At 61.6% G+C, this 113608-nt stretch carries 110 protein-coding genes and 1 pseudogene (1 of these 111 running past the window's edge); 55 read left to right on the forward strand and 56 right to left on the reverse strand.

The features are described 5' to 3' along the window. A protein-coding gene (locus OXH74_RS00250) for an MFS transporter (RefSeq protein WP_375739585.1) crosses the window boundary here: on the reverse strand, positions 1 to 382 show its 5' end (the start). It extends 770 nt beyond the left edge of the window; 382 of the gene's 1152 nt are visible here — the first part of the coding sequence; the start codon lies at positions 380 to 382; its stop codon lies off the left edge, out of view. 94 nt (positions 383 to 476) lie between these two features. After that, positions 477 to 1568, reverse strand: a complete 1092-nt coding sequence (aroC, locus tag OXH74_RS00255) for a chorismate synthase (protein ID WP_375739586.1) — start codon at positions 1566 to 1568, stop codon at positions 477 to 479. A gap of 129 nt (positions 1569 to 1697) precedes the next feature. On the opposite strand from aroC, the gene OXH74_RS00260 reads away from it, so the two are divergent. Together OXH74_RS00260 and OXH74_RS00265 are read left to right on the forward strand one after the other, a co-directional pair. Then, a complete protein-coding gene (locus OXH74_RS00260; RefSeq protein ID WP_375739587.1) occupies positions 1698 to 2678 on the forward strand; it encodes an alpha/beta hydrolase in 981 nt (326 codons plus the stop codon). Between the two features lie 49 nt (positions 2679 to 2727). Beyond that, a complete protein-coding gene (locus OXH74_RS00265; RefSeq protein WP_375741692.1) occupies positions 2728 to 3507 on the forward strand; it encodes a hypothetical protein in 780 nt (259 codons plus the stop codon). 9 nt (positions 3508 to 3516) lie between these two features. Here the strand turns inward: OXH74_RS00265 and prmB are convergent, their stop codons facing one another. Beyond that, entirely contained in the window at positions 3517 to 4431 is a 915-nt protein-coding gene (gene prmB / locus OXH74_RS00270; RefSeq protein WP_375739588.1) for a 50S ribosomal protein L3 N(5)-glutamine methyltransferase, read from the reverse strand. Between the two features lie 214 nt (positions 4432 to 4645). Here prmB and OXH74_RS00275 point away from each other — a divergent pair, with 214 nt between their 5' ends. The 4 genes from OXH74_RS00275 (at position 4646) to folE (ending at position 6934) form a co-directional block, all read left to right on the forward strand. Beyond that, positions 4646 to 5242 (forward strand): cysteine hydrolase family protein, encoded by a 597-nt coding sequence (locus tag OXH74_RS00275; protein WP_375739589.1) that lies wholly within the window; start codon positions 4646 to 4648, stop codon positions 5240 to 5242. 99 nt (positions 5243 to 5341) lie between these two features. Continuing rightward, positions 5342 to 5662, forward strand: a complete 321-nt coding sequence (locus tag OXH74_RS00280; protein ID WP_375739590.1) for a hypothetical protein — start codon at positions 5342 to 5344, stop codon at positions 5660 to 5662. Between the two features lie 49 nt (positions 5663 to 5711). Continuing rightward, complete coding sequence (locus OXH74_RS00285; RefSeq protein ID WP_375739591.1) at positions 5712 to 6284, forward strand: Smr/MutS family protein; 573 nt, start codon at positions 5712 to 5714, stop codon at positions 6282 to 6284. 101 nt (positions 6285 to 6385) lie between these two features. Next, on the forward strand, positions 6386 to 6934 hold the full coding sequence (gene folE / locus OXH74_RS00290) for a GTP cyclohydrolase I FolE (RefSeq protein ID WP_215378542.1): 549 nt from the start codon (positions 6386 to 6388) through the stop codon (positions 6932 to 6934). Between the two features lie 57 nt (positions 6935 to 6991). Here the strand turns inward: folE and OXH74_RS00295 are convergent, their stop codons facing one another. The 3 genes from OXH74_RS00295 to OXH74_RS00305 form a co-directional block, all read right to left on the reverse strand. Next, positions 6992 to 7339 carry a GFA family protein gene (locus tag OXH74_RS00295; RefSeq protein ID WP_375739592.1) on the reverse strand — a complete coding sequence of 116 codons (348 nt, stop codon included), beginning with the start codon at positions 7337 to 7339 and terminating at the stop codon, positions 6992 to 6994. Positions 7340 to 7493: 154 nt separating this feature from the next. After that, positions 7494 to 8096, reverse strand: a complete 603-nt coding sequence (locus OXH74_RS00300; RefSeq protein WP_375739593.1) for a glutathione S-transferase family protein — start codon at positions 8094 to 8096, stop codon at positions 7494 to 7496. Between the two features lie 19 nt (positions 8097 to 8115). Further along, positions 8116 to 9282 carry a PLP-dependent aminotransferase family protein gene (locus OXH74_RS00305; RefSeq protein ID WP_375739594.1) on the reverse strand — a complete coding sequence of 389 codons (1167 nt, stop codon included), beginning with the start codon at positions 9280 to 9282 and terminating at the stop codon, positions 8116 to 8118. An 82-nt stretch (positions 9283 to 9364) separates the two neighbouring features. On the opposite strand from OXH74_RS00305, the gene OXH74_RS00310 reads away from it, so the two are divergent. Further along, a complete protein-coding gene (locus tag OXH74_RS00310; RefSeq protein ID WP_375739595.1) occupies positions 9365 to 9820 on the forward strand; it encodes a MarR family winged helix-turn-helix transcriptional regulator in 456 nt (151 codons plus the stop codon). On the opposite strand, the gene OXH74_RS00315 is transcribed toward OXH74_RS00310, so the two are convergent. Continuing rightward, on the reverse strand, positions 9817 to 10449 hold the full coding sequence (locus OXH74_RS00315) for a hypothetical protein (protein ID WP_375739596.1): 633 nt from the start codon (positions 10447 to 10449) through the stop codon (positions 9817 to 9819). The genes OXH74_RS00310 and OXH74_RS00315 overlap by 4 nt on opposite strands. Before the next feature lie 152 nt (positions 10450 to 10601). On the opposite strand from OXH74_RS00315, the gene OXH74_RS00320 reads away from it, so the two are divergent. Both OXH74_RS00320 and OXH74_RS00325 read left to right on the forward strand, forming a co-directional pair. Then, positions 10602 to 11219, forward strand: coding sequence for a LysE family translocator (locus tag OXH74_RS00320; RefSeq protein WP_375739597.1), 618 nt, complete (start codon positions 10602 to 10604; stop codon positions 11217 to 11219). Beyond that, a complete protein-coding gene (locus OXH74_RS00325) occupies positions 11219 to 12433 on the forward strand; it encodes a benzoate/H(+) symporter BenE family transporter (protein ID WP_375739598.1) in 1215 nt (404 codons plus the stop codon). The genes OXH74_RS00320 and OXH74_RS00325 overlap by 1 nt, the downstream gene beginning before the upstream one ends. 141 nt (positions 12434 to 12574) lie before the next feature. On the opposite strand, the gene OXH74_RS00330 is transcribed toward OXH74_RS00325, so the two are convergent. After that, positions 12575 to 13336, reverse strand: coding sequence for an SDR family oxidoreductase (locus tag OXH74_RS00330; RefSeq protein WP_375739599.1), 762 nt, complete (start codon positions 13334 to 13336; stop codon positions 12575 to 12577). A gap of 224 nt (positions 13337 to 13560) precedes the next feature. Between OXH74_RS00330 and OXH74_RS00335 the strand changes: the two genes are divergently transcribed. Continuing rightward, positions 13561 to 14565: an NADP-dependent oxidoreductase gene (locus OXH74_RS00335; RefSeq protein ID WP_375739600.1), complete on the forward strand. Its 1005-nt coding sequence runs from the start codon at positions 13561 to 13563 to the stop codon at positions 14563 to 14565. A 54-nt stretch (positions 14566 to 14619) separates the two neighbouring features. Here the strand turns inward: OXH74_RS00335 and pyrF are convergent, their stop codons facing one another. Together pyrF and OXH74_RS00345 are read right to left on the reverse strand one after the other, a co-directional pair. Further along, entirely contained in the window at positions 14620 to 15318 is a 699-nt protein-coding gene (gene pyrF / locus OXH74_RS00340) for an orotidine-5'-phosphate decarboxylase (protein ID WP_375739601.1), read from the reverse strand. Positions 15319 to 15384: 66 nt separating this feature from the next. After that, the gene (locus OXH74_RS00345; protein WP_375739602.1) at positions 15385 to 16119 is read right to left on the reverse strand and encodes a ZIP family metal transporter; all 735 of its coding nucleotides are present in this window, start codon (positions 16117 to 16119) and stop codon (positions 15385 to 15387) included. A gap of 206 nt (positions 16120 to 16325) precedes the next feature. Here OXH74_RS00345 and OXH74_RS00350 point away from each other — a divergent pair, with 206 nt between their 5' ends. Both OXH74_RS00350 and OXH74_RS00355 read left to right on the forward strand, forming a co-directional pair. Beyond that, the gene (locus tag OXH74_RS00350) at positions 16326 to 16493 is read left to right on the forward strand and encodes a DUF2897 family protein (protein ID WP_375739603.1); all 168 of its coding nucleotides are present in this window, start codon (positions 16326 to 16328) and stop codon (positions 16491 to 16493) included. An 86-nt stretch (positions 16494 to 16579) separates the two neighbouring features. Then, positions 16580 to 17335 (forward strand): lysostaphin resistance A-like protein, encoded by a 756-nt coding sequence (locus OXH74_RS00355; protein ID WP_375739604.1) that lies wholly within the window; start codon positions 16580 to 16582, stop codon positions 17333 to 17335. Here OXH74_RS00355 and OXH74_RS00360 read toward each other — a convergent pair. Together OXH74_RS00360 and OXH74_RS00365 are read right to left on the reverse strand one after the other, a co-directional pair. Continuing rightward, complete coding sequence (locus tag OXH74_RS00360) at positions 17286 to 18107, reverse strand: amino acid ABC transporter substrate-binding protein (protein WP_375739605.1); 822 nt, start codon at positions 18105 to 18107, stop codon at positions 17286 to 17288. The two genes, OXH74_RS00355 and OXH74_RS00360, sit on opposite strands and share 50 nt — an antisense overlap. 117 nt (positions 18108 to 18224) lie before the next feature. After that, positions 18225 to 18854 (reverse strand): TetR/AcrR family transcriptional regulator, encoded by a 630-nt coding sequence (locus OXH74_RS00365; protein ID WP_375739606.1) that lies wholly within the window; start codon positions 18852 to 18854, stop codon positions 18225 to 18227. Positions 18855 to 19056: 202 nt separating this feature from the next. Here OXH74_RS00365 and OXH74_RS00370 point away from each other — a divergent pair, with 202 nt between their 5' ends. The 7 genes from OXH74_RS00370 (at position 19057) to OXH74_RS00400 (ending at position 28618) form a co-directional block, all read left to right on the forward strand. Beyond that, entirely contained in the window at positions 19057 to 20847 is a 1791-nt protein-coding gene (locus OXH74_RS00370) for an acyclic terpene utilization AtuA family protein (protein ID WP_375739607.1), read from the forward strand. 136 nt (positions 20848 to 20983) lie between these two features. Beyond that, positions 20984 to 21853 carry an SDR family oxidoreductase gene (locus OXH74_RS00375; RefSeq protein ID WP_375739608.1) on the forward strand — a complete coding sequence of 290 codons (870 nt, stop codon included), beginning with the start codon at positions 20984 to 20986 and terminating at the stop codon, positions 21851 to 21853. Between the two features lie 4 nt (positions 21854 to 21857). Continuing rightward, positions 21858 to 23474 carry a geranyl-CoA carboxylase subunit beta gene (gene atuC, locus OXH74_RS00380; protein ID WP_375739609.1) on the forward strand — a complete coding sequence of 539 codons (1617 nt, stop codon included), beginning with the start codon at positions 21858 to 21860 and terminating at the stop codon, positions 23472 to 23474. 71 nt (positions 23475 to 23545) lie between these two features. After that, complete coding sequence (atuD, locus tag OXH74_RS00385; RefSeq protein WP_375739610.1) at positions 23546 to 24706, forward strand: citronellyl-CoA dehydrogenase; 1161 nt, start codon at positions 23546 to 23548, stop codon at positions 24704 to 24706. 93 nt (positions 24707 to 24799) lie between these two features. Next, entirely contained in the window at positions 24800 to 25597 is a 798-nt protein-coding gene (gene atuE / locus OXH74_RS00390; protein ID WP_375739611.1) for an isohexenylglutaconyl-CoA hydratase, read from the forward strand. 138 nt (positions 25598 to 25735) lie between these two features. Further along, complete coding sequence (atuF, locus tag OXH74_RS00395) at positions 25736 to 27718, forward strand: geranyl-CoA carboxylase subunit apha (RefSeq protein WP_375739612.1); 1983 nt, start codon at positions 25736 to 25738, stop codon at positions 27716 to 27718. A gap of 75 nt (positions 27719 to 27793) precedes the next feature. Further along, positions 27794 to 28618 (forward strand): SDR family oxidoreductase, encoded by an 825-nt coding sequence (locus tag OXH74_RS00400; protein ID WP_375739613.1) that lies wholly within the window; start codon positions 27794 to 27796, stop codon positions 28616 to 28618. A gap of 489 nt (positions 28619 to 29107) precedes the next feature. Here OXH74_RS00400 and OXH74_RS00405 read toward each other — a convergent pair whose 3' ends face one another. The 8 genes from OXH74_RS00405 to OXH74_RS00440 form a co-directional block, all read right to left on the reverse strand. After that, positions 29108 to 29374 carry a hypothetical protein gene (locus tag OXH74_RS00405; RefSeq protein WP_375739614.1) on the reverse strand — a complete coding sequence of 89 codons (267 nt, stop codon included), beginning with the start codon at positions 29372 to 29374 and terminating at the stop codon, positions 29108 to 29110. A gap of 307 nt (positions 29375 to 29681) precedes the next feature. Next, positions 29682 to 30323 (reverse strand): hypothetical protein, encoded by a 642-nt coding sequence (locus OXH74_RS00410; RefSeq protein ID WP_375739615.1) that lies wholly within the window; start codon positions 30321 to 30323, stop codon positions 29682 to 29684. Beyond that, positions 30320 to 30910: an RNA polymerase sigma factor gene (locus OXH74_RS00415; protein ID WP_375739616.1), complete on the reverse strand. Its 591-nt coding sequence runs from the start codon at positions 30908 to 30910 to the stop codon at positions 30320 to 30322. The genes OXH74_RS00410 and OXH74_RS00415 overlap by 4 nt, the downstream gene beginning before the upstream one ends. Before the next feature lies 1 nt (position 30911). Then, positions 30912 to 32636, reverse strand: a complete 1725-nt coding sequence (locus OXH74_RS00420) for a von Willebrand factor type A domain-containing protein (protein WP_375739617.1) — start codon at positions 32634 to 32636, stop codon at positions 30912 to 30914. A gap of 106 nt (positions 32637 to 32742) precedes the next feature. Continuing rightward, positions 32743 to 34176, reverse strand: coding sequence for a PLP-dependent aminotransferase family protein (locus tag OXH74_RS00425; RefSeq protein WP_215378597.1), 1434 nt, complete (start codon positions 34174 to 34176; stop codon positions 32743 to 32745). A gap of 155 nt (positions 34177 to 34331) precedes the next feature. Beyond that, positions 34332 to 35144, reverse strand: a complete 813-nt coding sequence (locus tag OXH74_RS00430) for an OmpA family protein (protein WP_375739618.1) — start codon at positions 35142 to 35144, stop codon at positions 34332 to 34334. Then, the gene (locus OXH74_RS00435) at positions 35141 to 35497 is read right to left on the reverse strand and encodes a DUF4398 domain-containing protein (RefSeq protein ID WP_375739619.1); all 357 of its coding nucleotides are present in this window, start codon (positions 35495 to 35497) and stop codon (positions 35141 to 35143) included. The genes OXH74_RS00430 and OXH74_RS00435 overlap by 4 nt, the downstream gene beginning before the upstream one ends. Continuing rightward, entirely contained in the window at positions 35494 to 36330 is an 837-nt protein-coding gene (locus OXH74_RS00440; protein ID WP_375739620.1) for a substrate-binding periplasmic protein, read from the reverse strand. The genes OXH74_RS00435 and OXH74_RS00440 overlap by 4 nt, the downstream gene beginning before the upstream one ends. Before the next feature lie 114 nt (positions 36331 to 36444). Here OXH74_RS00440 and OXH74_RS00445 point away from each other — a divergent pair, with 114 nt between their 5' ends. Continuing rightward, positions 36445 to 37368 (forward strand): alpha/beta fold hydrolase, encoded by a 924-nt coding sequence (locus tag OXH74_RS00445; protein ID WP_375739621.1) that lies wholly within the window; start codon positions 36445 to 36447, stop codon positions 37366 to 37368. Positions 37369 to 37541: 173 nt separating this feature from the next. Here OXH74_RS00445 and OXH74_RS00450 read toward each other — a convergent pair whose 3' ends face one another. Both OXH74_RS00450 and OXH74_RS00455 read right to left on the reverse strand, forming a co-directional pair. Further along, complete coding sequence (locus OXH74_RS00450; protein ID WP_375739622.1) at positions 37542 to 38471, reverse strand: electron transfer flavoprotein subunit alpha/FixB family protein; 930 nt, start codon at positions 38469 to 38471, stop codon at positions 37542 to 37544. Continuing rightward, positions 38471 to 39220 (reverse strand): electron transfer flavoprotein subunit beta/FixA family protein, encoded by a 750-nt coding sequence (locus tag OXH74_RS00455; RefSeq protein WP_215378610.1) that lies wholly within the window; start codon positions 39218 to 39220, stop codon positions 38471 to 38473. The genes OXH74_RS00450 and OXH74_RS00455 overlap by 1 nt, the downstream gene beginning before the upstream one ends. Before the next feature lie 319 nt (positions 39221 to 39539). Here OXH74_RS00455 and OXH74_RS00460 point away from each other — a divergent pair, with 319 nt between their 5' ends. Then, complete coding sequence (locus tag OXH74_RS00460; RefSeq protein ID WP_375739623.1) at positions 39540 to 41195, forward strand: electron transfer flavoprotein-ubiquinone oxidoreductase; 1656 nt, start codon at positions 39540 to 39542, stop codon at positions 41193 to 41195. Between the two features lie 55 nt (positions 41196 to 41250). On the opposite strand, the gene OXH74_RS00465 is transcribed toward OXH74_RS00460, so the two are convergent. From OXH74_RS00465 to OXH74_RS00485, 5 genes are all read right to left on the reverse strand, one after another. Further along, positions 41251 to 41814, reverse strand: coding sequence for a DUF1285 domain-containing protein (locus OXH74_RS00465; RefSeq protein ID WP_375739624.1), 564 nt, complete (start codon positions 41812 to 41814; stop codon positions 41251 to 41253). Positions 41815 to 41824: 10 nt separating this feature from the next. Then, positions 41825 to 42427: a DUF4823 domain-containing protein gene (locus OXH74_RS00470; RefSeq protein WP_375739625.1), complete on the reverse strand. Its 603-nt coding sequence runs from the start codon at positions 42425 to 42427 to the stop codon at positions 41825 to 41827. A 66-nt stretch (positions 42428 to 42493) separates the two neighbouring features. Beyond that, complete coding sequence (locus tag OXH74_RS00475) at positions 42494 to 43387, reverse strand: radical SAM protein (protein WP_375739626.1); 894 nt, start codon at positions 43385 to 43387, stop codon at positions 42494 to 42496. Between the two features lie 44 nt (positions 43388 to 43431). Next, complete coding sequence (locus OXH74_RS00480; protein WP_375739627.1) at positions 43432 to 44400, reverse strand: GTP 3',8-cyclase MoaA; 969 nt, start codon at positions 44398 to 44400, stop codon at positions 43432 to 43434. A 90-nt stretch (positions 44401 to 44490) separates the two neighbouring features. Next, positions 44491 to 45129: a TetR/AcrR family transcriptional regulator gene (locus OXH74_RS00485; RefSeq protein ID WP_215378622.1), complete on the reverse strand. Its 639-nt coding sequence runs from the start codon at positions 45127 to 45129 to the stop codon at positions 44491 to 44493. Positions 45130 to 45203: 74 nt separating this feature from the next. Here OXH74_RS00485 and OXH74_RS00490 point away from each other — a divergent pair, with 74 nt between their 5' ends. Next, the gene (locus OXH74_RS00490) at positions 45204 to 46337 is read left to right on the forward strand and encodes an aminotransferase class V-fold PLP-dependent enzyme (protein ID WP_375739628.1); all 1134 of its coding nucleotides are present in this window, start codon (positions 45204 to 45206) and stop codon (positions 46335 to 46337) included. 222 nt (positions 46338 to 46559) lie between these two features. Here OXH74_RS00490 and OXH74_RS00495 read toward each other — a convergent pair whose 3' ends face one another. The 13 genes from OXH74_RS00495 to OXH74_RS00555 all read right to left on the reverse strand — a co-directional run bounded on the left by OXH74_RS00495 (position 46560) and on the right by OXH74_RS00555 (position 56607). Next, entirely contained in the window at positions 46560 to 47345 is a 786-nt protein-coding gene (locus tag OXH74_RS00495) for a TatD family hydrolase (RefSeq protein ID WP_375739629.1), read from the reverse strand. Between the two features lie 67 nt (positions 47346 to 47412). Next, positions 47413 to 47769 (reverse strand): PilZ domain-containing protein, encoded by a 357-nt coding sequence (locus OXH74_RS00500; protein WP_215378629.1) that lies wholly within the window; start codon positions 47767 to 47769, stop codon positions 47413 to 47415. 35 nt (positions 47770 to 47804) lie between these two features. Continuing rightward, positions 47805 to 48791 carry a DNA polymerase III subunit delta' gene (locus tag OXH74_RS00505; RefSeq protein ID WP_375739630.1) on the reverse strand — a complete coding sequence of 329 codons (987 nt, stop codon included), beginning with the start codon at positions 48789 to 48791 and terminating at the stop codon, positions 47805 to 47807. Next, a complete protein-coding gene (gene tmk / locus OXH74_RS00510; RefSeq protein ID WP_375739631.1) occupies positions 48784 to 49416 on the reverse strand; it encodes a dTMP kinase in 633 nt (210 codons plus the stop codon). Before tmk ends, OXH74_RS00505 begins: the two co-directional genes overlap by 8 nt. A gap of 13 nt (positions 49417 to 49429) precedes the next feature. Beyond that, complete coding sequence (mltG, locus tag OXH74_RS00515; protein ID WP_375741693.1) at positions 49430 to 50464, reverse strand: endolytic transglycosylase MltG; 1035 nt, start codon at positions 50462 to 50464, stop codon at positions 49430 to 49432. Positions 50465 to 50470: 6 nt separating this feature from the next. Beyond that, positions 50471 to 51286, reverse strand: a complete 816-nt coding sequence (pabC, locus tag OXH74_RS00520) for an aminodeoxychorismate lyase (protein ID WP_375739632.1) — start codon at positions 51284 to 51286, stop codon at positions 50471 to 50473. Beyond that, positions 51286 to 52530: a beta-ketoacyl-ACP synthase II gene (fabF, locus tag OXH74_RS00525; RefSeq protein WP_375739633.1), complete on the reverse strand. Its 1245-nt coding sequence runs from the start codon at positions 52528 to 52530 to the stop codon at positions 51286 to 51288. Before fabF ends, pabC begins: the two co-directional genes overlap by 1 nt. Before the next feature lie 111 nt (positions 52531 to 52641). Beyond that, a complete protein-coding gene (gene acpP, locus OXH74_RS00530) occupies positions 52642 to 52878 on the reverse strand; it encodes an acyl carrier protein (protein WP_003283670.1) in 237 nt (78 codons plus the stop codon). A gap of 190 nt (positions 52879 to 53068) precedes the next feature. Further along, positions 53069 to 53812 carry a 3-oxoacyl-ACP reductase FabG gene (fabG, locus tag OXH74_RS00535; RefSeq protein ID WP_215378642.1) on the reverse strand — a complete coding sequence of 248 codons (744 nt, stop codon included), beginning with the start codon at positions 53810 to 53812 and terminating at the stop codon, positions 53069 to 53071. 15 nt (positions 53813 to 53827) lie between these two features. After that, positions 53828 to 54766, reverse strand: coding sequence for an ACP S-malonyltransferase (gene fabD / locus OXH74_RS00540; RefSeq protein WP_375739634.1), 939 nt, complete (start codon positions 54764 to 54766; stop codon positions 53828 to 53830). Positions 54767 to 54869: 103 nt separating this feature from the next. Beyond that, positions 54870 to 55880 (reverse strand): phosphate acyltransferase PlsX, encoded by a 1011-nt coding sequence (gene plsX, locus OXH74_RS00545; RefSeq protein ID WP_375739635.1) that lies wholly within the window; start codon positions 55878 to 55880, stop codon positions 54870 to 54872. Positions 55881 to 55883: 3 nt separating this feature from the next. After that, positions 55884 to 56066 carry a 50S ribosomal protein L32 gene (gene rpmF, locus OXH74_RS00550; protein WP_041106089.1) on the reverse strand — a complete coding sequence of 61 codons (183 nt, stop codon included), beginning with the start codon at positions 56064 to 56066 and terminating at the stop codon, positions 55884 to 55886. 13 nt (positions 56067 to 56079) lie between these two features. Next, complete coding sequence (locus tag OXH74_RS00555) at positions 56080 to 56607, reverse strand: YceD family protein (protein ID WP_375739636.1); 528 nt, start codon at positions 56605 to 56607, stop codon at positions 56080 to 56082. 106 nt (positions 56608 to 56713) lie between these two features. Between OXH74_RS00555 and OXH74_RS00560 the strand changes: the two genes are divergently transcribed. Next, entirely contained in the window at positions 56714 to 57292 is a 579-nt protein-coding gene (locus OXH74_RS00560) for a Maf family protein (RefSeq protein ID WP_375739637.1), read from the forward strand. 64 nt (positions 57293 to 57356) lie between these two features. On the opposite strand, the gene sppA is transcribed toward OXH74_RS00560, so the two are convergent. The 3 genes from sppA to rluC are packed head-to-tail and all read right to left on the reverse strand — an operon-like array spanning position 57357 to position 59971. Next, a complete protein-coding gene (gene sppA / locus OXH74_RS00565; protein WP_375739638.1) occupies positions 57357 to 58340 on the reverse strand; it encodes a signal peptide peptidase SppA in 984 nt (327 codons plus the stop codon). Further along, entirely contained in the window at positions 58333 to 59025 is a 693-nt protein-coding gene (locus OXH74_RS00570) for an HAD-IA family hydrolase (RefSeq protein WP_375739639.1), read from the reverse strand. The genes sppA and OXH74_RS00570 overlap by 8 nt, the downstream gene beginning before the upstream one ends. Continuing rightward, positions 59018 to 59971, reverse strand: coding sequence for a 23S rRNA pseudouridine(955/2504/2580) synthase RluC (gene rluC, locus OXH74_RS00575; RefSeq protein ID WP_375739640.1), 954 nt, complete (start codon positions 59969 to 59971; stop codon positions 59018 to 59020). The genes OXH74_RS00570 and rluC overlap by 8 nt, the downstream gene beginning before the upstream one ends. Positions 59972 to 60536: 565 nt before the next feature. On the opposite strand from rluC, the gene rne reads away from it, so the two are divergent. Further along, positions 60537 to 63641: a ribonuclease E gene (rne, locus tag OXH74_RS00580; protein WP_375739641.1), complete on the forward strand. Its 3105-nt coding sequence runs from the start codon at positions 60537 to 60539 to the stop codon at positions 63639 to 63641. A 92-nt stretch (positions 63642 to 63733) separates the two neighbouring features. Here the strand turns inward: rne and OXH74_RS00585 are convergent, their stop codons facing one another. Beyond that, positions 63734 to 65530, reverse strand: coding sequence for an ABC transporter transmembrane domain-containing protein (locus tag OXH74_RS00585; RefSeq protein ID WP_375739642.1), 1797 nt, complete (start codon positions 65528 to 65530; stop codon positions 63734 to 63736). Positions 65531 to 65651: 121 nt separating this feature from the next. Then, a complete protein-coding gene (locus OXH74_RS00590) occupies positions 65652 to 66773 on the reverse strand; it encodes an ATP-NAD kinase family protein (protein ID WP_375739643.1) in 1122 nt (373 codons plus the stop codon). Between the two features lie 189 nt (positions 66774 to 66962). On the opposite strand from OXH74_RS00590, the gene OXH74_RS00595 reads away from it, so the two are divergent. Then, positions 66963 to 67139 (forward strand): PA1571 family protein, encoded by a 177-nt coding sequence (locus OXH74_RS00595; RefSeq protein WP_375739644.1) that lies wholly within the window; start codon positions 66963 to 66965, stop codon positions 67137 to 67139. Positions 67140 to 67169: 30 nt separating this feature from the next. Here the strand turns inward: OXH74_RS00595 and pdxB are convergent, their stop codons facing one another. After that, positions 67170 to 68312 carry a 4-phosphoerythronate dehydrogenase PdxB gene (pdxB, locus tag OXH74_RS00600; RefSeq protein ID WP_375739645.1) on the reverse strand — a complete coding sequence of 381 codons (1143 nt, stop codon included), beginning with the start codon at positions 68310 to 68312 and terminating at the stop codon, positions 67170 to 67172. A gap of 250 nt (positions 68313 to 68562) precedes the next feature. Here pdxB and OXH74_RS00605 point away from each other — a divergent pair, with 250 nt between their 5' ends. Continuing rightward, a complete protein-coding gene (locus OXH74_RS00605) occupies positions 68563 to 69966 on the forward strand; it encodes an MATE family efflux transporter (RefSeq protein WP_375739646.1) in 1404 nt (467 codons plus the stop codon). A gap of 30 nt (positions 69967 to 69996) precedes the next feature. Here OXH74_RS00605 and OXH74_RS00610 read toward each other — a convergent pair whose 3' ends face one another. Then, positions 69997 to 70452, reverse strand: coding sequence for a gamma-glutamylcyclotransferase family protein (locus OXH74_RS00610; RefSeq protein WP_375739647.1), 456 nt, complete (start codon positions 70450 to 70452; stop codon positions 69997 to 69999). Further along, on the reverse strand, positions 70452 to 70691 hold the full coding sequence (gene tusA, locus OXH74_RS00615) for a sulfurtransferase TusA (RefSeq protein WP_215378672.1): 240 nt from the start codon (positions 70689 to 70691) through the stop codon (positions 70452 to 70454). The genes OXH74_RS00610 and tusA overlap by 1 nt, the downstream gene beginning before the upstream one ends. Before the next feature lie 149 nt (positions 70692 to 70840). Between tusA and OXH74_RS00620 the strand changes: the two genes are divergently transcribed. Then, complete coding sequence (locus tag OXH74_RS00620) at positions 70841 to 71017, forward strand: hypothetical protein (protein WP_375739648.1); 177 nt, start codon at positions 70841 to 70843, stop codon at positions 71015 to 71017. A gap of 222 nt (positions 71018 to 71239) precedes the next feature. Here OXH74_RS00620 and rlmM read toward each other — a convergent pair whose 3' ends face one another. After that, a complete protein-coding gene (gene rlmM / locus OXH74_RS00625; protein ID WP_375739649.1) occupies positions 71240 to 72289 on the reverse strand; it encodes a 23S rRNA (cytidine(2498)-2'-O)-methyltransferase RlmM in 1050 nt (349 codons plus the stop codon). A gap of 223 nt (positions 72290 to 72512) precedes the next feature. Here rlmM and acnA point away from each other — a divergent pair, with 223 nt between their 5' ends. Both acnA and OXH74_RS00635 read left to right on the forward strand, forming a co-directional pair. Continuing rightward, complete coding sequence (acnA, locus tag OXH74_RS00630; protein WP_375739650.1) at positions 72513 to 75203, forward strand: aconitate hydratase AcnA; 2691 nt, start codon at positions 72513 to 72515, stop codon at positions 75201 to 75203. A 248-nt stretch (positions 75204 to 75451) separates the two neighbouring features. Next, the gene (locus OXH74_RS00635; protein WP_375739651.1) at positions 75452 to 77017 is read left to right on the forward strand and encodes a methyl-accepting chemotaxis protein; all 1566 of its coding nucleotides are present in this window, start codon (positions 75452 to 75454) and stop codon (positions 77015 to 77017) included. 146 nt (positions 77018 to 77163) lie between these two features. On the opposite strand, the gene OXH74_RS00640 is transcribed toward OXH74_RS00635, so the two are convergent. From OXH74_RS00640 to kynB, 4 genes are all read right to left on the reverse strand, one after another. After that, a complete protein-coding gene (locus OXH74_RS00640) occupies positions 77164 to 78579 on the reverse strand; it encodes an amino acid permease (protein WP_375739652.1) in 1416 nt (471 codons plus the stop codon). Positions 78580 to 78632: 53 nt separating this feature from the next. Further along, on the reverse strand, positions 78633 to 79949 hold the full coding sequence (locus OXH74_RS00645) for an OprD family porin (protein ID WP_375739653.1): 1317 nt from the start codon (positions 79947 to 79949) through the stop codon (positions 78633 to 78635). Positions 79950 to 80033: 84 nt separating this feature from the next. After that, a complete protein-coding gene (gene kynU, locus OXH74_RS00650; RefSeq protein WP_375739654.1) occupies positions 80034 to 81284 on the reverse strand; it encodes a kynureninase in 1251 nt (416 codons plus the stop codon). A 9-nt stretch (positions 81285 to 81293) separates the two neighbouring features. Beyond that, a complete protein-coding gene (gene kynB / locus OXH74_RS00655) occupies positions 81294 to 81935 on the reverse strand; it encodes an arylformamidase (protein ID WP_375739655.1) in 642 nt (213 codons plus the stop codon). A 137-nt stretch (positions 81936 to 82072) separates the two neighbouring features. Between kynB and OXH74_RS00660 the strand changes: the two genes are divergently transcribed. Continuing rightward, positions 82073 to 82549, forward strand: a complete 477-nt coding sequence (locus tag OXH74_RS00660) for an Lrp/AsnC family transcriptional regulator (RefSeq protein ID WP_375739656.1) — start codon at positions 82073 to 82075, stop codon at positions 82547 to 82549. A 14-nt stretch (positions 82550 to 82563) separates the two neighbouring features. Here OXH74_RS00660 and OXH74_RS00665 read toward each other — a convergent pair whose 3' ends face one another. Beyond that, a complete protein-coding gene (locus OXH74_RS00665) occupies positions 82564 to 83181 on the reverse strand; it encodes an alpha/beta family hydrolase (RefSeq protein ID WP_375739657.1) in 618 nt (205 codons plus the stop codon). A gap of 110 nt (positions 83182 to 83291) precedes the next feature. Here OXH74_RS00665 and ccoN (OXH74_RS00670) point away from each other — a divergent pair, with 110 nt between their 5' ends. From ccoN (OXH74_RS00670) to OXH74_RS00745, 16 genes are all read left to right on the forward strand, one after another. Then, entirely contained in the window at positions 83292 to 84716 is a 1425-nt protein-coding gene (gene ccoN, locus OXH74_RS00670) for a cytochrome-c oxidase, cbb3-type subunit I (RefSeq protein WP_375739658.1), read from the forward strand. Positions 84717 to 84726: 10 nt separating this feature from the next. Beyond that, positions 84727 to 85338 (forward strand): cytochrome-c oxidase, cbb3-type subunit II, encoded by a 612-nt coding sequence (gene ccoO, locus OXH74_RS00675; protein ID WP_215378698.1) that lies wholly within the window; start codon positions 84727 to 84729, stop codon positions 85336 to 85338. Between the two features lie 3 nt (positions 85339 to 85341). After that, positions 85342 to 85518, forward strand: coding sequence for a cbb3-type cytochrome c oxidase subunit 3 (locus OXH74_RS00680; RefSeq protein ID WP_215378700.1), 177 nt, complete (start codon positions 85342 to 85344; stop codon positions 85516 to 85518). Further along, positions 85515 to 86450, forward strand: a complete 936-nt coding sequence (gene ccoP / locus OXH74_RS00685) for a cytochrome-c oxidase, cbb3-type subunit III (protein ID WP_375739659.1) — start codon at positions 85515 to 85517, stop codon at positions 86448 to 86450. Before OXH74_RS00680 ends, ccoP (OXH74_RS00685) begins: the two co-directional genes overlap by 4 nt. Before the next feature lie 430 nt (positions 86451 to 86880). Then, positions 86881 to 88323 carry a cytochrome-c oxidase, cbb3-type subunit I gene (gene ccoN, locus OXH74_RS00690; RefSeq protein ID WP_215378704.1) on the forward strand — a complete coding sequence of 481 codons (1443 nt, stop codon included), beginning with the start codon at positions 86881 to 86883 and terminating at the stop codon, positions 88321 to 88323. Continuing rightward, a complete protein-coding gene (gene ccoO / locus OXH74_RS00695) occupies positions 88323 to 88934 on the forward strand; it encodes a cytochrome-c oxidase, cbb3-type subunit II (RefSeq protein ID WP_215378705.1) in 612 nt (203 codons plus the stop codon). Before ccoN (OXH74_RS00690) ends, ccoO (OXH74_RS00695) begins: the two co-directional genes overlap by 1 nt. A 6-nt stretch (positions 88935 to 88940) precedes the next feature. Then, positions 88941 to 89129 carry a cbb3-type cytochrome c oxidase subunit 3 gene (locus OXH74_RS00700; protein ID WP_215378706.1) on the forward strand — a complete coding sequence of 63 codons (189 nt, stop codon included), beginning with the start codon at positions 88941 to 88943 and terminating at the stop codon, positions 89127 to 89129. Next, entirely contained in the window at positions 89126 to 90100 is a 975-nt protein-coding gene (gene ccoP, locus OXH74_RS00705; RefSeq protein ID WP_375739660.1) for a cytochrome-c oxidase, cbb3-type subunit III, read from the forward strand. The genes OXH74_RS00700 and ccoP (OXH74_RS00705) overlap by 4 nt, the downstream gene beginning before the upstream one ends. Before the next feature lie 135 nt (positions 90101 to 90235). Continuing rightward, a complete protein-coding gene (ccoG, locus tag OXH74_RS00710; RefSeq protein WP_375739661.1) occupies positions 90236 to 91648 on the forward strand; it encodes a cytochrome c oxidase accessory protein CcoG in 1413 nt (470 codons plus the stop codon). A 14-nt stretch (positions 91649 to 91662) separates the two neighbouring features. Continuing rightward, positions 91663 to 92163, forward strand: a complete 501-nt coding sequence (locus OXH74_RS00715; protein ID WP_375739662.1) for a FixH family protein — start codon at positions 91663 to 91665, stop codon at positions 92161 to 92163. An 11-nt stretch (positions 92164 to 92174) separates the two neighbouring features. Beyond that, positions 92175 to 94574, forward strand: coding sequence for a heavy metal translocating P-type ATPase (locus tag OXH74_RS00720; RefSeq protein ID WP_375739663.1), 2400 nt, complete (start codon positions 92175 to 92177; stop codon positions 94572 to 94574). A gap of 60 nt (positions 94575 to 94634) precedes the next feature. Beyond that, complete coding sequence (ccoS, locus tag OXH74_RS00725; protein WP_215378712.1) at positions 94635 to 94844, forward strand: cbb3-type cytochrome oxidase assembly protein CcoS; 210 nt, start codon at positions 94635 to 94637, stop codon at positions 94842 to 94844. Further along, complete coding sequence (locus OXH74_RS00730; protein ID WP_375739664.1) at positions 94837 to 95562, forward strand: sulfite exporter TauE/SafE family protein; 726 nt, start codon at positions 94837 to 94839, stop codon at positions 95560 to 95562. Before ccoS ends, OXH74_RS00730 begins: the two co-directional genes overlap by 8 nt. Positions 95563 to 95644: 82 nt before the next feature. Continuing rightward, positions 95645 to 97027: an oxygen-independent coproporphyrinogen III oxidase gene (gene hemN, locus OXH74_RS00735; protein ID WP_375739665.1), complete on the forward strand. Its 1383-nt coding sequence runs from the start codon at positions 95645 to 95647 to the stop codon at positions 97025 to 97027. A 589-nt stretch (positions 97028 to 97616) separates the two neighbouring features. Beyond that, positions 97617 to 98351 carry a fumarate/nitrate reduction transcriptional regulator Fnr gene (gene fnr, locus OXH74_RS00740; protein ID WP_375739666.1) on the forward strand — a complete coding sequence of 245 codons (735 nt, stop codon included), beginning with the start codon at positions 97617 to 97619 and terminating at the stop codon, positions 98349 to 98351. A 56-nt stretch (positions 98352 to 98407) separates the two neighbouring features. Then, positions 98408 to 98956 carry an adenine phosphoribosyltransferase gene (locus OXH74_RS00745; RefSeq protein ID WP_215378779.1) on the forward strand — a complete coding sequence of 183 codons (549 nt, stop codon included), beginning with the start codon at positions 98408 to 98410 and terminating at the stop codon, positions 98954 to 98956. 388 nt (positions 98957 to 99344) lie between these two features. On the opposite strand, the gene OXH74_RS00750 is transcribed toward OXH74_RS00745, so the two are convergent. Next, complete coding sequence (locus tag OXH74_RS00750; protein ID WP_375739667.1) at positions 99345 to 100052, reverse strand: DUF6901 family protein; 708 nt, start codon at positions 100050 to 100052, stop codon at positions 99345 to 99347. A gap of 141 nt (positions 100053 to 100193) precedes the next feature. Here OXH74_RS00750 and OXH74_RS00755 point away from each other — a divergent pair, with 141 nt between their 5' ends. From OXH74_RS00755 to OXH74_RS00770, 4 genes are read left to right on the forward strand one after another with little or no spacing between them, the layout of a single operon-like run. Beyond that, positions 100194 to 101468 carry an ATP-binding protein gene (locus OXH74_RS00755; protein WP_375739668.1) on the forward strand — a complete coding sequence of 425 codons (1275 nt, stop codon included), beginning with the start codon at positions 100194 to 100196 and terminating at the stop codon, positions 101466 to 101468. Beyond that, entirely contained in the window at positions 101465 to 102814 is a 1350-nt protein-coding gene (locus tag OXH74_RS00760) for an HD domain-containing phosphohydrolase (RefSeq protein ID WP_375739669.1), read from the forward strand. Before OXH74_RS00755 ends, OXH74_RS00760 begins: the two co-directional genes overlap by 4 nt. Further along, on the forward strand, positions 102811 to 103347 hold the full coding sequence (locus OXH74_RS00765) for a response regulator (protein WP_375739670.1): 537 nt from the start codon (positions 102811 to 102813) through the stop codon (positions 103345 to 103347). The genes OXH74_RS00760 and OXH74_RS00765 overlap by 4 nt, the downstream gene beginning before the upstream one ends. Then, complete coding sequence (locus tag OXH74_RS00770; protein WP_375739671.1) at positions 103340 to 109102, forward strand: EAL domain-containing protein; 5763 nt, start codon at positions 103340 to 103342, stop codon at positions 109100 to 109102. The genes OXH74_RS00765 and OXH74_RS00770 overlap by 8 nt, the downstream gene beginning before the upstream one ends. A gap of 70 nt (positions 109103 to 109172) precedes the next feature. Here the strand turns inward: OXH74_RS00770 and OXH74_RS00775 are convergent, their stop codons facing one another. Further along, a complete protein-coding gene (locus OXH74_RS00775) occupies positions 109173 to 109373 on the reverse strand; it encodes a hypothetical protein (protein WP_375739672.1) in 201 nt (66 codons plus the stop codon). Between the two features lie 142 nt (positions 109374 to 109515). Between OXH74_RS00775 and OXH74_RS00780 the strand changes: the two are divergent. From OXH74_RS00780 to OXH74_RS00800, 5 genes and pseudogenes are all read left to right on the forward strand, one after another. Then, positions 109516 to 109792: pseudogene (locus OXH74_RS00780) on the forward strand (NAD(P)-binding protein); the annotation flags it as partial. 463 nt (positions 109793 to 110255) lie between these two features. Beyond that, positions 110256 to 111164, forward strand: coding sequence for a glutamate/aspartate ABC transporter substrate-binding protein (locus OXH74_RS00785; RefSeq protein ID WP_375739673.1), 909 nt, complete (start codon positions 110256 to 110258; stop codon positions 111162 to 111164). Positions 111165 to 111310: 146 nt separating this feature from the next. After that, on the forward strand, positions 111311 to 112057 hold the full coding sequence (locus OXH74_RS00790) for an amino acid ABC transporter permease (protein WP_215378732.1): 747 nt from the start codon (positions 111311 to 111313) through the stop codon (positions 112055 to 112057). Continuing rightward, positions 112054 to 112722: an amino acid ABC transporter permease gene (locus OXH74_RS00795; protein ID WP_375739674.1), complete on the forward strand. Its 669-nt coding sequence runs from the start codon at positions 112054 to 112056 to the stop codon at positions 112720 to 112722. The genes OXH74_RS00790 and OXH74_RS00795 overlap by 4 nt, the downstream gene beginning before the upstream one ends. Beyond that, complete coding sequence (locus OXH74_RS00800) at positions 112719 to 113453, forward strand: amino acid ABC transporter ATP-binding protein (protein ID WP_215378734.1); 735 nt, start codon at positions 112719 to 112721, stop codon at positions 113451 to 113453. The genes OXH74_RS00795 and OXH74_RS00800 overlap by 4 nt, the downstream gene beginning before the upstream one ends. Positions 113454 to 113608 lie beyond the last annotated feature (155 nt).

Below are 113608 nucleotides of genomic sequence, written 5' to 3' on the forward strand. Positions count from 1 at the left end.
CTGCCTGGTCACCCAGGTGCGCCAGGGTGATCACCTCGAACTGCGGCAGCACCGCGTGCCAGAAAAACGCATGCAAGGCCATGATCAATGCCAGCCAGGCATAGCTCTGGTCAACGAAGATCAGGGCAAAGGTCGCCAATGTGCAGACAGCCCCCAACCGGACGATCTGCAGGCGCCGGCCGCTTCGATCCCCGAGCCAACACCAAATGTTCGGCGCCACGCAGCGCATGAGCATGGGGATGGCCAGCAACTCGCCGATTCGCGCACTGGAAAACCCCAGGTGTGCAAAGTACAAACCAAGAAAGGGCGCTGTGGCGCCCAACAGGGAGAAGTAGAACAGGTAAAAACCGGACAGCCGCCAATAGGGTAACGCAGCGGTCATGCGGTGCCCTGGGACGAGCGCAGCAGTACCCTGGAGGCGGATTGTCGGGTATCGCTGGACTCAGCGGAGCGCCGCCCGCCCCACCCCATGGTTCTCACAGCTGGCCCAGCACCGGCGTGGTGACGCTGACCCCTGCGTTCTGCGCGCGGTGACGTAGCAGGTGGTCCATCAGAACGATGGCCATCATGGCTTCAGCGATCGGCGTCGCACGGATGCCCACACAGGGATCGTGGCGGCCCTTGGTGACCACCTCCACCGGATTGCCATGAACATCGATGGAGCGGCCGGGTGTAGTGATGCTGGAAGTCGGCTTCAACGCAAGGTTGGCGATGATCGGCTGGCCGGACGAGATGCCGCCGAGGATGCCGCCGGCATTGTTCGACAAGAAGCCTTCCGGGGTCAGCTCATCGCGATGCTCGGTGCCGCGCTGCGCAATACTGGCGAAACCGGCGCCGATCTCGACGCCCTTGACCGCGTTGATACTCATCAGCGCATGGGCCAGCTCAGCATCCAGACGATCGAAGATCGGCTCGCCCAGGCCCGGGGGTACGCCGTCGGCGACCACCGTGATCTTCGCACCTACCGAATCCTGGTCGCGGCGCAGCTGGTCCATGTAGGCCTCCAACTCCGGCACTTTGTCCGGATCGGGGCAGAAGAACGGATTCTGCTCCACGGAGTCCCAAGTTTTGAAAGGGATTTCGACCGGGCCGAGCTGGCTCATGTAGCCACGCACCTGGATGCCCTGGGTCGCCAGGAACTTCTTGGCAATGGCACCGGCTGCCACGCGCATCGCGGTCTCCCGCGCCGATGAGCGACCGCCGCCACGGTAGTCGCGGATACCGTACTTGTGGTGGTAGGTGTAGTCAGCGTGGGCCGGGCGGAACAGATCCTTGATCGCCGAGTAGTCCTTGGACTTCTGGTCGGTATTGCGGATCAGCAGGCCGATGGAGCAACCGGTGGTACGTCCCTCGAACACCCCAGAAAGGATCTCCACTTCATCGGCTTCCTGGCGCTGGGTGGTGTGGCGACTGGTGCCTGGCTTGCGCCGATCCAGGTCACGCTGCAGATCCTCCTGTGACAGCTCGAGCCCCGGCGGACAGCCGTCAACGATGGCGACCAGCGCCGGACCATGGCTTTCGCCAGCGGTGGTGACGGTAAATAGCTTGCCGTAGGTGTTGCCGGACATGCACAGTGCTCCGCAGAAATGGGCCTCGATCGAAGGCCGAGCAGTATACCTGCGGCGTTCGGCCAGTTCACCCTCGAACCTTGGCCCGGCAATCGAGTCCAACGAACACTCCGGCCACCATCTCAACCCATGCTACGCATTCTCCTGCTTCTGTTGACCCTGCTCGCCGGCCAAGCGCTGGCGGCACCCGATAGTTTTTTGCAACGCCCCATCGAGCTGGATACCCACAGTGGGACGCTGTACGGCTCGCTGCTGGTCCCCAAGCGCGACAAGGCAGTACCTGTCGCACTGCTCATCGCCGGTTCCGGCCCCACTGACCGCGACGGCAACAACCCTATTGGCGGACGCAATGACAGCCTGAAGAAGCTGGCCCGCCTGCTCGCGAACCAGGGCATTGCCAGTGTTCGCTATGACAAGCGCGGCGTTGCCGCCAGCCAGGCAGCAGGCGCGGACGAGCGGACCCTGAGCATCGAACGCTACACCGCCGATGTCGCAGCCTGGGGCCAGAAGCTGAAGCAGGACCCACGCTTCTCCCGCCTGATCCTCATCGGCCACAGCGAGGGAGCCCTGCTCGCCAGCCTGGCGGCAGACGCCGCCGGTGCCGATGCGATAGTCAGCCTCGCAGGCAGCGCACGCCCCATCGACCAATTGCTTTACGCCCAGTTGCGCATCAGGCTACCGCCACCACTGCTGGCCCAGAGCGAGCGCCTGTTGGCCAGCCTCCGCAATGGCCAGACAGTCGCAGACGTGCCGCCGCAACTGGAGGTACTGTTCCGCCCCAGCGTACAGCCTTACCTGATTTCCCTGTTCCGTCAGGACCCGGCTGATGCCTTTGCGCGCCTGCGGATACCCGCCCTGATCATCCAGGGCAGCCATGACATCCAGGTCAGCGTCTCCGACGCGGAGCGCCTCAAGGCCGTCAAGCCGGATGCTCGCCTGATCATCATCGACGGCATGAACCACATGCTGCGCATCGTTCCAATGGATATGGCCCAGCAACTGGCGTCCTACCGTGAGCCACGCCTACCCCTGGCGCAGCAGCTCGGAAAAAGCATCGTCAGCTTCATCGAGACGGAATCGACCTCCAGTAATGCTGGAAACGGTCGATAACCAGCTTGCCAGAGTTCCTATAGACAACGGATCGTGCGCTCGACAGGAAATCCTCATGACTGACAGCCCACCCGAAAAACCGAATGCTGAGCAAGTCCCGCTTCATCCGTGGTCAGGGCTGGCCCCCGAGCATTTCGACTTGCTCCGCCTGTCCCCCCTGCCGGTGGATCGCCACACCGGGGCGCGGCCGTTGCGTTTCGTCGAGCTGGGGCGGATCGAGCGCCACTCACCTGAGCTGAGCATGCTACGCCTGGTCGTCAACCTGCCGGACCAGCACCTGCGCAAAGCACGGAACATGCTCGAGGTCTGGGTCGATCACCGGAGCAAGGAAGTTCGTTTCGGCCCTGACAGCGGTCTGCAAGTCGAGCCCCCGAACCGCGGACTCGGTCGATTCCTCATGGCACAAGGCATTGCCTGGGTACGCCAGAAATGGACGCACTATCGGGTGGAGGGCGGCGCTCTACCTGCAAAGGATGCGCTGAACGACGAAATGCGCCTGCGTCGCGACCATGCGCTCAAGGCGCAGGGTTTCACCGTCACTTACCTCGACAGCCTGCAGATGAAGGCAACCTATGGCGCCGGCCACGTGAGTGAGTTACATGCAGACTGGCACGATCAGAAGGTCCAGTACATCGGCCTGGCAGAAGCGGCCATGATGCTCCAGCAGGCCGACCAGAACCTGCAGCACCAGGCTCTGGAGCTTCGCAAGCTGGAAGAGCGGGTCGATATCTACAAGCGCGATGATAGCGGACTACGCTTCACCATCGCCTGCCTGGTGGCCTTCGCGGTATTCCAGGCAGGCCTGCTGATCTGGATCGCGACCCGCTGATGCCAGGCGTCAGCCATTCACGCGCGAGCGGAACAACGCCTGGTGCTCGCGGCACTGCTTGGCACTGAGCAGAAACACGCCGTGGCCACCGTGCTCGAAGTCTAACCAGAGGAAATCCACCTCCGGGTAGAGCTCCTCGACGTGGACCTGGCTGTTGCCCACCTCGACAATCAGCAAGCCCTTTTCCGTCAGATGGTCTGCCGCCTCGGCGAGCATACGACGCACCAGGTCCAGACCATCGTTGCCACAGGCCAGGCCCAGCTCAGGTTCGTGCTGGTATTCCGCTGGCATATCAGCGAAGTCCTCCGCGTCCACATAGGGCGGGTTCGATACGATCAAGTCGAAGCGCTGCCCCGGGAGCCCTTCGAAGCCATCACCCTGAACCGTAAATACACGCTCCTCGAGGCCGTGCCGTTCGATGTTCAGGTTAGCCACCTCGAGCGCCTCGAACGACAGGTCGGCGAGGACGACCTCCGCGTCCGGGAAGGCATGGGCGCAAGCAATGCCGATGCAGCCCGAGCCGGTGCAGAGGTCGAGGATTCGCGCAGGCTCATGCGGCAGCCAGGGCGAGAACTGCTGCTGGATAAGCTCAGCGATCGGTGACCGTGGCACCAACACCCGCTCATCCACCACGAACGGCATGCCGCAGAACCACGCCTCCCCGAGCAGGTACGCTACGGGCACACGCTCTTCGATGCGGCGGCGCAGCAGTTCACGCAGGAGGGCGCTTTCATCCTCTTCCAGACGGCAGTCGAGGTAGCTGTCGGCAATCTCATACGGCAGGTGCAAGGCGCCCAGCACCAATTGACGGGCCTCATCCCAGGCATTGTCGGTGCCATGACCGAAGAACAGGTTTTCAGCGTGGAAACGGCTCACAGCCCAGCGGATGTGATCACGCAGGGTGCGCAGGCGGGATTCGGACACGTCGGACGACCTCTGGAAACGGGCCAGCGATTCTAGCACTCCTGCCGCATCGCATCAGCCTCGGGCGGCCGACGAACGGAAGCCCCGCCACGCCCCTGCACACCACGGAAACCGGCTCGCCCGGTGGCGCGGCAAGCAACTGGACCTTGGTCCATGGTTCACTTATTGCTCCACACGGCGGACAATGGTGGCAATGTCGTACCCGGAGATTCGCATGTCCGCCCCGAAATCCATGTTCCAGTTGAGTGGCCGCGGTTACCCGCCGGCCAATCTCAACAACGCCACACTTGTGATCATCGATGCTCAGGAAGAGTACCGCAGCGGCGTCCTTGCCCTGCCAGGGCTGGATGCTGCCCTCGCCGAGATTGCGAGCCTGCTCGCCGCTGCCCGCGCCATGGGTAGCACCATCGTTCACGTCAAGCACCTCGGCGTTCCTGGCGGCCTGCTCGACCCTCAGGGTATCCGCGGCCAGCATCTGCCGGAAGCTGCCCCCCTGCCGGGCGAAATCGTTGTGGAGAAGCGCCTGCCGAATGCATTCGCCGGTACAGAACTCCACGACCGCCTTCAGCAGATCGGCCATCTCGACCTGATCGTCTGCGGCTTCATGACTCATTCGAGCATCAGCACCACCGTTCGAGCCGCCAAGGACTATGGTTATCGCTGCACGCTGGTGAGTGCTGCTTGCGCGACTCGCGACTTACCGACTCTCGACGGCGGCGTCATCAGCGCGGATGAAATGCATCGCGTCGAGGTCATCGCCCTCGCCGACAATTTCGCTAGCGTGGTGCCGCAGGCCAAGGCGCTGATCTGACCGACGCGTCGACACATCCCGCGACATCCGCCCCGAGGTTGACCGGAACCACGCCCGCCAGCGCCGGTCATACCCCCGATAAAGCAAGAGGACGTCCGGATGAAGTTATCCGATGGATTTGATGCCCGCCGCCTGCGCCCACGAGGCCCGGGCAGCTGGCGCTGGCGTTTCGCAGCGGCGCTTTCGGCCCTGTTTGCCGGCTTCGGCATACTGCTGGCCATGGCCGGCACTGCTACGCTGCTCGGCCGCCCCCCAGCGCTCGGCCCACTCAACGAAAGCACCGGCGCGGCCATCGTGCTGCTGGTCGTGGGCCTGCTTTTCCTGTGGCTGGGTGTGATCGCCTGGCGAGTCTGCAGGCGCCGATCCCGTCGCCGGAGTGACCTGAGCCTATCGCCGCACCTGATGAAGAAACGCGACTGACCGCAGCACTAAGCATTGGGTAAACTAGCCGCCCTTCGCGGAGGCCTGCATGCACGATAATGCCCACAAAGACGACGAAACTTCCCTGTTCGCCCAGGAAATGCGCGGCGTAAAGCGCATCCAGGACGACCGTGCCGAAACCGGCAAGCCCAGGGCCGACCTCAAGCAACTGGCCACCCGGCGGCAGAATGCCACCGTCCGCGTTGCCAACGTCAAGGTCGATGGGCTCTCGGACCAGTTCATCATCGATGTTGGCGCCGAAGATGAGCTGCATTGGGCCCGGGACGGCGTCCAAGAAGGCCAGATGCGTAAGCTCAAACAAGGCCAGATCGGCTTCGAGGGCAGCCTGGACCTGCATGGCATGACCGTCGAGAAGGCCCGTGAGACCCTGTGGGACTTCATCGCCGAAGCCACCCGCTTCGAGGTGCGCTGCGTGCGTGTAACCCACGGCAAGGCCGCGCGCCTGGACGGCAAACGTCCGTTGATCAAAAGCCACGTCAACACCTGGCTCCGCCAGCACCCGCAGGTACTCGGCTTCACTTCCTGCCTGCCAAAACATGGCGGCACGGGCGCGGTTTACGTGATGCTGCGCCGCACCATGCTTGAGGGCCGTGACGAGTGAGCCAAACATCCACCAATCGCTCGACGGGTGCCGCATACCCTTGCCAGCATCGCAAAGGCGCCCTACCCTGCGCCTTTGCGTAAATCCCCACAGGAATTTCCATGTCCCTGGAACAGCATTACACCGCCATCCTCGACCAGATCGGCGAGGACGTCTCCCGCGAAGGCTTGCTCGATACCCCGAAGCGCGCCGCCAAAGCCATGCAGTACCTTTGCCGTGGCTATGAGCAAACGCTGGAGGAAGTCACCAATGGCGCCCTGTTCAGCTCCGATAACAGCGAAATGGTGCTGGTGAAGCACATCGAGTTGTATTCGCTCTGCGAACACCATCTGCTGCCGTTCATCGGCAAGGCGCACGTCGCCTACATTCCCAACGGCAAAGTATTGGGCCTGTCCAAGGTGGCGCGCATCGTCGACATGTACGCCCGGCGTCTGCAGATTCAGGAAAACCTCAGCCGCCAGATTGCCGAGGCCGTTCAGCAGGTCACGGGCGCGCTTGGCGTGGCCGTGGTTATCGAAGCCCAGCACATGTGCATGATGATGCGCGGTGTCGAAAAGCAGAACTCGTCCATGGTCACTTCGGTGATGCTCGGAGAATTCCGTGAAAACGCAGCGACTCGCAGCGAATTCCTCAGCCTGATCAACAACTGAAGCCAGACACATGCATAAAAAAGCCGGCTGATGCCGGCTTTTTCCTTTCTGGTGTTCCTAAAAACTGCGTCCATCAACCTTTACGACCTTCAGGCCATCCAGCGGCACATCCTCAAGACAGCGCACATTAACCGCAGCCATGGCATTGCCCTTCGGATCAAGGGCCTCGCCAAACGGCGCACAGCCGCAGGTCGCGCAGAAATGGTGGGCGATGTGCATGCGATTGAAGCGGTAGGTAGACAGGTCCGATGCGGGTGTCTCGAGGTGCAACTGGTCGCGAGGGACAAACCACAACAGGTAGCCGCGCCGGCTGCACAGGGAGCAATTGCAGTCCATGACCTGCTCCAGGTTTCCCTCAACCTCGAACGCGATCTTTCCGCAGTGGCAACTGCCTCGGTACTTCATGGTGCGCGCTCCTTCGGAAGCCTATGGACAGGCTGGAGCCTCCAAGTTAGCCCAGCAGCACTGAACCCGCCATGCCGAGTGCAGGGGTGCATAGCCCACCCTGCGACAGTTAGGCCGGCCCCAGATGAAAAAGCCGGCATAATGCCGGCTTCAGTCAATCGAGCATACCCACATGCCGTGGATGGCTGGCCACACGTTCCAGCCAGGCCAGGATCGCCGGGTATCCCGAGAGGTCGAATCCGCCCTCGTGAGCCACATGCGTATAGGCGTAAAGGGCGATGTCAGCGATCGAGTAATGCTCACCCACCAGGTACGTCGTGCGCTGCAACTGCTTTTCCATCACCTTGAGCGCCTTGTGGCCGCGCACATGGCAGACCTTGTACTCCTCCAGCCGCTCGGCGGGCATGCCTTGGTAGAGCTGGATGAACCGCGCGACCGCAATGTAGGGTTCGTGGCTGTATTGTTCGAAGAACTGCCACTGCAGCACCTGAGTCCGCAAGCGTGGCTCGCTGGGCAGCAGGTCGCTGCCCTCGGCCAGGAAATTGAGGATGGCGTTGGATTCCCAGAGGGTGGTGCCATCGTCCAGCTCCAACACCGGGATCTTGCCGTTCGGGTTCTTTTCCAGGAACTCGGGGCTTTGCGTCTCACCCTTTCGGATATCGATCGGCACCCATTGGTAAGGCAGCCCAAGCAGATTGAGGATCAGCTTGACCTTGTAGCAGTTGCCCGAGATGTAATCACCGTAAACCTTGTACATCCTCACCCCTCCCTTGTGATCAGGCGGCCTCGGCCGCATGGGCCTGGCGAATGACGCTGGCGAGCCGCTTCAGCCCCTCGCCCAGGCGCTCCGGAGCCACGTGGCTGAAGTTCAGGCGCAGGTGGCCCGGATGCTGATCCGGATCGATGAAGAAAGGCTCGCCCGGCATGAATGCCACATTCTGCTCCAGCGCTGGCTTGAGCAATGTACGAGTATCGAGTGGCTGCTTCAGGGTCAGCCAGAAGAACAGCCCACCCTGGGGGATTTCCCAGGTCGCCAGCTCACCGAAGTGTTCTTCCAGCGCTGTTTGCATCGAATCGCGGCGAATCCGGTAGAAGTCGCGCAGCTCGGCCAGATGCTGGCGGTACTGCTCGGTACCGAACCATTGCAGCGCTTGCCACTGGCCGATGCGATTGGTGTGCAGGTCGGCGGACTGCTTTAGGCGCAGCAGGTGCGGGAAGAGGTCCGGCGTTGCGATCAGGAATCCCACGCGCAGGCCAGGCAGCAGCGTCTTGGAGACAGTGCCGGTGTAGATCCAGCTGGCCTTTTTCAGGCGGCTGACAATAGGCGTTGCGCAGCCTTCATCGAACACCAGCTCACGGTAAGGTTCGTCTTCGATCAGGGTAACGCCGAACTCGTCGAGCAACTCCGCCACGGCATCGCGCTTAGCCTCGCTGTAGCGGGTGCCGGACGGATTCTGGAACGTCGGAATCAGGTAGGCAAAGGCCGGCTTGTGCTGCTCCAGGCGCTGACGTAGTGCAGCCAGTTCGGGGCCATCGGCCTCCTGGGGTACAGCGATGCAGTCGGCACCGAACAACTGGAAGGCCTGGAGCGCCGCGAGGTAGGTCGGAGCCTCCAGCAGCACCTCGGTGCCCGGATCGATAAACAGCTTGGATGCCAGGTCCAGGGTTTGCTGGGAACCGCTGACGATCAGCACCTGGCTGGCCTCACAGGGTACGCCTAGCGCTCGCGCCTCGGTAGCGATGGCCTCGCGCAGCGCCGGCTCGCCCTCGCTCATGCCGTACTGGCCCATGCTCGCCGGCATCTCGGCCCACTCCACCTTCGGCAGCATCGGCTCGGCCGGCAGCCCCCCGGCGAAAGACATCACTTCCGGACGCTGGGCGGCGGCAAGGATTTCACGGATCAGGGAGCTTTTCAGGCGGGCAATGCGTTCGGAGAAGGCCATGGAATGTCACCGGGTGCGGAAGCAATAAAATTAAGTCAAACTGATTGACCGAAACTACGACGCCAATGACAGATACGTCAATATGCTTGACCTGAAAAATCCAGCCATTCAGCAAGCCGCCATGGAAGCGTTCTTCTTCGGCTACCAGGCCTTCACCAGCAAGCCGGACGAAATTCTCGCCCGGCGTGGTCTGTCGCGGGTGCACCACCGGATCCTGTTCTTCATCGCCAAGTACCCCGGCCTGAGCGTCAAGGAACTGCTCGGCTATCTGGGCGTCAGCAAGCAGGCGCTGAACATACCACTGCGGCAGCTGATCGAGATGCATCTGGTCGAAAGCGTCGCCGCCGACGACGACAAACGTAAACGCTTGCTCGGTTTCACCGCTGAAGGCGCGAAGCTCGAACAGGCCCTGCGTCGAGAGCAGGCACGGCTGCTGCAGCGAGCGTTCAGTGAAGCAGGCGAAGAGGCCGTACGCGGCTGGCTACAGGTCAACCAGGCCTTGTGTAGCGCCCGGCAAAGCGAAGTAGCCGAGCCCTAGACCTTGCGCCCCTCGAGCTCGCCAGCGGCCTTGAAGAACACCAGCATCATTGCAGCGCTGGCGGCGATCAGCGGAAACAGGGCCAATAGCATCAGAATCACTGTGGCGAGAAGGATGCCCCCCGCCAGATCCAGCCAGGCCATGACACGAAAAACCGGGTAGGCGTTCTGCACCTTGAGCAGGCATACGGCCATCCAGGTGGTCAGCGCTCCGGAAAGCGCCAGAACGCCAAAATACAGCAGCATCGACCACCCAGGCTCAAGGCTTGCATCTCCCAGCACAAAGTCCAGTAACTCCACTAGCAGGCTCGCCACCACTACCGCCCAGACCGGCCAACCCAGGCCGACTGCGGAGAAGCGCGCCTCAGCAAAGCGCTTGAGCTGGATCAGCAGGTAGCAGCCAAGCAACGTCAGGGCTGCACTCAGCCAGTCGGCGCTGGTCGGCATGGCGTCACTCTGCATGGCTCCGCTGGCAGCGGCCAGGCCGGTCAGGACCAAGGTGCCAACGACACTCACCAGGCTCAGCCAACCCAGCAGCCTGAACTGTTCCGGGCTCCAGCCAAGCATCTGGCGCGGACCTGCGTTTTCGACCAGCTCGACCTGAGGTGCAGCATAGGGATTTTCGTCCATGGGTATCGCTCTACCTGGGGAGGAATATCACGACACTAGTCCCCGAGCGGACGCCTGCCAACCGACTGTATTGCCCAACCTGCGTGTTGCTGTATCGGGACTCGGCGAACAGGCAAGGCTTAGGCTGCGAGCACAACGACAAGGTGACCGCCATGAGCCTGGAACTATTACTCGCATTTACCCTTTTCGCCTTCGTCACTTCGGTGACGCCTGGCCCTAACAATATGATGTTGCTGGCTTCCGGCGTGAACTTCGGTGTTCGTCGCAGCGTGCCGCACATGCTCGGTATCAGCCTAGGCTTCATGGTGTTGGTGATGGCGGTGGGACTCGGCCTAGCCCAGGTCTTTGAGCAGATTCCAGTCCTGTACACGACATTGCGCTATGCCGGTGCCGCCTACCTGCTCTACCTGGCCTGGAAGATCGCCGGATCCGGGGCACCGGACAGCAACAGCTCGGAGCGCCAGCCACGTCCCTTCACCTTCCTGCAGGCTGCTGCATTCCAGTGGGTCAACCCCAAGGCCTGGGTCATGGCAATTGGGGCCATCACCACCTATACGCCTCAGGAGGACTTCGTCACCAACGTGCTGTTGATCGCCGGCCTCTTCGCCCTGATCAACTGCCCCAGCGTCGGCCTCTGGACGGTGGCTGGGAGCCTGCTGCGCCGCTGGCTTGATGAACCGCGCATCCTGCGCCTGTTCAATATCGGCATGGCTCTGCTACTGGTGGCCTCGCTCTACCCCATCCTGGTCGACGTCAACGGAAGCCTGTGATGCATCCACGCACCGAAAATCCTGCAGCCCCAGCACGCTTGCGCCCGCTGGCGGACTCCTCCCCCTCCGCAGTGGTGGCAGGCTTCATCGCCATGCTCACGGGTTACACCAGCTCGCTGGTGCTGATGTTCCAGGCGGGACAGGCTGCCGGCCTCAGCAATGCACAGATTTCTTCGTGGATCTGGGCGCTCTCCATTGGAATGGCCATCACCACCGTCGGCCTGTCGCTGCGTTACCGCACCCCGATCGTCGTCGCTTGGTCGACGCCCGGTGCTGCCCTTCTGATCACCAGCCTGCCCGGTGTCAGTTATGGCGAAGCCATCGGTGCCTTCATCATCTGTGCCCTGCTGCTCAGTCTGGTCGGCCTGACAGGTGGCTTCGAACGATTGATGCGTCGTCTGCCCGGCTCGCTGGCCTCCGCCCTGCTGGCCGGGATCCTGTTCAAGATCGGTAGCGAGATCTTCATTGCCGCCCAGCACAGGACTTCACTGGTGCTGGCAATGTTCTTCAGTTACCTGCTGCTCAAACGCCTGCAGCCACGTTATGCGGTACTTGCGGCATTGGTGGTGGGCTGTGTTGTTGCAGCAGCACTTGGCTTGCTGGATTTCCGGGGCTTCGAGTTTGCCCTCGCCAAACCGGTTTGGACCTCCCCCGAGTTTTCGCTGACGGCGGTGATCAGCATCGGCATCCCACTGTTCGTGGTGGCCATGGCTTCGCAGAACATCCCAGGGATCGCCGTGCTCCGCGCCGACGGCTATCAGGTGCCCGCCTCCCCCCTGATTTCGGTAACCGGCATCGCATCGGTACTACTCGCACCCTTCGGCTCCCATGGCATCAACCTGGCCGCGATCAGCGCCGCCATCTGCACCGGCTCCCACGCCCATGAGGATCGCGACAAACGCTACACGGCAGCGGTCTGGTGTGGCCTGTTCTATGGCGCCGCAGGCACCTTCGGTGCCACCCTGGCAGCCCTCTTCGCCGCGCTGCCCAAGGAACTGGTGCTGTCCATCGCCGCCCTGGCGCTATTCGGCTCGATCGGCAGCGGCCTGACCGCCGCCATGCATGAAGCGAAGGAACGCGAGGCGGCGCTCATCACCTTCATGGTCACCGCCTCCGGCATGACCCTGCTCTCCATCGGTTCAGCCTTCTGGGGCCTGATCGCCGGGGTGCTGACCTTACTGATCCTCAACTGGGGTGGTGAGAAGCAGAATTGAAAAAAGGCGCCGGAAGGCGCCATTCACACTATGGGGGAACCTGTGGGGGCGAATTCGTTCGCAATTCAAACCGGCGTTCTGGCCAGTATCCTTCACTTCCCCCCTCTCCCAGAGGGAGAGGGGCGTGGTCCGCACGGGACTTCAGATCGCCGTCGCCCCGCCATCCACGGCTAGGGCATGACCCGTGGTGAATCCGGCAGCATCGCTGCAGAGATAAAGCACCGCCGCGGCGATTTCCTCCACTTTGCCGATGCGCCCAACCGGATGCATGGCGGCGGCGAACTCGGCCTTCTTCGGGTCGGCTTCGTGCGCACGGCGGAACATATCTGTGTCAATCACCGCCGGGCACACTGCATTGACCCGCAGCTTTTTCTTCGCGTACTCGACCGCTGCCGACTTGGTCAGGCCGATCACCGCATGCTTGGAGGCGGCATAGATGCTCATCTTCGGCGCGGCACCCAGCCCGGCCACGGACGCGGTATTGACGATCGCACCACCGCCCTGGGCCAGCATCAGCGGAATCTGGTGCTTCATGCACAACCATACGCCCTTGACGTTGACACCCATGATGGCATCGAACTCAGCTTCGCTGCCCTCGGCCAGCCTGCCTTTCTCGATCTCGATGCCGGCGTTGTTGAAGGCATAGTCCAGACGACCATAAGCCGCGAGCGTCCCCTCCATCAGTGCCTTGACCTCAGCGTCGCGGGTCACATCGCAACGGATGAAGCACGCTTCGCTGCCCGCATCACGAATCAGTTGCACGGTCCCCTCACCGCCGGCGGCGTCTACATCGGAAACCACCACTTTCAGGCCTTCGGCAGCGAACGCCAGGGCAGTCGCCCGGCCAATTCCGTTGGCAGCGCCGGTGACCAGTGCAACCTGGCCGGAAAAACTCATGCTCATCTGTTCATCCTCGATGGATTAAAGCCTGCGCCGAGTCTAGTCAGTCACCCGCCAGCCGCGTCAGCATCATCAGGACTCTGGTGGGGCAGGCATCCATTTCAATGATGCCCAACTGGAAACCAAATCACCAAAATCCATGGCACTACATTCGGTCTGCCAACCACCCTTGTCGCTTCGGTGCAGGCGGACTATCACCATGGTTTCCAAATCCCGGAGCCCCAACCATGACCTTGCGCAACCGCCAGTTTCTCCTTGCCCAGCGCCCAATCGGCGCGGCCACCCGCGAGACATTCAACTTCGTTGAAACGCCGGTCACCGAGCCTGGCTCCGGCCAAATTCTCGTGGAGAACCTCTACCTTTCGCTGGATCCGGCCATGCGCGGCTGGATGAATGAAGGCAAGTCCTACATCCCGCCGGTTGCGTTGGGTGAAGTGATGCGCGCCCTGGGTGTTGGCAAGGTCATCGCCTCGCAGCACCCAGACTTCGCCGTGGGCGATCACGTCAACGGCGCACTGGGCGTGCAGGACTATTTCCTCGGCGAGCCTCGAGGCTTCCACAAAGTGGACCCAAGCCGTGCGCCGCTACCGCTCTACCTCTCGGCGCTGGGCATGACGGGAATGACCGCCTACTTCGCCCTGCTGGATGTGGGCCAGCCCAAAGCAGGCGAGACCGTGGTCATCTCCGGCGCCGCCGGTGCAGTCGGCAGTATTGCGGGTCAGATCGCCAAGCTCAAAGGCTGTCGTGTCGTTGGCATCGCCGGCGGGGCTGAGAAATGCCGATTCCTGGTGGACCAACTGGGCTTCGACGGCGCCATTGACTACAAGGCGGAAGACCTGCACTCGGCGCTCAAGCGCGAATGCCCGCAAGGCGTCGACGTGTATTTCGACAACGTCGGCGGGGACATCCTCGATGCCGTGCTCACTCGAATCAACCTCAAGGCCCGCGTGGTGATCTGCGGCGCAATCAGCCAATACAACGCCAAGCAGGCAGTGAAAGGGCCGGCCAACTACCTGTCGCTGCTGGTCAATCGCGCACGCATGGAAGGCATGGTGGTGATGGACTACGCCCCACGCTTCGGCGAGGCCGCAGCGGAGATCGGCAACTGGCTGGCCAGCGGCAAGCTGAAGAGCAAGGAAGACATCGTCGAGGGGCTGGAAAGCTTCCCGGAGACCCTGGGCAAGCTGTTCAGCGGGGAGAACTTCGGAAAGCTGGTGCTGAAGGTCCGTTGAGCCGGACCGAGCCTTGGGTGGGCCGGGCGGCCCACCCAAGGGGATGGGTGAGTTTCAGGCCAGTTCAGCGACCACCGCCGCCAACGCCTTGCCCGGGTCAGCGGCCTGGCTGATCGGCCGGCCGATCACCAGATAGTCAGAACCAGCATCCAAGGCCTGGCGCGGAGTGAGGATACGGCGCTGGTCATCCTGGGCGCTACCGGCCGGGCGGATGCCCGGCGTAACCAGTTGCAGCCCCGGGTGGGCTGCCTTCAGGGCCGAAGCTTCCTGGGCCGAACACACCAGCCCGTCCATACCGGCCTTTTCGGCGAGGGCAGCCAGGCGCAGCACCTGCACTTGGGGTTCGACATCCAGACCAATTCCCGCCAGGTCCTCACGCTCCATGCTGGTAAGCACGGTCACGCCGATCAGCAATGGCTTGGGCCCATTGAACTTGTCGAGGGTTTCGCGACAGGCCGCCATCATGCGCAGGCCACCCGAGCAGTGCACATTGACCATCCACACGCCCATCTCGGCAGCGGCCTTCACCGCCATTGCCGTGGTGTTGGGGATGTCATGGAATTTCAGGTCGAGGAACACCTCGAAGCCTCTGTCACGCAGGGTCGAGACGATCTCCGAAGCGCAGCTGGTGAACAGCTCCTTGCCCACCTTGACCCGGCACAGCTTGGGGTCGAGCTGGTCGGCCAGCCGCAGGGCTGCTTCACGAGAGGGAAAGTCGAGGGCGACGATGATCGGCGTCTGACAGGCGGACATGGGGAGAGCTCTCTGGCAAATCGGAAACGGCGCGCATTGTAGCGGAAGCCGGAGCGCGCCGCTGCCTCAAACCAGATGGTCGATCATGAAGGCCGTCATGAAACCGGCCAGGGTGACCAGGCCGGTCCAGGCATGCGTCGTTTCGAATGCATCCGGGATCAGCGTATCCACCAGCATGCAGAGCACGGCGCCAGCCGAAAAGCTGAGGGCAAATGCTAACCAATTGGGCGGAACACCGGCGAACAGCCATGGCCCGGCCATGGCTGCCAGCCCGGAAAGGAGCGCTATCGCACCCCAAAGGCCGAAAACCAACCAACCACCGCGTTTCTCGGCACGCAGACCGGCCGCGCTGGCCAGCCCCTCGGGCAAGTTGGCGAGAAAGATCGCCACCAGCATCATTACGCTGACCCCGCCGCCATCCAGCAGCCCGAGGCCAAGCCCCAGCGACTCGGGAATGCCATCGAGGAACGCCCCTACGGCAATCAACAGCGCCACCATCGCCCCAGCGTCCTTGGACCGGTGGTGCATCTCCAGCCGTTCAACGAACTGGCTGGCCAGGACGAAAACCACGCCCCCCACCAGCAGCCCCGCCATGGTCGGCCACAACCCGCCAATGCGCTCGGCATCGGGAATCTGCCCAAAGCATAGAGCGGCGATCAGGACGCCGCTGCCGTAGGCCATGACCGAAGCCACCACCTTCTGCGGCAAAGTCACTAGAAAACCAATCGCCGCGCCCACTAGCAGGCTGCTCGCCGCCAGCCAACCCCAGAGGCCAGCCTGGAAAGTGATCGGTAACTGCATGAATCCTCCTACGCATCCCTTCGGCCCCGTTCAGGTGGGACCTCCATCCGTTTGTCCGAACGGGAATTCCCCGTCCAGCGCCATGCCATGGGCATCATAGGCCGATGCACCGGTTGGAAGGACAGCTTCAGGCTCCCGGGGCCATGGAACGTGGAAAGGCGCCTGCAATCGAATAGAGTGGAGTCCTTTGAATCGGGAGACTCAACATGCCTTGGTATGCCTGGCTAATTTTGGTTCTGGCGATCGGCTCAATCGTTGGCAGCCTCATGCTGCTGCGCGACACGGCGAAACAACTGCCCTTGACCGAGGAACAACTCAAGCGCGTCCACGAGCGCAATGCAGAGGCGGACGCCAAGGACGCGAAGGACCGTTGATTTCGCATCCAAACGGGCCGCTGAAGAAGGTTGCTCACGGCCACAACGGCACCCGCTAGACTGCGGCATCGCCACAGGGAGGTGCCATGCCGCTCCATCTGCAACTGCTGTTTCCTTTCATCGTGCTTGCCCTGGGTCATGGCCTCGGCGGAGTCCAGGTCAGCGGCCTGCTCGCGGGCACCCTGTTCAGCGCCTGGGTATTCGCCGGCGAGCGACTGTCGGCGCAGCTCTGGCTGCCAGTCACCCTACTCGCCGCGACCGCCCTGGCCGCCCATCTGCTGCCGGGCTTCAAGGCGCTGCTGCTAAGCGCCCCGCAAGCGCTCAGCCCAGACGCACCGACCTACGTCTTGCGCCTGTCATGGGACAAGCTGCTGGTGGGGATGACGCTGCTAGCCTGGTGGCTGGGCCGTCCACGTACAGCCAACGGCAACCTGAGGCTGACATGTCTGGTGATACTGGCGACCCTGCTGCTGGTGCCGCTGCTAGCTCTGGCACTGGGCCTGGTAGCCTGGCAACCGAAGTGGCCGGGACTGATCTGGGAGTGGTTGGCGGTCAACCTGCTGGTGGCGGTCCTGGCGGAGGAACTGCTGTTTCGCGGGCTGTTGCAGCCAGCGCTGGTCTCAAGACTGGGCGTCTGGCCGGGTCTCCTGGCCACCGCAGCGCTATTCGGAGCAGTTCACCTACCCTTCAGTCCCTTGTTCGCCTTGCTGGCCGGATGCGCGGGGCTCGGTTATGGCCTGGCGTTCCATTACAGCGGACGGTTGGCTGCGGCCATGGCCTTGCACCTGGCCGTCAATCTGAGCCATCTGCTGTTGCTGAGCTACCCGCTGCGGCTGGTCTGACTGTCACGCCATACGGCGCGAATATCTGTTCGAGCTGGCCATTGGTACGCAACTGTTCCAACAGCGCGTGGAATGCAGGACCGCTGATCGGCGCCTGGGGTCGGAGCAGCGCGTAATGGCGATATCGCTGGTCGACCCGATCGCTGACCAGGAACCGACCGGCCTCCTCTGGGTGGACTTCAAGATAGGCGCCGAAGTACGAACGGGTCACCAAGGCGATATCCGCCCGCTCCCGCAGGAGCATGCGCAAGTTGCTGTCGTGCGAATAGCTGAGCTTGGCGTTGAATTCCTGCTTGAGAAACTGCGGATCGGCGTTGAAGCTGGCAAAGCCGTAGTGGTAGCCGCTGAACAAAGCGAGGCGTTTGCCGCTCAAGTCGTCGAAATAGCGCTGGTCACGCCCCGATCGAGACGCGGCAACGAAGACTTCGGTGTCTTCAAGCCCCATGTCGATGCGGACGCCGGGAATGCCCTGCCAGCCCCAGTCCGGATTCTCGAATACCGCCAGGTCGATCCGGCCTTCCTGGAAATCCCGAAAGCGACGCGGAATGGCTGTGGGGCGCATGATAAAATAGTAATTCGACTGGATCGCATTGAGCGCAGCCAGAAGATCCAGCAGCAGGCCACTGGCGTCGGCCGAATCAGGTTTGACGACATAGGGGGGAAACTGTGCACCGGCAACCTGCACCGTTTCGGTCGCATGCTCGGTCGCTGAGACGAGCGAGGCGCACAAGCACAACCACGCGCCAATCCAGAAGCGCAGACCACCCTCCATAGTCTCCACCATTCCCCACAAATGCTGGCACATTGCCTCAGACTACGCGAAACCTGTGATCGCTCTCACTCCCTGATCAAGCCGATCGTGACGCATATCACATTTATTGCAATCGACTCAGCTGTCCTTCAGCACCAGCGTAAGGGCCTGCTCTGCAAGCTCATCGAGCGTCATTGGCCCTTCCGGGCGAAACCAGGTCGTGGTCCAGCTCAAAGCCCCTGTCAGGAAGCGCCGCAGGATGAACGGGTCGGTCGTGCAATACCCTGCTGCGCGGGCCTCCCCCAACACCTCCAGCCAAATCTGCTCATAACTTTCGCGCAATCCGAGGATGTAGCGCTGACCCTCCTCAGACAGCGACCGCCATTCGTAGACCAGCACCGCCATCGCCTCGCCAGTACCGCCCATGATCGACTGCAGTTCGCAACGGATCAGCGCCAGCACCCGTTCCCGCAGGTCGCTTGCATCGCTCAGCGCGGCCTTCATTACTGCGGTGTTGTAGAGAACGGTCTCCTCCATCACCGACCGCAAGATTTCATCCTTGCTCTTGAAGTGGTGGAAGATGCTGCCGGACTGGATACCCACTGCGCTGGCCAGGTCGCGCACCGTGGTGCGCTCAAAGCCCTTGCTACGGAACAGGTGCGCGGCGGTCTGCAGCAGCTTTCCGCGCGCACTCTCCGGATCAGTGATCTGGCCGGTGGCGACCAGTTCGCGCATCACCGCCTGGGCTTTTTCATCGTCAAGGCTCATCGAAATCACCGTCGTTAGGCTGCTCGCAGTCCCCACTCAACTGAGGAATGGTCTGCAAGTCTCTGTCTTGATTGGTGAAATCTATGCCTCCGCCGTACACCAAGCAAGCGCTTGGGTAAAAAATCCTGCGCGCTCCACTTTTCAACCAAGCGCTTGCTTGGTAGTGTTTTCCCTATCTTCCCTACGCGCTGCGGATATACCAATGACAAAGACCGTACGCATCGGCTGCGCCTCCGCTTTCTGGGGCGACACCTCTACCGCCGCCTCCCAGCTGGTGAAAGGCGCAGCACTGGACTATCTGGTGTTCGACTACCTCGCCGAGATCACCATGTCGATCATGGCAGGGGCTCGGCTCAAGAACCCCAATGCTGGCTACGCCACTGATTTCGTCGAAGTGCTCGCCCCGCTGTTGCCAAGCATTGCCGAGAAAAACATCCGTGTGATCAGCAACGCCGGCGGCATCAACCCGACTGCCTGCGCGAATGCCCTTGCGGCTGCCTGCGAAAAGGTCGGCGTCTCCCTGAAGATCGCTGTGCTGCATGGCGACAATCTGCAGTCCAGGCAAGGTGAGCTGGCCAAGGCCGGCACGACGGAAATGTTCAGCGGTGCGCCCATGCCGTCGATGTGCGTGTCGGTCAACGCCTACCTCGGCGCCCCCGGCATTGTCGAAGCCCTGCGTCAGGGTGCAGACATCGTGATCACCGGGCGCGTGGTGGACAGCGCAGTAGTCAGCGCCGCCCTGGTACATGAGTTCGGCTGGTCCTGGACGGACTACGACAAGCTGGCCCAGGCCGCCCTGGCCGGGCACCTGATCGAGTGCGGTGCCCAGTGCACCGGTGGCAACTTCACCGACTGGGAAGCGGTGCCGGACTACGAACACATCGGCTTCCCCATCATTGAGGTCGAAACCAGTGGCAGTTTCTGCGTGACCAAGCCGGACGGCTCTGGCGGACTGGTCACGCCTTTCACGGTCGGCGAGCAGATGCTCTACGAAATCGGCGACCCGCGCGCTTACCTGCTGCCGGACGTAGTCTGTGACTTCACCCATGCAACGCTCATACAGGCTGGCCCTGATAAGGTCCTCGTCCAGGGCGCCCGAGGCCTACCGCCGACCGCGCAGTACAAGGTCAGCGCCACCTACCCGGATGGGTTTCGCTGCACCGCCAGCTGTCTGCTCGCCGGGATCGATGCGGTGAAGAAAGCCGAGCGCGTCAGCCGCGCCATCATCGCCAAGACCGAGGAACTCTTCGCCGATCGCGGCTGGGGCCCCTACCGTGAGGTGAACATCGAACTACTCGGCAGCGAAGCCACCTACGGCCCCCACGGCAAGCGCTCGGACAGCCGCGAAGTGGTGATCAAGATCGGCGTCAGCCACAGCCACAAGGAGGCCCTGGTGCTGTTCTCCCGTGAGATCGCCCAGGCCGCTACCGGCATGGCGCCCGGCCTCACCGGTATCGTCGGCGGCCGCCCGACGGTGTATCCAGTGATCCGCCTATACTCCTTCCTGGTCGACAAGTCCGCTTGCACTCTGGAGGTCGATCTCGCCGGGCAGCGCCACCTCGTCGAGCTGCCGGCCGTCGAAGCCTTCGCCGTCGATGCCCTGGCCGATGACGTGGCGCCACCTACTGCGCCGGGCCAGGCCGACGCCAGCGTCCCGCTGATCAAGCTCGCGGTGGCCCGCTCCGGCGACAAGGGCAATCACAGCAACATCGGCGTCATGGCGCGCAAATCCGAGTATCTGCCCTGGATCGCTGAAGCCCTGACACCGGAAGCCATCGTCGACTGGATGGGCCACGTACTGGACCCACAGCTCGGCCGTGTCGCGCGCTGGTACTTGCCGGGCAGCCACAGCCTGAACTTCCTGCTGGAAAACGCCCTCGGCGGTGGCGGTGTCGCCAGCCTGCGTATTGACCCGCAGGGCAAGGCCTTCGCCCAGCAACTACTGGAATTCCCCGTAGCCGTGCCCAAGGCACTGGCCGAAAGACTGCAATGAGCCACCTGACGCCTTTGTAGGAGCCAGCCTGCTGGCAAACGGCTTCAGCCCGGAGCTTCGCGAGCAAGAACTAGGCGTCCCCCTCGCTCCTGAAGCGAACAGAGCCCCCGACGCGACAGACGGAAGGACAACAAGAATGAGCTACGACTCGGTATTCAAGCCCGACCTGTTCGCAGGCCAGACGATCATGGTCACCGGTGGCGGCAGCGGCATCGGCCGCTGCACCGCCCATGAGCTGGCAGCGCTGGGCGCCCACGTGGTGCTGGTGGGACGCAAGGCGGAGAAGCTGGAAAAGACGGCAGGCGAAATCCACGAGGACGGCGGCAGTGTCAGCTGGCAGGCTTGCGATATTCGCGACGAGGAGGAGGTGAAGGCCATGGTCGCGGCCGTGCTGGCCGAGCGCGGCAGCATCCACCACCTGGTCAACAACGCCGGCGGCCAATACCCGGCGCCGCTGGCTTCGATCAACCAGAAAGGCTTCGAGACCGTGGTTCGCACCAACCTGGTCGGCGGTTTTCTGGTGGCGCGCGAAGTGTTCAACCAGAGCATGAGCAAGACCGGCGGCAGCATCGTCAACATGCTCGCCGACATGTGGGGTGGCATGCCGGGCATGGGCCACTCCGGCGCCGCCCGTGCCGGCATGGAGAACTTCACCAGAACCGCCGCAGTGGAATGGGGATACGCGGGCGTGCGGGTCAACGCCGTGGCACCGGGCTGGATCGCCTCCAGCGGCATGGACACCTACGAGGGCGCCTTCAAGGCCATCATCCCGACCCTGCGTGAGCATGTACCACTCAAGCGCATCGGGAGCGAATCGGAAGTCTCCGCAGCCATCGTCTTTTTGCTCTCACCCGGCGCTGCCTTCATCAGCGGCAACACCATCCGCATCGACGGAGCCGCTAGCCAAGGCAGCCGCGCTTTCCCGCTGCCGAAGGCCAAGCCCGGGCAAAACCAGGCCTACAACGGCTTCCACCGAGCCTATCTGCCCGACGTGCTGAAGGATTGAGACGATGACGATCATCCAATCCGAACTGGACATCCAGGGCGACGACTTCGCCCGCAATCGCGAGGCCATGTTGGCGGCCATCGCCAGCTTCCGCGATGTGGAGCAGCGGGTGCTGGACAAGGCCAATGAGGCCAAGCCGAAGTTCCAGAAGCGTGGCCAGTTGCTGCCCCGCGAGCGCCTGAACCTGCTCCTCGATCCGGGCTCGCCGTTTCTCGAACTCTGCTCACTGGCCGGCTACAAGCTGCATGACGACAAGGACGGCACCCAGGCCGGCGGCGGCATCATCGCCGGCATCGGTTACATCGCTGGCGTGCGCTGCCTGGTCAGTGCCAGCAACAGCGCGATCAAGGGGGGCACCATCTCCCCCACTGGGCTGAAGAAGACCTTGCGCCTGCAACAGATCGCTGTGGAAAACAAACTGCCGCTGGTGGCCCTGACCGAAAGCGGCGGCGCCAACCTCAATTACGCCGCGGAGATCTTCGTCGAGGGCGCGCGCGGCTTCGCCAACCAGGCCCGGATGTCGGCCATGGGGCTGCCGCAGATCACAGTGGTACATGGTTCCAGCACAGCGGGTGGAGCCTACCAGCCGGGGCTGTCCGACTACGTCATCGTGGTGCGCGGCAAGGCCAAGATGTTCCTCGCAGGGCCGCCATTGCTGAAGGCCGCCACGGGTGAAGTCGCCACCGATGAGGAACTCGGCGGCGCTGAAATGCACGCCCAGGTGGCTGGCACGGCCGAATACCTGGCGGAAAGCGACGCCGACGGCGTGCGCCTGGCCCGTGAAATTCTGGCCATGTTGCCGTGGAGCGCCCAGTTGCCGGAGCGTGCTCAGCGCAACTGGCGCGAACCCTTGTATCCGGCCGAAGAGCTGCTGGGCGTGGTCCCTGCCGATGCAAAGAAGCCTTATGACGTGCGCGAGATCATCGCGCGCATCGCCGATGGTTCGGAATTCCTAGACTTCAAGCCGGAGTTCGACCACCAGACCGTCTGCGGCCACCTGCGCATCGAGGGCCGCAGCTGCGGCCTGATCGGCAACAACGGCCCCATCACGCCGCAAGGGGCAGCCAAGGCCGCGCAGTTCATCCAGCTCTGCGACCAGGCCAATGTGCCGCTGCTGTTCCTGCACAACACCACCGGGTTCATGGTCGGCACCGACTCGGAACAACTGGGCGTGATCAAGCACGGCTCGAAGATGATCCAGGCGGTGGCCAATGCCCGGGTGCCCAAGCTCACCGTGGTCGTCGGCGGATCCTACGGCGCCGGCAACTACGCCATGTGCGGCCGCGGCCTCGACCCACGCTTCATCTTCGCCTGGCCCAACAGCCGCACTGCGGTGATGGGTGGCGCCCAGGCCGGCAAGGTGCTGCGCATCGTCACCGAGGAGAAGCACGTCAAGGAAGGCAATGAAGCCGACCCGAAGATGCTCGACATGCTGGAACAGATGACCGCGCAGAAGCTCGACAGCCAGTCCACGGCGCTCTACAGCACCGCCAATCTCTGGGACGACGGGCTGATCGACCCGCGCGACACGCGCAGGCTACTGGGCTATCTGTTGGATATCTGTGCAGAGGCGGAAGTCCGGCCACTCAAAGGCAATACGTTCGGCGTCGCTCGGTTTTGACGGCAGGGTGCGCCGTGCGCACTGCCCCAGATCACGGTGCGCACGACCCACCCTACAAGGAGAACAACAAAATGATCTTCACCCAGGAACACGAAGAACTCCGCCGCACGGTGCGCAATTTCGTCGACAAGGAGATCAACCCCCATGTCGACCAGTGGGAACAGGAAGGACGCTTCCCCATCCACGACATTTTCAAGAAGGCCGGCGAGCTGGGCCTGCTGGGCATCTCCAAGCCGGAAAAGTTCGGCGGCATGGGCCTGGACTACAGCTATTCGATCGTCGCCGCCGAGGAGTTCGGCACCATCCACTGCGGCGGCATCCCTATGGCCATCGGCGTGCAGACCGATATGTGCACCCCGGCCCTGGCCCGCTTCGGCTCCGACGAACTGCGCGAGGAGTTCCTCCGCCCGGCTATCGCCGGCGAAATGGTCGGCTGCATTGGGGTGTCCGAAGTGGGCGCCGGCTCCGACGTCGCCGGGATGAAGACCACTGCCCGCAAGGAGGGTAGCGACTATGTGATCAACGGCAGCAAGATGTGGATCACCAACTCGCCCAGCGCCGATTTCATCTGCCTCCTGGCCAACACCTCCGACGACAAGCCCCACGTCAACAAGTCGCTGATCATGGTGCCGATGAACACCCCCGGCATCAGCCTCAGCGCGCACCTGGACAAGCTCGGCATGCGCAGTTCGGAAACCGCCCAGGTGTTCTTCGATAACGTTCGCGTGCCGCAGCGCTACCGCATCGGCCACGAAGGCGCCGGTTTCATGATGCAGATGCTGCAGTTCCAGGAGGAGCGAATGTTCGGTGCCGCCAATATCCTCAAGGGGCTGGAGCACTGCGTCGACGTCACCATCGACTACTGCAAGGAACGCAGGACCTTCGGCAATCCGCTGATCGAAAATCAGGTCATCCATTTCCGCATGGCCGAGTTGATGACCGAAATCGAATCGCTACGTGCCCTGGTCTATCAGGCAGTGGAGCTCTACGTCAGTGGCAAGGACGTCACCCGCCTCGCCTCTATGGCCAAGCTCAAGGCTGGCCGTCTGGGCCGTGAAGTCACCGACGCCTGCCTGCAGTATTGGGGCGGCATGGGCTTCATGTGGGACAACCATGTCTCCCGCGCCTACCGCGACACCCGCCTGGTATCGATTGGTGGCGGTGCCGACGAAATCATGCTGGGCATCATCTGCAAGCTGATGGGCATCCTGCCGGGCAAGAAGAAAGGCTGAACCCCGAACCTGTAGGAGCCAGCTTGCTGGCGAATGCCGCGAGAAGCTTCGCCAGCAAGCTGGCTCCTACGAAAATCCTGCGAGGACACCGGCATGACCGCTTTGCCGAGTACCGACACCCTGCTGCTGGAACAGGCCGATGGCGTACTGCACGTCACCCTGAACCGTCCGCAGAACCGCAATGCCATGAGCCTGGAGATGGTCGAGGAATTGCGCGCCGTGCTGGCTGCAGTACACGATGACCTCGGCGTGCGCGCCCTGGTGCTGCGCGGGGCGGCTGGACACTTCTGCGCCGGCGGCGACATCAAGGACATGGCCAGCGCCCGGGCGACTGGAGAGGACGCCTACCGCACGCTGAATCGCGCCTTCGGCCGCCTGCTGGAAGAAGCCCAGGCACAGCCCCAGACGCTGGTGGCGGTGCTGGAGGGCGCCGTACTCGGTGGCGGCTTCGGCCTAGCCTGCGTGTCGGACATCGCCATCGCCCGGCAGGACGCGCAGTTCGGCCTGCCGGAAACCAGCCTCGGCATCCTCCCGGCGCAGATCGCCCCCTTCGTGGTCAAGCGCATCGGCCTGACCCAGGCCCGCCGCCTGGCCCTCACTGCCGCCCGCTTCGATGGCAGCGAGGCGCAGCGCCTGGGCCTGGTGCACTTCGCGGAAGCCGACAGCGCAACGCTGGAGCAGCGTCTGGCCCAAACGCTGGAACAGGTGCGCCGCTGTGCGCCAGGCGCCAATGCCCAGACCAAGGCGCTGCTGCTTTCGACCGAAGTCGAGCCGCTGGGCCCCTTGCTTGACCGGGCGGCCGAGCAGTTCGCCAAAGCTGTGACCGGCGCCGAGGGCGGCGAAGGGACCCTGGCGTTCGTGCAAAAGCGCAAGCCCAACTGGGCGCAGTGACCAACTAACCCTCTCCTTCCGGGAGAGGGTTGGAGTGAGGGGAGCCTCCGCGCGCAGACCCCCTCCCTCAGCCAAACACGGCCCGCCCTGGCCCCTATCCCAAGGGGCGGGAGGAACAGAACCAAGGAGCCAATTGACATGCCCAGCTTCAACAAAATCCTGATCGCAAACCGCGGCGAGATCGCCTGCCGCGTGTTGCGCACAGCCCAGGCGCTGGGCTACCGCACCGTGGCCGTCTACAGCGAGGCCGACTGCGATGCGCGCCATGTGCAACTGGCGGACGAGGCGGTATGCATTGGCCCTGCCCCAGTGGGCCAATCGTACCTCGCCATCGAGGCGATCATTGCCGCCGCAGGAAAGACGGGCGCCGATGCCATCCACCCCGGCTACGGCTTCCTTTCCGAGAACGCCGACTTTGCCCGCGCCTGCGAGGCCGCTGGCCTCACTTTCATTGGGCCGACCGTGGAAGCCATCCACCTGATGGGCAGCAAGCGCCTATCCAAACTGGCCATGCTGGAAGCCGGGGTGCCCTGCATCCCCGGCTACGAGGGCGCCGAGCAGGACGACGCCACCCTGGCCCGCGAGGCCGAGGGCATCGGTTACCCGCTGATGATCAAGGCCAGCGCTGGAGGCGGCGGGCGCGGCATGCGCCGGGTGCAGAGCGGGGATGAGCTGGCGGCGCAACTGCGCACCGCTCGTTCAGAGGCGCTGAATGCCTTCGGCAGTGCCGAGCTGATCCTGGAAAAAGCCGTGCTGCAGCCGCGCCATGTGGAGATCCAGATATTCGGCGACCAGCACGGGAACCTGATCTACCTCGGCGAGCGCGATTGCTCGGTGCAACGCCGCCACCAGAAGGTCATCGAAGAAGCGCCCTGCCCGGTCATGACCCCCGAGCTGCGCCAGGCGATGGGCGAAGCAGCAGTCAAGGCCGCGCGCACTGTGAACTACGTCGGTGCAGGCACGGTGGAGTTCCTACTCGACGCCAATGGCGCCTTCTACTTCCTGGAAATGAACACCCGCCTGCAGGTTGAGCACCCGGTGACCGAACTGGTGACCGGCCAGGACTTGGTGGCCTGGCAGATCAACGTGGCAGAGGGGCAACCGCTGCCGCTGCGCCAGGACGAGGTGCGTCTCGACGGCCACGCCATTGAGGTACGCCTATATGCCGAGGTCCCGGCCGCGGGCTTCCTGCCACAGACCGGCCAGGTGCTGCGCTGGGAACCCGCTGAGTTCGATGGCATCCGCATCGATCACGGGCTGGTCGAAGGCCAGGCCGTTACCCCCTTTTACGACCCTATGCTGGCCAAGGTCATCGCCTGGGGCCGCACCCGCGACGAGGCGCGACGCAAGCTGGCGCGGGCAGTAGAAGACTGTGTGCTGCTCGGCGTGAATGGCAACCAGCGCTTCCTCGCCAATCTGCTCCGGCACCCGCACTTTGCAGCCGGCCAAGCCACCACGGCCTTCATCGACGAACAGTTCAGCAATGACCCGAGTCTGACTCCACAAGCTGTCAGCCCGACCGAGTTGGGGGTGGCGGCCGCCCTGCTCTACCACGCTTCAGCCATGTCCACTGCCCATCAGGGCGGACTGGCTGGCTGGCGCAGCGCCCGTAGCGCTCCCTGGCGCTTCAGTCTGCGCCAGTGGGAACACAAGCATGAGGTCGAACTGACCGTCAGCGAGACTGGTGAGCGGCCCCGCCTCCTCGCCAAGGTTGGCAATGACGAACTCGTCATTTGCCTGAGCCAAGCCGATGGCCGCTGGGCCGTGATCGAACTGAACGGCATTCGCCGTCGTATTGCCTACCATCAACAGGCCGAGCGTCTATGGTTGTTTGGCCCGAACGGCAACCTCGAACTGCTCGACGTGACCCACGAGCCCGCCAGCGGCCAGGCTGGCGCCAGTTCCGGCACCGTGGAGGCCCCGATGGACGGTGCCATCGTCGACGTCCTGGTGAGCGAGGGGGAACGGGTCGGTAAGGGCCAGCTGCTGGTGGTGCTCGAGGCGATGAAAATGGAGCATCCGCTCAAAGCAGGGATCGACGGCATCATCCGCCGCGTCCAGGTGATCAAGGGCGATCAGGTGAAGAGCCGCCAGCTGCTGGTGGAAGTCGAGGAAGCCTAGCACTCTTGTGGGGGCGCACTCATTCGCCAAGGGCCGTACGCGGCCACAAGAACAACAACAATCAGGAGAACGCGCATGTCACTGTCCGGCAAAACCCTGTTCATCACCGGCGCCAGCCGTGGCATCGGCCGCGAGATTGCCCTGCGCGCGGCCCGGGATGGCGCCAACATCGTCATCGCGGCCAAGAGCGCCGCAGCCCATCCCAAGCTGCCCGGCACCATATTCAGCGTTGCCGAGGAGGTCGAAGCGGCTGGCGGCAAGGCCCTCCCCCTGCAGCTGGATGTGCGCGATGAGGTTGCCGTCAAAGAGGCCATGGCCAAAGCCGCCAAGCATTTCGGCGACATCGACGCCTTGGTGAACAATGCCGGCGCCATCAAACTGATGGGTGTGGAGCACCTGGAGCCGAAGCGTTTTGACCTCATGTACCAGATCAACACCCGCGCCGTGATGGTGTGCAGCCAGGCCGCACTGCCCTTTTTGAAGAAGAGCGCCTCAGGCCACATCCTCAACCTCTCGCCGCCGCTGAATCTGGCGCCGAAATGGTTCGCCCAGCATGGCCCCTACACCGTCACCAAGTACGGCATGAGCATGCTCACCCTAGGGATGAGCGAGGAGTTCAAGAGGTACGGCATCAGCGTCAACTCGCTGTGGCCGCAGACCATGATCGCCACTGCCGCCATCGAGTTCGAACTGGGCAGTCGCGATGCCTTCAAACGTGCGCGCACCCCGGCGATCATGGCTGACGCCGCTCACGCTATCCTCTCCAGCCAGGGACGCGTAATCACCGGACGCCTGCTCATCGACGAGGAATTGCTGCGCGAGCAAGGGCAGACCGAATTCGAGCACTACCGCTTCGACCCGCAAGGAGGGTCCCTGGTGCCGGATCTATTCCTGGACTGAAGCCGTCCCGAACACGCCGACCATGATCATGATCTTCCTTGCGGGGGCGAACTCATTCGCTACGGGCTGCGCAACGGCCCCAATGGGAACTTGGGCAGTCCTGCGAACTGCTTAGCGAGTGAATTCGCCCCCACAAAAGCTCAACAGCAGTCCGAGGTTCCCTGCATTTGCCCATCTGCCCACCCCACAGTCGCGCCACGGTCATGGCCGCCCGCCCAGCACCGTTCTAGAGTGAGCCCACGCCTGCATGCAACAACGACAATACGCGAAGACCATGAGCCAAGCCGAACTGATCCCACCGTCTTGTAACCGGAGGGGAATACGGTCTGAAGCAGGTTGAGTAAAGACTTACAAGGGGGACGCCGAGTTCTTGCTCGCAAAAAGGTCCAGTTCGCGGGCAAGCTCGCCCCTACCGGAGATGCATCCAGTTGCAACAGTTAACAGGGACAGAGCGCAATCCATGCGCTCCCACGAGGTTTTTCGCACCACTCAGCGCTTGAACTCGAACTGCAGCTCGGCCCCTTCAACCGAACGCCAGTAATCGTCCTCACGCTGGTCGGTGATCAACTTGCCATTGAGCTGGAACGGACTCTGCGGCGCAGGTTTCTCGACGAACATCTGCGGTAGAAGTGGTGAAGGAGGGAGGCTTTCCATCACATCACTCTGCTCCAACTGCCTGGCCAGTTCCTCGGGCAGACTGAGGTCCAGCTTGGCTTTGGGCTCTTCTGCCTTGGCCGTGACAGTGGCCGGCGGCAACTTGGGCTTTCTCAGGTCTGGTGCAGGAGACGCCGGTTTGGGTACCGGCGCCGCGGGTTTCGGCTCAGCCTTTTCAACTGGCTCTGTCGGCTCTTCGACGGGTGTCTGCGGGGCTGCAGGCACCGCAGGAGGATTGGGTAGAGCGGGTGGCACAGCAGGAGGCGAGGCCTCCTTGTCACAGGCAGCCACTAGTGTCAGCGCAATACAGACAGCAGCGAAACGGATAGAGCGCATGGAATCTTCGGAAAGGTCAGTAATGCGAACATGCTCCACCTAAGCAGGCATCGAGGCAAGCCTGGCGCGACCGCTATTCACGGCCACGCGCCAGCTCACGCAGTTCGCCTGCAATATCACGCTGCGGGTAGCGCGCCATTAGTTCATCGAGCAATTTCGCCGCCTCCTCGCGCTTGCCGGCCTGCCGCAGCTCTAGGACCTGCTGCAAGCTGGCTGTCGGGTCGGCCAGAGGCGAGCTGGCCCCAGCAGTTTTCGACGCCTCCTGCATGGAAGCGGATTCAGCCTGTTGCCTTGCTGTTTCGTCGACGCTGTCAGCCATGGCGGAAGCCTTCTTCTCGGCCTGCACCGGCGGGCTGGCATAGGTGGCAGGCGCAGACCTGGTCATAGGCGCTGGAGCGGCGATCGGTGAGACCTGGGCAGGTGGGGCGTCGAACTGCTCGTGGGCCTGTTCCTGGGTCCGCATGGTCAGGCTGAGCCCAATACCCAGCGTGGCCACGCCAGCCAATGCGACCGACCAACGCTGGCGCCCACCGCGGCTAGCCAGCCAATGCTGCAACCGCGCCCCCAGGCTGGGTTTGCCTTTACCGGCCTGGACAGATGCGGCTTCCAGGATCTGCTTATCCAGCGCTGGCGAAGGCTGGTCCGTGCTGTAGCAACGGTAATGCTCGAGCATCTCCTGCTCGGAGCTATCCGGTTTGTGCGTCTTTCGGGTCATGCGGATACCTCCTCGGACGCAGCCGGGTCGGCCAGCAGCCGACGTAACTTCTGCAACGCGTAGCGCAGTCTGCTCTTGACCGTCTCGGCGGGTGTGCGGGTCAGTTCGGCAATCTCGCTCAATTCCATATCGCCATGGGCACGTAGTAGGAACACCTCACGCTGATCTCCCGGCAATTCGTCGAGGGCCTCACGCAGCCGCTGTTGATCCCGACTCAAGGACAGCGCCTGCTCCGGGTCTGGTCCCCAATCGAACAGCGCATCGCCATGCACAGTTTCATCGAAGCGCTCCTGACGGCCTTGCAATGGCCCGTGCTTGCGCCAGTGGTCAATCAGGCGGTTGCGCGCGATCTGATACAGCCAGGTCTTGAAGCTGGCCTGACCAAGCGGCTCGGATGCGCTGCGGATCAGGTTCAGCCAGGTTTCCTGGAAAATCTCCTCGGCCAGGGCACCGTCACCACACAAGCCACAAAGAAATCGATAAAGCCCAAGACGATGGCGAGCATAGAGCTCGCCAAAAGCCTCGGCATCGCCGCTTCGGTAGCGCCGCAGCAGGACGGCGTCGTCGTCCGAGAGGGGTCCGTTCACATTATTCCTTCCGCGCTTGAGCCGGGAGTGGAGTGTGCAGGCTCTGGGCGAGCTCTACCAGTTGGATGAACTCACCACGCAAGCCGAAGCGGTCGTCGCCTCGGGCGCCTCGGGCCAGTCCAGCACTGTCAGCCATGGTGAAAGCACCGGTGTACTGGCCTCCCTTCAGCTGCTGGGCGAAGGCAGCCACCGCAGCGGCGAAGCGTAGGTCTTCACTGGCCTCCCCCAGCTTGGCAACCGCACCCGCAGGTATTGGTCGCTCCAGCAATGTACTCTGCTCGGCACCCGGGGTCTTGTAGCGAATTCGCAACCAGGCCAGCTCACCTGCCCTACCCTCTGGCTGGGTGGCCTTTTGGTAACGCAACGGCTCCAGCCAACCCTTGCCACCAACCGGGACGATCTCATAGAGCGCGGTCACGGTATGGCCAGCACCGATTTCCCCGGCATCCACCTTGTCGTTGCTGAAGTCCTCACGCTTGAGCGCCCGGTTCTCGTAGCCAAGCAAACGGTACTCGCTGACTTGGGCCGGGTTGAACTCCAGTTGCAGTTTTACATCTCGAGCAACGACCGCCAGCGTCGAACTCAACTGGTCCACGACCACCTTGCGCGCCTCGCGTAGGTTGTCGATGTAGGCGTAGTTGCCATCACCCGCGTCGGCCAGCTGTTCCATCAGACGCTCGTTATAGTTATCCACGCCAAAACCCAGGGTGGTCAGCGACACGCCTGTCTTGCGCCTGTCGGCAGCCAGTTGTTTGAGCGTCTCGAAGTCACTGATGCCCACATTGAAGTCGCCGTCGGTGGCCAGCAGGATGCGGTTGATGCCGTCCTTCAGGAGCCCCTTCTGCGCTTCGGCATAGGCCAACTGAATTCCCGACTCGCCGGCCGTCGAACCTCCGGCGCTGAGCTGATCGATAGCGAGGCGTATTTTCGCCTTGTCACTCCCAGAGGTGGAGGCCAGCACCACCCGTGCCTCGCCGGCATAGGTGACCAGGGAAACCCGGTCCTGAGGGCGTAGCTGGTCCACCAGTAGCTTCAGGGTGCCCTGCACCATGGGCAGGCCTTCGCGCCGGTCCATCGAGCCGGAGACATCCACCAGGAATACCAGGTTGGCCGGAGGCAGTTGCTCAACCTGACGGTCCGACGCCTTGATGGCTACCCGCAACAGGCAACTCTGGGGGTTCCAGGGCGTCTGGGCCACCTCTATGCCGATGCCGAAGGGCACATCCCCCTCAGGCAACGGATAGTGATAGGGAAAGTAGTTGACCAGCTCCTCCAGTCGCACGGCATCATCAGGAGGCATCTGCCCGCCATTGAGGAAACGCCGCACATTGGCGTAGCTGCCGGTATCCACGTCGATGCTGAAGGTGGAGACCGGGTCACTGGCAACGGCATGCACCGGGTTGTTGGCCAGATGCTGGTACTGCTCGCGCGGCACATCGCGATAACCGGGCGCTAATGCGTCGGCCATTGGTGCGGGCATTGGCGCAACCTGCAGCATGCCGGAGTAGCTGGACCGCTCCGCCGGTGGAGCAGGCGCATCTGACTTAGCCTCGGCCTGGGCCGGTGCCGCGCGCTGGACTTGGGTCGTTTGCGAATCAAGGCTGGCGGCTTGGCCGCCCGTGGACACCGCGGAATCCTGTCCGCCGCAAGCTGCCAGGGACAGCAGCACACTTGCGATGAAGCCGGCGGCAAGTGGCTGCTGGAGAATCGAAGAGTGACTGGACATGGACGCCTCCCGGATACGAATGAACCCTTCGCATCAATAGACGGAGACAATCTGCCAAACGGGTTAACGCAATGCGGAGCTCCTTATAGGGCGATTTCATTCGCCCCTATAAGCCAGCCTCCTGGCACAGTTGCTTGGCCAGCATGCCGAGCGTCATGATGGCGCGCTCGGCCTCACGGTTCCAGGGGATACCGCAGTTGAGCCGCACACAGTGGTTGAACTGCTCGGTGTTACTGAAGATCAAGCCCGGTGCGATGCTGATGCCCTGCTGCAATGCGCGCACATGCAGATCCTTGGTGTTGACCTTCGCCGGAAGACTGATCCAAAGGATGAATCCACCATTGGGCCGGGTGATCTGCGTCCCCTCGGGGAAGTACTGCTGCACGCCCAACTGGAACGCCGTGAGGTTCTTCCGGTACTCCTGGCGAATGTAACGCAAGTGCCGGTCGTAGCCGCCGTTCTCCAGGTAGGCCGCGACGCCCATCTGGGTAACGCTGCATGCCGAATGGGTGCTGAAGGTCTGCAGTCGCTGGATCTCGGCCTGGTACTTTCCGGCGATCATCCAGCCGATTCGAACACCGGGCGACAAAGTTTTGGAGAAGCTCGAACAGTAGACCACCCGATCATCCAGATCGTAGGCCTTGAGCGCCTTGGAAGGCCCTTGGTCGAACATCAACTCCCCGTAGATATCGTCCTCAATGATCTGGATATCGAAATCCGACGCCAGACGCAGCAGCTGTTTCTGGCGATCCTCAGGGATGGTGCCGCCCAGAGGATTACTCAAGCGGGCCGTCAGGACCAGCGCCTTGATCGGCCACTGGTTGGCCGCCAGTTGCAGGGCCTCCAGGCTAACGCCGGTGGTGGGGTCACTAGGAATCTCGACGACCTTGAGCCCGAGCAGATCGGCCAGTTGCAACAGACCGTAGTAGGTCGGCGACTCGGTAGCGATCAGGTCGCCGGGCCGGGTCAGTACCCGCAGGCTCATCTGCAGTGCATCCACGCAACCATGGGTGATGACCACTTCGCTGGGATCCACGACCACACCCGCATCGCGCATGCGGATCGCCACCTGGCGGCGCAATGGCTCGAAGCCCGGGCTGAACATGTAGCTGAACGCTCGAGGGCTCTGGAAACGGGTGACCTTGGCCAACTGCTGGTGCAGGGTGCGTACCGGCAGGTAGTCGACGTGGGGCACTGCCGCCCCCAGAGGGAAGACGCCCTCACGGCGCGACTCGGTCAGTACTTGTTGGATGATGCTGGCGCGCGTCACTAATCCGGGCCGCTCGACCCGCGCGATGTCCGGGGTGGAAGCTGTCAGGGCCGGTGTCTGGTGCACATAGAAGCCAGATTGTGGGCGGGCGCGAATCAGTCCCTGATCCTCAAGGCTCGCATAAGCCTGCAGGACCGTGGCATGGCTGACGCTGAGCTGTGAACTCAACTTACGTACCGAGGGCACCCGCTCTCCTGGCTGGTACACCCCACGGCGAATGTCGTCGGCCAGTTGCTGGGCGATGCGTTGATATAACAACAGATTGGTCATGACGGCGGCACCTGTATCACTGGACCGAAACAGTATCCGAACACACTTGAAGTGCACCGGTACAGATCAATGAATTGTGGGCGATACAGTGAAATTGTCCAGGCCACAAAAAACCCCGGTGCCAGACGGCAGCCGGGGTTTTTGCGTTACGGACGTCAGCGGGCCTGGCCGAGAACGCCCTTGTCGTTGGAGAACACGATCTCTACCCGACGGTTCTGCGCGCGCCCACGGTTCGAGGCGTTTTCCGCCACCGGATGAGCTTCGCCATATCCCTCCACCTGAATCCGCTTGGGATCGATACCCAGGTCTATCAGCGCATCGGCCACCGACTGCGCGCGCTCTTGTGAGAGCCTGAGGTTGTCCTGCTTCTTGCCGCTGTTGTCGGTGTAGCCTTCGACACGCACGATGCGCTTGGGGTTTATCTGCAGGAACTGCACGAGCTTGAGCACGGTGCGATTGGCCGAGGCCTTGAGGTCCGACCGTCCGGTATCGAACAGCACATCACCGAGGGTCATCACCAGGCCACGATCGGTCTCGGTAGCCGCCAGGCTGATCATCTGCTCTTCCAGCCATTTTCCCTGCTGCTGCACGCTGAGCAACTTGGCCTCCCGCAGCGCCAGCTGCAGGCGCTCGAGCTCGAGTTGCAGCCTGGCTGCGCGCGCCTGATTGAGACTCTGCTCGCTGTGCTGGCTGGCAATCTCGCTGTAGCGCTGGCTCAGGTACGCATAATGGGCAACGTCGTCTTCATTGCCCCAGTAGTTCGACAGTCGCTCGGCGCGTGCAAGCGACTCTCCAGCCCGGATAACGTCCTTGGGAGCGCTGCCCAGGACGTCGGGGTCTTCCTTGACCTTCTGGAACATCAGGCGTGCCTGCTCCAGGCTTTGCTCGGATTGTTGCTGGCCGGCACAACCGGCAAGCAGCCCCAAGCCCAGCAGCGCAACGATATGCAGGTGGACTCTCGACTTCACTGCTGGTCCCCTAGTTGCTTGCGCAGGCGATTGATGCGCGCGGTCAGCTCCGCAAGCTGCTCCTGACTTTTCAGCGTAAGGACTTTCGACTCCGCCAAACGGGCATCCAGTTCAGCCTGCTCGGCCAGCACGCGAGCGCGCTTGTAATCCGCTTCGCCCATGTTCTTCTCGGCCAGGGCCAGCTTTTCGTGCGCCAACTTCAACTCTTCGACCTGCTCGCTGGCACCCACGGCCTTAGCCTGGGCGACAGCCTGCTCGGTCAGGCGCATCTGCTCCACAGGCGCTGGGTCATTGGCACAGCCAGCCAGCACCAGCGCGGTCAGGCCGACGGCCAGAAGGGACTTATCGATCACTGAGGACTTCCTAATAATTCGGAGGTGCTGACGGGCTGCATCTGCGAGGCCTTCCAGCGCTCCAGGTTGCGTTCCAGCAGGGCTTTGGGCACCCCGGCGGCAACTAATTCTGTCATTTTTTTTGCCAGCTGTCCTCGCAGCCAAGGGTCGTTGCACGCTGAGTTATGCGACAGCGTGAGGTACAGACCTTCACTGGATATCGGCGGTTCCAAGGCAACGAGATCATCTGCCATACCCAGAGTGTCGGCTAGGGCAAGGCCCCGAGCGCGCTCGTAAAGCACATAGTCGGTGCGATCCAGCAGCAGCTGCTGGTACGCCTGAGTCAGGTTGGGGATAGGTTCCAGGATGAGGTTCTCCTTGGCGAAGCGGTCGAAGGACTCGCCAAAGCTGCTCTTGATCAGCTTGCTACCGTTACGGCCACGCAGGTCGTCCCACGTGCCGAGAGGAAACGCCCTATCGCGCTTCACCCAGACCACACTCTGCGTCTGCAGGAACGCCGGATGGACATAGTCCATGGTCTCGAGCCGGGGGATAGTCAGGAAGGCGCCAGCAAACAGATCCACCCGCCCCGTCCGCACTTCATCCTGCGCTTTGGACCAGGACCCCGTGTAGATCACATCAACCTTCAGCCCCAACTCCTTGCCGATCTGTTTCAACAGGTCAGCGTTGGTGCCGATCAGGTGTTGCGGGTCCTGCGGATCTCGCCACAGATAAGGTGGATACTCCGGATTACCGGTCGCTACCAGGCGCTCGCACTTTCCCGCGGCCGTAGTCAGCCCAGGCAGGAAGCTGAGAAAGACGAGCAACGAGGCTAGCTGGAGTCGACGAGACATCTGGGTTTCCCGAACTGGACATTCGATTGGCTGAACCCTCGGCAACCTCACCCAGGGCGAGCACCATGCTAGCTTACTGAGGCCTGACCGAACCATTCGCAATAAGGATGTGTCATGAAAAAAGTACTGATCGCTTTCGTATTGCTGCTAACAGCAACGGCCGCGACGCTGTACCTGTCTCCTGCGGCCCTTCTGATGGGAGTTCAGTGGGCCGAGCGCCAGCGCGCCGGACTCTCGGTTAACCAAGTCATGCTGGACGACCTGGCTATCCGCTACTACGAAGGCGGCTCAGCCAAAGCCGAAACCTTGGTGCTGGTCCACGGGTTCGGTACCAACAAGGACAACTGGCTGCGCTTTGCGGCCCTTTTCACCGAGCGTTACCACGTAATCGCACTGGACCTGCCCGGCTTCGGTGACAGTGATCGGCCCGCGGGTAGCTATGACGTAGGCACCCAGGCCGAGCGCCTGGCCTCCTTCATCAAGGCGCTGGAACTGGATAAACCCCACCTGGTCGGCAACTCGATGGGTGGCCATATCGTGGCGCTTTACGCCGCCCGCTACCCGGATCAGGTCCGCAGCCTGGCGCTATTCGACAATGCGGGCGTACGCTCTCCACGCCAGAGCGAACTGCTGGAGCTTCTGGAGCAAGGCAAGCCCAACCCGCTGGTCGTCAAGAGCGCAGCCGACTATGACCGCCTGCTGGATTTCGTCTTCGTCACCCCGCCGCCGCTGACCACCGGCCTGAAGGCCTACCTGGCCGAACAGTCGATTGCCAATGAAGCCCATTACGACCTCGTATTCCAGCAACTGATGCAACGCTACATTCCCTTGGAACCCGAACTGCCGAAGATCAAGGCCCCGACCCTCCTGCTCTGGGGAGACAAGGACCGAGTGCTCGATGTTTCCAGTGTCGAGGTGATGAAGCCACTGCTACAGCGCCCCAGCGTGGCCATCCTGGAGAATTGTGGCCACGCCCCCATGATCGAGCGCCCTGAAGAAACTGCGCGCCACTATCAGGCGTTTCTCGACAGCCTGTAACCATAAAATGGGGACGCCTCGCGGCTATAGCGAACCTCAGTCCGGGAACTCCCTCGGCCGCCCCCGGACTGAAGTCTGGGCTACCACCCGGCCTGAGCCTTCACTTCTTCTCCAAAATCAAAAAACCCGCTCAAGTGAGCGGGTTTTCCTTCGCAGCGGAGCAGGAATCGCTATTACAGCAGCTTTTCCAGTTCCGGTACGGCTTCGAACAGGTCAGCCACCAGGCCGTAGTCCGCGACCTGGAAGATCGGGGCTTCTTCGTCCTTGTTGATTGCGACGATGACCTTGGAGTCTTTCATACCAGCCAGGTGCTGGATGGCACCGGAGATGCCCACGGCGATGTACAGCTGCGGCGCGACGATCTTGCCAGTCTGGCCGACTTGCATGTCGTTCGGTACGAAACCGGCGTCGACGGCGGCACGGGAAGCGCCCACGGCAGCCCCCAGCTTGTCAGCCAGGGCGTAGAGGTGCTTGAAGTTCTCGCCGTTCTGCATGCCACGGCCGCCGGACACCACGATCTTCGCGGCGGTCAGCTCTGGACGGTCGGACTTGGCCAGCTCCTCGCCAACGAAGGCGGACTTGCCAGCGTCGGTCACGCTGCTCACGGCTTCGATGGCAGCGGAACCGCCTTCGGCAGCCGCAGCGTCGAAACCGGTACCACGCACGGTGATCACTTTCACGGCCGCCGAAGACTGCACGGTGGCGATGGCGTTACCGGCGTAGATCGGACGCTTGAAGGTGTCGGCGCTCTCGACAGCGATGATCTCGGAGATCTGGTCGACGTCCAGCAGAGCCGCCACGCGCGGCAGGTAGTTCTTGCCGTTGGTGGTGGCAGCAGCCAGAACATGGCTGTAGCCCTTGCCCAGTTCAGCGATCAGCGGAGCAACGTTTTCCGGCAGCTGATGGGCATAGGCGGCATTGTCGGCTACCAGAACCTTGGAGACACCGGCGACTTTGGCGGCGGCTTCAGCTACGGCACCTACGCCCTGGCCAGCGACCAGCACGTGGATGTCGCCACCGATTTTTTGCGCAGCGGTAACGGTGTTCAGGGTGGCGGCTGCCAGAGCGGCGTTCGAATGTTCAGCAACAACCAGGATAGCCATCAGATTACCTTCGCCTCGTTCTTCAGTTTGTCGACCAGTTCAGCCACGGACTTGACCTTGATGCCGGCTTGGCGGGCAGCCGGCGCTTCGACTTTCAGGGTCTTCACGGTGGAGGCAGTGGAAACGCCCAGGGCATCCGGGGTCACCACGTCCAGCGGCTTCTTCTTGGCTTTCATGATGTTCGGCAGCGACGCATAGCGCGGCTCGTTGAGGCGCAGGTCGGTAGTAACAATCGCCGGCAGGTTCAGCGCAACAGTCTGCAGACCGCCGTCGATCTCGCGGGTCACGTTGACTTTGTCGCCCGCCACTTCGACTTTGGAGGCGAAGGTGCCCTGGGCGTAGCCAGTGAGGGCGCCGAGCATCTGGCCGGTCTGGTTGTTGTCGCTGTCGATGGCCTGCTTGCCGAGGATGACCAGCTGAGGCTGTTCTTTCTCAACCACGGCCTTCAGCAGTTTGGCCACGGCCAGTGAGTTCAGTTCGTCAGCGCTTTCGACCAGAATGGCACGATCGGCACCCAGGGCCAGGGCCGTACGCAGCTGCTCTTGAGCGGTGTTCGGGCCGATGGTGACGACGACGATTTCACTCGCTACGCCTTTTTCTTTCAGACGGACGGCTTCTTCCACGGCGATTTCGCAGAAGGGGTTCATCGACATCTTGACGTTCGCGAGATCGACGCCGGAGTTGTCCGCCTTGACGCGGACCTTGACGTTGTAGTCGACCACTCGTTTGACAGCTACAAGAACCTTCATGGATTCCTCGTTACTCTCCGGTTAATAAGAATGTCGCCAAGACGAGCCTGGCCAGTGATGCAGGTCGGCCGGAACCGACTGTCAGCCCAGACAGCGAGCGCAAAACCGCCCGTATCTTGACCGTATCCCCCAATCGGGTCAATACGGAAAAATACCGCGTCATAAGCCGCAGAGCCTTATCCTATCAGGGTTTCACAAAATTCAAACAAACGTTTGTATTGGACCAGGCAAAGGGTCTGGATATAATGCGCCGGCTCAGGTCAGGGATCGAGCCTAGCCCTCCAACACAAAATATCGAAGAGCCTTGAGGAGATTGACTGTGGAACGCGAATACATGGAATTCGACGTCGTCATCGTCGGTGCCGGCCCCGCTGGCCTGTCCGCCGCGTGCCGACTGAAGCAGAAGGCCGCGCAAGTGGGTCAAGAGATCAGCGTGTGCGTGGTCGAGAAAGGTTCCGAAGTCGGCGCCCACATCCTCTCTGGTGCCGTCTTCGAACCGCGAGCCCTGAACGAGCTGTTCCCTGACTGGAAAGAACTGGGCGCCCCGCTGAATACCCCGGTAGCCGGCGACGACATCTATATGCTCAAGGATGCCCAGTCCGCGATCAAGGTTCCCGGCCTCTTCGTGCCAAAGACCATGCACAACGAGGGCAACTATATCATTTCCCTGGGCAATCTCTGTCGCTGGCTGGCCCAACAGGCCGAAGGCCTAGGCGTAGAGATCTACCCGGGCTTCGCCGCCCAGGAAGCGCTGATCGACGAGAACGGCGTGGTTCGCGGCATTATCACCGGTGATCTCGGCGTTGACCGTGAAGGGAACCCGAAAGAGGGTTACTACACCCCCGGCATGGAACTGCGCGCCAAATATACCCTGTTCGCCGAAGGCTGCCGTGGCCATATCGGCAAGCAGCTGATCAAGAAGTACAAGCTGGACTCCGAAGCCGACGCCCAGCACTACGGGATCGGCATCAAGGAAATCTGGGACATCGACCCCGCCAAGCACCAGCCCGGCCTAGTCGTCCACACCGCTGGCTGGCCGCTGAATGACGAGAACCCGGGCGGTTCCTTCCTCTATCACCTGGAAAACAACCAGGTCGTAGTGGGCCTGATCATCGACCTGTCCTACAGCAACCCCTTCCTCTCGCCGTTCGACGAGTTCCAGCGCTACAAGCACCACCCGGTGGTCAAGCAGTACCTGGAAGGCGGCAAGCGCGTGGCCTATGGCGCCCGCGCCATCTGCAAGGGCGGCCTGAACTCGCTGCCGAAGATGGTCTTCCCGGGCGGCGCGCTGATCGGCTGCGACCTGGGCACCCTGAACTTCGCCAAGATCAAGGGCAGCCACACCGCCATGAAGTCCGGCATGCTGGCCGCTGAAGCCGTGGCTGCTGCACTGGCTGCAGGCCGGGAAGGCGGTGACGAGCTGACCGGCTACGTCGACTCCTTCAAGTCCAGCTGGCTGTATGACGAGCTGTTCCGCAGTCGTAACTTCGGCGCGGCGATCCACAAGTTCGGCACGCTCGCGGGCGGCGCCTTCAACTACATCGACCAGAACTGGTTCGGCGGCAAGATCCCGGTCACCCTGCACGACAACAAGCCGGACTACGCCTGCCTGAAACCTGCCGCCCAGTCCCAGCGCATTGAGTATCCGAAGCCTGACGGCAAGCTCAGCTTCGACAAGCTCAGCTCGGTATTCCTCTCCAACACCAACCATGAAGAGGAACAACCCTGCCACCTGAAGCTGGCCGACGCGAGCATCCCGATCGCCAAGAACCTGCCGATGTACGACGAACCGGCGCAGCGTTATTGCCCGGCTGGCGTGTACGAAGTGGTGACCCAGGAAGATGGCGCAAAGCGCTTCCAGATCAACGCGCAGAACTGCGTGCACTGCAAGACCTGCGATATCAAGGACCCAGCCCAGAACATCACCTGGGTGGCCCCGGAAGGCACCGGCGGTCCGAACTATCCCAACATGTAAGAAACGAAAAGGCCCCTCGGGGCCTTTTTTCATTTTGCTTCGAACAGCTTGCTAGCTAGATGGTTCCGATGCGGAAGAATTGCCCGCCACTCCAGACACCAAGCCAGGTCGCACCATCGATCTCGCGCGGAACGGCCAGCTCCACCAACTGATAGAAGACATTGCGATGGATCAGCGCCTCCAGATTGGCGCGCACATGCACGTAGGGCGAAGGCTCCTGGGTGAGCGGGTCCAGCTCGACTCGGATGCCGTGCTCTGCCCCAGCGAAGACTTCATCCTCCACGTTGGTGATGAATCGTAGCCGCTGCTCTTCACCCTCCCCTTCGGCCTGCACCTGAACAGCAACGAACGGCGCATCGTCGACCCGGATACCGACTTTCTCTACCGGCGTCACCAGGAAGTAGTCATCACCATCACGCCGTATCACGCTCGAGAACAGCTTGACCATCGGCTTGCGGCCAATCGGAGTACCCAGATAGAACCAGGTGCCATCACGCGCGATGCGCATGTCGATATCGCCACAGAAAGGTGGATTCCACAGGTGCACGGGAGCACCACCCCGTTTGTCACCCTTAGGTATCTGCACCAGCAGATCTCCGGCCTTGCCCGGGTCACTCATCTCACTCTCCTCAACGACTGAGCCCAAGCAGGCTGCGGGCGTACTCCTCCAGGGGAGGGCCGATCAGATCTTCCGGCTTGGCATCGTAGAACGTCAGAAAGCCGCCACGGTTATGGATACGCGCCGTATCGACCAGGTAGCGGGTATTGGTTTCCACAAGCATCAGTTGAATAACGCCACGATCACGTCCGAGGCGATCCAGGGCTTCCTGATCTCCCCACTCTTCATAGGTCCCAATGCGATCATCGGCGCTGGCAAAACGAGCGTACAGCAGATAATGAGCGCCCTGTGCACGAGCTTGCCCCATCGCCGCCTCCAGGCCTGCCGGTCCGTTGGCTCGACGCACCATTGGGAAATATTCGACAAAGCCCTTGAAGGCCTCTTCGGCCACCACGTTGGGTCTCGGATAGGCTGACCCGGGCGGCACGAAAAAACCCTGCGCGATGTAGATGAACGAATCCGGTTGCAGACGCCAAGGGCTGGCACGCCGGGTTTCACTGTGATCGAGCAACCCGGCGTCGCTCAACTGGACACGGGTGCCTTCGGCCATGTCACTGACCTTCATGCAGCCGCCAAGGCTGAGAACGGTCAGGAACAGAATCATGCTACGCATCGTGCGGTCTCCATGCGCCGGTGACGTAAAACCGGCGGACAGGTAGTCGATGCAGCTTCCGCGCCATCACAGGCCACGCTGCCACTCCTGACGCAGGCGAGCCTCGTCCGGATGCTTGATCGCGGCGCGGACCTGACCCAGCAAACGATCCTTTTCCAACCCTAGTCGCCCCTTGAGGACAAGGTAGTTGGACGCATGGTCGCTGCGAAAAACGGTGTTCTTCAGCTCCAACGCCGCCAGGATGCGCTCGAGCTCGCCGAACAGCCCCTGCTGGCTGAGCGGCTGGTAATCCGGGAAGCCTTCGCGAAACCGGGCCTCCCCGACCGGAAAGCTGACCACAAGGGTCGACAAGTATTCTGGCTGCACGGCGTTCATCAGGCGCGCCGAATTGTCAGCATGCTGGACGCTCAGGGTTTTGCCGCCTAGACCGTTGAGAATCATCACCGAGCGGGTGATGCCTGCCTCCCCGAGCTTATCCAGGGCGCTCAGGCTCGACTCGAACGTCTCGCCCTTGCTTACGCGCTCCAAAACCTCGTCGTCACCCGACTCGGCGCCGACATAAGCCATCGCAAGCCCCGCATCGGCCAACTCTTTGAGCTCGGCCACCGACTTATTGCGCAGGTTCCTGGGCAGGCAATAGCTGGAAACCCGGCGCACCGAGGGCATGTTCTCACGAATGGCAGTCAGGATGTTCAGCAGCCGCCGTGTTGGCAGAACCAGGGCATCGCCATCCGCGAGAAACACTCTCTGGACGATCAGGCGCTCGCCGCAACGACGGATATCCTCAAGCACATCAGACTCGTCACGGGCGCGAAACTTCTTCTGCGGTTGCGTGTACATCTCGCAGAAGGTGCAACGGCTCCAGGAGCAGCCGTTGGTAACCGGGAGGATCAGGGAATTGGCCTCACTCGGCGGGCGGAATACCGGCTCGATGTAGGAAATCGGAAAAGCGCTGGACATGGTCCTGATTAGCTCTGCAAGACGGGAGTGAACTGATGCGGTAATCAGCCGCCAATAATCTTCATCACGGTTATTCCGCCGGAAAATGCAACTTCCTGCTTGTCCGCCAGCGCCTTCACCAGCAAGCGCTGCAATGCGGGCAGCGCTTGATGGCGTGGCTTATCCAGCAGGTCACCAACATAGTGGCGGTTACTGGAAGAAAGACAGCCATGCAGCCAGCCGGTGGACGACAAGCGCAACCGGGAACAGGTTCGACAGAATGGCACGCTCTCGTTGGCAATGACTCCGAAATAGCCCTGACCAGGCACTTCGTAGCGCAGGGCCGTGGCATCCAACGGCGCCTCCGCCTGGACGAACTCGTGAGAGCTGCCAATCAAGGCCAGGAGCTCCTCCATCCCAACGAACTGCTGATGGAACCCATTGGGGTCGCGCGCCAGGTGGCCCATCCGCATCAACTCGATGAAGCGCAATTCGAAGCCGTGCTCCAGGCAGTACTCCAACAGCGGCAGTATCTGGTCGAGGTTCTTCCCGCGAAGGGGGACCATATTCACCTTGATCTTCAAGCCCGCCGCCCTCGCCTCATCCAGCCCGGCAAGGACCGTAGCCAGGTCCCCACCACGCGCAATGCTGCGGAAGGCTCCGGCATCCAAGGTATCCAGGGAGATGTTCAGGCGACGGATGCCGCACTCGAGCAAGAGCGGCAACTTGCGGGACAGGAGTTGGCCATTGCTGGTCAAGCTGATGTCTTCAAGCCCTAACTGGCTGACCTCTCGCAGGAAGGGTTCCAGCTTCGGGCTCACCAAAGGCTCACCCCCGGTGACGCGCAGTCGCTCAATGCCGGCCGCTTCGATCAGGTAGGCCACACCGCGCACCATCGCCTCAGCAGACAGTTCATCCTGGGCCGCCACCAGACGTTTGCCGTCGGGCACGCAATAGGTGCAGGCGTAATTGCAAGCGGCGGTCAGGCTGATTCGCAGGTTTCGGAAGCGCCTGCCTTGGCGGTCAACGATCATGGGACGCTCCGGCAATGGATAAGCCGGAGTATATCCCTGCAACCAGCCGCCTCACATGCCCGTCAACGCGACATAGGCCTACTGAATACGTCAACCGGCGGGGGAGTCGCTCTCGCGCTTGCGCTTGTTGCCCATGCGCACGCCAATATCCATGAGGAACTGGAAGAAACCTTCCTGATCTTCGAGGACGCTGCTCCAGAAAGGTGAGTGGTAGAGTGCGACAGCACCATGGACCAGAGCCCAGGCCGCGCAATAGTGAAAATACGGCGGCACATCTTCGAGCTTGCCCTCGGCTATCCGCCCTTTGATCAGCTGGGTCAGCCGTTCGAAGTTCGACGCGCGGATTTTGTGCAGCTGCTCGACCATCTCAGGTACCTGGCTGTTCTTGACCACCTTCTCTTCCAGACGGTCGAACAAGCGGTAACGCTGCGGATCACGCATACGGAACTCGAAATAGGCGCGCGACAAGGCTTCCTTGTCTCGATCCACATCGGCCGAATGCAGCAGGGCATTGAGGTCGCGCTCATAGTCGAGCATCAGGCGCAGATAGATTTCCGCCTTCGACTTGAAGTGCTTGTAGATGGTGCCTTTGCCGATACCCACTGCGTCAGCGATCATCTCGACGGTAACGCTGTCCTCACCCTCCTCAAGGAAGAGCTTAAGGGCGGTGTCGAGAATTTCCTGCTCGCGGCGGCGGAACTCACGGACTTTACGGGGTTCTTTCTGCATAAAGGGACTGTGGGGTCAAAAATCAAGCCGCGTATTATGCCTAACTAGCGCAAAAATGCACGGATCATCCGACTATGAGCTTATTGCACGATGAGTTTGCCCAGGCCTCTGGCCTTCGCTATTTGAACCATGCCGCTGTCGCGCCCTGGCCGAAACGCGCGACCCAGGCGGTCACACGCTTCGCCAACGAGAACCTCAGCATCGGTGCACGCGATTATCCAGACTGGTTAAAGGTAGAGCGTAGCTTACGAGAACGCCTTACCCGCCTCCTGAACGCGCCAACCACTGCCGATATTTCGCTGGTCAAGAATACATCGGAAGCTCTCTCCTTCGTCGCTTTTGGTCTGGACTGGCGGGAGGGTGACCAAGTGGTCATCAGCGACCAGGAATTCCCCTCGAACCGAGTGGTCTGGGAGGCGCTCAAGCGCTTCGGCGTGGAGGTCCTGCACGTCGACCTCAATGTGGCCGACCCGGAGGCCGTCCTGCTGAATACCTGCGGCCCGCGGACTCGCCTCTTGTCCATCAGCGCCGTGCAATATGCCCGCGGCTTGCGCATGGACCTCCAGCGCCTTGGACACGGCTGCCGCCAGCGCGGCGTGCTGTTCTGCGTGGATGCCATCCAGCAGCTTGGCGCTCTGCCCTTCGACGTCCAGGACTATGATTGCGCCTTCGCGATGGCCGACGGGCACAAGTGGATGCTGGGCCCCGAGGGATTGGGCGTCTTTTATTGCCGCAGCGACCTGCGACAACAGCTAAAGCTTCATGAGTACGGCTGGCACATGCTGGAGAATCCCGGAAACTACGAGTTCGACGAATGGGAACCGGCGCGTACGGCTCGGCGCTTCGAGTGCGGCAGCCCCAATATGTTGGGCGCAATGGCCCTGGAGGCCAGCCTCTCGCTTCTGGAGGAAGTGGGCATGGTAAAGGTCGGCAGCGCCCTGGCAGAACGCGTGCAGTGGCTTCAGGACGGACTTGTCGGCATTCCAGGCGCACAACTGCTGAGCCCACCCGATCCTGAGCGGCGCGCCGGGATTCTGAACTTCCGCCTTGATCATTGGGACAATCTCGCGCTCTTCGAGCGACTAAGAGACGAACAAGTAGTCTGCGCCCAACGGGGAGGCGGCATCCGCTTTTCTCCCCATTTCTATACGGAGTTGCGGGTGATCGACGAGACTCTGGCCGTGCTGCGCCAGCTGGCAGACGGATGAGGACTCAGCCGGTGCGAGTGTATTCCAAATACGTTTAAAAACACCGGGACCTGCTCTGGACGTGAAGGGATATTAGCCAATACTTCTTGTTACTGGTGCGCGGCATCTCCCCCCAAGTGCCCAGCCAGTCGAGGTACCGTGGATCGTGTACCTTTGTTTTACTCCTAATGGTCTTGACCCGGATTCATCCCCCAGAACCCGGGTTTTTTTTGCCCGCAGGATTTACCCGGCAACCCGAGCCAACGGGAACAGCCGCTGGAAATTGGCAGTGGTCTGCTCGGCAAACGCCTCGAAATCCTCACCGCGAAGCATCGCCAGGAACTCGGCCACCTCACGCACATACTGCGGGAGATTTGCCTTGCCGCGATATGGGACCGGCGCGAGATAAGGGGAATCGGTCTCCACCAACAGCCGATCGGCAGGAACCTGGCGCGCGACATCACGAAGCGAATCGGCATTGCGGAAGGTCACGATGCCGGAAAGGGAAATATAAAAGCCGAGGTCCAGCGCAGCCCGGGCCATTTCCCAGTCCTCGGTGAAGCAGTGCAGCACGCCGGCCTGGGGCAACGCAGCCTCACGCAGCAGGGCCAAGGTGTCGGCACGCGCCTCGCGGGTATGCACGATGACCGGCTTGCCGGTAACCCGCGCAGCCTCGAGATGCAATCGGAAGGCGCTCTGCTGAAGATCCGCTGCTTCTGGCTCGTAGTGATAATCCAGACCGGTTTCACCGATGGCGACTACACGAGGATGGTCGAGTTCGCGCAGCAACCAGTCCAGCGCAAGGTCCTCACCTGGCTGCAGATCCAGCGGATGCACGCCAACCGAGCAGTCGACATCCGCATAATGCTCGGCCAGTGCCTTGACGCTGGCCGCATTGTCCGCGCTGACACCAATGCAGAGGAAATGACCTACGCCACGGGCCCGAGCGGCCTCAAGTGCAGCGTCCAGTGAACCGCCGTGGGCCGCCAGGTCGAGGCGGTCCAGGTGGCAATGGGAGTCGATCAACATGGTTCAAGGCTCCAGGCCGCATCTGCCAGACTCAAGCCCGTCGCTTGCAGCCCTGGGCAGGCGCCCGCTACATCGTGTGAGTGGGGCGATCGGACTTGAGGGCACCGGCCAGGTAGGTCTCGATCTTGTTGCGCGCCCCGCTGTCGCCGTCGTTGAACTGGACACCGATGCCTGCAGCACGGTTGCCCTGGGCGCCCTTCGGGGTAATCCAGACAACCTTACCGGCGACCGGAATCTTCTCTTGCTCGTCCATCAGATTGAGCAGCATGAAGACTTCATCACCGAGCTTGTAGCTCTTGTTGGTAGGGATGAACAAGCCACCGTTCTTGATGAACGGCATATAGGCGGCGTAAAGCACTGACTTGTCCTTGATGGTAAGAGACAAGATCCCGTTACGCGGACCCATATTCGGTGGCAGGCTCATGCGGCATTCCTGGCTGTCTGACTCAACTCGGGATTCTAGCCCGGCCCGGGCAGGCTTGCCCACTGCACGAGCAGTGCTTCGAGAAGCAGGACACGATTGAGGTTGGCTTTACCAAGGACTTTCTGCCGCTGCTGCAAGAGCCAATCCTGCATGGCCAGCACTTTGTGCTGCGGCGCCTTGTCGGCCAGGTACTGCACCACCTTGCGCATGTCGGCCAGACCAAGCCCCGCCTCATCTCGGGTCAGCTGGTAGCGCAACATCAACTGCGCCCATTCGCTGAACCAGTCGAACAAGAGGATCAGCGGGACCGCATTCCAACCTTCGGCCAGTTGGCTCGCCCCCACCTGCTGCTTGAGCAGCTTCTTGACCCCATCCACCACATCAGCACGTTGCTGACGAACGGATTGCTCCTCCAGCCGCTTCGCAGACAAGGGTGAACCACCTGCCAGCACGAGAAGCTCATGACGCTCCTCCGGGCTCAAGCCCGGTAATGCAGCGCCCAACCACGTCAAGCTCTGGCTTTCACTCGGCAAGGGACAGGCCTGCTGTACGCAACGACTCTTGATCGTTGGTAGCAGTCGGCTAGGTTGGTGGCTGATCAGCAACAAAACCGTATCGCCAGAGGGTTCTTCCAGGCTCTTCAGCAGGGCATTGGCGGCATTCAGGTTCATCGCTTCCGCCGGCTCCAGCAAGACGACCTTGCGCCCGCCGAGCTGGGCGGTCTGGACCACGAAACCGACCAGCTCACGAACCTGGTCGACCCGGATCGCCTTGTCAGCTTCTTCGGGTTCCAGCACGAAAGCATCCGGGTGCGTCCCGGCAGACAGCAGCATGCAGGCCTTGCACCGACCGCAGGCTTGCAGCCGATCCGGACTCTGGCAAAGCAGGAAAGCCATCAGGCGCTCTGCCATGGCCCGCTTGCCGATTCCAGCTGGGCCGTGCAGGAGATAGGCATGAGCATGCCGAGGGCGGCCTGCGAGCTGCGACCATAGACCTTCCTGCCATGGGTAGACCTCAGCCATCGCAGCGCTCCAGCAGCTCTGGAAGCAAGCAATCGAGGCTGCGCTGCACATCTGCCAGCGGCACGGACGAATCGATGATTCGATAGCGCTGCGGCGCTTGTGCCGCACGCTGCAAGTAAGTACGCCGGACCGACTCGAAGAAATCTCGGTGCTCTTGCTCGAAGCGATCCAGACGCCCTCGTGCGGCAGCGCGGGCAAGGCCCACATCGACGGGCAGATCGAAGATCAGGGTCAGGTCGGGGCGCAGATCGCCCTGGACGAAAGACTCCAGCAAAGCAATGCGCTCTGCTGAAAGACCACGGCCACCGCCCTGGTAGGCGTAAGTCGCATCGGTAAAACGATCGCACAGCACGATCGCCCCGCGCGCCAAGGCTGGCCTAATCACCGTATGCAGGTGCTGTGCACGAGCGGCAAAAACCAGCAAGAGCTCAGTATCGGTGGCCATGCTCTCGTCGCTGGGTGTGAGGAGAATTTCGCGAATGCGCTCAGCCAAGGGGGTGCCACCCGGCTCACGGGTCAGCACGATTTCCTTTCCAGCACTGCGCAACCTTTCGGCAAGATAATCTCGGTTGGTGCTTTTTCCGGCACCCTCGGGGCCTTCGAGGGTAATGAACAGACCGCTCACGGGGTGTCCTTCTTCATTGCGGGATCGGGCTGGAGCGGTAATCTGCGCGGCGTTTCATTTGGAAATCGCGCACTGCCTGATTGTGCTCACCCAGGGTCTCGGAGAATACATGGCTGCCGTCGCCACGGGCGACGAAGTAGAGGCTCTTTCCTGCAGCAGGGTGCAAGGCTGCATTTATCGCCTCGCGTCCGGCCAGGGCGATTGGCGTAGGTGGCAGGCCACTGATGACATACGTGTTGTAAGGCGTCGGCTCACGCAGGTCGGCACGGGTCAGGTTGCCGTTATAGCGCTCCCCCAAACCGTAGATCACGGTCGGATCGGTTTGCAGCAGCATGCCGCTCTGAAGGCGGCGAATGAAAACCCCGGCAATCTGTGCGCGCTCGTCAGGCACGCCGGTTTCCTTCTCGACCAGCGAGGCCATGATCAAGGCCTGGTAAGGCCCACTATAAGGCAGCTTGTCGGCGCGCTTACTCCATTCTTCGTCCAGCACCTCATCCAGGCGACCACGCGCCTGCTTCAGCAGGTCGACATCGCGAGTCCCACGCACATAGCGATAAGTATCTGGAAAGAAACGCCCCTCGGGATGCTCGCCTGGGCGACCGATACGCGCCATCAGCTCGGCATCACTTGCGCCTTCCAGGGTTTGTTCGAGCTTGGCCTGCTTCGCCAATGCGGCACGCACCTGGCGGAAGCTCCACCCCTCCACCAGGGTGAGGCTGTATTGCACCACTTCGCCGCGCCGCCACAGCGCCAGCAACTCGGCGGCATCCATGCCGGGCGTCAAACGGTATTCACCGCTGTGCAGCGATGCCCCGTCCAGATTGAATCGCCAATATTGCCGGAGCCAGAAGGCATTGTGCAGGACACCCTCTTCCTCCAGACGATTCAGCAGTCCGCCTGGCGTGGAGCCTGCCGGCACGTCCAGCAGGCGCTCCTCCGGCAGGATCAGCTTCTGTTGCAAGGTGACGTGCTGCTGCCAGGCGGCAAAGGCCACCAGCAGGCCGGCAAGCAACAGGCCTGCCTCCAGCATCAGCAGGAATTTGCGTATCACGAATCAGTTGTCCAGTAGATCGCGGGCGATAGCTTGAAGTGTACGGGTCAGCGGGCCCACCGACCAGTGATGGCCCGCCATCGCTCGCACGGGCCAGACGCCATAGAGGCTATTGCAGAGAAAGACTTCCTGGGCAGCGAGAAGCTCATCGAATTCGATGTCGCGTATCTCGACCGGCATGCCAACGGCCTTCGCACGCTCGAGCAGCGCGGCCCGCATGACTCCGGCAACACCGCAACGAGATAGCTCAGCTGTTACCAGCACCCCATCGACCAGCAGGAAAAGGTTGCTGAACACCCCCTCGATGACACGACCGGAAATGTCCCGAACAAGCCCTTCGGCATACTCGGTCGACTGCCACTCTGCACGGGCCATCACCTGCTCAAGACGATTGAGATGCTTGAGACCAGCTAGCAGGGGCTGTTCGGCCAACCGCGTAGCGCACGGGTAGAGCTCGACCCCTTGCTCGGCATTGACAGAAGGGTAGGCTGGCAGTGGGCTGCCCTGGAGTATCCGCCGAGCCTGTGTTGTGGGCGGCGGCGCATAGCCACGCAGCCCGTCCCCGCGAGTGAGTATGAGCTTGGCGACGCCTTCCCCCAACTTAGTGGCAAAGGACAAGATTTCAGTACGTACCAGCGCAACATCCAGGGCAATGCCTAGTCGCGCACAGCCCGTCGATAGACGGGCCATGTGGTACTCCAGCAAAGGAGGACGGCCAGCGCGCACAGCGATGGTCTCGAACACCCCATCACCGTAGGCCAAGCCGCGATCCTTGATGGACAGCGACTCGGCCGGGCGGCCATCGACCCAGCTCGGCATCAACCCACGTACCGCCGGAAGATCAACGAGCCGTTGGTACCGCCGAAGCCGAAGGAGTTGGACAGCACGACATCCATAGGCATGGGTCGCGCCTGATGGGGCACGAAGTCCAGGTCGCAGCCTGCATCAGGCTCGTCGAGATTGATGGTCGGCGGCGCGACCTGATCCCGTATAGCCAGCACGCTGAAAATCGCCTCAACCGCACCCGCAGCGCCCAGCAAATGGCCGGTCATGGACTTGGTCGAACTGATCGCAAGCTTGTAGGCGTGCTCGCCGAATACTGACTTGAGCGCCATGGCCTCGGCGACGTCGCCTGCCGGGGTCGAAGTGCCGTGGGCGTTAACATAGTCGACCTGGTCAGGATTGAGGCCAGCATCGCGAAGCGCATTGCGCATGCAACGGGCCGCGCCCGCACCGTCTTCTGGCGGCGAAGTCATGTGGTAAGCATCGCCACTCATACCAAAGCCGATCAGCTCTGCATAGATGGTAGCGCCGCGCGCTTTGGCATGCTCGAGCTCCTCGAGCACCAATGCACCAGCGCCATCGGACAGCACGAAGCCATCGCGTCCCTTGTCCCACGGACGACTGGCACGGGTCGGATCGTCATTGCGTGTAGACAGCGCGCGGGCTGCCGCAAAACCGCCGATGCCAAGACCACAAGCCGCCATCTCGGAGCCGCCGGCAACCATAACGTCAGCTTCGCCGTAGGCAATGTTGCGGGCGGCCATGCCAATGCAATGCGTACCCGTGGTGCAGGCGGTTGCGATGGCGTAGTTCGGCCCCTGGATACCCAAGTGGATCGACAGGAAGCCGGAAACCATGTTGATGATCGAGCCTGGGACGAAGAACGGCGAAATCCGCCGAGGTCCTTGCTCAATCAAGGAATTGCAGTTGTTCTCAATATTGGTGAGGCCACCGATACCTGAACCCATGACCACGCCAATGCGCTCTCGGTTGGCATCAGTCACTTCGAGGCCGGAGTGACGCACGGCCTGGAAACTGGCAGCAAGGCCGTACTGGATGAACAGGTCGAGCTTGCGCGCCTCTTTGGCCGACAGATATTCCTCGACATTGAACCCTTTGACCGATCCACCAAAACGGGTGGAATAGGCCGTCAAATCCATATGCTCGATCGGACCAATGCCACTTTGGCCGGCCAGAATTCCTTGCCAGCTGCTCGGCACATCGGTACCCAGCGGCGACAGCATGCCCATGCCAGTGACCACGACGCGTCTACGCGACACAGCGATCTCCTTCTTCAATCTCTACACGGCGGTTGATTCAGGCTTAAAGAAAAACCGCACGCCTGGTTAAGGTCGTGCGGCTTTTCCGAGTCAGGAACCGACGATTACAACTTACTGCGCGTGCGCGTTGATGTAATCGATGGCTTCCTGAACGGTGGTGATCTTCTCGGCTTGCTCGTCCGGGATCTCGGTCTCGAATTCCTCTTCCAGAGCCATCACCAGCTCAACGGTGTCAAGGGAGTCGGCGCCCAGGTCTTCAACGAAGGAAGCGCTGTTGGTGACTTCCTCTTCTTTGACGCCCAGTTGCTCGGCGACGATTTTCTTGACGCGTTCTTCGATGGTGCTCATACCTTGTTTTCACTCCTATGGAAAAATCCGTGCAGCTGGGGCTGCAGTTTATAGAAAGGGTTTTCCGCATTTCAAGCAGAACGCCTGCCCCCCCCTGGATCGCTGCAACGAAATGTCTATAAACCAGTTGCACTTTTATAACGGATTTTAGACAGCCCGTATGACAGTTTCCTGAAGGGATTCGTCACATTCAGCTCATGTACATGCCACCGTTCACGGGGATGGTGGCGCCAGTCACGTAGGCAGCGCCATCGGACGCGAGGAATCCTACCACTTTGGCGATCTCTTCTGCTTGCCCCAGACGACCCAGCGGAATCTGGGTCAGTAGTGCATCACGCTGAGCATCCGGCAACTCGCGCGTCATGTCGGTATCGATGAAGCCCGGCGCTACCGAGTTGACAGTGATAGCACGCGAACCAACTTCTCGCGCCAGCGCGCGACTAAAGCCCTCTAGGCCGGCCTTGGCGGCAGCGTAGTTGGTCTGCCCGGCGTTACCCATGGCACCGACTACCGATCCAATGTTGATGATGCGCCCCCAACGAGCCTTGGTCATGCCACGCAGCACAGCCTTGGACAGACGATACAGGCTGTTGAGGTTGGTATTGATCACGTCAAACCACTCGTCATCCTTCATGCGCAGCATGAGGTTGTCGCGGGTGATACCGGCGTTGTTGACCAGAATCAGCGGCTGCCCCAAGTGCTGCTGGATGTGTTCCAGCGTACTGGCAACGGATTCGTCGTTGCTGACATCCAGCACCAGGCCGGCACCTTCGATGCCGTTCGCTTTCAGTACCTCGGCGATGCGCTCGGCGCCCGAAGCAGAAGTTGCAGTGCCAATGACTACTGCGCCCTGACGGCCCAGTTCAAGCGCAATCGCCTGACCAATACCGCGGCTCGCACCGGTAACCAGCGCCACCTTACCTTGCAGACTCATAGGTCTTCTCCTTGTTCAGGCCAGCGCAGCACGAGCGGCTGCGAAGGCATCAGGGGTATCCAGGTTGTGGGTGTTCACACCCTTCACACAACGCTTGTTGAGGCCAGACAGCACCTTGCCCGGGCCACATTCGACCAGGTCGGCAACGCCGTTCCCGGACAGACAGACCATAGATTCGACCCAGCGCACGGGACTGTAGAGCTGCGCCAGAAGGTCACGCTTGAGCACCTCCAGATCACCTACAACGGCAGCACTGACGTTCTGCACGAGCGGGATCTGCGGCGCCTGCCACGCGACAGCCTCCACCGCCTCCGCAAAACGCTCGGCAGCAGGCTTCATGAGCGCGCAGTGGGACGGCACGCTGACCGGAAGCGGCATCGCGCGCTTTGCGCCACGCGCCTTGCAGGCTTCGACAGCACGACCAACGGCAGCAGCTGCCCCGGCGATCACCACCTGACCGGGGGCGTTGAAATTCACGGCACTGACCACTTCGCCCTGGGAAGCTTCGGCGCAAGCGGCCAGCACGTCGGCATCCTCAAGACCGAGAATTGCAGCCATGCCGCCCTGCCCGGCTGGCACGGCTTGCTGCATCAGCTGACCACGGCGCTCTACCAGCTTCACCGCATCGACAAATGCCAGGCTGCCGGCTGCCACCAGCGCGGAGTATTCACCCAGGCTATGACCTGCAACAAAGGCGGGACGCTTGCCACCCTCAGCAAGCCAGAGGCGCCAGAGGGCAATGGAAGCAGTGAGGATGGCCGGCTGGGTCTTGTCGGTCTGATTCAGCTGTTCTTCCGGGCCTTGCTGGGTCAGCGCCCAGAGATCATAACCAAGGGCTTCGGAAGCTTCGGCAAAGGTATCCAGGACCAGCTGCTGCTGAGCCCCTTGCTCGGCCAGCATGCCCAGGGACTGGGAGCCTTGACCGGGAAAAACGAACGCGAGGGATGCGGACATTTAAATGAGTCCCTTATCTGGCGGTATAGGGAAATTGACGCTCGACATAGCCAAGCGCACGGAACTGACAGTTGGATGACAAGCCCCCGGCAGTGGTCACATCCTACAACAACAGATGCTCGAGACGACCATGTAGCCGCTGCGGCAGGTTCTCCCGAACCTCGATCAAGGCACGACGAATAGCGCTCTGGAACCCTTCGCCCCCCGCCGAACCATGACTCTTGACGACGATACCCTGCAATCCGAGGAAACTGGCGCCATTGTACTGAGCTGGAGCCAACTCGGTACGCAGCCGACGCAGCACCGGCAATGCCAGAGCCCCAATCATGCGCGAGCCGATACTCTGACTGAAAAGCGCCTCGATGCGCGAAGAAATCATCGACGCCAATCCTTCGCTGGACTTCAGCAGGATATTGCCAACGAAGCCATCACAGACAACCACATCCGCATCGCCGCGATAAAGACCATCACCTTCGACGAAACCGATGTAGTTAAGCCCTGCCGCCTGCTGTAACAGGTTAGAAGCGAGCTTGACCTGCTGGTTACCCTTGATGTCCTCGGTTCCGACGTTAAGTAACGCCACCCGCGGCTGAACGGTACCCAAGGTTTCGGCCGCAACCGCACCCATCACGGCGAATTGATAAAGATGCTCGGCACTGCAATCAACGTTGGCACCGAGATCCAGCAAGTGGCAGTGGCCAGCCATTGTAGGAACGGCAGCCATCATGGCTGGGCGATCAATACCTGGCAGAGTCTTCAGCACATACCGGGAGAGCGCCATGAGTGCACCGGTGTTGCCCGCACTAACACAGGCCTGGGCACGACCATTACGTACCAACTCCAACGCAACACGCATCGAGGAATCAGGCTTGCCGCGCAAGGCTTGAGCCGGACGCTCATCCATGGCGATGACTTCACTGGCATGCTCGACATGCAGGCGTTGGCGATCGACCTCAGGGTAGCGGGCGATAATTTCTTCGACGAGGGGAACTTGGCCGACAAGGACCAGGTGAAGCGAGGGGTATTCAGCCAGACAAGAAAGACTAGCTGGAACAATGCAGTGGGGACCGTAGTCCCCACCCATTGCGTCAATCGCGATGATCGAAGCGGACAAGGATTACTCGTCAGCGCCCTTGTCGATCACTTTGCGACCACGGTAGAAACCGTCCGGGGAAACGTGGTGGCGCAGGTGAACTTCACCAGTGCTTTTTTCTACGGACAGCGCATTGGCTTCGAGGGCATCGTGGGAACGACGCATGTCGCGTGCCGAGCGGGATTTTTTGTTCTGCTGAACAGCCATAATCAATTAACTCCTAAACGTTTGGGTCACGCTTTAACTGCGCCAATACGCTGAACGGGTTGGACCGCGAAACCTCGTCCTCGCTCGGCTCGGGCTCATCGAGACCCGCCGGCTGCTGGCAATCTTCAGGGTCATGGGCCGGAACTATGGGCAGGGCGAGCAACAGCTCATCCTCGACCAGAGTAATAAGATCCAATGGATCTTCACCCACTTCCAGCACGTCATAGCCCTTCGGCAGCGACTGACTGTCAGTCCCTTCCCTCACCACGGCGTAATCGCACTCGCTGTGGATGTTCAGGGCGACCAGCTCAAGACAACGCTGGCAAACCATCTTAACTTCGACGTCGATCCGGCTATGGATGAAAACGGCTCGGCGCTCATCACGACCAAACGCAAGGCTCGCTCGCACGACGCCCGCGTTGTCCGAAAGTGTGTCACAGAGCCGCTCCAGGCTGGCGAGCGCGATCTCACCCTCAAGGGTGGTCTCGCGGTCCGCAAGCTTGCGCGGATCTACATAAGGTGGAATCGGCCCATTCAACATAGGCGCAGCATTCTAGGGACGAGCCCTGCCCCTGTCAAAAGAAATTCCGCATTGTTCAGCCACGGACGAGCTCTATAAACTCACGCCCTTTGCCCCGGAGACCGTCATGCTTCCCCTGGTGCTCGCATCCAGCTCGCCCTACCGTCGCGAATTACTCGAACGCCTGCGCCTTCCCTTTACTTGGAGCGCCCCCGCCATCGACGAATCGCGCCACCCTGAAGAAGGCGCCGAACAACTGGTACGCCGACTTGCAGAGGAAAAAGCGCGAGCTCTGATCACAACCCACCCGAATCACCTCATCATCGGCTCGGACCAAGTGGCCGTACTTGGCGATCAGATCCTCGGCAAACCCCACAACTTCCAGCGAGCCCGCAGCCAGTTAATGGCCGCGAGCGGCACTCACGTGACCTTCCTTACAGGCCTGGCACTGCTGAACAGCGAGTCCAACACCTGCCAAGTGGACTGCGTACCCTTCACCGTACACTTCCGCCAACTCGACGAAGCACGCATTGGCCGCTACCTCGAAGCAGAACACCCCTACGACTGCGCCGGCAGCTTCAAAGCCGAAGGGCTCGGAGTCAGCCTTTTCAGCGCTACAGAAGGCTGTGACGCCACCAGCCTCGTTGGCCTCCCCCTCATCCGCCTAGTCGACATGCTTCTCGCCGAAGGCGTGCAAATACCCTGACCCTCCAGCCCCACGAATGAAAATGCCCGGCAATGGCCGGGCATTTTCATTGAACGAGAAACACTCAGCGCAACGCAGGCCCCTGAAAACCCATCCAGAGCGCCAACCGCTCCGCGACGCTGGAACCAAATTTCTTCGCAAAACGATCGAACGGCGTCTCTTGCACCGTGTAATCAACGATCTCTTTCGCTCCAATCACTTCCCGAGCCACAAAACTGGCACTACCCAACTTATCCACCAATCCCAACTTCAGGGCCTGCTCGCCAGACCAGACCAGGCCACTGAATAACTCCGGATGATCAGCAACCTTCAAACGGTCGCCACGCCCCTTCTTTACACTTTCAATGAACTGCTGGTGGGTAGTCTCAAGGACGCTTTGCCAGAACTCCGTTTCTGCCGGTTTTTGCGGCTGGAACGGATCAAGAAACGCTTTGTGCTCACCCGATGTATAGACCCGACGCTCAACACCGAGCTTGGTCATCGCATCGACAAACCCGAAACTGGCAGCCGTTACGCCGATGGAACCGACCAGGCTGGCCTTGTCCGCATAGATCTCATCCGCAGCACTGGCGATGTAATAGGCCCCCGACGCCCCAAGGTCCGTGATGACCGCATAGGCCTTGATGTCCTTGTGCGCCTCACGCAGGCGCCGAATCTCGTCATAGATGTAGCCAGACTGGACCGGGCTGCCCCCAGGGCTATTGATGCGCAGGACAACCCCTTTGGTTTTCGGATCCTCGAAGGCCTTCCGCAGACTAGTGACAATATTGTCCGCACTGGCCGCCTCAGTATCGACAATCATGCCACGGACCTCCACCAGCGCCGTATGCTCCTGGCTACGCGCAGCACTCTTCTGCAAGTCGAAGACAGGAGAGAACAACACCAACACAACAAACAGATAAACAAAGGTCAGCGACTTGAAGAAAATGCCCCAGCGCCGCGCCCGACGCTGCTCCTGAACTCCAGCGAGAACCGCCTTCTCCAGCAATTTCCAGCTTTTGTCTTCAGGCTTGTCGGCAGGGGCCGATGCCTTCCATTCATCAGACATAAATTGCCACCTCATTGGGTTGCCGACTGACGCCACCACTCAACCAGTGGCGCAACTCATCAAAATGATCGATCGCCAACCTAGGCGACTCCTTGATTAACTGATCGAGCGGCTGAGCGCCATAACCTACCGCCACCGAATCCATTCCTGCGCGATGCGCCATGCGCAGATCAAAAGGCGAATCGCCCACCATCAGCGCGCTCTCAGGCCCAACCCCACAGAACGCCAGTATCTCGTGCAACATCAGCGGATCAGGCTTGCTTGCCGTCTCATCCGCACAGCGAGTCACATCGAAATACCCCAACCAATCACGCCCGGCCAGAACATGATCCAGACCTCGACGCGTCTTGCCTGTAGCAACCGCAAGGCGAAAGCCCTCGCTCCTGAACGCATCCAAAGCCTCAGCGACCCCTGGAAACAAAGCCGAAGGCTGCTCCTCCAGCGCATGGTAATGATCACTGTAGCGCCGCCGGAATCGTTCGACACAATGAGGATCATCGAGCTCCGGATAAAGCGTATGGATCGCTTCAGGAAGGCCCAGCCCGATAATCCCTCTGATTGCCCGCTCGTCGCATAAAGGCAGCGCGCAATCTGAAGCAGCAATCCTCATGGCCTCGACGATGCGAGCAATGGAATCGACAAGGGTGCCATCCCAATCGAAGATCAATAGCTGATAGTCACGCACCGAGACGCTCCAGGGTCTTCTGCCACACCTCATCCACGGGCGCCTCGAGCTTCAGCTCGCCGCCGTCCGGCAGTTGAATGGTGAGCGCGTAGGCATGCAGGAAGAGGCGCCTGCCACCCAACTCGCGAATCTCGCGAGTGAATTCCTCATCGCCATACTTCGGATCACCCGCAATGGAATGTCCCGCATGTTTGGCATGAACACGGATCTGATGGGTCCGCCCGGTAATGGGACTGGCCTCGACCAGGGTTGCGAACTCACCGAACCGTCGCACGACGCGGAACTCGGTCAGCGCGTCCTTGCCTTCGGCATTCACCTCGACCACTCGCTCACCGGAGCGCAAATTGTTCTTCATCAACGGCGCACTGACCTTCTTCTTCGAAGTAGGCCAACTACCCCGAACCAGAGCCAGATAGCGCTTATCAACACCGTCGCCACGCAACGCCTCATGAAGATGCCGGAGCATGCTGCGTTTTTTGGCGATCATGAGCAGCCCGGAAGTATCACGATCCAGCCGATGCACCAGCTCCAGGTCCTTGGCGTCCGGACGCAGCTGACGAAAGGCCTCGATCACTCCGAAGCTGAGCCCGCTCCCACCATGCACAGCGATACCCGCCGGCTTGTTCAGCACGATGAGTGCCTTGTCCTCATACACGATGGCCGCTTCCAGGCGCTCCAGAAGCCCCTGCGCGACTGGAGGCACCTCATCACGCTCAGCCAATCGCAGTGGCGGCACCCTGACGATGTCGCCAGACTGAAGCTTGTATTCAGGCTTGATTCGCCCCTTGTTCACGCGCACCTCACCCTTTCGGAGAATGCGATAGATCAGGGTTTTAGGCACACCTTTCAGCTGGGTGCGTAGGAAATTATCGATGCGCTGGCCGGCATATTCCGGCGCAACCTCAAGCAGCTGAACGCCGAAGGTTGGGGAGGAAGGAGTAGTCATCGCGGCATCATAACAATTTTTTATGGATTTGAAGCACTTAATGATTACTGCTATAGTCGCGAACGCCGCCAAAAGCGGCCTGGCTTCGGGATGAGCATCAAAACCACCATCCCAGCCGCTAGCAACTCATTCAGGACGTGAGGCCGTCCGACAGAAAATTCGCCGAAATGCCCGCGAATTTTCCGAAATCAAAGCCTTGAGCCATGACGCGTGATTACCCCAATGGGAGATCACGGTAAATGCAACCCGCTACGGATTCAGCGAGCGGCACCCGATTTTCAAGGGATAAGTGTAGGGTGGAGATGCACATTCGTCGGACTGCGTAGCACCAGCTTTATTCAAGACGCTTCACTTCGTCCGCTACCGACGACTGATTCCTCCTCCTGAACAAGTGCTTCTGTCACAACACAGCAAGCAGGAGACGTAGTCGCGATTCAGGCCCCACTGGCCGGAATTCGCTGGACACTGAGGCGGCATGCCACCTCTGATACGCACCTGACACCGACCGCGAGAGTCGTGTGCGCCAATCGCCGTTTCCGGCAGCCCGGAAACCTGTTGGTACCACATGAAAAGAATGCTGATTAACGCAACTCAACCCGAAGAGTTGCGTGTTGCCCTGGTCGACGGCCAACGCCTGTATGACCTGGACATTGAGTCGGGTGCCCGCGAGCAGAAGAAAGCCAACATCTACAAAGGCCGTATCACGCGTATCGAGCCCAGCCTCGAAGCAGCCTTCGTCGATTTCGGCGCTGAACGCCACGGCTTCCTGCCGCTGAAAGAAATCTCCCGCGAGTACTTCAAGAAGTCCCCAGAGGGACGGATCAACATCAAGGAAGTGCTGAGCGAAGGCCAGGAAGTCATAGTCCAGGTCGAGAAGGAAGAGCGTGGCAACAAAGGCGCCGCCCTCACCACCTTCATCAGCCTGGCCGGCCGCTACCTGGTATTGATGCCCAACAACCCGCGCGCAGGTGGTATCTCCCGTCGAATCGAAGGCGAAGAGCGCAACGAACTGCGTGAGGCCCTGAATGGTCTCAATGCACCCGCCGACATGGGCCTGATCGTTCGTACCGCCGGCCTGGGCCGTTCCAGCGAAGAGCTGCAGTGGGACCTCGACTACCTGCTGCAACTCTGGAGCGCCATCAAAGAAGCCTCCGGTGAACGTGGCGCCCCCTTCCTGATCTATCAGGAAAGCAACGTCATCATCCGCGCCATCCGCGACTACCTGCGCCAGGACATCGGCGAAGTACTGGTCGACAGCGTCGAGGCCCACGAGGAAGCGCTCAGCTTCATCCGCCAGGTCATGCCGCAGTACCAGAGCAAGATCAAGCTCTACCAGGACAGCGTTCCGCTGTTCAACCGCTTCCAGATCGAGAGCCAGATCGAGACTGCTTTCCAGCGTGAAGTGAAGCTGCCTTCCGGCGGCTCCATCGTGATCGATCCGACCGAAGCCCTGGTGTCCATCGACATCAACTCGGCACGCGCGACCAAAGGCGGCGACATCGAAGAAACCGCCCTGCAGACAAACCTGGAAGCAGCTGAGGAAATCGCCCGCCAGCTGCGCCTGCGCGACATCGGTGGCCTGATCGTCATCGACTTCATCGACATGACGCCCGCCAAGAACCAGCGCGCAGTGGAAGAAAAAGTCCGCGAAGCATTGGAAGCCGACCGCGCCCGCGTGCAGATCGGCCGCATCTCGCGTTTCGGCCTGCTGGAAATGTCCCGTCAGCGCCTGCGCCCATCCCTGGGCGAGACCAGCGGCATCGTCTGCCCGCGCTGCAACGGCCAAGGCATAATTCGCGACGTCGAATCCCTGTCACTGGCCATTCTTCGCCTGATCGAAGAAGAAGCGCTGAAGGATCGCACTGCAGAAGTTCGCGCCCAGGTACCGATTCCGGTCGCCGCCTTCCTGCTCAACGAGAAGCGCAACAGCATCACCAAGATCGAGCTGCGCTCCCGTTCGCGTATCGTCATTCTGCCGAACGACCACCTCGAAACCCCACATTTCGAAGTTCAGCGTCTGCGCGACGACAGCCCTGAAGTGCTGACAGGCCAGTCCAGCTATGAAATGACCCCGGCCGAAACCGAAGAGCTCCAACCGGCCACCTCCACCCGCACCCTGGTCCGCCAGGAGGCTGCGGTTAAGACTGTTTCCCCAGATCGCCCGGCTCCAGCTCCGACCCCTGCCCCCACCGTTCCACTGGCCCCAGAGCAGCCGTCCCCCGAGCCGAGCCTGTTCAAGGGGCTGGTGAAGTCGCTGGTCAGCCTGTTCGCCGGCAAGGAACAAACTCAACCGGAAGCGGAAAAGCCGGCAGCCGAGCGTCAGCCTCGCAGCGAGGAGCGTCGTAACGGCCGCCAGCAGAATCGTCGCCGCGATGGACGCGACACCCGCCGCGATGAAGATCGCAAGCCGCGTGAAGAGCGTCAGCCACGCGAAGGCCAGGAAAGCCGCCGCGAGCGTGGCGAGCGCCCTGCCCGCGAAGAACGCCAGCCGCGTGAAGAGCGTCCTGCTCGCGAGCCCCGCGAAGAGCGCCAGCCGCGTGAAGAGCGCCAGGTCCGCGAGGAGCGTCAGCCCCGCGAAGAACGTCAGCCTCGAGAGGAGCGTCAGCCCCGCGAAGAGCGTCAGCCTCGTGAGGAGCGTCAGCCCCGCGAAGAGCGTCAGCCTCGTGAGGAGCGCCAGCCGCGTGAACCCCGCGAAGTTCAGGAAGGGCGCCGCGAGCGCGCCGAGCGCCCGCCGCGTGAAGAGCGCCAGCCCCGCGAGGAGCGCCAGCCGCGCGACGAACTGGCTGCAGTCGAGGCTCCAGAGGAAGAGCTGTTGAACGAAGAACTGCTGCAGGATGACGGCCAGGAAGGCGCCGATGGCGACCGCCCTCGCCGCCGCTCCCGCGGTCAGCGTCGCCGCAGCAATCGTCGCGAACGCCAACGTGAAGCCAACGGCGAAGTCATCGAAGATCAGGAAGGCAATGAAGAAGCCGTTGCCGAGGGTGAAGGCGGCTCCGCTGTCGTCGCCGCTGCAGTCGCCACCGCTACTTTCGCCACCGCCGAGGTGACGGAAGCCGCCCCGGCGCAGGAGGTCGAAGCCAAGGCCGAAGCTCAGACCGCCGAGGTCGAGGTAGCTGCCCGTGAAGTCGAAGCGGTAGAGGCTCCAGCCGCTGCGGAAGTGGAAGAGGCCGCAGTCACCGAAGAGGTCCGCGCTGTTGAAGTAGCACCTGTGGTTACCGATACCGAGGCCGCAGTCGAAGCCGAGCAGCCTGTCGTGATCCAAGCGCCTGCTCCGACCCCGCGGATGGAGGAGCCTGTCGCTACGCCGGCAGCAGCGCCATCCAGCTCCGGTCGTGCACCTAACGATCCACGCGAAGTTCGCCGCCGCCAACTGGAAGCCGAGCGTCTGGCCAAGGAAGCGCAGCAGTCAGCCGCTGGCGTTGTCGAGGCTGTCGCTGCCGCCGAACCGATATCTGTAGTGGCTCACGCCGTTGCCAATGTCGAAGAGCAGCCAGCTGCAACAACCGAGCCGCAGCCCGAGCAGATCGCCGAGGCCCCCGCTGAACAGCAGGAGCATGCCGACGAAGCTGCCGAGGCAATTGCCAAAGCTGAGGTCGAACTCGAAGCCGAGCCCAAGACCGAAGAGCATGAGCAGGCTAAAGCCAAGGACGAACCGAAACCGGTGGTCTGAAGCCTTGCACTGAATAGAAAAAGGGGGATGCTGCCAGCATCCCCCTTTTTCTTTACCTTCAGAAAAGCCCAATCGGAGCCTGACGGAGAAACTCAGCGGCCGACCTCACCGGTTTCTTCGATTGCCTCCTGGGCGCCGAACTGTAGCTCGGCAAGGCGCGCATATAGAGGATTGTTGGCGACCAATTGCGAGTGGGTACCAATGGCTACCAGCCTCCCGTGATCCATGACCGCAATCCGGTCCGCGTTCTGTACCGTTGCCAGGCGATGCGCGATGACCAAAGTTGTCCGTCCACTCATCAATGCCGGCAGCGCCTGTTGGATCAGGTGCTCGCTTTCCGCATCCAGAGCACTCGTCGCTTCGTCCAGCAACAGGATTGGAGCATCCACCAGCAACGCCCGCGCGATTGCAAGCCGCTGTCGCTGACCACCCGACAATCCAATACCGCCCTCACCGAGGTGCGTCTTGTAGCCTTCAGGAAGTCGCATGATGAACTCATGGGCATAGGCCGCGCGGGCCGCCGCCTCCACTTCGGCCTGACTGGCATCGGGCCGACCGTAGCGGATGTTGTCTTCGACATTGCCGAAGAACAGCGCAGGGTTCTGCGAGACCAGCGCAAAACAATGCCTCAGGTCTACCGGGTCCAGGCGCTGCAGCGGTAGTCCTTCCACCAGGATGCTGCCCTCCTGGGGATCGAAGAAGCGCAGCAACAGCTCGAAGACGGTCGTCTTTCCAGCCCCCGAAGGCCCCACTAGAGCCAGCGTCTCCCCTGGACGCACCTCAAGGCTTACGCCGTCCAGTGCCGGGATATGCGGTCTGGTTGGATAGGCGAAACGCACGTTGCGCATTTCGAGGCGGCCACTGACCCTGTCCGGCAGCACAACCCTATTCTGCTGCGGCGGCATGATCTCGTTACGCGCCTGCAGTAACTCCGCAATCCGCTCCGCAGCCCCGGCTGCACTCTGCAACTCGCCAATCACTTCACTGATCGCTCCAAATGCTGCACCGACGATCAGGCTGTAGAACACGAATGCTGCTAGATCTCCCGGGGAAATCCGCCCACCGATCACGTCCATGCCGCCAACCCAAAGCATCGCGCCGACGGCGCCCAGGACCAGGACGATGACCAAGGTGATCAACCAGGCGCGCTGGGCAATGCGTTTGCGCGCCGTGTCGAACGCACCCTCGACAGTCCCGGCAAAGCGCAGGCGATCCTGGGCTTGATGGTTATAAGCCTGAACTGTCTTGATCTGTCCAAGCGTCTCCCCCACGTAGCTGCCGACATCAGCAATGCGATCCTGGCTCTGTCGCGAGAGCCGGCGCACCCTCCGACCGAATATCAGGATAGGGGCCAACACCAGGGGGAGGGCCAGCAGCACGATGCCAGTCAGCTTCGGATTGGTGATGAACAAAAGGACGATACCGCCAACCAGCATGATGCCATTGCGCAGCGCCATGGACAGCGAGGAACCAATCACTGATTGCAGCAAGGTGGTGTCCGCCGTCAGCCTCGACTGGATCTCCGAACTTCTATTGGTCTCGTAGAAGCCCGGATGCAGCTGTATCAGATGGTCGAACACTCGCTTGCGGATATCTGCGACGAAGCGCTCTCCGATCCACGACACCAGGTAGAAACGGGTAAAGGTGCCAACCGCCAATGCCAGCACCAGACCGAAGAAAAAGCCGATAGACCGATTCAACGCGGCGGGGGACTGCGTTGCCAGGCCCTGATCCACCAGCAGCCGGATGCCCTGCCCCATCGACAGGGTGATACCCGCCGTGAAAAGCAACGCCAGCAAAGCTCCAATGACCCGCCATCGATAGGGCGCCACGAACTGTCCCGCCATGCGCAGCGCTTTGCGCTGCCGTGAAGTAAGGAGCGATGCCATATGCGTCTCGGTCAGCCAGTCGAAAGGATTCAAGCGCACGTAGGTCAGTGTCAGCGGTCACCACAATACACTGGCGCTTTCGATAGTAGCCATTTTCCTCAACAACAGTCGTGGCGGGACGTCAGTCGCCCCAGCCAAGCGGGTAGAGCAGCTCTTCTTTGTAGCCTGCCCAGACCCGGACGGCATCCGGGAAGGCCGAGTCCAGCTCAGGATCGCCACTGTCCACCAACAATGGCCGACCTTCCAGAGTGCCGAGCTTGCGCTTGGTAGCCACGACCCGAAGATTGTCCAGGCCAACGGCCCGCAATACGCGAGGACTGATCTGCTGATTGCCGCGTCCGATGATGTGCCCCTGCCCGCCGATCGCAGTGACCAGTAACCTCGCTGGATGGCGGTCAACCAGATCGAAGAGCTGCTGCTCGGACACGTCCCGTGCAATCACGCGACCATCCTGGATCACATCCACCCCGAGCAGCGTGGTCTCGATCCCCAGGTTTGCCGCCAGACCATGCAGGGTCGAACCGGGACCGAAGACGTAGCGGACGCCCTCCTCCCAGCTGTCCGAGAGCCAGTCCGCAAGGTCCACCAGCACCAATTCTTCGGACTCCATGCCCGCTTGTTTTACGTGCTGCATGAAGTGGCCCTCCTCCGGCACGGTCAACTCGCCATACCAGCGTGCTGCCACGCGTCCATCGCGTAAGGCGACCTCGTCCAGGTCGCGGACCTCGCCACTGGCCAGGCGCACCAGGCCACCCTCTACCAGGCGTCTCACCAACTCACCGGCTGCGCGCGGGCTGATGGCATAGACACCGGAATGGATCTTCACCCCTGCCGGGATGCCCAACACTGGTTGGTCCGCACGCACGGCCGAGCAGACATCTCGCGCCGTACCATCGCCACCAGCAAAAAGGATCAACGCCACGCCAGACTGCTGCAACGCCTCGACCGCATGTCGGGTGTCTTGTGCGCTGGTCGTCTGGTTTTCCAGGTGACCCAGGACCCGGTGAGCGAAGCCCATTTCCTCCAGAAGATCGGCGCCCATGGGACCTGGGAAGGTCAGGAACTCGATTCGCTCGACGAGCGGCTGCAGGCACTCCAGCGCCTGTCGCGTGCGCATCTCGGCGCGTGGCTCAGCGCCTCTAGCCAGCGCCTCTGCGGCGACGCCGTCGCTGCCCTTGAGCGCCACTGTCCCCCCCAGCCCGGCCAAGGGGTTGATGATCAGGCCCATATGGAATGTGGACATGCCTACCTCGGTCTGAACTCGTGCCCCGTAAACGGGGTCCACCCATGAGGACCGACAACCAGGCTGCGGCTAAATGACAGCCTGTTGTGGACGGTCCTTCTTTTTTTAAGGCGCTAAACTGCCACCTACTGTCACTGCGAATTCATCTTGCGGATCTAGACTGCGCACACACTGATGAGGAGACAGGCCATGAGCTTGCCAAACAGCACATCCGACCGTCGCGTCGTTCCGCTTCAGCCACGCCAGCCAATAGGCGGCGCCGTCATCGACGCCCAGGGGCGCGAGATACCGATTACCGAATCCATGATCCAGCGTGCCTGCCAGGAACTACAAAGGCAGCTGAACAAGGATAATCGGCCCATCTGATGAGCGTCGCGCCGGATATCCCGGGGCTCGCTATACCAAGGTTGCGCCGAGCGCCCGGACCAAGCTCGCCAATCCAGGCGCCTCGCCCAATAACCTGACTCGCAGCCCATCGATCTCGCGACGAACCGGGTAATGCTTGCGCAGCCCGTCGAAGGCCGCGCGGCGCTGGGTGTCATCACCCAGCAGGCTGCGGCGGAAGTCGGCATCGTCGCGGCGCGGGTCGTAGACCGCCCGGCATAGGGTAGCCAGCGCCCAGTCCGGGTCACAGTTTGCATCCAGGGTGAGCTCCTCCAGCCACGGGGCTGGCAACAGCTCATCCAGCACCACCGTTTCGGGCAAGCCCTGCGTTCGGCAATAGGCCTGGTAGATCTGCGCCGTGCCGCGCAGCTTGCCATCCAGGCTGTATCCCGCAATGTGCGGCGTGGCGATGCGGCACAGCCCAGCCAACTCGACATCTGCCTGAGGCTCCCCCTCCCATACATCCAGCACTGCCCGAAGGTCGTTACGACGAGCGAGGACGGCGCACAACGCCTGGTTGTCCACCACACCACCGCGGCTGGCATTGATCAGCCAAGCGCCGGACTGCAGCTCGGCCAGGCGCGCTTCGTTCAGAAGGTGATGTGTCGGGTGTTCGCCAGCGTGGCTCAAAGGAGTGTGCAAGCTGATGGTGTCGCATTCCCGAAGGATGGTCGCAAGATCCACATAGTCGCCCCCTTCCATCGCCTGCCGTGGCGGATCGCAAACCAGGACACGCCATCCCAGCCCACGTAGAACGTCCACCAGCCGCCCACCCACCTGGCCTGCGCCAACCACACCGTAGGTGCGAGATGCGAGTGCGACGCCGACCTCCTCGGCCAATGCCAGCAAGCTGCCAAGCACATAGTCCACCACCCCGCGGGCATTGCAGCCGGGGGCACTGGACCAGGCAATGCCGGACTCCTGGAAGTAGTCGAGATCGAGATGATCGGTGCCGATCGTACAAGTACCGACGAAACGCACGGGACTGCCGGCAAGCAAGGCCCGGTCGACCCGAGTAACCGAGCGCACCAGCAGCAGGTCGGTGTCAGCCAGGACGGTGGCGTCTATCGAACGCCCAGGCAGTCGGTGGATCTCGCCCTGGCCGGCAAAGAAGGCGTCGACCAGGGGAATATTTTCATCAGCGACGATTCGCATGGCAGGCTCCAGCAAAGGTTGGCCAATTCTACGCGTTCCCGTGAGACACTGCGCTGCCCCTTTCCTGACCAAGGCGTCAGGGCGTAGACTAGCCGTCCTTCAGCCTCCCCTGTCCCGTTCCGCCGGCAGCCTACCTGCAAAGGCTGGGACAAGGCACCGCTGCGAGCCCGTCGCAGCCAGGCAGCTTTCCGACCATTGCCAGCCACCCAACATGGACGCCCCTGCCACGTGCAGTGGATGCCTGATTGATATGGAACTATCCGTGACCCACTCGTCATCCCGTTTCGACCGCAGCCTGGCCGAGGTACGGGCACTTCTTAAGCTGGCGCTGCCGATCATGATCGCCCAGCTCTCCAACTCCGCCATGGGTTTCGTCGATGCCGTGATGGCTGGACGTGTCAGCCCGCGAGACTTGGCCGCTGTAGCGCTAGGTAATTCGATCTGGATTCCTGTGTTCCTGCTGATGACCGGCATCCTCCTCGCCACCACGGCGAAAGTCGCCCAACGGTTCGGCGCTGGCCAGCAGGACGAGATCGGTCCGCTGGTGCGTCAAGCGCTCTGGCTGGCCTTGGTGGTCGGCATCTGCGGCTCTGTACTGCTGCTCAATGCTCGACCGGTACTCGTTTTAATGGGGGTGGACGACACGCTGATCACGCCAAGCATGGGCTACCTGCAGGGCATCGCTTTCGGACTGCCCGCCGTGGCTTTCTATTATGTCTTGCGTTGCTACAGCGACGGCCTCGGCCGGACCCGTCCGAGCATGATTCTCGGACTCTGCGGCCTGCTGCTGAACATCCCGCTGAACTATGTGCTGATCTACGGCCACCTCGGCTTCCCGGCCATGGGTGGCGTCGGTTGTGGCTGGGCAACAGGCACGGTGATGTGGTTCATGCTCCTGGGCATGCTGGTCTGGGTCATCCACGCGCCCGCCTACAAGGCGAGCCGGCCGCTCAGCCACTTCGAGAAGCCCAAGTGGCCGGAGATCAAGCGGCTGCTAGGCATCGGTACGCCCATCGGCGTCGCTGTATTCGCCGAGTCCAGCATCTTTGCCGTGATCGCCCTGCTCATCGGTGGCCTGGGGGCCACAGTAGTGGCCGGGCACCAGATTGCCCTCAACTTCAGCGCGCTGATGTTCATGATTCCCTATGCCCTGGCAATGGCCATCACAGTGCGGGTCGGCCAAGCCCTAGGCCGGGGGGAACCACGCGCAGCACGCTTTGCTGCCGGCACTGGGCTGGCCACAGCACTGGCCTATTCCTGCCTCTCGGCCAGTCTGATGCTGCTGTTCCGCGAAGAGATCGCGAAGATGTATTCGCCAGATCCCCAGGTCATCGCCGTAGCAGCGATGCTGATCGTCTATTCGGCGTTGTTCCAGTTCTCTGACGGCATTCAGGTCACCGCCGCAGGTGCGCTACGCGGCTATCAGGATACCCGCGCCACCATGGTCATTACCCTGTTCGCCTATTGGGGAATCGGCCTGCCGGTTGGTTATGCGCTCGGGCTATCCGACTGGCTGGGCGAGCCGAGCGGGCCCAAAGGACTGTGGCAGGGGCTGGTGGTCGGGCTGACCTGCGCGGCGGTTCTGCTGGGCTGGAGACTGGTCCGCAGCGCCCGCACGCGCATTCGACGCGCTACGTCGCTTGGACCTGCGTGATGCCGGCCGCGGCCGCAACCCGACTGATGCTCACTCGTCCGGGTGAGCCGGCACGGCGGCCAGCGACTCCCAGTATGCGGGACTCAGGAAATCGCGCCCCGCCAACAGCTGTTCGAGATAGCTCCGCGTCGGCCAAAGCCCCGCTTCCCGCATGGCAGGGTTGGCAACATAGACCCAGGCTGACTGGACGCCCAGTGTGGTGACGATCGGCATCCGTTCGCGGCTGTAGAACACCGGAGTTCCTTCGAAGGGATCCATCTTGAAAATTTCGTCCTGGTGCTCCAGGCGATAGAGAACACCCTCCACCACACCGCCGCGCTGGTAACGGATATTGGCGTAGGAGCGTCCGGGCCGGTCATGTGCTCGCTTGTCGAAACACAGCGCATAGCCTTCCAGGCGCCCCGGCAACGCCTCGCTGAACACCAACCCACGAGTGTGCATGCGCGCCGGGTTCATGTTGGATCCGTAGGCAAAATAGAACGGCATCAATCAGCCTTCTTGCGAATCCAGTAGAGGTAGGTACCTGACTCTTCGGCCTGCTCGAGCAGTTCATGCCCCAGGAACATGCAGAACTTGGGGATATCGCGACGAGTGGAAGGGTCGGTCGCGATGACCTTGAGCAAGCCACCCGCCGGCAGGTCACGTACCTTGTTGTGCAACATCATCACCGGCTCGGGGCAGTTGAGGCCGGTGGCATCGAGAATGGCTTCAGGCTGATCGGACATTGGGGGACTCCAGAAACTGGCTGTCATTGTCGCGCAAAGCGGCGAGCACGCCCAGCCTTGCCGGGTACCGTTCGACATCCGGCCAACCTCGCTGGCCATTCCTGTCGCACCAGCGCAGCATGGTGCTTCCGCATCTGGAGAATAACGCCATGGCTGATGCCGCGACTCGTGACGCTCGCTGCTGGTGCGTCAAACGCCTGGACGACAACGGCAACGAGTTCATCCTGCGCGATAGCCTGACCCGCGCCGAGGCCGAGCGGCTGGCCGCCGAGTATCAGGCTCGGGGGCACAAGCAGAGCTATTGGGCAAGCCGGATGGCCAATTGAGTCGTAGGGGCGAATAAATTCGCTCTGTCTGCGTTGAGTGTTGCAAGTGGCGGCGTTCCTTGTAGGAGCGGGGGGGGACGCGGAGTTCTTGCTCGCGAACCGGACCCTTTCGCGAGCAAGCACGCTCCTACAAGGCTCTCAGCCCGGCCATTGATTGCTAGTAACCGCTAACGCAGACATAGCCAATAAGTTCGCCCGTACAAGGAGTCCCCTTGAATATGATCACAACCTGCGCAGGTGGCAGGTGACTTCCTCGCGGTCGTGATAGAGCTGTTTGCAAGCGATGGACACTTTCAAGCCACGAGCCTTGAGGCCCTCGTCGATGCGAGCGAGCAGGCGTTGCACTTCGGCATAGCGCTGTTTCATCGGCAACTTGAGGTTGACCACCGCCTCTTTGCACCAGCCCTCTCCCATCCAAGTCTCGATCATCGAGGCAGTACGCGCGGGTTTCTCGACGATATCGCAAACCATCCAGTTCACCGGCCGGCGTGGCTTGAAAGCAAAGCCGTCAGCACGCTGGTGGTCCACCAGTCCGGAGTACATCAGGTTTTCCGCCATGGGGCCGTTGTCGACCGCGGTGACCTTGATGTTCCGATTGACCAGCTGCCAGGTCCAACCACCCGGCGCAGCCCCCAGGTCCACGGCGGTCATGCCTGGCGCCAGGCGCTGATCCCACTGGTCGCGCGGGATGAAATGGTGCCAGGCCTCTTCCAGCTTGAGAGTGGAGCGGCTAGGTGCCTCGCGGGGGAACTTCAAACGTGGAATGCCCATGGGCCAGAGCGCCGAGTTGTTCGATTCAGCTACGCCGACGAACGCTTCACGGCCACTGCGAAAAGTCAGCAGCAGGCGCGGCTTCTTCGGGTCGTCCTGCAACCGGCCGGCCTTGATCAAGGCGGTGCGCAGGGGCTTTTCGAACTTGCGGCAGAAATTCGAGAGTTCCTTGCCTTCGTTGGTATCGAACACTTCCAGCCAGAGACTGCCGCACACTGGATAATTGGCCAGGCTCTCAAGCAACACGCCGACGCGGTCGCTCTCCGGCAGTTCGACGTATTCGCCTCGTGCCCACTGGCGCGGGAATATCAGTTGGTTGAAGCGCACACGGCGCATCAGGTGCTCGGCACCACCGGGCTCGCTGCAAATGAACTCGGCATGAGCGCTGTTCGGTTTTGCCTTGGCATAGCCAGCCACATCCAGACGCGCTGCCTGCTCGGAAATCTCGGCACAAACCTCGCCTTCGAAACCGGGGCGGCAGTGCAACAGCAAAGTGTTCATCGGGGGCTCCTCCTGGGCGCGCACTATAGTTCCGCCGCGGCAGTTTTCACACATCCCAATCAGCAAAATCCTTCATTCAAAGTCCTGCGAATGCGCGGGCCCCGGGAACTTCCTGGCCACCCTCTCGGTCGGCTGAGATGGCGAGGCCCGCCAAGCAGAGCTAGTTTGTAAAGCTCCGCACGTGCAGCCGGCCCATGCTGTGTGGGCCCAGAGGAGATTTACGATGCCTTCGCTAGATAGCCTGAATTGCCATCGCAGCCTTGAAGTTGCAGGCAAGACCTACCAGTTCTTCAGCCTGCCGGAGGCGGCCAAGCGCCTTGGCCAGATCGACAAGTTACCGATGTCGATGAAAGTGCTGCTGGAGAACCTGCTGCGCTGGGAGGACGACGAGACCGTCACCAGTGACGACCTGAAAGCCATGGCCGCCTGGCTTGGTCCACGCAACTCGGAGCGCGAGATCCAGTACCGCCCGGCGCGAGTGCTGATGCAGGATTTCACCGGGGTACCGGCAGTCGTCGACTTGGCCGCCATGCGCGCGGCTGTGGCCGCTGCGGGCGGTGATCCACAACGGATCAACCCGCTCTCCCCCGTGGATCTGGTGATCGACCATTCAGTGATGGTGGACCGCTTCGCCACACCGGCTGCCTTCGAGGAGAACGTTGAGATCGAGATGCAGCGCAATGGCGAACGCTATGCCTTCCTGCGATGGGGCCAGCAAGCCTTTGACAACTTCAGCGTGGTACCGCCCGGCACTGGCATCTGCCACCAGGTCAACCTGGAATACCTGGCCCGCACCGTCTGGACCTGCGAAGAGGACGAGCAGACTTGGGCTTACCCCGACACCCTAGTCGGTACAGACTCCCACACCACCATGATCAACGGCCTCGGCGTGCTTGGCTGGGGTGTCGGCGGCATCGAAGCAGAAGCGGCAATGCTCGGCCAACCGGTGTCGATGCTGATTCCGGAGGTGATCGGCTTCAAGCTCACCGGCAAGTTGAAGGAGGGTATCACCGCTACCGACCTGGTCCTCACCGTTACCCAGATGCTGCGCAAGAAGGGTGTAGTGGGGAAATTCGTCGAGTTCTATGGCGACGGCCTCGCTGACCTGCCACTGGCCGACCGGGCCACGATTGCCAACATGGCACCGGAGTATGGCGCCACTTGTGGTTTCTTCCCAGTTGACGACATCACCCTGGGTTACCTTCGCCTGTCTGGCCGCTCAGAAGAAACGGTGCAACTGGTCGAGGCGTATAGCAAAGCCCAGGGCCTGTGGCGCGAGCCGGGCCATGAGCCATTCTTCACCGACACCCTGGCGCTGGACCTGGGCAGTGTCGAAGCCAGCCTCGCAGGCCCCAGGCGCCCGCAAGACCGCGTGCCGCTGCCGCAGGTACCGAAGGCCTTCGATGACCTGCTCGGCCTGCAACTCAAGACCGGGGGTGCTCCTGTCGCCACAAGCGTGCTGGTCGAGCAAGATGACGGGCAACGCTATCCGCTGGAAAATGGCGCCGTGGTCATCGCAGCCATCACCTCTTGCACCAACACCTCCAACCCAAGCGTGATGATGGCCGCCGGCCTGGTCGCCAAGAAAGCCGTGGAGAAGGGACTGACCCGCAGACCCTGGGTCAAGAGCTCGCTGGCCCCTGGCTCCAAGGTGGTGACCGAATACTTCAGGGCCGCCGGTCTTACGCCCTACCTCGACCAACTCGGCTTCAACCTGGTGGGTTACGGCTGCACCACCTGCATCGGCAACTCCGGACCGCTGCTGGCGCCCATTGAGCAGGCAATCCAGCAGGCCGACCTGACGGTCGCCTCGGTGCTTTCGGGCAACCGCAATTTCGAGGGTCGCGTCCATCCGCTGGTGAAAGCCAATTGGCTGGCATCCCCACCACTGGTCGTGGCCTATGCGCTGGCCGGCACCGTACGTCTGGACATCAGCCAGGAGCCGCTGGGGCAGGACCAGAAGGGCAAGCCGGTGTACCTCAAGGACATCTGGCCCAGCCAGAAGGAAATCGCCGAGGCGATCCAGAAAGTCGACACTGCGATGTTCCGCAGGGAATACGCCGAGGTGTTCTCTGGCGATGAGCAGTGGCGCAACATCCTTGTGCCGGAATCCGACACCTATGCGTGGCAGGCAGACTCCACGTATATCCAGCATCCGCCATTCTTTGCGGACATCTCCAAAGCCCCTCCCAAAGTGGAGGATGTGCGTCAAGCGCGCATCCTCGCCCTGCTGGGCGACTCGGTCACCACCGATCACATCTCCCCTGCCGGCAACATCAAGGCCGACAGCCCAGCTGGTCGCTACTTGCGAGAACATGGTGTGGAGCCCAAGGATTTCAACTCCTACGGCTCACGACGCGGCAACCATGAAGTGATGATGCGCGGCACCTTCGCCAACATCCGCATCAGGAATGAAATGCTCGGGGGCGAGGAAGGTGGCAATACCCTGCACATTCCCAGTGGTGAGAAGCTGGCGATCTATGACGCAGCCATGCGCTATCAGACGGAGGGAACTGCGCTGGTGATTGTGGCCGGCAAGGAATATGGCACCGGCTCCTCTCGTGACTGGGCCGCCAAGGGCACCAATCTGCTGGGCGTCAAAGCTGTGATCGCGGAGAGCTTCGAGCGAATCCACCGCTCCAACCTGGTGGGCATGGGCGTGCTACCGTTGCAGTTCGAAGCAGATAATGACCGCACGACGCTGTGCCTGACCGGCCGGGAGACCTTGGCAATCCTTGGCCTGACAGGCGCCAACCTGAAGCCACACATGCCCCTGACACTGGAGATCACTCGCGAGGACGGCACGCAGGACAGGGTCCAGCTACTCTGCCGAATCGACACATTGAACGAGGTGGAGTACTTCAAGGCGGGCGGCATCTTGCACTACGTGCTGCGGCAGATGCTGGCGGCTTGATCCGCTGCGGTTCGGGGCTCGGCACATTTGTCCGAGCCCCGAAGCGCCCCACGCTTTCTGACAGTGCCCACTCGTCGCGAGACTGCTGCCCCTGATATTCATCTGCGCCAGCACCCGCCTGACAACGACACTCCACGCTCATTGCACCGCGCCCAGGGAAACCAACCCTTTAGAATGCGCCGTCGAAAAAAGGCTCAACCTTAGCGCCTGGATGCCGATACAAGCAGCAGGCCTTCCGGAAAAACACCATGAGAAACAACCAACCTATCACCCAGCGTGAGCGCATATTCCCCGTTGAACAGCGACTGATCTCCACCACAGACAGCAGGGGCGTCATCACTTATTGCAACGACGCGTTCATCGATATCAGCGGCTACAACCGAGAAGAGCTGATTCGCGCCCCCCATAACCTGGTGCGACATCCCGATGTGCCGCCGGCGGTGTTCGCCCATATGTGGGCCACGCTCAAGAAAGGCCGCCCGTGGATGGGCGTCGTCAAAAACCGCTGCAAGAATGGCGACCACTACTGGGTCAATGCCTACGTCACCCCCATCTTTGAAGGCAGCCAGATCACCGGCTTCGAGTCCGTGCGCGTTAAGCCGACGGCTGAGCAGATTCGCCGTGCCGAGGCGCTCTACCAACGCATCAACTCCGGCAAATCCCCCATTCCAAAACGGGATCAGTGGCTGCCGGTCCTGCAGGATTGGTTGCCCTTCATCCTGATCAGCCAGATCGGTTTCCTGATTGGCGCCTGGCTCAATTCCCACTGGGGATTCCTGGCGGCAGCCCTCCTCTCGATACCGCTGGGTCTGATCGGCCTGGCTTGGCAGAATCGGGGTATCAAACGGTTGCTCCACCTCGCCGAGCAGGCCACTTCTGACCCGCTGATCGCTCAGATGTACACCGACAGCCGAGGCGTACAAGGCCGTCTTGAGATGGCCATGCTCAGCCAGGAAGCTCGCCTGAAGACTTGCCTGACCCGCCTGCAGGATACTGCCGAGCACCTGACCAAACAGGCCCGCCAGGCCGACACCCTCGCGCACAACAGCTCCGACGGGCTGGAGCGCCAACGCGTAGAAACCGAGCAGGTCGCCGCCGCCGTGAACCAGATGGCGACCACCACCCAGGAAGTCGCCAACAATGTGCAGCGCACAGCCGATGCAACCCAGGAAGCCAACCGCCTGACCAGCCAGGGCCGGACCATCGCAGCTGAAACCCGCGAAGCCATCCAGCGCCTGTCGCAGTCGGTGGGTGAAACCGGTGAGACCGTCACCCGCCTGGCCCAGGACAGTAATGAAATCGGCGGTGTCGTCGACGTGATCAAGGGTATCGCCGATCAGACCAACCTGCTGGCGCTCAACGCAGCAATCGAAGCCGCCCGGGCCGGTGAAATGGGCCGCGGCTTTGCTGTGGTGGCTGACGAAGTACGCCAGCTGGCACAGCGTACAGCGGAGTCCACCGGGCAGATCCACCAGTTGATCGCACAACTGCAAAAGACCGCCGAAGAAGCCGTGCTCACCATGGAGAACGGTCGTCGCCAGGCAGACGAGGGCGTCGAGCGAGTGCAACAGGCCGACCAGGCACTGGCTGGCATCAGCGATGCGGTTGCCAACATCGCCGACATGGCTGATCAAATCGCCGCCGCTACCGAGGAACAGAGCGCAGTGGCCGAGCAGATAAACCAGAGCATCAGCAGCATTGCACACCTGGCCGACCAGACCTCGGGCGAAGCCCAGCGTACAGCCCTGCTCAGCGAGGAGCTGACCAATACCGCTCAAGGACAATATTCGCTGGTGGATCGTTTCAACCGCTAAGCATTTCCATGCGTCAGCAAGAACGCCATCACCCCGGTTCGAGGCGATGGCGTTTTTGTTGGTGAGCTCATCGCAGGCTTCTCCGTAGTACAAAAAGCCATGGCCCCTGCTGGGGCCATGGCTTTATCTCAAGGCCTGAACATGCGTCAGCTCGACGACGGCTCCAGTGCCACCTCGCCCGCGGCTGAGCGCTTGCGCAGACCAAACTGGTAGGCCACCACTAACACCACTAGAAACGGCACGCCGAACACCAGCGTCATCCTGAATACCTCGGTGAATGCAGTGGTCACCAGGATCGCCACCATCAGCCCCAGCCCCAGCAATGTCGTCCAGGGGAACAAGCGCATCCGGAACGAAAGCTGCAGACCACCACTGCGCTCGTGGTAGCGACGGAAGCGATAGTGAGTCAGGAAGATCATCATCCAGGCGAACAGCGCACCGAACATGGAGACGGCCATCATCAGAGAGAAGGATTCTTTCGGATAGATCAGGTTCACCAGCGTCGCCAGCGCAATGCCCACACAGGACAGCATCAGGGCATTGAGCGGAACGCCGTTTCGGCTCAGTCGCCCCATGGCCTTGGGCGCATGGCCAGCACGGGACAGGCTGAACATCATCCGAGTGGTGGTGTAGAGCTGACTGTTCATGGCCGAGACAGCCGCTACCAGAATCACGAAGTTGAGCAGCCCTGTTGCACCGGGAATGCCGGTTTCCTGCATCACGGTGACGAAGGGGCTCTGGGTGCCCGTCCCCGCTGTATTCCAGGGCACGATGGCGAGGATCAGCGCCAGGGTCAGGAGATAGAACACCACCAGGCGCACGAGGGTTGCGCGGAAGGCCTGCTTCACGGCGTGCTGCGGATCCTCTGCCTCACCGGCCGCCACCGCGATCATCTCGACGCTCAGGTAGCTGAAGATGGAGACGATCACGGCAATCCACATGCCATGGATGCCATTGGGGAAGAACCCGCCATGGGCGCTATAGAGATGTACACCATAGCCGTTTCCGCTGACTCCGAAGACCAGGTACGCACCAAGCAGGATGAATCCGACGATGGCACTGATCTTTATCGCCGAGAACCAGTATTCGAAGCGACCGAAGGTCTTCACACTGATCGCGTTGATCAGCACCAGACCGGCAGAGAACGACAGGATCCAGACCCACTCCGCGACCTGCGGAAACCAGAATTTCATGTACAAGGCAACCGCCGTGACCTCCGTGCCCACAGCCAGGACGATCGCGGCCCAATATGCATAGCGCACCAGGAAGCCTGCCAGCGGGCTGACGTAGAACTCGGCATAGGCCCCGAAGGACCCCGAAGTCGGATGGGCAACTGTCATCTCGGCCAGACACCCCATCAGCAACAAGGTGATCAGGGCGCCGATGGCATAACTGATGAGCACGCTGGGGCCAGCGAAACCGATGGCGAAGGTGCTGCCCATGAACAGACCAGTGCCGATGGCACCGCCGATCGCGATCATGCTCATTTGGGCGCTGGTCAACTGCTGCCGCAGCCCCTTCTCACGCCCGGCGATCGCCTGGAAACCATTGGATTCGTTCATTTCTTGTCTCTGAGTCTTGTGATTATTGAAAGCAGAAGCATCCGATCCGGGCGCTACAGCAGGCTCAACGGATATTCCAGGATGACGCGGACCTCGTTGTTGTCCGCTGTGTCAGCCCGCGCCAGTTCGGCCGACGAGCGCAGGCTGGCCTGGCGCAGCCGCACGGACAGGTCCTTTACCGGCCCGTCCTGGACCACGTAGCGCAGCTCAATGTCGCGTTCCCAGCGCTTGCCGTCACCGCCATAACGACCATAGGCGCCATTGGGGCCACCGTCGTAATGGCTGTCATCGATGTGGTCGCCGCTCACGTAACGAGTCATGAAACTAAGTCCCGGTACGCCGAACGCCGCCATATCGAGGTCATAGCGCATCTGCCAGGAACGTTCGTTGGGGGCGTTGAAGTCGACAACCTGCACCGAGTTGGCAAGATAGATCGAAGTGCCGGGCTGACGATCGAAGCCCAGGTAGTCGAAGGGCTCATCGCCATGCACGCGCTGGTAAGCCAAGGTCAAGCTGTGCGGGCCCTGGCTGTAACGACTGGAAAGCGACCAAGTGGTGTTGTCGATTTCCCCTGCTCGCCGCTGCCCCTCATCGAGCGTGCGGTAGAGGTTGAGGTCGAAGGACAGGCCACGCAGTTCGTCCAGCTGGAAGACATGACCTGCGTTGGCGTAGTACTGCCGCCAGATATCGTCGAAACGCGAGGCATAGAAGCTCAGGCTGGTTCCGCCAGCGGGGGCGAATGCCACCCCGGCGTAGTCCACATGACCAGTCTCGACCTGCGCATACAGGGCCTTGAGCGCGCCATCGAAGTTGGTGGAGTTGCCATCGTTGCCAGCAGTGAAATGACCAGCATCCAGCAAAAGGTCATCGATTTCGCGACTGTTCAGCTGAAATCCGGTGGCCGTCGGCGTGAACAGACGCGCAGCGCCAGTGCCGAACACAGGATTCATGGGCATCAGGTTGCCGTATTTCAGCTCGCTGCGTGATACCCGCGCCTTCACTGCGGCGCCTACCTCGGAGTACTCGTCCTCGGCACGGCCATCGGAGCCTACCGGCAGCAGGTCCGTACCCGTGCGCCCCTTGCCGCTGTCGAGCTTGAGCCCCAAATGAGCATAGGCGTCGACACCAAACCTTACGGTGCCAGGTGTGTAGCCCGAAGCGAAGTCGAGCTGGAAGCCATGGGCCCACTCTTCCCTGTAGTTCTGGCCGCCTGGATTGTTCAGCAGGTTACGGTGGAAGTAGAAGTTGCGCTGCGTCAGCACCAGGCTGCTGTCGGCCAGGAGCCCGCCCGCAACCTCCTCTGCCATCAAGCCCGGACTGCACGCGCCCAGCAGCAGGAGTAGGCACGCCGAAGACATATTCAGCTTCATGGGTTTTCCTTTCTTGTTGTGGTTATGGCATTTCATCGCGTAGCGCCCCAGGTACAGGGGCGCCGTTTCAGGTGGGCCTGAAGGTCAGGTCACCTTGTGGCGAACGCGGAAGCGCTCTTGTTGCCAGATACCGGAGTCGAGGATCTCGCCCAGGATCTCTGCTGCATCCCATACATCGGCGAAGCTTGTGTAGAGCGGGGTAAAGCCGAATCGCATGATGCGGGGCTCACGGTAATCACCGATGACGCCGCGCTCGATCAGCGCCTGGATCAACGCGTAGCCTTCTGGATGCTCGAAGCTGACATGGCTGCCACGATGGGCATGCTCGAGCGGCGTCACCAAAGTGAGCGGGTGTTTGGCGCAACGCTGCTGAACCAGATTGATGAACAGGTCAGTCAGCGCCAGGGACTTGCATCGCAGGGCCTGCATATCGGTCTTGGCAAAAACATCCAGGCCGCACTCGACAAGCGCCAACGAAGTGATGGGCTGGGTGCCGCAGAGGTATCGACCAATGCCCGGCGCCGGCTCATAACTGGTCTCCATGCCAAACTGACGGGCGTGCCCCCACCAACCGGTGAGCGGCTGCCAGACCAGGTCACGCAGATGTGGCGCAACCCAGACGAACGCCGGTGAGCCAGGACCACCATTCAGGTACTTGTAGGTGCAGCCGATGGCATAGTCGGCATTCGCGCCTTTCAGGTCCACCGGCACGGCGCCGGCCGAGTGGGCCAGGTCCCAGATGGCCAGCGCGCCGCACTCATGGGCCAGCGCAGTCAGGGCAGCCATGTCATGCAGGTAGCCAGTCTTGTAGTTGACGTGGGTGATCATCACCACAGCCGTGTCCGCGCCGATGACTGCGGGAAGCTCCTCTGGGCTCTGTACCAGACGCAGGGAATAACCCTGCTGGAGCATGTCGGCCAGGCCCTCGGCCATGTAGAGGTCCGTGGGGAAGTTGCTGGCCTCGGAGACAATCACCTTGCGTGAGGGGTCGCGATTGGCCTGGACGCGGAGTGCTGCCACCAGCACCTTGAACAGGTTGATCGAGGTGGTATCAGTCACTACTACTTCGTCCTCGGCTGCGCCAATCAGCTGTGCGAGCTTGTTGCCCAAGCGCTCTGGCAGGGCGCGCCAGCCGGCGGTATTCCAGCTACGGACCAGGCCGTCCCCCCACTCATCCGCGAGTACTTGTCGGGCACGCTCCTGAGCGGCAGCCGGGCGGGCGCCGAGGGAGTTGCCGTCCAGATAGATCACACCTTCGGGCAAGGCAAAGTCAGCGCGCAAATGGGCGAGCGAGTCCTGGGCGTCGAGCGCCAGGCAATATTCTCTTGTTGTCATCTTCTTTTCCTAGGTCGATGGAGGACGCAGCACCGCACGAACCGGGCTGGCATCGAGGTGGGTGAACTTGAGAGGGAGCGCGATCAGCTCGTAGTCGCCGGCCGGTACTTCATCGAGAACCAGCCCCTCCAGAATCGCCATGCCATGCCGTGCAACGGTCTTATGGGCGTCCAGAGTCTTGGACTGCTGTGGGTCGAGCGAGGGCGTATCGATACCGATCAGGCGCACGCCGTGGGCTGCAAGCAACTCGATCGTGTCCGCCGCGACCGCCCGAAAGCACTCATCCCAATGGGTTTGGGCGGCCTGTTGGCAGGCTCGCAACAGCACCCTCGGCGGAACGCCCTGCAGATGCGGCGCAATATCTTCCGGACGCACGAGTTGCCCGCCATCCATGCAATGGATGACCCGGCAGGGCCCCAGGTAAGGCTCCAGGGACACGGCGCCGATAGCAGCACCAGCCGGGTCGTAATGCCGGGGCGCATCAGCATGGGCGCCGGTATGCGGCGACAGGCTGATACGACCGACATTGACCGGGCAGTCCGGCCCCATGTGCCAAACGGCCTCTTCGGTGTAGGGCGTATCGCCGGGCCAGGTGGGAATGGCCGGGTTGATCCAGGGACTGATGTCCCACAAGCGAGGGGATACCGACATGCTCGATCTCCAGTTGCTACTGGGAAGATGATGACGGAACCCCACTTGAATTTTCGTGCAAACTCAGAGACAAAATCGCCATATTCTCGAATATAATTCGATTACTAAAATCAAGTACGCAATTTTATTCTTACGCCATGACACTAGACTCCACAGATATTCGTATCCTCCTCTGCCTGCAGCAGAACGGCCGCATCAGCAATCAGGATCTGGCGGAAAAGGTCGCACTCTCACCGTCGGCCTGTCTGCGCCGGCTGCGCATCCTGGAAGACAACGGCGTAATAGAAGGTTATCGCGCCGTCTTCAATGCCGAGCGGCTTGGGGTGGAGCTGGAAGCCATCGTGCACATTTCCATGCGCCAGGACGATGAGAACTGGCACGAGGCATTCATCCAGAAGGTGCAGTCCTGGCCCGAGGTCGTCAGCGCTTACGTAATTACCGGCGCCAGCAACTATGTGCTGAGAGTGCAGGCCCGCAACCTCAAGCAGTACTCCGACTTCATCGTTAACAAGCTGAACCGGACGGTCGGGGTCACCGATATCCGCTCCGAGATCATCTTGCAAAAGATCAAGGAAGGCGGCGGCGTGCTGGACTTGCTGGTGGCGAGGAAGTAGCAGCCAGCGCTGGCCTATTTGGCGAGGAATTGCGCAACTTCATCCGCCGCAGTCTCCAGGTGCTGTTCATGGTTCAGGCCTGAAGCCTTGAGCGGCTTCAGGTCGTGGTTGGCGGCCAGGAGCCAGTGCACACGAATCGCCTGGGACAGGTTGTAACCGGCGACCGTTTGGCGATCACCCATGGGGTCGCGGTCCCCCTGAATGATCAGCGTCGGTGTTTTTAGATCCGCCAAGTGGGCGACACGCGGCTTGTCAGCCTTGCCCACGGCATGGAAGGGATAGCCCAGGCATACCAGCGCATCCACCCCTAACTCGTCCGCCATGAGGCTGGCCATACGCCCACCCATAGACTTGCCGCCTATAGCCAGTGGCCCTGTGACCTGCTGTCGCACCTGCTCATACACCACACGCCAGTGGGCGAGCAATTGTGCCTGTGGATTAGGGGGGCGTTTTCGCCCGTCCTCCCGCCTCGCCGACATGTAGGGAAACTCGAACCGAACTACCGCAACCCCCCGCGCTACCAGCCTCTCCGAGACGTTTTCCATGAATGGACTATCCATCGGCGCTCCCGCCCCATGGGCAAGAATCAGTGTGCTCTTTACCTGGCCCGAAGGCCTTTGCGACAACAACATTCAGACATCTCCGGTAGTCAGAGGCCGTTGATCCAAGTCAATAGGGGTTCCGAGGCGTTTCACCATGCTTCCCACGCAATTCCAAGAAACCGTGTACGGAAGCCCACAACATGAGCACAGCAACCAGTACCGCCTACAACTACAAGGTGGTCCGCCAGTTCGCCATTATGACGGTGGTCTGGGGAATCGTCGGGATGGGGCTCGGCGTTCTCCTGGCAGCCCAGCTAGCTTGGCCGGAACTCAACTTCAACCTGCCCTGGACCAGCTTCGGTCGCCTGCGCCCGCTGCATACCAATGCAGTGATATTCGCCTTTGGCGGATGCGCGCTGTTCGCCACCAGCTACTACGCAGTGCAACGCACCTGCCAGACGCGGCTGGTTTCGGACAAACTCGCCGCCTTCACCTTCTGGGGCTGGCAACTGGTGATTGTCCTGGCTGCCATCAGCCTGCCGCTGGGCTATACAAGCTCGAAAGAATACGCCGAACTGGAATGGCCGATCGACATCCTGATCACCATCGTCTGGGTTTCCTACGCCATCGTGTTCTTCGGCACGGTGATGAAGCGCAAGACCAAGCACATCTACGTGGGCAACTGGTTTTTCGGCGGCTTCATCCTCACAGTTGCGATTCTGCACCTGGTGAACAACCTGGAACTCCCCGTCACCCTGACCAAGTCCTATTCGCTCTACTCGGGAGCCACGGATGCGATGATCCAGTGGTGGTATGGCCATAACGCCGTGGGTTTCTTCCTGACTGCAGGCTTCCTGGGGATGATGTACTACTTCGTGCCCAAGCAGGCCGAGCGACCGGTGTATTCCTACCGCCTGTCCATCGTGCACTTCTGGGCGCTGATCACCCTGTACATCTGGGCCGGCCCGCATCACCTGCACTACACCGCCCTGCCGGACTGGGCCCAGTCCCTTGGCATGGTTATGTCCTTGGTACTGCTGGCTCCCAGCTGGGGCGGCATGATCAACGGCATGATGACCCTTTCCGGTGCCTGGCATAAGCTGCGCAGCGACCCGATCCTGCGCTTCCTGGTCGTCTCCCTGGCCTTCTACGGCATGTCCACCTTCGAAGGCCCGATGATGGCCATCAAGACCGTCAATGCCCTTTCCCACTACACCGACTGGACCATCGGCCATGTCCATGCCGGGGCGCTAGGCTGGGTAGCGATGGTGTCAATCGGCTCGCTGTACCACCTGATCCCGAAAGTCTTCGGCCGCGAGGAGATGCACAGCATAGGCCTGATCAACGCCCACTTCTGGCTGGCCACCATCGGTACCGTGCTGTACATCGCCTCCATGTGGGTCAACGGCATTACCCAGGGCCTGATGTGGCGCGCCGTCAACGAAGACGGCACCCTCACCTACTCCTTCGTCGAAGCCCTTGAAGCCAGCCACGCAGGCTTCGTGGTGCGCATGATCGGTGGTGCGATCTTCCTCAGCGGCATGCTGCTAATGGCCTGGAACACCTGGCGTACCGCCCGCGCCGTAGAACCGACCCAGTACGACGCAGCTGCGCAGATCGCCTGAGGAGCGCTAGATGAAAAAGCATGAAGTAATCGAGAAGAACGTTGGCCTGATGGCGCTGTTCATGGTCCTGGCCGTCAGCATCGGCGGCCTGGTACAGATCGTGCCGCTGTTCTTCCAGGACGTGACCAACAACCCGGTGGAAGGCATGAAGCCCTACACCGCCCTGCAACTGGAAGGCCGCGACATCTACATCCGCGAAGGCTGCGTTGGCTGCCACTCGCAGATGATCCGCCCGTTCCGTGCCGAGACCGAGCGTTATGGCCACTACTCCGTTGCGGGCGAAAGCGTCTGGGACCACCCGTTCCTGTGGGGTTCCAAGCGCACCGGTCCGGACCTGGCTCGCGTTGGCGGCCGCTACTCAGATGACTGGCACCGCGCCCACTTGTACAACCCGCGAAACGTAGTGCCGGAATCGAAGATGCCTGCCTACCCCTGGCTGGTAGAAAACACCCTCGACGGCAAGGATACCGCTGCGAAGTTGAAGGCAATGCGGACACTGGGCGTGCCTTACACCGACGAAGACGTTGCAGGCGCCCAGTCGGCAGTCAAGGGCAAGACCGAGATGGATGCCCTGGTCGCTTACCTGCAGGTCCTCGGCACCAGCCTGAAGAACAAGAGGTAGTCCATGGATATCGGAACGCTGCGTGGCCTCGGCACCCTCGTGGTGCTGATCGCCACCCTTGGTGTGATCTGCTGGGCGTACAGCGGTAAACGCAAGGCAAGCTTCGAAGAGGCGGCCAATCTACCCTTCGCTGATGACGTCACGCTCGACCGGAACGACTCTAGGAGCCCTCACGCATGACCACTTTCTGGAGCTGGTACATCTCCCTGCTCACCATATTTACCCTACTCGCCCTGGTCTGGCTGATCTTCGCCACGCGCAAGGGCGAGGCAAAAGGGACCACGGACCAAACCATGGGCCACAGCTTCGACGGCATTGAGGAATACGACAATCCGCTGCCCAAGTGGTGGTTCCTGCTGTTCATTGGCACGTTGATCTTCGCAGCCGGCTATCTGGTGGTCTATCCAGGTCTCGGCAACTGGAAAGGCGTGTTCCCGGGCTATGAGGACGGCTGGACGCAGGTCAAGCAATGGCAGCGTGAAGTGAACAAGGCCGAGCAACAGTACGGCCCGATCTTCGCGCGCTATTCGGCCATGCCAATCGAGGCTGTGGCCCTAGACCCCCAAGCCCTGAAGATGGGTGGCCGCCTGTTTGCAACCTATTGCTCCATTTGCCATGGCTCGGACGCCAAGGGAGCAGTGGGTTTCCCGAACCTCACCGACAGCAACTGGCGCTGGGGTGGCGAGCCCGAAACCATCAAGGCCAGCATCCTCCATGGCCGCGTTGCCGCCATGCCTGCCTGGGGCGAAATACTTGGTGACGAGGGCGTGAAGAATGTCGCCGCTTATGTGCGTCAGGACCTCGCCGGCCTGAAACTGCCGGTAGACACCAAGGCCGACCTCGCAGCGGGCAAGGCCCTGTTCGCCAGCACCTGCACCGCCTGTCATGGTGCCGAAGGCAGGGGCACAGCAATGATGGGGGCACCGGACCTGACCCGCCCCGGCGGCTGGATCTACGGCTCCGGCCTAACCCAGTTGCAGCAGACCATTCGATACGGCCGCAACGGTCAGATGCCCGCCCAACAGGAATATCTGGGTCAAGACAAGGTCCACGTGCTAGCCGCTTATGTATACAGCCTGTCGCAACAGGGCGAACAAACTGCCGGAAAGTAGAAAGGCGCGAGGGAGGCACGGACGCCTCCCCCTTCGGCGGCCAGCTGAGCGCTAAACTGCCAGCCGCGTAATACGGCGCCCTCAGGTGCCCGGACACAAGGATGTGTCCGCCTTTATTTATCTTCCTTTATATAGTGCGACCCAGTGTCGCACCTCTCCGACAAGCAGCACACATCCCGCTTTGACTTGGGCTAAGCTTCCCCGGAGTCGTTATAGGTCCCAACTCTAAGGCGATCCCCTTCTTCGCGCAGCGGATTGAGCGCTCGCCACCTTCTGACTGCGCCAAACGCACGCGCGCCAATCCTTGTCCAGAGGGCTCTGAAGCCCTGATTGTGTCGGCATGTGTCGTTGCAATGGCTACCCTCTTTCTCCATACTTGCCGCCGATTTTTTGTCCCCAGAAAAACTCCATTAACCGTGGAACCCCTAGCATGAGCACAGCAATCAGTCAGACTGCTTATAACTATAAGGTGGTCCGCCAGTTCGCCGTTATGACGGTGATCTGGGGGGTCATAGGGATGGGTCTAGGTGTGTTCATTGCCGCACAACTCGTGTGGCCGGAACTCAACCTTGGCCTACCGTGGACCAGCTTCGGCCGTCTTCGCCCACTGCATACCAACGCGGTGATCTTCGCGTTTGGTGGTTGCGCCTTGTTCGCCACGTCCTACTACGTGGTACAGCGCACCTGCCAAGCCCGCCTGGTCTCCGATAGTCTGGCCGCCTTCACCTTCTGGGGTTGGCAAGCCGTGATCGTGCTGGCGGTGATCACACTGCCGCTGGGCTACACCTCTTCCAAGGAGTACGCCGAGCTGGAGTGGCCGATCGACATCCTCTTGGGGATCGTCTGGATCACCTATGCGGTGGTTTTCTTCGGCACCATCATCAAGCGCAAGTCCAAGCACATCTATGTGGGTAACTGGTTCTTCGGCGCTTTCATCCTGGTCACCGCCATGCTGCACATCGTCAACAGCATGGAAATGCCGGTCTACGCCTTCAAGTCGTACTCCATGTACGCCGGCGCAACCGATGCGATGATCCAGTGGTGGTACGGTCACAACGCCGTGGGCTTCTTCCTGACCACCGGCTTCCTCGGGATGATGTATTACTTCGTACCCAAGCAGGCCGAGCGTCCGATCTACTCCTATCGTCTGTCCATCGTGCACTTCTGGGCGCTGATCACCCTGTACATCTGGGCTGGTCCACACCACCTGCACTACACCGCCCTGCCGGACTGGGCCCAGTCCCTTGGCATGGCCATGTCCTTGATCCTCCTGGCTCCGAGCTGGGGTGGCATGATCAACGGCATGATGAGCCTGTCGGGCGCCTGGCATAAGCTGCGTAGCGACCCGATCCTGCGCTTCCTGGTGGTGTCCCTGGCCTTCTACGGCATGTCCACCTTCGAAGGCCCGATGATGGCCATCAAGACCGTCAACGCCCTCTCCCACTACACCGACTGGACCATCGGCCACGTGCATGCCGGCGCCCTCGGCTGGGTTGCAATGATCTCCATCGGCTCGCTGTACCACCTGATTCCGAAGGTCTTCGGTCGTGAGCAGATGCACAGCGTCGGTCTGATCAACGCCCACTTCTGGCTGGCCACCATCGGTACCGTGCTGTACATCGCCTCCATGTGGGTCAACGGCATCACCCAGGGCCTGATGTGGCGTGCAGTCAACGAAGACGGCACCCTCACCTACTCCTTCGTCGAAGCCCTTGAGGCCAGCCATCCGGGCTTCCTGGTGCGCATGATCGGCGGCGCCTTCTTCGTGACCGGCATGCTGCTGATGGCCTACAACACCTACCGCACCGTACGTGCTGCCAAGCCGGCTGAATACGACGCCGCTGCGCAGATTCCGCAAGGAGCTCATCACTAATGAAGCAACATGAATTAGTCGAGAAGAACGTCGGCCTGCTGGCACTGTTCATGGTGATCGCCGTGAGCATCGGCGGCCTGGTACAGATCGTGCCGCTGTTCTTCCAGGACGTGACCAACAACCCAGTCGAAGGCATGAAACCACGCACCGCGCTGGAGCTCGAAGGCCGCGACATTTACATCCGCGAAGGTTGCGTTGGCTGCCATTCGCAGATGGTTCGTCCGTTCCGTGCCGAAACCGAGCGTTATGGCCACTACTCCGTTGCGGGCGAAAGCGTCTGGGACCACCCGTTCCTGTGGGGCTCCAAGCGCACTGGTCCGGACCTGGCCCGCGTTGGCGGCCGTTACTCCGACGACTGGCAGCGTGCCCACCTGTACAACCCGCGCAACGTAGTTCCGGAATCGAAGATGCCGGCCTACCCGTGGCTGGTTGAGAACAAGCTCGACGGCAAGCACACCGCCGACAAGATGGAAGCTCTGCGCAAACTGGGCGTGCCCTACACCGACGAAGACATCGCTGGCGCGAAAGAAGCCGTCAAGGGCAAGACCGAGATGGACGCACTGGTCGCGTTCCTCCAAGGCCTGGGCACCTCTATCAAGAACAAACGGTAACGCATGATGGATATCGGGACTCTCCGCGGTATTGGCACTTTCGTGGTCTTCGTCGCCTTTATTGGTGTCGTGCTCTGGGCCTACAGCAGCAAGCGCAAGAGCAGCTTCGACGAGGCCGCCAACCTGCCCTTCGCGGATGAGCCTCCCAAGTCCGCCAAGCGTGACGAGCAAGATTCTAGGAGTAACAAAGAATGACTTCTTTCTGGAGTTGGTACGTAACCCTGCTCACCAGCGCCACGCTGGTAGCGCTGACCTGGCTGATCTTCGCCACCCGCCGGGGACAGCGCCAGGAAAGCACCGATGAAAAGGTCGGCCATTCCTTCGACGGTATCGAGGAATACGACAACCCGCTGCCCAAGTGGTGGTTCATGCTGTTCGTCGGCACTCTGATCTTCGCCGTCGGCTACCTGGTCATGTACCCGGGCATGGGCAACTGGAAAGGCATTTTCCCTGGCTACAACGAAGTCGCTGAAGGGAAGCCGTTCGCCAACGGCGAGTCCGGCTGGACCGGCGTGCATCAGTGGGAAAAGGAAATGGACAGGGCCGACAAGGAATATGGCCCGATCTTCGCCAAGTACGCTGCCATGCCGATCGAGGACGTGGCCCAGGACGAGAAGGCCCTGAAAATGGGCGGCCGCATGTTTGCCTCCTACTGCTCGGTCTGCCACGGCTCCGACGCCAAGGGCGCCTACGGTTTCCCGAACCTGACCGACCATGACTGGCGCTGGGGCGGCGAACCCGCCACCATCAAGACCACCATCCTCGGTGGCCGCCATGGCGTAATGCCAGCCTGGGGTGAGGTAGTCGGCGAGCAGGGCGTGCGTGACGTTGCAGCGTTCGTCCGCGTGCAACTGCACGGTCGCGACCTGCCGAAGGAGGCTAAGGCTGATCCGCAAGCTGGCAAGGCGATCTTCGCCGCCAACTGCGTGGCTTGCCATGGTCCGGAAGGCAAAGGTACGCCGGCCATGGGCGCGCCTGACCTGACGCACCCGAACGCCTTCATCTACGGCAGTAGCTTTGCCCAACTGCAACAGACCATCCGTTACGGTCGCCAAGGCATGATGCCTGCCCAGGAGCAAATCCTCGGCAACGACAAAGTGCACCTGCTGGCCGCCTACGTGTACAGCCTGTCGCAGAAACCTGCTGCAGAAGCTGAAGCCAAGTAATACCCTAACCTGCCATGCGCGACGCACTGTCGCACATGGCAGGCCGCTATCAGGCGTACCATATGCGGCAGGCTCCAAGACTCCGACCGGCAATGTACTGGTCAGGGCGCCGATAACTGCCGTGGTATGAGAACGATGAGCGAACAGATTCCCGTCCAGAACATCACCCCTCCTCCGGCCAAAGGCGACAACGTCGACCTGTACGCCAGCCGCGAAAAAATCTACACGCGCGCTTTCACCGGCATCTTCCGCAACCTGCGCATGACCGGCGGAGCGTTCTTGTTCCTGCTCTATTTCGGCACTGTCTGGCTCAGCTGGAACGACCGCCAGGCCGTGTGGTGGAACCTGCCCGAGCGCAAGTTCTACATCTTTGGCGCCACCTTCTGGCCCCAGGACTTCGTCCTCCTGTCCTGGCTGCTGATCATCTGCGCCTTCGGCCTATTCTTCATCACCGTATTCGCTGGACGCGTCTGGTGCGGCTACACCTGCCCGCAGAGCGTCTGGACCTGGATCTTCATGTGGTGCGAAAAAGTCACCGAAGGTGACCGCAATCAGCGCATGAAGCTCGACAAAGCTCACATGACCTCGCAGAAACTACTGCGCAAGTCGGCCAAGCATGGCTTGTGGCTAATGATCGGCTTCGCCACCGGCATGACCTTCGTCGGCTACTTCACGCCGATTCGCGAACTGATTTTCGATTTCTTCATCGGCCAGGCCAGTGGTTGGGCCTATTTCTGGGTCGGCTTCTTCACCCTCGCCACCTATGGCAACGCTGGCTGGCTCCGCGAGCAGGTGTGCATCTACATGTGTCCTTATGCGCGCTTCCAGAGCGTGATGTTCGACAAGGACACCCTGATCGTCTCCTACGACCCGCGTCGCGGCGAATCGCGCGGTCCGCGCAAGAAGGGCATCGACTACAAGGCTCAGGGCCTCGGCGACTGCATTGATTGCACCATGTGCGTCCAGGTCTGCCCCACCGGGATCGACATCCGTGACGGCCTGCAGATCGAGTGCATCGGCTGCGCCGCTTGCATCGACGCCTGCGATTCGATCATGGAGAAGATGAACTACCCGAAAGGCTTGATCAGCTATACCACCGAGCACAACCTGAACGGCCAGAAGACTCATCTGCTGCGCCCGCGCCTGATCGGGTACGCTGTCGCCCTTGTAGCCATGATCGGTATGTTCGCCTACGCCGTGGCAGCACGCTCGCTGGTAGAGCTTGACGTGATCAAGGACCGAGTCCTGTTCCGCGAGAACGAACAGGGCCGGATCGAGAACGTCTACACCCTGAAAGTGATGAACAAGTCGCAGTTGGACCAGACTTTCGTCATCGAAGCCGAGGGCCTTGACGGCCTTGTCTATGAAGGCAAGCGTGAGGTTCGCGCCGAGGCCGGAGAAGTCCTCTCGGTGCCGGTGGAGCTGTCCATCGAACCTGACCAACTGCCCTCAAGCACCAACAAGATCCTCTTCCGCGTCCACTCCGCGGATGTCCCCAGCATCAAGACTGACGCCGACAGCCGTTTCATCGGCCCCAGCGTCCGCTAGACAATGGAACCACCATGCAGTCCGAAGCACCCGTAAGCCCTTGGTACAAGCAGTTCTGGCCTTGGTTCATCCTCAGTATCCTCGGTACCTCCGTGGTGCTGGGGACCACCATGCTGGTGATCGCCACGAAGAACCCGCCAAGCCTTGTATCCGACAACTATTACGAAGTCGGCAAAGGCATCAACACCTCCCTGGAGCGTGAAAACCTGGCAGAGCGTTTAGGCATGAAGGCCAGCCTGAGAGTCCAAGAAGAAAGCGGCGAGGTGGTACTGGAACTGAACGGCGAAAGCCATCCCCAACAACTGGTGCTCAGCCTGCTGTCCCCCACTCAGCCTGAAAAGGACCGCCGTGTCGTGCTTCAGCCCCAGGCTGACGGCAAGTATCGTGGCCAGCTGCAGGACCCGGTCAGTGGTCGCCGCTTCGTTGAACTGATCGGCCAGGAGCAAGGCCAGGACTGGCGCCTGTTCGAGGAAGAAAACCTCGAGAAGGGTGGCGTAATCCGTCTCGGCGAATAAGCCAGCCTGGAATGAACACCCCCCTTTCCTGCTATCACTGCGGCTTGCCGGTCCCCGCCGGCAGCCGTTTCGAGGCCCGCGTGCTGGGAGAGACGCGGGCCATGTGCTGTCCGGGCTGCCAGGCCGTGGCCGAAGCCATCGTCGCCGGCGGACTTGAGAGCTACTACCACCACCGCAGCGATAGGGCCCCCAACCCCGAAGCCCTGCCCAGGGAGTTGCCTGACGAGTTGGCGCTCTATGATCGTGCCGAAGTCCAGCAGCCCTTCGTCCAGCATCAGGGTGAACTGAGCGAGACCTGCCTGCTGATTGAGGGCATCAGCTGCGCGGCCTGCGGCTGGCTGATCGAAAAGCATCTACGTGCGCTCCCAGCAGTCGCCGAAGCCAGCCTGAACTTGTCCAACCACCGCCTGCAGGTGCGCTGGGCAGACAGCCAGCTTCCCCTGAGCCAACTGCTCAAGGAACTGCGCAAGATCGGATACGCCGGCCATCCCTACAAACCGGACGAAGCCGCCGAGCGCCTGACTGCGGAAAACCGCCGCGCCATGCGCCAGTTGGGTGTCGCCGGCCTGCTCTGGATGCAGGTAATGATGGCTGCCATGGCCACCTGGCCGGAGTTCAATATCGACCTCTCCGTAGAGCTCGACACCATCCTGCGCTGGGTCAGCCTGTTCCTGACCACGCCCATCGTCTTCTATTGCTGTGGTCAATTCTTCCGTGGTGCCCTGCGCGACCTGCGCACCCGTCACCTCACCATGGACGTCTCCGTCTCCCTGGCCATCGGCGGTGCCTATGTCGCCGGTATCTGGTCCACCGTCACCGGGGTCGGTGAACTGTATTTCGACGCCGTAGGCATGTTTGCCCTGTTCCTGCTGGCCGGCCGTTATCTGGAGCGCAGGGCCCGAGAGCGCACGGCCGCAGCCACGGCGCAGTTAGTGAACCTGCTACCGTCATCGTGCTTGAGGCTGGATGTTGATGGCCACAGCGAACGGATTCTGCTGAATGAACTGCGCACCGGTGATCGCGTTCTGGTCCCGCCGGGGGCCTTACTTCCCGCAGACGGACGCATTCTCGAAGGCCAATCCAGCATCGACGAATCCGTACTGACCGGCGAATACCTGCCCCAGGCACGCTGCCAGGGCGACTCTGTCACGGCTGGCACCCTCAATGTCGAAGGCCCACTGACCATCGAAGTCGAAGCCTTGGGCGACAGTACCCGCCTCTCCGCGATCGTCCGGCTGCTGGAGCGCGCCCAAACCGACAAGCCGCGCCTCGCTGAGTTGGCCGACAAAGTCGCCCAGTGGTTTCTGCTCATCGTCCTGACTGCGGCGGCAGTCGTCGGCATCGTCTGGTGGCAGTTCGACCCGCAGCGGGCGTTCTGGGTCGTGCTATCGCTGCTGGTGGCTACGTGCCCCTGCGCCCTTGCCCTGGCCACACCCACTGCGCTCACCACGGCCACCGGAAGCCTACACAAGCTTGGCCTGCTGCTGACGCGCGGCCATGTGCTGGAAGGACTCAACCACATCGATACCGCCATCTTCGACAAGACCGGTACCCTCACCGAAGGTCGCCTGACCCTCAGCGCCATCCACCCCCTCGGCCTGCTTGATAGCAATAACTGCCTAGCCCTGGCCGCCGCGCTGGAAAACCGATCGGAGCACCCGATCGCCCGCGCCTTCGGCCGCGCCCCCGAGGCCGCCGATTGCGTTGAAAGCGTTCCTGGCCGGGGGTTGGAAGGCCAGGTTGGTGGCCGCCACCTGCGCATCGGCCAGGCGGAGTTCGTCGCCGAGCTGAGCGGGCAGCCGGTACCGGCCATTCCTGGCGACCAGGGCCAATGGCTGCTGCTGGGCGACGATCAGGGTCCGCTGGCCTGGTTCGTTCTCGACGACCACCTGCGCGCGGATGCCCCGGCCTTGTTGGAGGCCTGCCGCGAGCGCGGCTGGCGGCTGCTGTTGCTCTCCGGCGACAGCTCGCCCATGGTCGCCGCCATCGCTCGTCAGCTGGGAATCGAAGATGCCCGTGCAGGCATGACCCCGGATGCAAAACTGGAAGTTCTGCGCCAACTGCACAAGCAGGGTCGCCGGGTCCTCATGCTGGGTGACGGCGTCAACGACGTGCCGGTACTTGCCGGCGCGGACATCAGCGTCGCCATGGGCAGCGCAACCGACCTGGCCAAGACCAGCGCCGACGCCGTGCTGCTCTCGAACCGACTGGAAAGTCTGGTGCAAGCCTTCACTGTGGCTCGCAGGACGCGCCGCATCATCATCGAGAACCTCACCTGGGCAACGCTGTACAATGGCCTGGTGTTGCCCTTCGCTGCCCTTGGCTGGATCACCCCACTCTGGGCCGCGTTCGGTATGTCAGTCAGTTCTCTAGTGGTGGTAGTCAATGCGCTTCGACTGGCCAAAAGCTGAAGGCCTGAAGCGGGAAGCCTGCCACTGCCCAAGGCTCGCCGCTCAAATAGAGAAATTGCCATGCCCGCGCTCTACATTCTGATTCCCGTCGCTATTGGATTGGTCGGATTCGCCATCTGGCTGTTCTTCTGGGCCGTGGACAGCGGCCAGTACGATGACCTCGACAGCCCAGCCCACAGCATCCTGTTCGATGACGAAGACCCCAAGCACAAAGCTGGCATCGCCGAAGCTGGGGGCGAGAAGGACGACCAGGACGCCCCCCGTGGCTGAACTTGCCCCACTGCTATTGTCCGCGTTCATTCTTGGCCTGCTGGGGGGCGGCCATTGCCTGGGCATGTGTGGTGGCCTGATGGGAGCCCTGACCCTCGCCATTCCGCCCGAGCAACGTACCCGCCGCTTCCGCCTGCTGCTCGCCTACAACCTCGGGCGCATTCTCAGCTACGGCCTCGCTGGTTTGCTCATCGGACTTGTCGGCTGGGCTGTCGCCAATAGTCCCGCAGCAACCCTCCTACGCGTAATCGCTGCACTTCTGCTGATTGCCATGGGCCTCTACCTGGCCGGATGGTGGAGCGGCCTGACCCATATCGAAGCGCTGGGCCGGGGCCTCTGGCGGCATATCCAACCCATCGCCCAGAAATTGCTGCCCGTCTCCAGCTTGCCGCGCGCCCTGCTGCTCGGGGCACTATGGGGCTGGTTGCCCTGCGGGCTGGTCTACAGCACCTTATTGTGGTCTGCCAGCCAGGGAACATCAACCGATAGCGCACTACTGATGCTGGCCTTTGGCGTCGGTACCTGGCCCGTCCTGCTGGCCACTGGACTCGCCGCCGAACGCCTTATCGCCCTGCTGCGCAAGCGCGGGGTGCGCATGGCTGGCGGAGCGCTGGTGATCCTCTTCGGCCTCTGGTCCCTTCCCGGCCCCCATCAAGCCTGGCTGATGGGCCATGGCAGTCATAGCAGCGCCAATAGCGAGCCCGTACACAGTCACTGAGCAGCCTTGATGCAGGTCAAGATGGCTAGCCCTGGCCACTTCTAGACTCGCCGACACTGACTGCTGATCCGGGGATTCCCGCATGCTCGATGACATTCGCTGGGACGCCGGCCTGATAAAGCGCTATGACACCCCAGGCCCGCGTTACACGTCCTACCCCACCGCGGTGCAGTTCGACCACCGGGTAGGCTCTTTTGACCTGCTTCATGCCCTGCGCGAAAGCCGCAAGGCCAAACGCCCTCTTTCGCTGTATGTGCATGTGCCGTTCTGCGCCAACATCTGCTACTACTGCGCCTGCAACAAGATCATCACCAAGGATCGAGGTCGGGCCCTGCCCTATCTCGAACGACTGGAACGGGAAATCGAACTGATCGCTTGCCACCTGGACCCTGGCCAAAAGGTGGAGCAACTGCATTTCGGCGGTGGGACCCCGACCTTCCTGAGCCACGACGAACTACGGCGCCTGATCGGCCACCTGCGCAAGCACTTCCACCTCCTGGATGATGATGCCGGCGACTACGGCATCGAGATCGACCCGCGCGAGGCCGACTGGTCGACCATGGGCCTGCTGCGCGAACTCGGCTTCAACCGCGTCAGTATCGGCGTTCAGGACCTTGACCCCGCGGTTCAGCGCGCGGTGAATCGCCTGCAAAGTCTCGAGGAAACCCGCGCCATCGTCGAAGCTGCACGTACGCTGCAGTATCGCTCGGTCAACCTCGACCTCATCTACGGCCTGCCCAAGCAGACGCCGGACAACTTCGCCCGGACCGTGGACGAGGTGATCGCCTTGCAGCCCGACCGTCTTTCGGTCTTCAACTATGCCCACCTTCCGGAGCGGTTCATGCCGCAACGCCGGATCCGCAATGAGGACTTGCCGGCGCCAGCGCAGAAATTGGAAATGCTCGAGCGGACCATCGAGCAACTCAGCACAGCAGGCTACCGCTACATCGGTATGGACCACTTCGCACTGCCAGACGATGAGCTGGCCATCGCCCAGGAGGATGGCCGCCTCCAGCGCAACTTCCAAGGCTATACCACCCACGGACACTGCGACCTGATCGGTCTGGGCGTTTCCGCGATCAGCCAGGTCGGCGATCTTTACTGTCAGAACAGCAGCCAGCTCCTCGACTATCAGGCCAGCCTCGAACAAGGGCTTCTGGCCACCGCTCGTGGGCTGGTCTGCGACGAAGATGACCGCATCCGGCGCGCCGTGATCCAGCAACTGATCTGTGAATTCGAGCTCGAATTCGCCAGCATCGAGACACGTTTCAACATCGAGTTTCGTGGCTACTTCGCGACGATATGGCCGCAACTCCAGCAAATGGCCAACGATCGGCTGATCAACCTGACCGAAAAGGGTATAGACGTGCTACCCAGCGGTCGTCTGCTGGTGCGCTCGCTGTGCATGCTGTTCGACCGTTTTCTGGCCGGGCAGAACAACCAGCGCTTCTCGCGGGTGATCTGAGACAGGCTCGGGTCACCATCAACCTGGTGGCCTCGAGTAATTGCTCGTCGGTGAGGTTTGCCTCACCCATCATCTTGCCCATGGCGACCATGAGTGCCGACTGCAGGCCGGACAGCTCAGTATTCAGCGCCTCCGTCCGTGTCAGCATCGCCTCCTCACCCAGGTTACCGTCCGCCACCAGGGCCTGCTGTTCTGCCTGCTTTTCGGCGTTGTGCCTTGATCGCACGAATCAGCTTGAGCAACTGCTTGATGACGTCGGGCACATTGCTTTGATCGATAGCACCGTCCTTCCCGACAGCCCGACCTTGCCCAAGGGGGACAAACCGACCCGAACACTTTCCTCCGGGGGCCGCCACGGGCAGCCTCATGCGGGTCGCCTGCGACTTGTCGCCGCATGGCTAGGCACAGGCTGTCGACCAGTCGGTCGTATCCAGGTGCAAATCAGAAGTGCTCCTTGCGTCCTTGCGACCCGATTTCGACCTGCACGCTGGAAAATTGAACAATCGGTCACGTAGGCCTTTTCTGGCCGTGGCTCATACTCTGCGTTACCCTTACGGGCATTGTGTGTATGCCCTGCAAGGATTAGCCGATGTCCGAAATCATCAAGGTGCGCAACATGCCCCAGGCCCACTGCAAGGATTGCAGTCTTGCCCCGCTGTGCCTGCCGCTGTCACTGAATATGGAAGATATGGACGCGCTCGACGAGATCGTCAAACGCGGCCGCCCCCTGAAGAAAGGCGATTATCTCTTCCGCCAGGGAGATGCCTTCGGTTCAGTCTTCGCCGTGCGCTCCGGCGCGCTCAAGACCTTTACCGTGACGGATACCGGCGAAGAACAGATCACCGGCTTCCACCTGCCCAGTGAACTGGTCGGGCTGTCCGGCATGGACACCGAACTCTACCCGGTCTCGGCCCAGGCCTTGGAAACCACCTCGGTCTGCGAGATTCCGTTCGAACGCCTCGATGACCTTTCCGTGCAACTCCCACAACTACGCAGGCAGTTGATGCGGGTGATGAGCCGAGAGATCCGTGATGACCAGCAAATGATGCTGCTGCTGTCGAAGAAAACGGCGGACGAGCGTATCGCCACCTTCCTGGTGAACCTTTCTGCGCGCTTCCGGGCCCGAGGCTTCTCAGCCAACCAGTTCCGCCTGGCCATGTCGCGCAACGAGATCGGCAACTACCTGGGTCTGGCGGTCGAAACCGTATCCCGGGTTTTCACCCGTTTCCAGCAGAACCAGCTCATCGCCGCCGAGGGCAAGGAAGTGAACATCCTCGACCCCATCGAGCTTTGCGCCCTGGCCGGCGGCAGCATCCAGAGTTGAGCCAACGGCGGGATCTCCCCGCCCTCGATCCAGTCTCCGCACCATAGACCATGACGATGATCTACGACGAAATCAGCATCAAATCCCTGATCCGCCCGGTACCGGACTTCCCCAGGCCCGGCGTGATCTTCCGCGACATCACCCCACTGTTTCAGTCACCGCGCATACTTCGCCTGGTGGCCGACAGCTTCATCCAGCGCTATGTCGAGACCGACTTCAGTCACATCGGTGCCATGGATGCACGGGGTTTCCTGATTGGTTCGATCATCGCCTACGAACTGAACAAGCCACTGATCCTCTTCCGCAAGCAGGGCAAGCTGCCCGCCGACGTGCTCTCCGAGGGTTACCAGACCGAGTACGGCGAGGCCCTGCTGGAAGTCCACAGCGACAGCCTGTGTGAGGGTGACAAGGTGCTGATCTTCGACGACCTGATCGCCACCGGCGGAACACTGATGGCAGCAGCTCGTCTGGTGCGACGGATGGGTGCCAGCGTGTTTGAGGCCGCCGCCATCATCGACCTGCCTGAGCTGGGCGGTTCCCAGCGTCTGGAAGATGCAGGCATTCCCACCTTCTCGCTGACGGCCTTCTCCCTCGCCGAACGTTGATCTCGCTGCGGGTCCTCCCAATGGGCCCGCCCCGATCGTAGCTGGGCCAGCGCTCCCTGCCCAAAGTCAACCACACGGTCCGCCGAATGGACTTCAGCGTTGCATCGACCCAAAAGTACGGTGGAGTAGCGACTCCTTCAAAGGCCCGCTGTTCAACTGGCGCAGCTGGGCATATGGCCTGAAGATCCGACTGGGGCCGCGCGATGGCTTCTTCCCGAAGATAATCAAACCCTACTTCGACTACTGCAGCCCTAACTTCCACCCCTCGACCACGAGAAAAAGGGTCTGAAAGAGCCTTGGGAGCACCGTCCTGGATTCAATCGAGAAGCTCAGGTGGGCCGCAAGGCTGCCCGGCGCCCCCTTCGCGGTGCGCCCCCACGCTAAGCCTCTATTCCTCTTCGAAGAAATCGGCGAAGTACTCATCCAACTCGCCGTCATAACTATCGAGCGAATAGAGCGTGTCCGCCGCCAGCAGGTCCAGCAACACCAGGCCGTTGAGACTGGAGTCTTCTTCCGCGGCCGCCCGTAGGCGCCCAGCCATGCCGAGGTTCACCAGCCTGAGGTTGCGGTAGATATCGCGCAGCCCCGCCATCGACCAATCCGCGGTCAGTCCCCGCTGCAGCCGCAAGTGCTGGCCCAGCAGGTAAGTCCCCAGGGCCCGATAGAGGGTTTCGGTAGAGGTGCTGAATGGCCAGTGAAACCAGGCCATGGCCTTGAGCAGTCGCGTGTGTGGGCAGCCGCACGCGGCTCCCAGCACGCCCAATAGCGAGCCAAGTGCCCGCTGCAGGGTGGTGTGCTGACGAATTTCACGCCCGCGCCAGAACACCGTCACATTCACCTCCTCGTAGGAAGGCGAATGCGCCAGCACCTCAACCGGCTGCGCCAGCGCGCGGGCGAATGGGCAACAGGCAACCTGTCGGGCATCCAGCGGGCAATGGCTGCACTGCTGGAAACCCAGACGCACCCAATCTGGTAAGGCCTGCGAACATGGCCCCTGTTCGCCCTCTGCCAGGTTCACCTGATGCGACCAGCGATGCCCATCGGGGAAGGCAAACTCGTACCGCACCAGCGAATCAGCCATGGCCTCGGGTGTCATGGTCTAGCCTCACTCAGTAAAAAAACGAAAACGACACAATTCAGGCGCCAGCAATCTGTCATACAATTCATACAACAAAATACAAGAAGCGCCAGGAACAAGGGCGATTTAGGACTCAGCTAGGCAGCCAGGGCGATCATCATGGACAGCAGCCCGTCAGAACTCATCAGTGCTTGGACCGAACACATCGACATCGGTGTGATTCTGCTCGACCAGAAACTGAACATCCTCTACTGGAATGCCCTAGTCAGTCGTTGGAGCGGCACATCGCTCCAGCAGGCCAGGCAGCAGCCCTTCAGCGACGTTTTTCCCGAAGCCGATGCGACACATCTGCAACAGATGGCGTCCACAGCCCATAGCAAAGGACGCCATGTCCATCGCCACGGCAACAATGCCAGAGACCTGCTCCAGCTTCCGTACCTTCCGGCGGACCGCATGCTGCAGGACGCCCTGCTCCTACCGTTCCACTCGGCTGACGGCCAAGCCTGCCTGGGCCTGCTGCTGTACGACGCCACCAACCAGGAATCCGCGAGTGACAAGTCAACTGCCACGCCGGACGAGCTGATCGATGAAGTGAAGCCGGAGCAGCTGATCCGCAAGCTGGAAAAAGCCAATGCCCAGCTGTTGCAGTCAGAGAAGCTCGCCGCCATCGGCCAACTCGCGGCCGGCGTTGCGCACGAGATCAACAACCCCATCGGTTATGTCTTCTCCAACCTCAAGACCTTGACCGGCTACGTCAATGACCTGCTGCGCATCGTCGACAGCGTGGATACCGTCTCATCCTTGGAGGACCTGCAGCAGCTCAAGCGCAGCCTGGACTATGACTACATCCGCAATGATGTCGAAGCCCTGATCCACGAGTCGGGAGACGGTATCGAGCGCGTCAAGAAGATCATCATGGCTCTGAAGGACTTCTCGCATATCGAGGAAGAGGCCTTCCATGCCGCCGATCTGCATCGTGGCCTGGACAGCACCCTCAACCTGGTCAACAACGAGCTCAAGTACAAAGCGGATGTGATCAAGGCCTATGGCGAGCTGCCTGCAGTGGAGTGCATTCCTTCGCAGATCAACCAGGTGGCGATGAACCTGCTGATCAACGCCGCGCACGCCATTGAAGGATTCGGACGCATCACCGTGCGCACCGGCCACGAAGGCGCCTGGGTCTGGCTGGAAGTGGAAGATAACGGCAAAGGCATCGAACCTCGCATCCTCCACCGCATCTATGAACCCTTTTTCACCACCAAGCCCGTGGGCAAGGGCACCGGCCTCGGGCTGGCCCTTTCCTACAACATCGTGCAGAAGCACAACGGGCGCATTGAAGCGTTCAGCCAGCCCGGCATCGGCACCCGTTTCCGCATCTGGCTACCGATCCAGCAGCCGGACCCGGCCGAGTCGTCGGGAGCGCCGTCCGCATGAGCGAAGCCCGGCAAACTGGCCGCTATGTGTTGCTGGTGGATGACGATGACAACGTGCTCAGCAGCCTGCACCGCTCGCTGCGCAACGAGGCTTACGAGCTGCTGACCGCCAACTGCGCGCGTGCTGCGCTCCAGCTGTTGGAGCGGCAGCCCGTGGACTTGGTCATCTCCGACGCTCAGATGCCAGGAATGGACGGCCCCACCCTGCTGGCCCAGGTCCAGCAGCGCTGGCCGGACACCCTGCGCCTGCTGATGACCGGGCTCGCGGACCTGGACACCAGTATCCGTGCGATCAACCAGGGCCACATCTACCGCTACCTGAGCAAACCCTGGAACGACGACGAGTTGCGCATCACCTTGCGACAGGCACTGGCCCACCAGCACGCCGAGCGTGAGCATCGGCGCCTGGAGCGGCTCACCTGGGAACAGAACCTGCGCCTGCAAGAACTCAACGCCAACCTGGAGCAACGCGTGCGCGAGCGCACCGCCGAACTGCAACAGACCGCCGACATGCTCGACCTGGCCTATGCCGAACTGCGGCACAGCTATGTCACGACAACCGAAGTCTTCTCGGCCCTGCTCAACCAGCGCCTGCCGCGCGATAAACAGAGCAACGCCCAGGTCATTGGCCTGGTCCGCGCATTCTCCAGTCGTCTTTCAATGCCCGCGACCGAAATCCGCGACCTGGCCATGGCGGCCGCGCTGTACAACCTGGGCAAACTGACCTGGGATGACCACCTGCTCAACCGACCATCCGACCTCCTGCACAGGGAGGAACGCGACCGCTACCGACAATACCCCACGCTCGGGGAAAGCCTGTTGATGGCCCTGGAGCCCTTGCATAATGCGGGCCGATTGATTCGGCACCACCAAGAGTGCTGGAACGGCACGGGCTTCCCTGATCAGTTGCACAGAGAAGCGATCCCCCTTGGCGCACGGCTGCTCAAGATTGCAGTGGACTTCGTCGAACTCCAGTGTGGACTGCTCCTGCAACGGCGCCTTACACGGCGAGAAGCCTTGCAGTTCCTCGGCAAGAATGCCGGCCGACTCTACGACCCGGAACTCTGCCGCCATTTCATCGAACTCTGTGATGAGCTTGCACCTGATCTGGCAGACACCGAACCGGGTGTCGTTGCGCTGGATACCCGACGCCTGGAGCCCGGCATGGTCCTCGCCCGTAACCTGCAAGCTGAAAGCGGCATGTTGCTGCTCAACATCGGCAAGCAACTGACCCGCCACCTGATCGACAAGCTGATCGCCTTCGAGTCCAGCGAAGGGGCGCGCTACACCCTTTATGTCAGGCAGCCCGCGACCGCAGCGGGCATGATCGAGGAGCTGTCCAGATGATCAAGATCCAGTTGGTGGACGACGAGCGCAACGTGCTCAGCGCACTACAACGCCTGCTGCATCCGCAGGGCTGGACACTCCACCTGTTCGACGACCCCGAGGCGGCGCTGGCTGCCCTCGGCGAGCACCAGTACGCCGCGATCGTCTGCGACCTGAAGATGCCCAGACTCGATGGCCTCACCTACCTGCAGTTCGCCCGCCAGCGCCAACCCGATGCCCTGCGTATATTGCTGAGCGCCCATGGCGACCGCAGCACACTCATGCAAGCGATCAACCGGGTCGAGGTGTACCGCTTCCTTTCCAAGCCCTGGGAAGAATACGAGATAGAAAGCGCCTTGCTCGCCGCCGTCGACCTGCACCGCCTGCGCAACGAAAACCAGCGTCTTCTGGCACAGGTCCGCAGCCAGCAGAATACCCTCGATCGCCAGCGTCGCGAACTGCTGCGCCTGGAGGCCGAGCATCCTGGCCTGACGCGCGTGTGCCGTGACAAAGACGGCGCAGTTCTGATCGAAGGTTACGAGCTCGATGATTGAGCGCGACACAACCACGATGAGAGCTGGCATCCGCCAGGCTAGTGCCACCCGCAGTGTGGTTTCACAGGCCTATCTGCATTGCCTGGCATTTGTTCTCATGGCCCTGGGTGGCATCGGCTTGATGGCCGTTCCATTTTTTGACAACCCGGGGCGGCAGGACCTGGTCCTGCTACCCGACAGCGCCCTGCTTGCCGGTCTGGCTGGATTCTCCCTGCTGGCTGCCACCCGGGGCAGGCGCAACCCATGCCTGATCGGAAGTCTCCTGGTACTGGGTCTGGCCGGCTACAGCCTTGCCCACAACATTCTGGCCGGCGGCAATGACCAGGGCAGCTCCCTCGTCAGCGGCTACTGGCGCATACGCAACGAACTGGCCTCGATCGCCTGCCTGTTTGGCCTTGCCTTGCTGTTCTCGGCGATCCGCCAGGGAGGCCGATGGCTGTGCCGCCTGGCAGGCATGGCATTGGTCGGCATCAGCCTGTTGTCGCAACTGGTCACCTTCTGGCCCGACGCCAGCCCGTTGCGTATCGCCATCAGGCCAGACATCAACAGCATCGCCAACCTGCTGGTCGCCATGCTCGGCATTGCCATTGTGCTGTTGTGTGCGCAACCGGTTCCACGCATCGGCCTGCCTGACCGGCGCGCCCTGGGCATTGGCCTGCTCGGCGCGCTATTCACCAGCGTCGGCTGGTTCATGCTCAGCCTCAATGGCATTGCCAACCTCAACGACCTCAGCGACCAGTTACTGCTGCGCACGCAGGCCTCCATTGAGCGCACCGTTGCCGACCGCCAGCAACTCATCAAACGCATGGCCGAACGCTGGCAAAGCCTGGGCGCGATGCCAGCCGAACCCTTGTGGTATCAGGAAAGCGGGAGTTACCTGCGGGACTTCAGCAACCTCAACCTGATTGCCGTATTGGACCCCGACCTGCGTCTGCAGCACCAACAAGGTCGTGGCCAGCAGGCACGCGACTGGCTGACCCGTTTCCTCGCCCAGCCGGAGCTGCGCCAATGGCTGCATCAGGTACAGCAGGGCGACGTTGCTCGCATGAGCCCGACACAACGCTACAGTGCCCAGGACGACAGCAGTCTGATTGCGGTCCCTTTGCGGGTTGGCAATCAAACGCCCAGCCTGCTCGTAGCCAACCTCAACATTGGCGCCACCCTCGACGAGCTGCTGGGCAAGGACCTGGGCGGCTTCGTGCTCCAGGCCTACGAAGGCCAGCAGCGCATCTACGACTCGCAGGATGGCCTTGGCGCACGCGCGCCCTTTCCCACGGGTGAGCGCCTGGTCGCCCTCGAGCCCTCGAGGCACTGGCGCCTGGTGACCTACCAGGTGAATCCGCCTGCGGACGCTACCGCGACCTACCTGCCGCCCCTGTTCATGCTCTTCGGGCTCGGCTTCACGTTCTTCCTGATGATCAGCCAGAGCCTGGCGCGGCTGGCGGTCGAGCGCAGCCGGAGCCTGCATCGGAGCAACCAGGACCTGGAGCACAGCCTGCACCTCCAGGCGCGCCTGCAAATCCAGAATCAGCGGATCATGGATCACTCCATGGACGTGCTCTGCTCGATCGACGAAGCGGACCGTTTCATCCAGGTCAGCCCCTCCAGCCAAGCCATTCTCGGCTATACCCCCGTTGAGTTGATGGGCCGACGCTACACGGACTTCATCCACCCCGAGGACCGGGAGCGTACCCAGGCCCAGGTGCGCGCCATCATCGATGGCAACTCCCGGGAATCCGTGCGCAATCGGTGCCAGCGCCGTGACGGCAGCACCGTCCACCTGCTCTGGTCGGCTGGGTGGTCAGCCGGCGAGCGTACCCTGTTCGCCGTGGCCCATGACATTACCCACCTGGTTCAGCACGAGGCCTACGCAGAGGACCAGCGCGACATCCTCAGCATGATCTCCACCGACCAGCCACTGCCGAGCATCCTCAAGGCTATCTGCGAGATGAGTGAAACGCTGGAGCCGGGTTCGCTCTGCGCGGTCATGCTGGTCGATGCCGAAAAGAAGCGACTTCGCCTTGCCGCGGCCCCCAGCCTGCCAGATGCCTATCGACAAGCCATCGACGGCCTGCCCATCGGCCCCCTGGCAACCACCTGCGGCACGGCCGTGTTCCGCCGGCAGATGGTCACCAGCCTGGATATCAGCGAGGACCCGCTCTGGCACGAGCACCGCGAGCAGGCTTTGCGCCATGGCTTGCGCGCTTGCTGGTCGATCCCGCTGATCTCCCATCACGGCGACGTGCTCGGCACCTTCGCCGTCTACCGCCGCGAACCCGCCTCTCCGGACGACGACAACCTGCAACTGATGGGTACGGCCGGCCAGTTGGCGGCCATTGCCATCGAGCGCCAGCATGACCGCCTTCGCCTGGAGGAAAGCGAGCAGCGTTACCGCTCCCTGTTCACCTTCAACCCCGATCCGGTGTTCGCAACCGACCGCCTTGGTCGCTACCTCAGCCTCAACCGCGCCTGCTGTGAACGAGTGGGATACAGCGAAGCGGAGCTGCTCGGACAGCACTTTTCCACCTTGCTGCTCGAGGAAGATATCGAGCGAATCAAACAGCACTTTCGTAAAGTGCTGAAGGGCGAGGCACAGCGTTACGAGGTCCGATGCCGTACCCGGCTGGGCGACGTGTTGGAGCTGGACATCACCCAGTTGCCCATCGTCGTCGAAGACGAAATCGTTGGCGTCTTCGGAATTGCCAAGGAAATCGGCGAGCGCAACCGCATGACCAGCGCACTGCGCGAAACCCTGCAACAGTCCGAACGCAAGGCGCTGCTGCTGCGTGGTCTCAGCGAAACCGCGCTGAACATCGGCGGCATCCTCGACCCACGTGCGCTTGTCGATTACATGTGCGGCCAACTGCGTCTGCTGATTGGCGCACATCGCGCCGTCATCACCCTCAACGCCGACAGCGAACAGACCGACACACTGCAACAGGTGTCGCTCTCCGAGACTTACGCAGCCAGGCAGCACCAGCCACCACCAGCCGCCACCAGCCAACCGGATCTGCTGCCCTGTGCGGAACTGGAGCCAACGCCGCCCCCCGGCGCCGCCGATGGGCAACTGCCCTCGTCCGGCAAGCTCTCGGCGCCGCTGATCGATCACAGCGGCAAACAACTAGGGCAGATCGAACTTTCCGACAAGTTCGAGGGCACCTTCGACCAGGATGACCTGGCCATTACCCAGCAGTTCGCCCAGATGGCCATTGCCGCCCTGGAGAACATCCGCCTGGTACGCCAAGTGCTTGCCAGCGAGCAACGCCTGCAGGAACAACTGGATTTCACTTCGGCCATCACCCAGAGCGTCGGCGAGGGCCTGCTGGCCATCGATCGCCAGGGCCGCCTGACCTACGTCAACCCGGCCGCAGCCGGGCTCCTGGGCCAGACCGCAGACACGCTGCTCGGACAACCGCTGGACATACGCCTGCCGCTGCCACTGGACCACGACGGCACCGGCGCCTCCCAGTCGCGGCATGGCGAAGCAAGCCTCGAAGAAGAACATGGCGGTATCCGTCACCTCGCCTATGACTGCGCCCCGCTATTGCACGCCCGGGCCCTCGGCGGCTGGGTCGTCGCCTTCCGCGACATCACCCGCGCCAAGGAATCGGAAAAACAGCTGCGCATCCTCCAACGCAGCCTCGAGGCCAGCTACAACGGCGCGCTCATCTGTGATGCTGAAGCCGACGACCTGCCGATCATCTACGTCAATCCGGCGTTCGAGCGGATCACCGGCTACAGCGCAGGCGAAGCGCTCGGGCGCAACTGTCGTTTCCTCCAAGGGACGGACCACAGCCAACCCGGCGTCGCCGAAATTCGCAAGAGTCTGAAGCACAAGCGCGAAGTGCATGTAGTGCTGCGCAACTTCCGCAAGGACGGCACGCCCTTCTGGAATGACCTCTACATCGCCCCGGTACCTGATGAACGGGGCCGGATCACCCACTTCATCGGTGTCCAGAACGACATCTCCGAGCAGAAGCGCGTCGAGTCAGAACTGGCCTACAACGCCAGCCATGACGTACTGACCGGATTGCCTAACCGGTCGCTGCTGGAAGATCGGCTGCGCCAGGGGTGCCAGATCAGCCAGCGTTACCAGCGCCAACTTGCGGTGATGTTCATCGACCTCGACGGCTTCAAACCGATCAACGACTCCATGGGCCACAGCATCGGTGACCAGATCCTCGTCGAAGTGGCGCGCCGCCTGAGCCAGCAAGTGCGCCCCGGCGATACCGTGGCCCGGCTGGGTGGTGACGAGTTCATCCTGGTTTTGCCAGACCTGGCTCGCGAGGAAGACGTCCTGCAAATCGCGGAGCGGGTCATCGATAGCATCGCTCGCCCTTATCCGGTATCCGGTAGCGAATTGCACATCACCGCCAGCCTGGGTATCGCCATGAGCGAGGGCGGCATGCAGCAACCCATGCAGCTGATCCAGCAGGCCGACCTGGCCATGTACAAGGCTAAGCAGCAGGGCCGCAATTGCTACCAGTGGTACACCACCGACCTGGAGCAGAAGGTCAGCGAGCGGGTGACTTTGCGAAACGAGTTGCAGAAGGCCATCGAGTCCAACGCCTTCACCCTGCATTACCAGCCACAAATCGACGGTCGCAATGGCCGTGTCGCCGGCTACGAGGCGCTGCTGCGTTGGCAGCACCCCACGCTCGGGTCCATCTCCCCAACGCAATTCATTCCCGTTGCCGAAGATACCGGTCAGATCATCCCGCTCAGCGAGTGGGTCCTTGCAACGGCGTGCCGCGACTGCCGCGAATTGCTGGACCGCGGCATCAGCGGCGCGGTGGTGGCCGTGAACATCTCGGCGGTGCACTTCCAGCGCAGCATCTTCGTCGACAGCGTCCGCCGCGTCCTCGAAGAGACCCGGCTACCCGCCGAACTGCTGGAACTGGAAATCACCGAGACCGTCCTGCTGGACAATGCCGAGCGCGCCATCAACACACTGCAGGCGCTCAAGAGCCTGGGCGTGCGCCTGGCCATCGACGACTTCGGTACCGGCTTCTCCAGCCTCAACTACCTCAAGCGCCTGCCAATCGACAAAGTGAAGATCGACCGTGCCTTCGTCCAGGAAATCATCAGCGACCGACACGACGCCGCGATCACCCTGGGCATCATCTCCATGGCCCACCACCTGCGCCTGCGGGTCATCGCCGAGGGGGTGGAAAACGAATCCCAGTTCGCCTTCCTCAAGAAGAGCCATTGCGACGAATTCCAGGGCTACTACTTCGCCCGCCCCATGCCCTTCGCCGACCTGGAAACCTTCCTGCGCGAGCACCACAAGAGCCCCGCGGCCTACCTCAGCAGCCGGTCAGGGAGCAGCAGCACCCAGACACTCCTGCTGATCGACGATGAAGAAAACATCCTTCGCGCCCTCACCCGCGTGCTGCGCCGCGACGGCTACCAGATCCTCACGGCCAGCCGTGCCCAGGATGCGTTCACGCTGCTGGCCAAGCACAACGTCCAGGTCATCCTCTCAGACCAGCGCATGCCGGAGATGAATGGCACCGAGTTCTTCAGCCTGGTCAAAGACCTGTACCCGGACACCGTGCGCATCGTGCTTTCCGGTTATACCGACCTGAAATCGGTCACCGATGCCATCAACCAGGGAGCCATCTACAAGTTCCTCACCAAACCCTGGGACGACGAACAGCTACGCGCGGCCATCGCTCAGGCCTTCCTGCATCACAGTCTGGCGCAGGACAAGGACGGCAGCACAACCACGATCACTCAGGACGAAAGCGTGTAATTCCAGGCAGCTCATCCTATGGAGTTCGGATGGTTACACATGCGGTCTGAAATGATGCGTATCGCATTGCTCAACCATCCTGTGAAGGCGACTTCGAGCCGACTCCCCTCACTCGCCCCCCCAACGCCTGCAAAACGCTGGCTCCCGTGAAGAGGAACAGCACCTGCTCCTCGGCCTCGGTGCGGATGGCCTCTCGACGGCATGGTTCAACCAGGTAGTCCAGGGACATCTGGAACAGGTTGCGGCTGACCTGGCTGGCCACGCGCAGCACCACCGCTTCCGGGAGTTGGCCGTAAGCAGCTGGATCTCGCGGAGTCCTCAGCCATGTCAGCGGCGAACTCGTCCATCACCTTGCGCAGCAGCGCTCGCAGCACTGGTGAGGCCCCATGCAGCTCGCGCACACCAAGAATGAAGGCCTCGGCATGGCCATCCGTCCCAAGCAGAAGGGCGAAAACGATTTCCTCATGTTCGAGAAGAAAACTGAAATCGGCGGCACCTGGCGTGTGAACAACGACCCGGGCTGCGGTTGCGACGTGCAATCGCACCTGTATTCCTTTGCTTTCGAGCCAAACCCCAACTGGACACGGATGTTCGCCAAGCAGGACGAGATAAAGACCTACCTCGAAGGATGCTGGGAAAAGTACCGCCTGCAGGACCAGACGCTGCTGGAAACCGAGATCATCCGCCTGACCAGGCATGATCGAATCGCAGATGCATTCGCCCCTGTTTCAGCGTCTGGTCACCCGTTCCATGCGCCTGGCCGCGAAGTTCGCACCCAAGCCCAAGGTGGTCGAGGCATCCGAGGCCGCGGAGTGAACGTAGGTCGGGCTGAGGTACGAAGCCCAACACAGTGGGTCCGTGCAATCCGAGAATGTTGGGTTTCGCTCAGCACCAACCTGCGAGCCCTCCTGCCAGACAGGCCCTGCATCACTCGTTCGGATATCCGAACGACGTCCGGCATGGATATTCGGAAGACCGGACAACGCGTTTTTCCGGCCAGCATGCCATCTAAATAAAACCCTTATATTTCAATTATTTATTTATAAGTACGGATTACCAGATAGCTGGCACGCATCCTGCCATTAAAGATCTCGACGGACGCGAATATCCCGCTCGCTCCGATAAGAACAAACATCGTCGAGGACTGAAATTCATGCGTATGCTCCCCAAGGTATTGGCCTCCACTATCGCAGCAACCCTGATTTGTGCTCCGGCCTTTGCCGCAGAGCTGACCGGCACCCTGAAGAAGATCAAGGAAACCGGCACCATCACCCTCGGTCACCGTGACGCCTCCATCCCCTTCTCCTACCTTGGCACCGAGCCGGGCAAGCCAGTCGGCTACTCCCATGACATCCAGCTGAAAGTAGTCGAGGCCATCAAGCAGGAGCTGGGCATGCCCGAGCTGAAGGTCCGCTACAACCTGGTCACCTCGCAGACCCGCATTCCCCTGGTACAGAACGGGACCGTCGATCTGGAGTGCGGCTCCACCACCAACAACCTGGAGCGCCAGAAGCAGGTTGGCTTCTCCGTCGGCATCTTCGAGGTGGGCACCCGCCTGCTGTCGAAGAAGTCGGCTGGCGTCAACGAGTTCGACGACCTCAAGGGCAAGAACGTGGTGACCACCGCTGGCACCACCTCCGAGCGTCTGCTCAAGTCCATGAACGCCGAGAAGCAGATGGGCATGAACATCATCTCGGCCAAGGACCATGGCGAGTCTTTCCTGATGCTCGAATCCGGCCGCGCCGTGGCCTTCATGATGGACGACGCCCTGCTTTACGGCGAAATGGCCAAGGCCAAGAAGCCAGACGAGTGGGTCGTGACCGGCAAGCCACAGTCGTTCGAAATCTATGGCTGCATGGTGCGCAAAGGTGACGAGGCCTTCAAGAAAGTGGTCGACAAGGCCATCGCCGACACCTACGCCTCCGGCGAGATCACCGGCATCTACGACAAGTGGTTCACCCAGCCCATCCCGCCCAAGGGCCTGAACCTCAACTTCCCCATGAGCGACGAGCTGAAGAAGCTGGTGGCCAATCCCACCGACAAGTCGGCTGAGGAAATCTGACGAGTCCGCTCTCCGCTGTTGCTCCCCTCTCCCTCTGGGAGAGGGGGTTGTCTGGATTCGGCCTGAAGTATCGCCATATTCCTGCCAGCCACTCCCTTCCACTGCCTTCAACCGCAGACAGATCGACCTTAAAGGGGAACTCCCTGATGAATTACAACTGGGACTGGAGCGTGTTCTTCAAGTCCACCGGGATCGGCAGCGAAATCTACCTGGACTGGTTCGTCACCGGCCTGGGCTGGACCATCGCCATCGCTCTGGTGGCCTGGATCATCGCATTGTTGCTGGGTGCCTTGCTCGGCGTGATGCGTACTGTGCCAAACCGTTGGGTCTCTGGCATCGCTACCACCTACGTGGAAATCTTCCGCAACGTGCCGCTGCTGGTGCAGCTGTTCCTCTGGTACTTCCTGGTGCCGGACCTGCTGCCCGAGCCGCTGGAGATGTGGTTCAAACAAGACCTGAACCCAGCGACTTCCGCCTACCTCAGCGTGGTCGTGTGCCTTGGCCTGTTCACAGCTGCACGCGTCTGCGAGCAGGTGCGCACTGGCATCCAGGCGCTACCCAAGGGCCAGTTGGGCGCCGCCCGCGCCATGGGCTTCCGCCTGCCGCAGATCTACCGTTACGTACTGTTGCCACAGGCCTTCCGCATCATCATCCCGCCGCTCACCAGTGAGTTCCTCAACATCTTCAAGAACTCTTCGGTGGCGTCCTTGATCGGCCTGATGGAACTGCTGGCGCAGACCAAGCAGACCGCCGAGTTCTCCGCCAACCTGTTCGAGGCCTTCACCCTGGCCACGCTGATCTACTTCACCCTGAACATGAGCCTGATGCTGTTCATGCGCCTGGTGGAGCAGAAGGTCGCGGTGCCCGGCCTGATCTCCGTAGGAGGTAAATGATGGATTTCAGCGCAATCATCCCTGCGTTGCCGGGCCTGGGCGAAGGCCTGCTGATGACCTTCAAGCTGATGGTCCTGGGCGTGTTCGGCGGCGTGGCCCTGGGCACCCTGCTGGCCCTCATGCGCCTGTCGCACAACCCGATGCTGTCGAAGATCGCCGGACTGTACGTCAACTACTTCCGCTCCATCCCGCTGCTGCTGGTGATCACCTGGTTTTATTTCGCGGTGCCCTTCCTGCTGCGTGCGATCACCGGTGAAGACACCCCCGTCGGCGCGTTCACCTCCTGCCTGGTGGCCTTCATGATGTTCGAGGCGGCGTATTTCTGCGAAATCGTCCGCGCCGGCATCCAGGCCATTCCCAAGGGCCAGATGGGTGCTGCGCAGGCATTGGGCATGACCTACGGCCAGAGCATGCGCCTGATCATCCTGCCCCAGGCTTTCCGCAAGATGACGCCCCTGCTGCTGCAGCAGAGCATCATCCTGTTCCAGGACACCTCGCTCGTTTACACCGTGGGCCTGATGGACTTCCTCAACGCCTCCCGCTCGCGTGGCGACATCATCGGCCAGCCGCATGAATTCCTGATCTTCGCCGGTCTGGTCTATTTCACCGTCAGCTTCGCCGCTTCCCAGCTGGTCAAACTCCTGCAGAAAAGGTTAGCCGTATGATTTCCATCAAAAACGTCAACAAGTGGTACGGGGACTTCCAGGTGCTGACCAACTGCAGCACCGACGTGAGCAAGGGCGAAGTGGTAGTCGTGTGCGGCCCGTCAGGCTCGGGCAAGTCCACCCTGATCAAGTGCGTCAACGCCCTGGAGCCGTTCCAGAAAGGCGATATCGTGGTCGACGGCACCTCCATCGCCGACAAAGCCACCAATCTGCCCAAACTGCGTTCGCGCGTCGGCATGGTATTCCAGCACTTCGAACTGTTCCCGCACCTGTCGATCACCGAGAACCTCACTATCGCCCAGACCAGGGTATTGGGCCGCGGCAAGGACGAGGCGATCGACAAGGGCCTCAAGCTGCTTGACCGCGTCGGCCTCAAGGCCCACGCCCACAAGCACCCAGGTCAGCTCTCCGGCGGCCAGCAGCAGCGCGTGGCGATTGCGCGCGCGCTGGCGATGGACCCGGTGGTGATGCTGTTCGACGAACCCACCTCGGCGCTGGACCCGGAGATGGTCAACGAAGTGCTTGACGTGATGGTCGAACTGGCCCAGGAAGGCATGACCATGATGTGCGTAACGCACGAGATGGGCTTCGCGCGCAAAGTGGCCGACCGAGTGATCTTCATGGACCGCGGGCAGATCGTCGAAGACTGCGCCAAGGACGAGTTCTTCGGTGACGTCTCGGCACGCTCCGACCGCGCCCAGCAGTTCCTCGCCAAGATCCTTCAACACTGATCGCAGGGCTTTTGTAGGAGCCAGGGCGACGCCGAGTTCTTGCTGGCGAAGGTTGCCAGGCAATTCGCGAGCAAGCTCGCTCCTACAGGCTTTCCGACACGCCCCACCCCGCCGCTTAAAGCCTAGCGGCGGGCGGCGACTGGTCAGGCCCGGAT

Origin of the sequence: Metapseudomonas boanensis (genome assembly GCF_042232855.1) — a bacterium.
Classification (GTDB): Bacteria; Pseudomonadota; Gammaproteobacteria; order Pseudomonadales; family Pseudomonadaceae; genus Metapseudomonas; species Metapseudomonas boanensis.

Bases quoted from the DNA above. Each gene is read 5' to 3' on its own strand.
- aroC (WP_375739586.1), bottom strand. From the start codon at position 1,568: ATGTCCGGCAACACCTACGGCAAGCTATTTACCGTCACCACCGCTGGC.
- OXH74_RS00260 (WP_375739587.1), top strand. From the start codon at position 1,698: ATGCTACGCATTCTCCTGCTTCTGTTGACCCTGCTCGCCGGCCAAGCG.
- OXH74_RS00275 (WP_375739589.1), top strand. From the start codon at position 4,646: ATGTCCGCCCCGAAATCCATGTTCCAGTTGAGTGGCCGCGGTTACCCG.
- OXH74_RS00280 (WP_375739590.1), top strand. From the start codon at position 5,342: ATGAAGTTATCCGATGGATTTGATGCCCGCCGCCTGCGCCCACGAGGC.
- OXH74_RS00285 (WP_375739591.1), top strand. From the start codon at position 5,712: ATGCACGATAATGCCCACAAAGACGACGAAACTTCCCTGTTCGCCCAG.
- folE (WP_215378542.1), top strand. From the start codon at position 6,386: ATGTCCCTGGAACAGCATTACACCGCCATCCTCGACCAGATCGGCGAG.
- OXH74_RS00295 (WP_375739592.1), bottom strand. From the start codon at position 7,339: ATGAAGTACCGAGGCAGTTGCCACTGCGGAAAGATCGCGTTCGAGGTT.
- OXH74_RS00300 (WP_375739593.1), bottom strand. From the start codon at position 8,096: ATGTACAAGGTTTACGGTGATTACATCTCGGGCAACTGCTACAAGGTC.
- OXH74_RS00305 (WP_375739594.1), bottom strand. From the start codon at position 9,282: ATGGCCTTCTCCGAACGCATTGCCCGCCTGAAAAGCTCCCTGATCCGT.
- OXH74_RS00310 (WP_375739595.1), top strand. From the start codon at position 9,365: ATGCTTGACCTGAAAAATCCAGCCATTCAGCAAGCCGCCATGGAAGCG.
- OXH74_RS00315 (WP_375739596.1), bottom strand. From the start codon at position 10,449: ATGGACGAAAATCCCTATGCTGCACCTCAGGTCGAGCTGGTCGAAAAC.
- OXH74_RS00320 (WP_375739597.1), top strand. From the start codon at position 10,602: ATGAGCCTGGAACTATTACTCGCATTTACCCTTTTCGCCTTCGTCACT.
- OXH74_RS00325 (WP_375739598.1), top strand. From the start codon at position 11,219: ATGCATCCACGCACCGAAAATCCTGCAGCCCCAGCACGCTTGCGCCCG.
- OXH74_RS00330 (WP_375739599.1), bottom strand. From the start codon at position 13,336: ATGAGCATGAGTTTTTCCGGCCAGGTTGCACTGGTCACCGGCGCTGCC.
- OXH74_RS00335 (WP_375739600.1), top strand. From the start codon at position 13,561: ATGACCTTGCGCAACCGCCAGTTTCTCCTTGCCCAGCGCCCAATCGGC.
- pyrF (WP_375739601.1), bottom strand. From the start codon at position 15,318: ATGTCCGCCTGTCAGACGCCGATCATCGTCGCCCTCGACTTTCCCTCT.
- OXH74_RS00345 (WP_375739602.1), bottom strand. From the start codon at position 16,119: ATGCAGTTACCGATCACTTTCCAGGCTGGCCTCTGGGGTTGGCTGGCG.
- OXH74_RS00350 (WP_375739603.1), top strand. From the start codon at position 16,326: ATGCCTTGGTATGCCTGGCTAATTTTGGTTCTGGCGATCGGCTCAATC.
- OXH74_RS00355 (WP_375739604.1), top strand. From the start codon at position 16,580: ATGCCGCTCCATCTGCAACTGCTGTTTCCTTTCATCGTGCTTGCCCTG.
- OXH74_RS00360 (WP_375739605.1), bottom strand. From the start codon at position 18,107: ATGGAGGGTGGTCTGCGCTTCTGGATTGGCGCGTGGTTGTGCTTGTGC.
- OXH74_RS00365 (WP_375739606.1), bottom strand. From the start codon at position 18,854: ATGAGCCTTGACGATGAAAAAGCCCAGGCGGTGATGCGCGAACTGGTC.
- OXH74_RS00370 (WP_375739607.1), top strand. From the start codon at position 19,057: ATGACAAAGACCGTACGCATCGGCTGCGCCTCCGCTTTCTGGGGCGAC.
- OXH74_RS00375 (WP_375739608.1), top strand. From the start codon at position 20,984: ATGAGCTACGACTCGGTATTCAAGCCCGACCTGTTCGCAGGCCAGACG.
- atuC (WP_375739609.1), top strand. From the start codon at position 21,858: ATGACGATCATCCAATCCGAACTGGACATCCAGGGCGACGACTTCGCC.
- atuD (WP_375739610.1), top strand. From the start codon at position 23,546: ATGATCTTCACCCAGGAACACGAAGAACTCCGCCGCACGGTGCGCAAT.
- atuE (WP_375739611.1), top strand. From the start codon at position 24,800: ATGACCGCTTTGCCGAGTACCGACACCCTGCTGCTGGAACAGGCCGAT.
- atuF (WP_375739612.1), top strand. From the start codon at position 25,736: ATGCCCAGCTTCAACAAAATCCTGATCGCAAACCGCGGCGAGATCGCC.
- OXH74_RS00400 (WP_375739613.1), top strand. From the start codon at position 27,794: ATGTCACTGTCCGGCAAAACCCTGTTCATCACCGGCGCCAGCCGTGGC.
- OXH74_RS00410 (WP_375739615.1), bottom strand. From the start codon at position 30,323: ATGACCCGAAAGACGCACAAACCGGATAGCTCCGAGCAGGAGATGCTC.
- OXH74_RS00420 (WP_375739617.1), bottom strand. From the start codon at position 32,636: ATGTCCAGTCACTCTTCGATTCTCCAGCAGCCACTTGCCGCCGGCTTC.
- OXH74_RS00425 (WP_215378597.1), bottom strand. From the start codon at position 34,176: ATGACCAATCTGTTGTTATATCAACGCATCGCCCAGCAACTGGCCGAC.
- OXH74_RS00440 (WP_375739620.1), bottom strand. From the start codon at position 36,330: ATGTCTCGTCGACTCCAGCTAGCCTCGTTGCTCGTCTTTCTCAGCTTC.
- OXH74_RS00445 (WP_375739621.1), top strand. From the start codon at position 36,445: ATGAAAAAAGTACTGATCGCTTTCGTATTGCTGCTAACAGCAACGGCC.
- OXH74_RS00450 (WP_375739622.1), bottom strand. From the start codon at position 38,471: ATGGCTATCCTGGTTGTTGCTGAACATTCGAACGCCGCTCTGGCAGCC.
- OXH74_RS00455 (WP_215378610.1), bottom strand. From the start codon at position 39,220: ATGAAGGTTCTTGTAGCTGTCAAACGAGTGGTCGACTACAACGTCAAG.
- OXH74_RS00465 (WP_375739624.1), bottom strand. From the start codon at position 41,814: ATGAGTGACCCGGGCAAGGCCGGAGATCTGCTGGTGCAGATACCTAAG.
- OXH74_RS00470 (WP_375739625.1), bottom strand. From the start codon at position 42,427: ATGCGTAGCATGATTCTGTTCCTGACCGTTCTCAGCCTTGGCGGCTGC.
- OXH74_RS00475 (WP_375739626.1), bottom strand. From the start codon at position 43,387: ATGTCCAGCGCTTTTCCGATTTCCTACATCGAGCCGGTATTCCGCCCG.
- OXH74_RS00480 (WP_375739627.1), bottom strand. From the start codon at position 44,400: ATGATCGTTGACCGCCAAGGCAGGCGCTTCCGAAACCTGCGAATCAGC.
- OXH74_RS00485 (WP_215378622.1), bottom strand. From the start codon at position 45,129: ATGCAGAAAGAACCCCGTAAAGTCCGTGAGTTCCGCCGCCGCGAGCAG.
- OXH74_RS00490 (WP_375739628.1), top strand. From the start codon at position 45,204: ATGAGCTTATTGCACGATGAGTTTGCCCAGGCCTCTGGCCTTCGCTAT.
- OXH74_RS00495 (WP_375739629.1), bottom strand. From the start codon at position 47,345: ATGTTGATCGACTCCCATTGCCACCTGGACCGCCTCGACCTGGCGGCC.
- OXH74_RS00500 (WP_215378629.1), bottom strand. From the start codon at position 47,769: ATGAGCCTGCCACCGAATATGGGTCCGCGTAACGGGATCTTGTCTCTT.
- OXH74_RS00505 (WP_375739630.1), bottom strand. From the start codon at position 48,791: ATGGCTGAGGTCTACCCATGGCAGGAAGGTCTATGGTCGCAGCTCGCA.
- pabC (WP_375739632.1), bottom strand. From the start codon at position 51,286: ATGCCGAGCTGGGTCGATGGCCGCCCGGCCGAGTCGCTGTCCATCAAG.
- acpP (WP_003283670.1), bottom strand. From the start codon at position 52,878: ATGAGCACCATCGAAGAACGCGTCAAGAAAATCGTCGCCGAGCAACTG.
- fabG (WP_215378642.1), bottom strand. From the start codon at position 53,812: ATGAGTCTGCAAGGTAAGGTGGCGCTGGTTACCGGTGCGAGCCGCGGT.
- fabD (WP_375739634.1), bottom strand. From the start codon at position 54,766: ATGTCCGCATCCCTCGCGTTCGTTTTTCCCGGTCAAGGCTCCCAGTCC.
- rpmF (WP_041106089.1), bottom strand. From the start codon at position 56,066: ATGGCTGTTCAGCAGAACAAAAAATCCCGCTCGGCACGCGACATGCGT.
- OXH74_RS00555 (WP_375739636.1), bottom strand. From the start codon at position 56,607: ATGTTGAATGGGCCGATTCCACCTTATGTAGATCCGCGCAAGCTTGCG.
- OXH74_RS00560 (WP_375739637.1), top strand. From the start codon at position 56,714: ATGCTTCCCCTGGTGCTCGCATCCAGCTCGCCCTACCGTCGCGAATTA.
- sppA (WP_375739638.1), bottom strand. From the start codon at position 58,340: ATGTCTGATGAATGGAAGGCATCGGCCCCTGCCGACAAGCCTGAAGAC.
- rluC (WP_375739640.1), bottom strand. From the start codon at position 59,971: ATGACTACTCCTTCCTCCCCAACCTTCGGCGTTCAGCTGCTTGAGGTT.
- rne (WP_375739641.1), top strand. From the start codon at position 60,537: ATGAAAAGAATGCTGATTAACGCAACTCAACCCGAAGAGTTGCGTGTT.
- OXH74_RS00585 (WP_375739642.1), bottom strand. From the start codon at position 65,530: ATGGCATCGCTCCTTACTTCACGGCAGCGCAAAGCGCTGCGCATGGCG.
- OXH74_RS00590 (WP_375739643.1), bottom strand. From the start codon at position 66,773: ATGTCCACATTCCATATGGGCCTGATCATCAACCCCTTGGCCGGGCTG.
- OXH74_RS00595 (WP_375739644.1), top strand. From the start codon at position 66,963: ATGAGCTTGCCAAACAGCACATCCGACCGTCGCGTCGTTCCGCTTCAG.
- pdxB (WP_375739645.1), bottom strand. From the start codon at position 68,312: ATGCGAATCGTCGCTGATGAAAATATTCCCCTGGTCGACGCCTTCTTT.
- OXH74_RS00605 (WP_375739646.1), top strand. From the start codon at position 68,563: ATGGAACTATCCGTGACCCACTCGTCATCCCGTTTCGACCGCAGCCTG.
- OXH74_RS00610 (WP_375739647.1), bottom strand. From the start codon at position 70,452: ATGCCGTTCTATTTTGCCTACGGATCCAACATGAACCCGGCGCGCATG.
- tusA (WP_215378672.1), bottom strand. From the start codon at position 70,691: ATGTCCGATCAGCCTGAAGCCATTCTCGATGCCACCGGCCTCAACTGC.
- OXH74_RS00620 (WP_375739648.1), top strand. From the start codon at position 70,841: ATGGCTGATGCCGCGACTCGTGACGCTCGCTGCTGGTGCGTCAAACGC.
- rlmM (WP_375739649.1), bottom strand. From the start codon at position 72,289: ATGAACACTTTGCTGTTGCACTGCCGCCCCGGTTTCGAAGGCGAGGTT.
- acnA (WP_375739650.1), top strand. From the start codon at position 72,513: ATGCCTTCGCTAGATAGCCTGAATTGCCATCGCAGCCTTGAAGTTGCA.
- OXH74_RS00635 (WP_375739651.1), top strand. From the start codon at position 75,452: ATGAGAAACAACCAACCTATCACCCAGCGTGAGCGCATATTCCCCGTT.
- OXH74_RS00640 (WP_375739652.1), bottom strand. From the start codon at position 78,579: ATGAACGAATCCAATGGTTTCCAGGCGATCGCCGGGCGTGAGAAGGGG.
- OXH74_RS00645 (WP_375739653.1), bottom strand. From the start codon at position 79,949: ATGAAGCTGAATATGTCTTCGGCGTGCCTACTCCTGCTGCTGGGCGCG.
- kynU (WP_375739654.1), bottom strand. From the start codon at position 81,284: ATGACAACAAGAGAATATTGCCTGGCGCTCGACGCCCAGGACTCGCTC.
- kynB (WP_375739655.1), bottom strand. From the start codon at position 81,935: ATGTCGGTATCCCCTCGCTTGTGGGACATCAGTCCCTGGATCAACCCG.
- OXH74_RS00660 (WP_375739656.1), top strand. From the start codon at position 82,073: ATGACACTAGACTCCACAGATATTCGTATCCTCCTCTGCCTGCAGCAG.
- OXH74_RS00665 (WP_375739657.1), bottom strand. From the start codon at position 83,181: ATGTTGTTGTCGCAAAGGCCTTCGGGCCAGGTAAAGAGCACACTGATT.
- ccoN (WP_375739658.1), top strand. From the start codon at position 83,292: ATGAGCACAGCAACCAGTACCGCCTACAACTACAAGGTGGTCCGCCAG.
- ccoO (WP_215378698.1), top strand. From the start codon at position 84,727: ATGAAAAAGCATGAAGTAATCGAGAAGAACGTTGGCCTGATGGCGCTG.
- OXH74_RS00680 (WP_215378700.1), top strand. From the start codon at position 85,342: ATGGATATCGGAACGCTGCGTGGCCTCGGCACCCTCGTGGTGCTGATC.
- ccoP (WP_375739659.1), top strand. From the start codon at position 85,515: ATGACCACTTTCTGGAGCTGGTACATCTCCCTGCTCACCATATTTACC.
- ccoN (WP_215378704.1), top strand. From the start codon at position 86,881: ATGAGCACAGCAATCAGTCAGACTGCTTATAACTATAAGGTGGTCCGC.
- ccoO (WP_215378705.1), top strand. From the start codon at position 88,323: ATGAAGCAACATGAATTAGTCGAGAAGAACGTCGGCCTGCTGGCACTG.
- OXH74_RS00700 (WP_215378706.1), top strand. From the start codon at position 88,941: ATGGATATCGGGACTCTCCGCGGTATTGGCACTTTCGTGGTCTTCGTC.
- ccoP (WP_375739660.1), top strand. From the start codon at position 89,126: ATGACTTCTTTCTGGAGTTGGTACGTAACCCTGCTCACCAGCGCCACG.
- ccoG (WP_375739661.1), top strand. From the start codon at position 90,236: ATGAGCGAACAGATTCCCGTCCAGAACATCACCCCTCCTCCGGCCAAA.
- OXH74_RS00715 (WP_375739662.1), top strand. From the start codon at position 91,663: ATGCAGTCCGAAGCACCCGTAAGCCCTTGGTACAAGCAGTTCTGGCCT.
- OXH74_RS00720 (WP_375739663.1), top strand. From the start codon at position 92,175: ATGAACACCCCCCTTTCCTGCTATCACTGCGGCTTGCCGGTCCCCGCC.
- ccoS (WP_215378712.1), top strand. From the start codon at position 94,635: ATGCCCGCGCTCTACATTCTGATTCCCGTCGCTATTGGATTGGTCGGA.
- hemN (WP_375739665.1), top strand. From the start codon at position 95,645: ATGCTCGATGACATTCGCTGGGACGCCGGCCTGATAAAGCGCTATGAC.
- fnr (WP_375739666.1), top strand. From the start codon at position 97,617: ATGTCCGAAATCATCAAGGTGCGCAACATGCCCCAGGCCCACTGCAAG.
- OXH74_RS00745 (WP_215378779.1), top strand. From the start codon at position 98,408: ATGATCTACGACGAAATCAGCATCAAATCCCTGATCCGCCCGGTACCG.
- OXH74_RS00750 (WP_375739667.1), bottom strand. From the start codon at position 100,052: ATGACACCCGAGGCCATGGCTGATTCGCTGGTGCGGTACGAGTTTGCC.
- OXH74_RS00755 (WP_375739668.1), top strand. From the start codon at position 100,194: ATGGACAGCAGCCCGTCAGAACTCATCAGTGCTTGGACCGAACACATC.
- OXH74_RS00760 (WP_375739669.1), top strand. From the start codon at position 101,465: ATGAGCGAAGCCCGGCAAACTGGCCGCTATGTGTTGCTGGTGGATGAC.
- OXH74_RS00765 (WP_375739670.1), top strand. From the start codon at position 102,811: ATGATCAAGATCCAGTTGGTGGACGACGAGCGCAACGTGCTCAGCGCA.
- OXH74_RS00770 (WP_375739671.1), top strand. From the start codon at position 103,340: ATGATTGAGCGCGACACAACCACGATGAGAGCTGGCATCCGCCAGGCT.
- OXH74_RS00785 (WP_375739673.1), top strand. From the start codon at position 110,256: ATGCGTATGCTCCCCAAGGTATTGGCCTCCACTATCGCAGCAACCCTG.
- OXH74_RS00790 (WP_215378732.1), top strand. From the start codon at position 111,311: ATGAATTACAACTGGGACTGGAGCGTGTTCTTCAAGTCCACCGGGATC.
- OXH74_RS00795 (WP_375739674.1), top strand. From the start codon at position 112,054: ATGATGGATTTCAGCGCAATCATCCCTGCGTTGCCGGGCCTGGGCGAA.
- OXH74_RS00800 (WP_215378734.1), top strand. From the start codon at position 112,719: ATGATTTCCATCAAAAACGTCAACAAGTGGTACGGGGACTTCCAGGTG.